The sequence below is a fragment of the Methylobacterium sp. J-001 genome (genome assembly GCF_022829565.1).
Classification (GTDB): domain Bacteria; phylum Pseudomonadota; class Alphaproteobacteria; order Rhizobiales; family Beijerinckiaceae; genus Methylobacterium.
In genome coordinates, this window is record NZ_JAKSYN010000067.1 from 1 (window position 1) to 113422 (window position 113422).

Sequence of the window (113422 nt, forward strand, 5' to 3'; positions counted from 1 at the left end):
CCGCTGTGCTCGCCATGTGGCTGGTCGAGGGCCGCCGCGGACGTGCGGCTTGATTTTTTGGTTTTTCGCGTCGCGGCTGTCCGACTGGATCGGACAGCCGCGACGCCCTCCCTCCCCCCTCTGCGGGGGAGGGTGGCCCCTGCGTCAGCAGGGGTCGGGAAAGGGGCAGCGCGACGGTTCAGGATTTCACACCTGTCACGCCTTTTCCGGAAGCCGGGTCCCCTCTCCCGACCCGCTTCGCGGGCCACCCTCCCCCGCAGAGGGGGGAAGGAGACGCGCGCGGATCCGGGCCCCGTCAAAAAAGTCCCGTGCTGCGCGTCACGCCATGGTCGTGCACCGACCGGCAACACGCAGCCTCGACGCCCAGGCCGCACCCGGCCTAAGACCCTTCGGAAACCAAAATTCCCGCACCGCACGGTGCGTCGATAGGGAGACAGCCTGCCCGTGACCGGACGCCTCCTCGCCGCGACGCTCGTCGTCGCCTGCCTCCAGTTCGCCCCGGCCCAGGCGCAGGAACCGGCCGCGATGCCGGCCGCCACCGGACAATGGACCCACGCGATCACGTTGATGGGCGAGCCGAAATACGGCTCCGATTTCAAGCATTTCGACTATGCCGACCCCAATGCGCCGAAAGGCGGCCTGGTGCGGATGGGCGCGCAGGGCGGCTTCGACAACTTCAACATCGTGGTCGCTGGCCTGAAGGGCGACCTCGAGAACGGGGTCCAGCAGATCTACGATACGCTGATGACCGAGTCCTCGGACGAGCCATTCACGTCCTACGGGCTGCTGGCCGAGGCGGTGCGGATCGCCCCCGATCTCGGCTCGGTCTCGTACCGCCTGCGTGAGAACGCCCGCTGGCATGACGGGAAGCCGATCACCCCCGAGGACGTGGTCTGGTCCTACGGCGTGCTGAAGGCCAACTCTCCGTTCTACGCCGCCTACTATCAAACCGTGGCCAAGGCCGAGGCGACTGGCCCGCACGAGGTGACCTTTACGTTCACCGAGAAGGGCAACCGCGAGCTTCCGCAGGTGATCGGCCAGCTGCGCGTCCTCCCCAAGCACTGGTGGGAGGCCAAGGATGCCAACGGCAAGCCGCGCAGCCCCACCGAGACCACCCTGGAGCCGCCGCTCGGCTCTGGCCCCTACCGGCTCGCCAAGTTCGAGCCCGGCCGCAGCGTCATCTACACCCGCGTGCCGGACTATTGGGGCAAGGATCTGCCGGTGAATGTCGGGCGCTACAACTTCGACACGGAGCGGTTCGAGTATTTCCGTGACGGCACCGTGCTGGTCGAGGCCCTGAAGGGCGACCTCTACGACTTCCGGGCCGAGAACATCGCCCGCAACTGGGCGACCGCCTACGATGATTTCCCGGCCGTGAAGGAGGGGCGCCTGATCAAGGAGGCGTTCCCGGAGCGCGGCACGGGCATCATGCAGGCCTTCGCGTTCAACACCCGAAGGGACAAGTTCAAGGATCCGCGGGTGCGCCGGGCCTTCAACCTGGCCCTGAACTTCGAGGAGATGAACAAGGCCCTGTTCTACGGCCTGTACAAGCGGATCGACTCCTACTTCTTCGGCTCCGAGCTCGCCTCCGCGGGCCTGCCGGAGGGCGAGGAGAAGGCGATTCTGGAGAGCGTCAAGGACAAGATCCCGGCTTCGGTCTTCACCACGCCCTACGCCAACCCGGTGAACGAGACGCCGGACGCCGTGCGGAAAAACCTGCGCGAGGCCGTCGGATTGCTGCGCGAGGCGGGCTACGAGTTACGCGGCGGCAAGATGGTCAACAAGGCCACCGGTGAACCGCTGACGGTCGAGTTCCTCGAGTTCCAGAACGCCTTCGAGCGGGTGATCCTGCCGTTCTCCGCGCAGCTCAAGCTCATCGGCATCGACGCCTCGCTGCGGGTGATCGATGCGGCGCAGTACCAGAACCGGATGCGCGAGTTCGACTTCGACGTCACGACCAACGCCTGGGGCGAGTCGCTGTCGCCGGGCAACGAGCAGCGCGAGTTCTGGGGCTCGGCGGCGGCCGACAAGCCCGGCTCGCGCAACCTGATCGGGATCAAGGATCCCGGCATCGATGCGCTGATCGAGAAGGTGATTTACGCGCCCGACCGGGCCGGTCTGGTTGCCGCCACCCGGGCGCTGGACCGGGTGCTTCTGGCGCACGATTACGTCGTGCCGCAATGGTCGGCCAGCGAGCAGCGGACCCTGCGCTGGAACCGGTTCGGCCACCCGGCGATCCTGCCGCGCTATGCCGGGTCCGGATTCCCGACGACCTGGTGGTACGACGAGAAACTGGCCGCCAAGACCGGAGCCCCGCGTTGACCGCCCGCCCCTGGCGGCCGAGCCGGCGCGGCCTCGTGCTCGGCGCCGGCGCCCTCGCGGCGATCCGTCCCGCCTGGGCCGCCGCGGAGGAACGCCACGGCCTGTCGAGCTTCGGCGAGCTGAAATACGGCCCCGGCTTCGAGCGGTTCGACTACGTGAACCCGATCGCCCCGAAGGGCGGCCGCTTCTCGACCCAGCTCACCGGCACGATCGGCAACCAGGCGCTCAACACCTTCAACACGCTCAACATCTACGTGCTGCGCGGCGATGGGGCGGCCGGGCTGGACCAGACCTTCGACAGCCTGATGGTCCGGGCGCTCGACGAGCCGGACGCGGTCTACGGGCTGGTGGCGCGCGCCGTCACGGTGAGCCCCGACGGCCTGACCTACACCTTCGCGCTGCGCCCGCAGGCCCATTTCCACGACGGCTCGCGGCTCACCGCCCGCGACGCCGCCTTCAGCCTCAAGCTCCTGCGCGACAAGGGACACCCCTCGATTTCCGAGGTGATCCGGCCGATGACCGACGCCCGGGCCGAGGGCGACGACACCCTGGTCGTCACCTTCGCGGAGGGCCGCGCCCGGGACCTGCCGTTGTTCGTGGCCCAGCTGCCGATCTTTTCCGCGGCCTATTACGGCGCCCGCGACTTCGAGGCGTCGAACCTCGAGGCGCCGCTGGGCTCCGGCCCCTACCGGGTCGGCGCGGTCGATCCCGGCCGCTCCATCGGGCTGGACCGGGTCCCGGATTACTGGGCGGTGGATCTCCCCGTGACGGCTGGGCAGAACAACTTCGACGCGATCCGCTACGAGTATTTTCGCGATCGCACCGTGGCCTTCGAGGCGTTCAAGAGTGGTGCCTTCACGGTCCGCGAGGAGTTCACCGCCCGGGTCTGGGCCACCGGCTACGACTTCCCCGCCGCCACCGAGGGCCGCGTGATCCGCCAGACCGTGCCGGATGCGCGACCGAGCGGTACGCAGGGCTGGTGGATCAACACCCGCCGCGCACCGTTCCGCGACCCGCGGGTCCGCGAGGCGATCGGCCTGTGCTTCGACTTCGAATGGTCGAACCGCAACCTGATGTACGGCGCCTACACGCGCACCGCCTCGTTCTTCGAGAATTCCGACCTCAAGGCCACCGGCAAGCCCTCGGCCGAGGAGCTGGCCCTGCTGGAGCCGTTCAAGGACCTGCCCCCGGAGGTGTTCGCCGAGGCCTGGACGCCCCCCGTCTCGGACGGGTCCGGCCAGGACCGGGCGCTGCTCAAGCGCGCCGACGCGCTGCTGCGCGAGGCCGGCTGCACCCGCCAGGGCGGCGGCCTCCTCCTGCCCGGCGGCCAGCCCCTGGCCATCGAGTTCCTGGACGACGACCCGGTCTTTCAGGCGGTGACCCAGCCGTTCATCCGCAATCTCGGGCTGCTCGGGATCAAGGCGACCCACCGCACCGTCGACCCGTCGCAGTACCAAGCCCGGGTCAACGATTTCGACTTCGACGTCACGTCCCGCCGCTTCGCCGGCGGCGTCACCCCGGGCGCGGAGCTGCGCGAGCTCTACGGCTCCAAGGCTGCCAGCACCCCGGGCTCCAACAACCTCTCGGGCGTCGCCGATCCGGTCATCGACGCGCTGCTCACCGTCATCGCCGATGCCCAGTCCCGGGCCGCGCTGACCACGGCGTGCCGGACCCTCGACCGGGTGCTGCGGGCCCAGCGCCTCTGGGTGCCGATGTGGTATTCCGGCGCGCACCGCCTCGCCCTGTGGGACCTCTACGGCCGCCCGGCGAACCCGCCCAAATATGATCTCGGCGCCCCCGGCACCTGGTGGTACGAGGTCGACAAGGCCAAGCGGATCGGGCGGGACTAGGACGATCATGCTCGGCTACATCTTGCGCCGCATCGGCCTGATGATCCCGACCCTGTTCGGGATCATGCTGATCACCTTCACCATCGTGCAATTCGCCCCCGGCGGCCCGGTGGAGCGCGTGCTCTCGCAGATGAAGGGCCAGGGCGACGGCGCCCTGTCGCGGGTCACCGGAGGGACCGGCGATCTCGGCGGCGGCGGCCGGTCGGCAGGGGGCGGCGAGGGCAATTCCCGCTATCGCGGCGCGCAAGGGTTGAGCCCCGACTTCATCGCCAAGCTGGAGAAGCAGTTCGGCTTCGACAAGCCGGCCCCCGAGCGCTTCGCAAAGATGCTCTGGGACTACGCCCGGTTCGATTTCGGCCGCAGCTACTTCCGCGATGTCACCGTGATCCAGCTGATCCAGGAGCGCCTGCCGGTCTCGATCTCGCTCGGCCTGTGGATGACGCTGCTGTCCTACGCGATCTCGATCCCGCTGGGCATCCGCAAGGCCGTCAAGGACGGCGAGCGCTTCGACCGCTGGACCTCCTTCGTGGTGATCATCGGCTACGCGATCCCAGGCTTCATGTTCGGGCTGATGCTAATCATCCTGTTCGCAGGCGGCTCGTTCTACCAGTGGTTCCCGCTGCGCGGCCTCACCAGCGAGGGCTGGGAGACCTTCACCACCTGGCACAAGCTCACCGACTATGCCTGGCATATGGTGCTGCCTCTCACCGCCCTGGTGATCGGCGCCTTCGCCACCTCGACCCTGCTCACCAAGAACTCGTTCCTCGACGAGATCCGCAAGCAATACGTCCTGACCGCCCGGATGAAGGGCCTGTCCGAGCGGCGCGTGCTCTACGGCCACGTCTTCCGCAACGCCATGCTGATCGTGATCGCCGGCTTCCCCGGGGCCTTCATCTCGGCCTTCTTCACCGGCTCGCTGCTGATCGAGACGATCTTTTCTCTCGACGGGCTCGGCGAATTGTCGTTCCGGGCGATCGTCGGCCGCGATTACCCGGTGGTCTTCGCGACCCTCTACATCTTCTCCCTGCTCGGGCTGGCGGTGAACCTGCTCTCGGACCTGATCTACGTCTGGATCGATCCGCGGATCGACTTTTCCGCCCGGGCGACCTGACGGTGGGAAGCGACGACCGCGGGGTCCGGATGCCATAGGGTTCCGACCCATGCCGGGCATCGCAACCGTCGCCCGGCTTCTCGAAAGGTCGCCGGATGGCGGCCGCCCTTCGATGTCGGCTCGGATGGTCGGCGGAGACACCGCTTGACGACGAATAGGGGTCGCGACACTATCGCGGGACATGGACAGGAATCAGCCATTATGTGACCGACGCCGACGTCGCTGTACCCAAGCGGCGGCTCCTCGGGCTGCGCGTCGATCAGCGCCCGTCCGCGTGGTGACGGCCTCACCGTAGGTCCCACCCGCCGGAGCGGCTCCGGCCCGCGTTCCTGAACCTCCGCAGCCCTCGGCTCCGGGGGTTTTCTTTTGCCCGAACCCCAGAAGGACACCCCTATGAGCCTCCGCGTCGGCATTGTCGGGATCAGCGGTTTTGGCGGCGGCGAGGCGATGCGCCTGATCGCGAGCCACCCGTCTTTCGAGCTCATCTACGCCGCGGGAGAGGGCAGCGCCGGCAGCCGTTTGGTGGAGCGCTTCCCCGGTGTGCCGGCCAAGGTGGCCGAACTGGTGATCGAGAAGTGGGATCCAGAGACCCTGCCGAACCTCGATGTGCTGTTCGCATCGCTGCCCACGGGCACTTCGGCCGAGGCGCTGGCACGCGTCTCCAAGGACGTGAAGATCGTCGATATCGGCGGCGACCACCGCTACGTCGCGGGTTGGGCGTACGGCTTGGCCGACGTCTGGCCGAGCCAGATCAAGGGTCAGAGCCGCATCGCCAACCCGGGCTGCTTCCCCGCGGCGACGCTGACCGCATTGGCGCCGCTGCTGGCCGACAAGCTGATCGAACCCGGTCAGATCGTCGTCGATGCCAAGACCGGCATTTCCGGCGCCGGCCGGGGCGGTGCCGACAGCCGGTTCGGCTATGCCGAGAGCAACGAGAACCTCGTGCCCTACGGCCTGCTCAAGCACGTCCACATGCCCGAGATCGCCACGACGATCGAGCGGCTGAGCGGCGGCAGCGCGGCCGGGCTGGTCTTCACGCCGCATCAGGTGCCGATGACCCGCGGCGTCCTCGTCACGATCTACTGCCGGGGCCAAGCCACCACGCGCCAATGCCTGGACGCCGCCCGGCGCTTCTATGCCGAACGGGCGTTCGTCCGCGTGACCGATGCGCCGCCGCAGACCAAATGGGCGGCCGGCTCGAACCTGGCATTCGTCAGCTATGCGTCCGATCCGGAGCGCAGCTTGGTGATCGCGATGGGCGTGGTCGACAATCTCGGCAAGGGCGCGGCCGGTCAGGCGGTGCAGAATGCCAACCTCATCTGCGGTCTGCCGGAAACCGCCGGGTTGGACGGTGCACCTGTTTGGCCGTGATGAGGACGGAACGTCGGCGCGAATCTCGGCCACGCCGCCCCGCGTCCCGGTGAGAAGAACGGGAACGACGCGTTGCTGTCCGTGGTCAGGGCCATGCAGTGATCGGCGCCCGTGCGGAACGGCGCGGCGTTCATCAGGACGCACCACCGCTCCGCCGCCATCGCCTCGGGGGCCTCGAAGCCGCGCAGGATCACGCCTCGTCCATGCGTGCCGATCTCGGTCCGCCAGCAGTTGGGCAGCGTCCCGCCCTTTGCCTGGGCGGCCCAGGCTCGCTCTGAGATCGGGTGGACCGCCTGAAACGGGCACGATCGCCTCGTGCGCACACAGAGCAGGCAAGGAGGCTCATTGGTGTCGTTCGCGTCTCCCGCCCCGACCGACAGGGCTTCGATCCCGGGACGCGGGTGAAGCCGCCTGCGCAAGGCTCCGGCGATGCTCGACCTCCGCGCCACCAAACCGCGACGCACCGGGGCCATGCGCGCCTGCGTCAAGCCAGCCTGTCACGATCAAAGCCTCAGCGTCATTGATCCCGATCACGATTCCGGTAGCACTGCCCAGGCCGTGCAACGCAGGATCGTACGGCGATCGCGATCGGAGCACTCATGCGCCTCTCGACCCTTCTCGTCGGCCTCTGTCTCGGAACCGCGCTGCCCGGCGCGGTGATGGCGCAGCCGGCACCGAAACCCGCGCCGGCCGCGGCGCCGGATCCGGCTCTGCTGAAGGTCGCCCGGGAGACGGTCGCGCAGATGCAGGGGGATCGCGCCGCCACGCTCGGCTCGATGGCAGCCCCGATGGTCGGCATGATGCAGCAGATCGGCATCAAGGAGCCCGACAAGGCGCAGGTGCTGGTCCAGGAGGTCGTGATGCCGACCCTGTCCGAGCATTACGATGAACTCCTCGACATCCAGGCCCGGGGCTTTGCCACGATCCTGAGCAAGGACGACCTGCAGGCGATCGCGGCCTTCTACGCCACGCCCACCGGCAAGCGCCTCGCAGCCGCCCAGCCGCAGCTCGCCCAGATCCAGCTGGCGGGCATGCAGCAATGGATGCAGGCGGTGGCGCCCGAGATGCAGGGCAAGATCGTCAAGGCGGTCCAGGCCCATGGCTGGGGTCCGGGCGGTCAAGCCAAGCCGAAGTGACCAACTGATCGGGTTCGACTGAGAACCGCGCGGGCGGCCTAAGGCGGCCCACCGCCGCCCAGCACCCGCGCCACCGTGCTCCGCAAAGCCTGAGCGCTGCGGTAGCCCACCGCCGCCGCCACGGCGCCGGGCGGGCGGCCCTCGGCCGTCAGCGCAAGCGCCCGGATCACCCGGGCCCGCGCCCGCCAATCGCCGAAGCTGAGCCCGGTCTCGGTGCGGAACCGCCGGGTCAGGGTGCGCCGGCTCGCCCCGGCGCGGTCAGCCCAGGCGTCGAGGTCTTCCACGGCGGCAGGATCCGCGATCAGGCCGACGCAGACTCGGCGCAACCGAGCATCCCGGGGCAGCGGCAGGGTGAGCGGCGTCTCGGGGGCGCGGCCGATCTCGTCGAGCATCAGGGCGGCGAGGTGGCCGCCGCGGCCGGCCTCATCGTACAGCACCGGTTCTTCCGCGAGGGCGGTCAGGGCTGCGGCGAGGAGCGGCGAGACCGCGATCACCCGGCAGAACATCGGAAACGCCGCCACGGCGGCCGGGTCGAGATAGGCCGTGCACAAGGCCACCGGCCCGTGGGTCACCGTAGCATGCGGCAGCCGCGGCGGGATCCAGAGGGCATGCCCCTCTGGCACGACCCAGGTGCCGTCCTCGGCCGAGGCGCTCATCAGCCCCGCCGTCGCATAAAGGAGTTGCGCCCGGACATGGAAATGCAGGCCGGTGCCGCTCCCGGCCGGCAGCGGCTTGCGCACGACCGCAACCGGCCGCGGCACATGCTGATAGTCCGACGCGGCGGTCGACCGCGGCGCAACCGTCGATTTTGGCCCGTTCGCATCCATATCCGGCCCGACGCCTCCATCGGGCCAAGATATTAAGGGTCGATCCTGGAGGATACGCCGCGATGGATGCCGAAACCCTGTCCCGCCGCACGCTGCGCTTCGTCAACGTCGCGCATGCCCTCGACCATTTCGTGCTGCTGATCTACCCGACCGCGGTCATCGCCATCGCGGCCCAGACCGGGCTCGGTTACGGCGAGCTGATCGGGCTCGCCACCGGTGCCTTCGTCGCCTTCGGCCTGTGCTCGCTGCCGATGGGCTGGCTGGCGGATCGGTTCGGCCGACGCACCATGCTGGCGGTGTTCTTTTTCGGCTACGGCCTGTCCTGCCTGGGGGTGGCAAGCGCCACGACCCCGCTGAGCTTCGCGCTGTGGCTGTGCGTCCTCGGCCTCGCCTCGGCGATCTACCACCCGGTCGGCTCGACCATGCTGGTGACCCATGCCCGCCGGCTCGGGCGGGACCTCGGTGTCAACGGCGTCTGGGGCAATCTCGGCGCCGCTTCGGCCTCGGGGGTGACCGCACTGCTCGCGACCACCGCCGGCTGGCGGGCGGCCTTCGTGGTGCCGGGCCTCATCTGCCTCGGCTGCGGGGCCGCCTTCCTGGCCTTGGTCCCGGGTGATGGCGAAGCCGGCGGCAAGAAGGCCGGGGGCGCGGCCGCGATCGCGGTGAGCCGGCCCTGGGCGCTGATGGCCCTGTACGCCCTGGCGATCTTCGCGGGCGGCGTCACCTTCAACCTGACCACGATCAGCCTGCCCAAGGTGATCGACGAGGGCGTCGGCCACGCCCTGCCGCTGGCGCTCATCGGCTCGCTCGCCACCGTGGTCTTCCTGTTCGGCGCGCTGATGCAGCTCGCCATGGGCCGGCTGATCGACCGGTTCAGCCTGCCGTCCCTGTTCGTGACCCTCTCGGTGCTGCAGCCCGTGGGCCTCGGAATCGCGGCGCTCACCACCGGTCTGCCGCTGCTCGCCGGGCTGATGCTGGCCATGACGGCGATCTACGGACAGGTGGTGATCAACGACGCGATGATCGCCCGCTACGTGCCCCCGGCCTACCGGGCCCGGGCCTACAGCGTGCGCTACTTCGTCGGCTTCACCGCCAGCGGCTTCGTGGTCCCGGCGATCGCGGTCCTGCACGACCGCGGCGGCTTCGCCCTGGTGCTCGGCATCGCGGCCGCCTGCGGCGCGGTGATCTGGCTCTCGGCGCTCGGCTTCCTGAAGGTAACGCAGGCGGGACCGAGAACCGAGCTGGCGGCGGCGGAGTAGGCCGGCAGTTTGCCGCCCCGGTCCGGCGCTGCTACGCGGCGGCGGTTCCGAGCCGCGAGCCCGCCCTTGACCACACTCTCCCTCGTGATCCGGCCCGAGCGGCCCGAGGACGACCCCGCGATCGAGCGCCTCCAGGCCCGGGCCTTCGGTCCCGGACGGTTCGCCCGCACCGCCTACCGGCTGCGGGAAGGTGCGGCGGAGCGGATCGACCTGGGCGTCACCGCCTCGGTCGGCAGTTTCCTGGTGGGTTCGGTGCGGATGGGTCCGGTGCGCACCGGGAGCGTGCCCTTCGTCATGCTCGGCCCCCTGGCGGTGGACCCGAGCTTCGCGGGCCGCGGCATCGGCAGCACCCTGACCTGCGCGGGTGTCGAGGCGGCCCGGCAAGCCGGCGAGGGCCTGGTGATCCTGGTGGGGGACGCGTCTTATTACTCCCGCTTCGGCTTCACCCGGATCCCGCCGGGCCGCCTCATCCTGCCGGGCCCGGTGGACCCGACCCGGCTCCTGTGGCTGGAATTGGCCGACGGGTTCTGCGAGGGGGTGTCGGGGCTGGTCGAGGCGGTGCACCCGTCGGGCACGACGGGCGTTTGACGAGTCCGGGATCCGAAAGATCAGCGCGCTTTTCCAGAGCAGGGTCGAGCCCGTCGAATACCCCGCTTCGGCCCCGTTCTAGGCCTGTGGCTCGAGACGCCCCTCGATCAGACGCACGTATTCGGCTTCCGCAACGCCGTAGCCGTCGCCGGCGCAGTCGAGCAGCCCCTCGCGATCGAGCACTTCGACGCTCCCGCGGCGCTTCCGCACGAACCCGTCGGTCTCCAGGGTTCTGAGGGCCGCGGTCACGCCCGGACGCTCGACGCCCAGCATGAACGACATGAAATCCTGCGTGACGGTGATCTGGTTGCCGTCGATCCGGTCGTGGCACATCAGCAACCATCGGGCGAGGCGGGTCGCGGTGTTGCCCCGCGCATTGGCGAAGGCCGTCTGGGCCGTCTGGACGAACTGCGCCTGGATGAAGCGATGCAGCACCCGGCGCAGGGTCGGGCGCCGTTCCACCTCGCTCCGCAGCACCGCCACGTCGATGCTCAGCATGTGACCGGCCATCTGCACGAAGTGGGTGTGCGGGCTGCGGTCATCGTCGAGCAGGATGGGGGCGGCGCCGACGAGACCCTCCCGGCCGATCAGTCCGATCTCGACCCGGCCGCTCGGCTCATCGTTGGTGATCGAGACGAATCCCGCCTCCGGGAAGAAGACGGTTTCGATCGTCGTGTGCGAGGGGATCAGGACGTGCCGCAGGGCCATGTCCTGACTGCGCAACGCCGGCTGCAGGGCCGCGAAATCCTCCGGTGGAAGCGCACGGAGAAGGCGATTTCGGACCCCGGATTGCGGGAGGATGGACATGGTGCTCGCCTGCGACGGGCAAGAGCACAGAGCGTCCCTCAATCACCAGCGCCCGAATTGTGGCCGGCGATCAGCATCAAGTGGTGTTTTTCGCAAGACCTGCAAGTGTTACGGAAAGAGCGTACAAGTTTTACAAAATACGCTTTCCAACATCGCTCACCGCCGACCAAATAAATAACAAACGTTGGATTTGGTGCGGTCTATCTGCGGGCAGAATCGTGGGCTTGTGCCTTCAAAATCTCTTGGACGCACGCGAACACCGCTCTTCGATCCTCGGGGGCTCGGATCGCGAGCCACATCTGCAGAAGCTGAGCGGTGTGCCCGACCGAAGGTCCATCGGGGGCTTCGAAGAAGAGATCCGTCGAACAGCCGAGCACCGCCGCCAGATCATTGAGCCGACCCGACGTCCGAGCGGGTGCCAGCGCATTCAAGGCGTTCGGGGTCTTCATATCCATTTCGGAGTCTCGATCAATAAATCCCGTCGCAGCGGCGACGAATGCATCTTATCACTGTAGATCGGGTTGCAAAACCGTAATTAAAATACAATAATTCAAGAGATAGAGATCTGAATGTAAATTTTTTACATTCGAGAACCCGCCCTCGAACATCTTACAAATTGGATTTGCAATGAATCGGGCCTCTGATCTGGATGCTGTAGCAGATGCATGTATTGCCGCCCATGCCGTCATCACCGAACACGGCACACCTCAGATGAAGATGCTGAGCCGGGTTCTGCTGCACATCGTCGGCAAAGAGATCGCACGGAACCTGTCATCCGCGCAGCACGATGGCGATCTGGCGCGGCACGAGCGGATCACGCCCGTCGCAGCGCCAGGGCCGCGATCAAGCCGGCCGTGAGCAGCGCCAGGGCCACGGGGGTCGCCGACGTCGCAGGCCAAGCCGAGGCCGCAACCGTGAACAAAGCCCCGAAGGTCATTTGCGTGAAGCCGTAGAGGCTGGAGGCCGAGCCCGCCGCGTGCGGATCGACGTTCATCAGACCGGCCACCGCGTTGGGACTGAGCAGGCCGACCCCGACCGCGTAAGCAAACAGCGGCACGATCAAGCTGACGACGCCGAGCATTCCGGTCCGGTCGACCAGCAACAGCGCCAGGGCTGACGCGATGCAGAGAAGATTGCCGCTACGCGCCGCCTGCCGGATAGGCACCCGGCTCGCGAGACGGCTCGCCATTACCGCGCCCCCGACCATGCCGAACACCACGATCAGGCAATCGAACCCCACCTCCTGCGATGAGCGCCCGAGCCGGTCGACGAGCAGGAACGGCGCCACCGCCAGAAAGGCGTAGAGGCTGGTTCCGCCACAGGCTCCCGCGACGAGGTAGGCGCGGAACACCGGCACCTTCACGAGCCGCACATAGCCCGCCAGGATCGCCCCGAAGCCGGGCAGTGCCACCTTGTGCCGGTTGGTCTCCGGCAGGGTGAACACCACCAGGGCGCCGAGCAAAGCGACGATCCCGGCGAGCACCACGAACACGGCGCGCCAGCCGAACGCCTCGTTCACCACCCCGCCGATCGCCGGTGCCAGGGCCGGCGTGAGCGTCATCGCGGTGGTGAGGATCGCGAGCTTCCTGGCCGCGTCCTCTCGAGTGGAGACGTCCCGAACCATGGCCCGGCCGATCACCAGGGAGCCGCAGGCCCCGAGCGATTGCAGCACCCGCGCCACCAGCAGCACGCCGATATTCTGGGCCGGGATCGCCAGCAGCAGCCCGGCCAGGTAGAGACCCAGCCCGCCGATCAGGATCGGCCGTCTGCCGAACCGGTCCGAGAGCGGGCCGTAGAGAAGCTGACCGCCCGCGAGCCCGACCAGATAGACCGTGATGGTGAGCTGCGCGGCGGCCGTCGTGGTGCCGAGATCCGCGGCGGCGGTGGCGAGCGCGGGCACGAAGATGTGCAGCGCCACCGTGCCGGTCATGGTCACGGCGACCAGCAACGGCAGGGGCGCTCGGCGCCCCGCCGGGTCGGGACTTCGATCGGGCAAGAGGATTCCTTCGCGGTGTCTGACCCGGGCTGACATCGGGTCGCGGCCGCCTCAAGGCAAAGGTCGGGCCTGAACCCGACCAGTTCCCCCGCCCCTACTCCTTCGGGGTCGGCAGCGGTGCGTTCAGATCCTTGGTCGGGCCATCGACCTCGAGGTTCCTGGCCCGGTCCACCGCCTCCGGATTGGCCTGGGCCGCCGGCTCCTTGGCGGCCGGGGCGGACGGGGCCGTCGGTTCGGCCGGGATCAGGCTGGACGGCGTGCCCTGCTGGTCGCCGTCATGGGCACCGGCCGGCGGGGCCGGGGCGTTGCGGTCGCTCGACTCGCTCGGCGCCCGCGGACTACCAGCCGACTTCTCCTCGACCGGCTTGGCCGTGCTGGTATCGGCAGGTTTGGCCGTGCTGTCCTTGCCCTCAGACCCCTTGCCGGCGGCCGGCTTGGAGGCGGAGGGTTTTTCCTCGGACGCAGCCGCGGGCTTGTCCTCGGGCTTGGCGGCGGGCGCGGCCTCCGGCTTCGCCTCGGTCTTCTCGACGGCGGGCAGCGGCTTGGGGGTGTCGGCGTTCGTGCGCAGGTAGGCGATGACGTTGGCCCGCTCCTGCGGCGAGGTGATGCCGGCATACGCCATCTTGGTACCGGGGGCGTAGCCCTTCGGGCTGGTCAGGAAGGCGTCCAGGTCGTCGTAAGTCCAGGTGCCGCCCTTGCCCTTCAGGGCCGCGGAGTACTCGAAGCCGGCATGGCCGCCCTTCGGCCGCTCGACGACGCCGTATAGATCCGGGCCGACCTTGTTCGGACCGCCCTTCTCGAAATTGTGGCAGGCCCGGCAGGCCTTGGTGCCGCCCTCGCCCTTCTCGACGTTGGCGCTGGTGAGCCGCACGGCGATCGGCTCGACCTTGGCCTCCGGTGCCGCAGCGGCGGCTTGCGGCTCCGGCTCGGGCAGATCGTACCCGGCTTTGCCGGCGGGTTTGGGATGGTAGATCAGCTCGGCGACGAAACCCGATCCGGCCGCGAACAACAGGGCGCCGAGGACGGCGCCGAGGACCTTGTTCACCTCGAACGAGTTCATGCTCTTCTCTCGATCTGCCCCCGCCCGACACCGGCTGGCCGGGACGCGGGACCTTGGAAGATTTCAAGGGTGCTTAGCCGTTTCGGCACGATCTTGACAATGCCGCACCCGGGATCCGCACTGTCGCGGGCCGAAAGGGTCGAGGCAAATCGCCCAGCTTGTCACCCGATGGCATCATTTTTCCGGTTTGCGCGATGCGGCGCCCGTGGCTCACGAGGGACGACAACGGCGGGAAGGCCTGTTAAGCAGCCGCGCTTCGCTGGCGGACGCCTCTGCCTCTGGTCCGAGCCCCTCATGTCCGATCCCCTCGTGCTGATCCCGGCCCGACTTGCCGCGACGCGCCTGCCGAACAAGCCGCTGGCCGAGATCGCCGGCGAAGCGATGATCGTCCATGTCTGGCGCCGGGCCATGGAGGCCGGGATCGGCCCCGTGGTGGTGGCGACCGACACGGCCGAGATCGCCCAAGTCGTCGAGGCCGCCGGCGGCATCGCGGTGATGACCCGGGCCGACCACCCGTCCGGCTCGGACCGCCTCGCCGAGGCGCTGGACACCGTCGATCCGGAGGGGCGCCACGATGTCGTGGTCAACGTGCAGGGCGACTTGCCGACCATCGACCCGGCGATCATCGGCGCCTCGATCGGCCCGCTTTCCGACAGGACGGTCGACATCGTCACGCTATGCGCGCCGATCAGCGACGCGCACGAGGCCGACAATCCCAACGTGGTGAAGCTCGTGGGCCATCAGGTCGGCCCGGGCCGCCTGCGTGCGCTCTACTTCACCCGCGCCCGCGCCCCCTGGGGCGAGGGTCCGCTCTGGCACCATATCGGCCTCTATGCCTATCGCCGCACGGCGCTCACCCGCTTCGTCGCCCTGCCCCCGGGGGAATTGGAGACTCGGGAAAAGCTCGAGCAGCTGCGCGCGCTGGAGGCCGGCATGCGCATCGATGCCGTCATCGTCGACGACCTGCCGCTCGGCGTCGACACCCCCGCTGACCTGGAGCGCGCCCGCGCCCTGCTCCAGGCCCGCCGCCTGAACTGAACCGCATTCCCGATGACAGACCGCACCATCTCGTACCAGGGTGAGCCCGGGGCCAACTCGCACATCATCTGCGCCGAGGCGTTTCCGGATTGGACGCCCCTGCCCTGCGCCACCTTCGAGGACGCCTTCGCGGCGGTCACGGAAGGTCGGGCTCAGCGGGCGATGATTCCGATCGAGAACTCGATCGCGGGCCGGGTGGCCGATATCCACCACCTGATCCCGACCTCGCCCCTGCACATCGTGGCCGAGCACTTCCTGCCGATTCATTTCCAGCTGATGGTCCTGCCGGGCACCGCCCTGGAGACCGTGCGCACCGTGCACAGCCACGTCCATGCGCTCGGCCAGTGCCGGCGGATCGTCCGTCGGCTGGGCGTGAAGGCCGTGGTCGCCGGCGACACCGCCGGGGCGGCGCGCGAGGTCGCGGAGATCGGCGACCCGAGCCGGGCGGCCCTGGCGCCCGCTTTGGCCGCCGAGGTCTACGGCCTCGACATCCTGGAGCGCGACGTCGAGGATGAGGCGCACAACACCACCCGCTTCGTGGTGTTCTCCCCCGAGCCCGAGCCGGTGGAGCCCGGCAGCGGCCCGTGCGTGACCAGCTTCGTGTTCCGGGTCCGCAACATCCCGGCGGCCCTCTACAAGGCGCTCGGCGGCTTCGCGACCAACGGCGTCAACATGTCCAAGCTCGAGAGCTACATGATGGACGGCGAGTTCACCGCCACGCAGTTCTACGCGGAGGTGGACGGCCATCCCGAGGATGCTGGCCTCGCCCGTGCGCTCGACGAACTCCGCTATTTCTCGCGGGAATTGCGGGTGGTCGGCACCTACCCGGCCAATCCGTTCCGCGAGGCGGCGCGGCCGGCAGCGGAGTAGCGGGCTTCGCAGTTCAGGCCTGTCATCGCACCTTGCGGTAACGACAATCCGTAACTACGCTTCGCCACGGGCTTTCAATGGGATACCGAGAAGGATGCAGCCAATCAGGCCAAGCATCTGATCGGATTCCGACAGGCTGCCGAGATCTTCCGCGGCTTTCGGCTGACGCGCGAAGACCTGCGACGCGACTATGGCGAACGCCGGTTCATCAGCTTGGGCCTGTACGACGGGGCGGTGTTGCGGGTGGTGTATGTTCAACGTGACGGCGACATCCGCATCATCTCGGCATGGAAGGCGAGCCGCCATGACAGGAAAGTCTACGCCGAAGCGCGTTCGAGAGCGGGCAGCGACCGTCCGGTATGAAGGCTTTGTTGACATGCCGGCGGCGGACCCGTTGAGCCCGGCCTTCAAGGCCCTGGACGATGCCGAGATCGAGCGACGCGCCGCTGCAGATCCCGATGCCGGCCTGATTCCGCCGGGTTTCTGGGACGAGGCCTCGCCGGCGTCCGTCGCGACGAAGGAACAGATCACGCTGCGCCTCGACGCGGACGTGCTGCGGCATTTCCGGAGCGCCGGAAAGGGTTATCAGTCTCGGATCAACGCGGTGCTCAAGAGCTACGTGACGGCGCAGGAGAAGCGGCGGTAGCAAAAATCACTCCCGCCGCAACACCCTGTCGGCCGCGAAATCCGACCAGAACCCTGGCCGAAAATCCTGCTTGAGCGCCTCCGGGTCGTAGATCGTCTCGACCCAGGTCAGGAAATCGATGCCCTTGGCCTCGCCCTCCGCGCGGTAGCGCGCGAAGAAGGCGTCGAGGATGCCGGTCTTGGCGAAGCGAAGATGGCCGTAGCGGGCCGAGAGCTGGCGGGCGGCCTCGGCCACCGGGCGGTTCTCGTGCAGGATCAAGTAGAGCGCCGAAGCGAGGCCGGCGCGGTCGGCGCCGGACTTGCAGTGCATCACCGCCGGGTACTGGATGCCGGCGAAGAAGTCCTTGGCGCGCAACAGGGTCTCCCGGTCCGGGGCCTCCCGGGAGCGCAACACGAACTCGACCAGGGTGAGCCCGTGGCGCTCGCACGCCTCGCGCTGCAACGGCCAGGAGCCGTGCTCGCGCCCGCCGCGCAGGGAGATGATGGTGCGCACACCCTCGGCCCGGAAGCGCGCAAGCTGGTGCGGCCCGGGCTGGGCCGAGCGCCAGAGCCGACCCGAGCCGACCCGGTGGCGGTTGAGGTAAGCCAACCGGAACACGCCGTGATCGATCAGCAGCATGTTCGCCCAGGCCTTCAGCCGGTCGCCGGGGCCGGCGATCGGCCGCTCGAAGCGGGCGATCCGGGCCATGCGGCGCGCGTAGCGCGTCTCGGGCTTGAGGAAGCGGTTGAACACGATCGGGGCTGCCGCGGAATCGGGAGCCGGCTCTAACAGCCCCCCGGAAGCCCGGCAATTCGCCTATCGAACCGGCAGCCAGTCCGCTTTACCGCCCACCAACGGAAAGGTCCAAAAAAACCGGCGCCGATCTTGCCTTCACTCTGCCTGGATCGGGATCGAACCTGGGCGGGCCGCACGGGTTATCCGACGGTCGACGGGGGAGGCCGGAAGCCGATGAGCACGCGCACCACGAGCATCCGTCGGGCTCGCGAAGCCGATCTCGGTAGCCTGTCGACGGTGTTCGATGCGTCGTGGCGCGAGGCCTATCGCGGCATCATCCCCGGGGTGGCTCTGGAGCGGCTGATCGCGGGCCGCGACCGGGCCTGGTGGCGCAGCGCCCTGCGCCGCGGCCGCCCGATCGCCCTGGTCGAGACCGGCGAGCGGGTGGTCGGGTACGCCGCCTACGGACGCACCCGCAGCCGGGCGCTCGGCACCGAGGCGGAGATCGACGAGCTCTACCTGCTGCCAGAATATCAGGGCGTCGGCCTCGGACGCCGCCTGTTCAAGGCGGTCCGCAACGACCTCGCCGACCACGGCCTCACCCAGCTCGGCGTCTGGAGCCTGGAGGACAACGCCCGTGCCGGCGCGTTCTACGAGGGCCTCGGCGGCAAAGCCGGACCGCGGGTGCTGGACCGGGTCGCGGGGGTGGCGCTTCCCAAGGTCGGATACCTGTTCAGCTAACGTTTCTTGGGACTCGTCGCCGGCCTCGCGCCGATACTGATTTGCATCGCCGAGCCAGGCATCTAAGAGGTCCGGGAAGCGGTGCAGACCGCATCCCGGAAGCGATACGCCATGAACATCGACGCCATCCCGCTCGGCAAGAAGCCCCCGCACGACGTCAACGTCATCATCGAGGTGCCGCTCGGCGGCGAACCGATCAAGTACGAGATGGACAAGGAATCCGGCGCGCTGGTCGTCGACCGGTTCCTCTATACGCCGATGTTCTACCCCGGGAACTACGGCTTCATCCCGCATACCCTGTCGGGCGACGGCGATCCCTGCGACGTCCTAGTAGCCAACACCCGCGCGGTGCTGCCCGGCGCGATCATCAGCGCGCGCCCCGTCGGCGTGATGGTGATGCAGGACGAGGGCGGCGAGGACGAGAAGGTCATCGCGGTGCCCTCGCGCCACCTGACCAAGCGGTATGACCGGGTCGAGAACTACACCGACCTGCCCGACATCACGATCCAGCAGATCCAGCACTTCTTCGAGCACTACAAGGATCTGGAGCCCGGGAAGTGGGTGAAGTTCGTCCGCTGGGGCGACAAGGAAGAGGCCCACCGGCTGATCGAGGAAGCGATCGAGCGGGCGAAGGCCAAGAAGTAATCGTTCCTCGCAGGCCGCTCCCACTCGGAGCGGCCTGCCGCAATCATCCGTCGATGCGGCGCAGGCCGGCCTTGTAGCGACGGGCGTTCTCGACATAGCGCAGGGCCGCCTGGCGCAGGCCCTCCACGGCCGCGGCATCAAGGGTGCGCACGGCCTTGGCCGGAGCGCCGACGATCAGGCTGTGATCCGGAAATTCCTTGCCCTCGGTGACCAGCGCGTTGGCGCCGATCAGGCAGCCCCGGCCGATCCTGGCGCCGTTCAGCACCGTCGCACCCATGCCGACGAGACTGCCATCACCGATCGTGCAGCCATGGACGATGGCGCCGTGGCCCACCGTAACGTCGGTACCGATCACCAGCGGAAAGCCGGGATCGACATGCATGATCACGCCTTCCTGCACGTTGGTGCGGTCGCCGATCCGGATCGGCTCGTTGTCGCCGCGCAAAGCTGCGCCGAACCAGATGCCGACATCGAGGCCAAGATAGATCTGGCCGATCACCTGGGCGTCCGGGGCGATCCAGACCCGGGTGGGATCGGCAAGCTGCGGCGCGTGGTCGTCGAGGGCGTAGAGCGGCATGGCTGGCTTCCGTCCCGGAGGCTGATCCGTCGGCATCGAAGTCGACGATGGGCATCGCCTGTCGCCGGAATGGCACAGGTCCGTCTCGCCTGCCAATGCTAGGCTACCCGCCCGATCGGATGCGAGGCGCAGGCGTGAAACGGATCACGGCAACGATCGGCCTCGCGGGCCTGCTGCTGGCGCAAGCGGCCGCGGCGGCGGATTGGCACGAGGGCGTCCGGCCCGCGGGCTTTCGGGCCACCTGTGAGGATCTGGCAACCTTCTGCTTTGCGGCTACCTGCGGGGGCGATCAGATCGAAGCGGCCGAAACCTGCCGGGCGCACTGCCCGAGCGCCGTGATCCTGAGCGTGGTGCCTTCCGCCTGCCGAATCCCGGGCGCAGTGTCCGGGCCGATCCTCCGGCGGCGGGGCTGAGGCCGCGGCATGATCCGACGCAGCCTCGGCGACGGATCGATAGATCTATGTGAGAAAAAAGCCTCCGTCCTGCGGCAACAAAACGCGGGGCGCAGCATTGAACATGCTCCAACGGCTCAAAAGCAAGCACCTCATTGCGGACCGTTGCTCGCACTGGCGCGAGACCGGAAGCTATGAAGATGATCAAAGACGATCTGAACCCGCCCCCTATGGGCTTGAACGCCGATCCTATTCTGTACGGGGTCGCTGTCGGACTGGCGGCGCTGTTTCCGCCGGTGCTGTCCCACGGTCACGATTCCACCGACCGGACCGTGTCGTCCGACGAAGACGAGAATCGGGACGCGCCCGATTCGGAGTGAGCGTGTCGCCATCCGCCGCCTGATCGTCAGGTGGCCAGCCGCGCGATCAGCAGCAGCGTTGCTGCGGCCGGCACGGCGGCGGCGAGCCAGAGTGCGAGGGCATGAAACGCAGGCGGCGCCGTGAAGCGTGAGGGCCACGATACACCGGGGCGCAAAGGTTCTCCGCGCCCGAAATCGATTCCGATGGCCATCAGCGCCTCCTCGATGCCCGAGGAGAAAAGGCCGGCGGCCCTCAAGAGCGTCTGAATCCGCAGACGGGTTCGCGTGGCGTGGTGAACCCGTCGTTAAGGCAAGGGCCGGAGCGCCGGAGTAGGTCTCAGAGCGCCCGGTCGAACTTCAGCTCGCCATTCGGGCTTTTCAACACGAGTTGGGAACCGACGAGATCCCACACGGCCGCCGTGCGCAGGGCGACGAAGAAGGCCTGCTCGGAGGCCGCGAGGCCCTTGTCGCAGCTCTTCTTCGTGAGGGCGAGCGGACCGACCGCGAGGTGCTGATCCTTCAGCGGGAAGGCGGTCGCCGCGAAAGTGTTGCAGCCTCCGTAGCCGCGAGCGCGGTACTGCTTGTCGATGATGAAGCTCGGCCGGTCGCCCCCCGTGAACGGCTTGCCGTTGAGGCTTACGGCCGTCCAAGTCGAGTCGAGCGGGAAGATCTTCTCGCTCGCCTTCGTGCCCGGCACGTATTGCGGCTTCTTCTCTTCTTCGCCGCCGGGGCGGCGGTTGCCGCGGCCGAAGCCCGTGGGCGCGCCGCCCATCTGGGCCTGGGCCTGCGTCGCTGCGGTCAGGTCCACGGCCAACACGGCACAGGCCAAGGTGGCGATCAGCACCGCTCTCATCGTTCTGCCCCTCAAACGCGCGCGCACGGCGCTCAGCTCATCGTCCATCCGGGGGATGCACCGCCTACGGCAGATACCGGCCCGACGCCCACGATTCGTGCGTCGCGGCCGCCCCGAACCCATACGCCCCCGCGGATGCGATTGAAATTCAGCACAATTATGGTCGCGGCGCATTGTCGGGCGCCCGGAAACGATCCGCGGCGGATATCGTTGTTGGTGATTGCACGGGATGGAGGACAACGTGGCAGGATCGGACGAGGGCGGCCAGGCCGGTGCGGGTGCGCCGGCGATGAGCCCAGCACAGTCGCGGGCGGCACGGGGACTGCTCGGATGGTCCGAGGCGGACCTCGCCGCAAAGGTCGGCCTCGACGAGCAATTCGTGCGCGACTTCGAGAGCGGCTACGGCGACCCGCCGAGCGGGCAGATCGAGGCCCTGCGCAGCGCCCTCTGCTCCGCTGGCGCGGCGTTCGACGATGCACCCAATCCCGGCGTCCACCTGGCTGCTCAGTCCAAGGCCGACGAGGGCGTCCGGCTCGGTGCCCTGACGACCGAGAACGATCGGTAGGGCCTCTGTCGGACGGCTTCGGTCATGACGCGTTCAGCCGCCGGAGCCGATATCCGGGGGGCTCGATCTGCCCGTCGTTCCAGGAGCGATCCGTGACCCTTCTCCACAACCGCTCGATCTACGCCGGCGCGCATGCCTGGACGGAGGCACGCTGATGCGGGCCGATACCTTCCTGGCGGCTGCCGACGCGCTGCCCGAGGCGGATCTCGGCACCCTGGTGGAACGGGGCGGCGTCGTGGTGGTGGCGCCGCATCCTGACGACGAGAGCCTGGGCTGCGGCGGCCTGATCGCGGCGGCCCGCGCCGCCGAGCGGGACGTACGCCTGGTGGTGGTCAGCGACGGTTGCGGCTCGCACACCCATTCCCAGCTGTACCCGTCGGATAAGCTGCGCGCGCTGCGGGAGGCTGAGACGCTCCGGGCCGTATCGATCCTCGGCCTGGCTGCGGAATCCGTGATCTTCCTGCGCCTGCCCGATGCGCATGTGCCGAGCGCCGGCCCCGAGGCGGAAGCGGCCGCCCATGCTGTCGTTCAGGCCGCCAGCGCATGCGAGGCCGGCGCCGTCTTCGTGACCTGGCGGCACGATCCGCATTGCGACCACAGGGCATCGGCCGCCATCGTCGGCCTGGCCCGGCCGCAGATGCCGGGCGTGATGATCTACGAATACCCGGTCTGGGGCTGGACCTTGCCGCCCGAGACCGAAGTCGGGCCCGCCCCGGACGGCCTGCGGCTCGACGTCTCCGCCTACCGCGCGGCCAAGGCCCGGGCGGTCGCGGCGCACGAATCGCAGACCACCGACCTGATCTCGGACGATCCCACGGGATTTCGGCTGGAGCCCGCGATGATCGACCGGCTCTGCGGCCCCTACGAACGCTTCGTCAGGATCCACACATGAACCGAGCGACGGAGACTCTCCCGAGCGATTACTTCGCTGGTATCTACGCCAGAGATACGGATCCCTGGCAATTCACAACCTCGACGTACGAGCGCGACAAGTACGCGGCGACACTGGCCTGCCTGCCGCGGCCGCGCTACCGCGCCGCCTTCGAGCCGGCCTGCGCGATTGGGGTGTTCACCCGCGCCCTGTCCGAACGCTGCGACCGCCTGCTGGCGAGCGACCTGATCCCGGCCGCCGTGGAGGCCGCCCGAGCCCGCAACGCCGACCAACCAACGGTCGAGATCCGCCAGGGCGCCGTTCCGGCGAACTGGCCGGAGGGTCTGTTCGACCTGATCGTGCTGTCCGAATTCCTGTACTTCCTGGACCCGCCCGATCTTGCCAAGTTGGTCCGGCGCGTCGGCGGCGCGATCGAACCCGGCGGCGATCTGGTACTGGTCCACTGGATCGGCGAGACCGACTATCCGCAATCGGGCGACCAAGCTGCCGAGAGCTTCATTGCGCAGGCCGCCTCGTTCGCGGGCCTGATGCACCAGGACCGGACCGACAAGTATCGGCTCGACGTGCTGCGCGCTGGAGCGTCCCGGTGAGCACCACGGTCATCACTCTCAACAAGGGTCGTGGCGCCCATCTCGCGCGGCTGCTCGAAGGGCTGGAGCGCGGCACGCCCCCCGCGGCCTGCATCGTCGTCGAGATCGGCGGGGACGACACCCCGCTGCCGGACCTGTCCTTCCCGATCGCACGCGTCCCGTTCCCGCGGGACGGCCTGCCTCTTGCGGCGGCGCGCAATGCCGGGCGCCAGGCGGCCCGGACCGACACGCTCGTCTTCCTCGATGTCGATTGCATCCCGTCCTACGGACTGGTCGCGGGCCTGTCGCAGGCGGTGGCCGAGCATGACGCCCTGATCTGTTGCGAGATCGGCTACCTGCCGGCGGGCGCCGTCCAGGATGGCTGGGAGGAGGCCATGCTCGACCAGCTCGGCCATCCGCACCCGGTGCGTGCCTTCCCGCCCCCCGGCTTGGTGGCCCCGGCGCCGCAGCCCGGCCTGTTCTGGTCCCTCGCCTTCGCGGTGCGGGCCGCGACCTACGACCGGATTGGCGGCTTCGACGAGTCCTTCTCCGGCTACGGGGCCGAGGATACCGACCTGGCGTTCCGAGCGGACACAGCCGGCGTGCCGATCCTGTTCCTCGGCGGCCTACGGGCCTACCACCAGCACCATGCGAGCTACGACCCGCCGCTCCAGCATTTCCGCGATATCGTAGCCAACGCCGCCCGGTTCCACGCCCGCCACGGCTTTTGGCCGATGGATGGATGGCTCGACGGGTTCGCTCGCCTCGGCCTGATCGCGTCGGATCGGTCGAACGGTATCGTAATCCACCGCGACCCGACTCCGGCCGAGATGACTGCGGCGCGCCTGCCGGACGCACGTCCGTTCTAAAGCGATTGCGTCGCGGCCGGTGATCCCGGCCGCGACGCACATTTGGGCCGCCCGCCCCGCAGGGAGAGCGAGCCCCCTCACGCCTTCATGGCGTTGGCCTTCTCGATCAGCGCCTCGGCCATGCGGATCGACGCGATGTCGATCAGCCGGCCGTCGAGGGAAACGGCGCCGCGACCGGCCTTGGCGGCCTCCTGCATGGCCTCCAGGATGCGACGGGCCTTGGTGACCTCGGCCTCGGACGGTGTGAACACCTCGTTGGCGAGATCGATCTGCGAGGGATGGATCGCCCACTTGCCCTCGAAGCCGAGCGCCGCGCAGCGCTTGGCCGCCGAGCGGTAGCCGTCCGGATCCGAGAAGTCGCCGAACGGGCCGTCGATCGGGCGCAGGCCGTAGGCGCGGCAGGCCACCAGCATGCGGTTCTGGGCGAACAGCCACGGATCCTGCCAATGGGTCTGGCGATTGCCGGCCTCGTCCTTGTCGGTGAGCACCGAGAAGTCCGGGTTCACGCCGCCGATCACCGTCGAGCGGGCGCGGGTCGAGGCGGCGTAGTCGGCCACGCCGAAGGACATCGCCTCCAGGCGCTTCGACGACTGGGCGATCGCCTCGACATTGGCCATGCCGAGGGCGGTCTCGATCAGCACCTCGAAGCCGATCTGCTTCTCACGCTTCTTGGCCTGCTCGATCTGGGTGACCAGCACGTCGATCGCGTAGACGTCGGCCGGGACGCCGACCTTGGGGATCAGAACCATGTCGAGCCGCGGACAGGCTTCGACGATGTCGACCACGTCGCGGTACATGTAGTGGGTGTCGAGACCGTTGATGCGGATCATCATGGTCTTGTTGCCCCAATCCAGGTCGTTCAACGCCTGGATGATGTTGGTGCGGGCCTTCTCCTTGTCGTCGGGAGCGACCGCGTCCTCGAGGTCGAGGAAGATCACGTCGGCAGCAGAAGACGCCGACTTCTCCATGAAGGTCGGGTTGGAACCCGGAACGGCGAGTTCGGAGCGATGCAGGCGCGGCTTGGCCTGCTGGATCAGGGTGAAGCTCATGGGTGTTTCTCTCTCCTAGTAACGGTTCTGATGCCGCCGGGGTGCGTGGGGATCGCCCTCCGGGAACAAGATGGGTCAGATGCGGGGCACCGACAGGGCGCCGCGCCTCACCCGGTCGAGCCGAAGCCGACCGCGATGCAGTTGATCGACAGCAGCAGGGCCGATTTCACCGCCTCGCGCCGGTCCTCGTCGGTCTCCGCGCGGTAGCGGGCCAGCAGCTCGACCTGCTCGCGGCCAACCTGATTGATGGTCGACAGCCGGCCCTTCAGACGGTCGCGGAACAGCGGGAAGCGCTCGGCGAGGTCGGTTCCGCCGCTCACCCGCAGCACCATTTCGCGGGTCAGCGCGTACTCGGCCTCGATCATCGAGAAGATCCGGTCCCGGATGCCCGCGTCCGGGACAAGGCCGGCATAGGCGCGAGCAATGTCGAGATCGACCATCATCAGGGTCTTCTCGACCTCGTCGAGAACGAGGCGGAACACGCGGGATTCCTGGAACAGGCGCTTCAGGGTCGCCTCACCATCTCGGCCGCGCACGTCGAGGAAGCTCGCCAGCCCCGAGCCGACGCCGTACCAGCCGGTGATCACGTGCCGGTTCTGCGACCAGGCGAACACCCAGGGGATCGCCCGGAGATCCGAGAGCGAGCGGGTGCCGAACCGGCGGGCCGGGCGCGAGCCGATGTTCAGGAGCGCGATCTCGTCCAGCGGGCTCGCCGACTGGAAATAATCGACCAGGCCGTCGGTCTGGAGCAGCCGGACATAGGCGGCCCGCGAGGCGCCGGCGAGCGCCTCCAGGGCGTCGTCGTGGCCAACGCTAGCCCGCTCGCCGTCGCCCGCCAGGGCGTGCTCGAACACCGAGGCGGCGAGCAGCTCCATCTGGTAGGCGGCGGTGCCGCGGTTGGCGTATTTGAAGGAGACGACCTCGCCCTGCTCGGTGGTGCGGAACCGCCCGCGGATCGAGCCCGGCGGCTGGGCCATGATGCCCCGGTGGGTCGGCACGCCGCCCCGGCTCACCGAACCGCCGCGACCGTGGAAGAACGCGATGCCGACGCCGAGCTCCTGGCCGAGCCGGGTCAACTTGCTCTGCGCCTTGTACAGCTCCCAGTTGGCGGCGACGAAGCCGCCATCCTTGTTGGAGTCGGAATAGCCGATCATCACCTCCTGCACTCCGCCCTGCCAGCGGGTCGAGCGGCGCACCACCGGCACGCTCAGGAGCTCGCGCATGATGGCCGGGGCGGCCCGCAGGTCGTCGATCGTCTCGAACAGCGGCACGATCGCCAGGGGGCAGATCTCCGGGCGGATGTCGGGGCCGGCCGCGTCGAGGAACACGCCGGCCTCCTTGGCGAGCAGGTAGGCGCCAAGGACATCCTCCACCGAGCGGGTCATCGACAGGACGAAGGCGCCGAACGCCTCCCGGTCGAGGGTCTCGCGCATCTCGGCCACCAGCGCGAAGGTCGCCAGCGTCTCGCGGGCGGCGTCAGGCAGGTTCTCGAAGGAGCGTTCCGGATCCCGCGGGCGGACCAGCTCGGCGTCGAGCCAGTGCCGCCACGCCGCCGAGCCGAGCGCCGGGGGCTCGCCCTCGCCATTGCGCTGGCGCCAGAGCGCCTGGAGCGTCTCGGTGGTCCGGGTGGTGTTCTCGCGCAGGTCCAGCCGAACCGTCGAGAAGCGGAAGATCTCTACCATGCGCCGGACCGGTCGGACCAGATCGCGGCCGAGCGCGCCGCACTTCGCATCCTCCAGGCCACGCTCAAGGGTGCGCAGGTCCTCGATCAGGCCATCGGCGCTGGCGTAATCGGGGCCGGACGGGTGCTGGCCCTCGTTGCGGGCGATGGTCGCGTCGAGCTTGCGCAGGACGCAGGTGAGATACTGGCGGTACGGCTCCCCGGGATTGCGCCGGGCGATGGCCCGGGCCTGCCCGCTCTCCGCGAGCTGCCGGTCGAGTTCCTGGCGGAACGTCTCCGGCAGCGGCAGCGCGCGCTCGGTGAGCGAGAGCGTCCGGCCGAGCTCGCGCACGCCGTCCCGGTAGCGGTTGAGCGAGGCGAGCGCGTTGCGGTGCAGGGCCTGCCGGGTGACCGCGGCCGTGACGTAGGGATTTCCGTCCCGGTCACCGCCGATCCACGAGCCGAATTGGAAGAACGGCGGCACCTTGAACGGCGTGCCGGGATAGGCCTCGGCCAGGGACTCCTCGAGCGTGTCCATGGTCTCGGGCAGCATCTCGAACAGGGTCTCGTCGAAGAAGTGCAACCCCCAGGCGACCTCCCGCTCGACGGTGGCCTTCTCCAAGTGCAGCTCGCCGGTCATCCAGACCAGCTCGATCTGGTCGCGCAGCTCGTTCATGAGCCCGTTGCGCTCGCGGTCGGTCCAGCGCGGCATCTCCAACTCGCGCAGCACCAGGTAGATCCGCCGGAACTTCTCCAGCACGGTCACCCGCTTGCCCTCGGTCGGGTGTGCGGTCAGCGTCGGCCGAATGCGCAGGTCGGAGAGCAGCGCCTGGATCTGCGCCGGCTGGATCCCCTTGGCGCGGGCGTCGGCGAACACCTTCGCGAACGATCCGCTCAACGCCGCCCGCCCCTCGGTGCGCTCGACGTGGCGGCGCCGGCGCATGGCGGCGTTCTGCTCGGCGATCGAGATGAGGTGGAACCAGATGCCCTGCACCTGGAGGGCGCGCGCCAGCATCTCCGGCGAGAAGCGGGAGATGTCGGCCGTGCCATGCAGCACCGCCTCGAGATCCGGGTCGTGACGCCGCGCGACGTCGAGCAACGCCTGGAACAGGATGTCCAGGGCCTGCTCGGCCGACGTGCCGGTGATCACCGGCGGCGCGAAAGCGCTGGCCTCGGCGAGGCCGGGGGATGCGTGAAGGGTACGGGTCATGGAGCCACCTTGAGCGCGGTGCGCTCCCCTCCCCCTTGCGGGGAGGGGTAGGGGTGGGGGTGGCGCAGGATCCAGCGATCCGGTCCCTTCTGCACCACCCCACCCTCGGTCCCTCCCCACAAGGGGGAGGGAAGATTTCAAGCCGCCCGGGCGAGCACGTCGGCCACGGTCTGGCCGAACGAGCCGGGATCGGGCGCCACGGTGAGGCCGTAGGAGCGCATGATCTCGGCCTTCTCCGCGGCGCTGTCGCCGGCCGCGGAGATGATCGCCCCGGCATGGCCCATCCGGCGCCCCTTCGGAGCCGTGAGCCCGGCCACGAAGCCGATCACCGGCTTCGACATGTTGTCCCGGATCCAGGCCGAGGCCTCGGCCTCCTGCGGGCCGCCGATCTCACCGATTATCAGCACCGCGTCGGTGTCCGGATCGGTCTCGAACAGCGCGAGATGGTCGAGGAACGACGAGCCGTTGATCGGGTCGCCGCCGATGCCGACCGAGGTCGAGATCCCGAGACCGAGCTCCTTGAGCTGCGAGGCGGCCTCGTAGCCCAGGGTCCCGGAGCGCGAGATGACCCCGACATTGCCCTTGAGGTAGATGTGGCCGGGCATGATGCCGAGCATCGCCTTGCCGGGGGAGATGATGCCGGCGCAGTTCGGGCCGACCACCATCGTGCGGCGATCCCGCGGGTAGCGCATCAGGTAGCGCTTCACCCGCATCATGTCCTGGGCTGGGATGCCGTCGGTGATCGAGCAGACCAGCCGCAGGCCGGCATCGGCCGCCTCCATGATGGCGTCGGCCGCGAAAGGCGGCGCCACGAAGGTGATCGACGTGGTGGCACCGGTGGCGGCCACCGCCTCCTTGACGGTGTTGAACACCGGCAGGCCAAGGTGGGTGCGACCGCCCTTGCCCGGCGTGACGCCGCCCACGACGTTCGTGCCGTAGTCCAGCATCTCCTTGGCGTGGAAGGTGCCCTTGTCGCCCGTGATGCCCTGGACGATGATCGGGGTGGTCTCGTCGATGAGGATGCTCATGGCGTGGTCTCCCCTCAGCGGTTCTTCTTGGCGGCGTCGCAGGCTTCGACTGCCTTGCGCGCCGCGTCCGACAGGGTGTCGGCGGTGATCAGGTCGAGGCCGCTCTCGGCCAAAATCTTCTGGCCGGCCTCGACGTTCGTGCCGGCCAAGCGCACCACCAGGGGCACGTCGATCTTCACCTCCCGGGCGGCCTGGATCACGCCCTCCGCGACCCAGTCGCAGCGGTTAATGCCCGCGAAGATGTTGACCAGGATCGCCTTGACGTTGCGGTCCGAGAGCACCAGCCGGAACGCCGTGGCGACCCGTTCGGGCGAGGCCCCTCCGCCCACGTCCAGGAAGTTCGCCGGCTCACCGCCCGCGTGCTTGATCATGTCCATGGTCGCCATGGCCAGCCCGGCGCCGTTGACGATGCAGCCGATCTCGCCTTCGAGCCCGATATAGCTGAGGTTATGCTCGGCGGCCTGCGCCTCGCGGGGATCGCCCTGCGACGGGTCGTGCATGTCGGCGATGCCCGGCCGGCGGAACATCGCGTTGTCGTCGAAGCTCATCTTGGCATCGAGGGCCAGCACCCGGTCGTCCTTGGTGACGACCAGCGGGTTGATCTCCAGCATCGTGCCGTCGCAGTCGCGGAACGCCCGGTAGGCGTTCATGATGGTCTTCACCGCGGCCGAGACCTGCTTGATGTTCAGGCCGAGCTGGAAGGCGATCTCCCGGGCCTGGAACTGCTGCAGGCCCACCGCCGGCTCGACGACGACCTGGATCAGCGCCTCCGGCTCGTTGGCGGCGATCTCCTCGATATCCATGCCGCCGCGCTGGCTGGCGATGACGCGCACGCGCTCGGCCTTCCGGTCGAGGACGTAGCCGAGATAGAGTTCGCGCTCGAACGGGTCGGCGGTCTCGACATAGACCCGCTGGACCGGCTTGCCCTCGGGGCCGGTCTGCAGGGTGACGAGGCGCTTGCCCAGCAGCTCCTTGGCGGCGTCGCGGACCTCGTTGTAGGTCCGGCACAGCTTGATCCCGCCGGCCTTGCCGCGGGCGCCGGCATGGATCTGCGCCTTCACGGCCCAGAATGAGCCGCCGAGTTCGGTGGCGGCATAGACCGCTTGGTCCGGACTGAACGCGATGGCGCCCTTCGGAACCGCCACACCGAAGCTCGCCAGCAGCTCCTTGGCTTGGTACTCGTGGACGTCCATTCGGCGCCTCCTCCGCGGTCGTTGCCGCCGTTCGACTCTGTCTACTTTAGTTGAGTATGAAGATTACGCCCGTCAAATTTTTTGATCCATCGGTTCAGGTCGGCTTTTTCGCGGGTGCAGCAGAATTCGAACCCACTATTGCGATGCAGCATTGCAGAAAAACAACGAGGCCGGGAGCATGATGCTCCCGGCCTCGACTATCGATCCATTTGTGCCCGCCGCGGCGGATGCGGCACGCCTCAGTTCACCTTGGCCTTCACGACGCCGTAGACCTTCTCGGTGAGCGCGCCGGCCTCGGCCAGCAGGCCCTCGAGCTCCTGAAGCCGCTCGTCGGCGAACTCCCGGTCCTCGATCCCCTTGGCGTTGACGTAGACGTTGAGCGCCGCGCTGCGCAGGCCGGCATAGGCCGAGAGCACCGCCACCCCGGCATCCGAGACGACGTTGAGATTGCCCTTGTCGGCGGTGATCGCCGCGAGGTCGATCACCGTGCGGCAGGCCCGGCAGCAGGACAGCGGCACGTCGGTCGCCGTCTTCAGCGCCGCCTGGATCGCCGCGGCGCGGGCCGCCTTCTCGTCATCGGTGCCCTTGGGCAGGCCGTAGGCGGCCATCACAGCGTCGAAGGCCTGGACGTCCTCGCCGATCATGCCGGTGAGCACGACCCGCAGGCCCTCGGACCGGGCGAGCACGTCCTTCAGCTCGGCTTCGACCTCCACGTACTTCTTTTTGCCGATGGTCAGATTGCAGACCATCGACACCAGGGCCGCGCCCATGGCGCCGGAGATCGCCGCCGCGCCGCCGCCGCCGGGGGTCGGGGCGGCACTGGCTAGCTCCGTCAGGAACTTATCGATGCTGTCAGTCTCGGGGGGACGCGTGTCGGTCACCGGCGCCTCCCCTCAGGCCATCGACTTGGCGAGCGCGTAGATCTCTTCGGCATCGAGCACCTGCTCGGTGCTCTCGAAGAGCTGACCGACGCAGGCCCGGTGCAGCTTGAGCTTCAGCCCGCCGATGCCCAGGGCCCCGAACGCCTTCTTGCCGTTGCGGTCCTTGCCCTTGTCCATGACGTCGATACCGCCGATCCCGGTCGGGGGCTGGGCGTTGTAATCGGCTACGATCTCGACGGCCGGATCTTGTGCCCAGGCGGCCTCCGGCAGCAATTCGACCCCGATGGCACCGGCCGTGAAGATGAGGTTCTTGCCCTTCACCAGGGCGACGCGTGAGGCCTCGTCCGGCGTCGCAGCGGCCTTCACCGAGACCTTGAAGCGCTTGTTGATCGCGTCGGCGGCAGCCTGGGTCTTGTCCAGAGCGCGGCCCGCGATGGTCACGTCCGCGCCCTCGCCGGCCAGCAGCGCCGCGGAGCGCATGCCCACCGGGCCGGTGCCGGCGAGAACGACGGCGCTCTTGCCCTGGAGCGAACCCGCAGCCTTTGCCACCAGCGCGACGCCCGCGGCCGCCGTGGTGTTCGAGCCGTTGGAATCGAGCATGCACGAGACCCGGAACGGGCCGAAGAACCGCTTCTTGACTGCGGTGAAGAGTTCCTCACCCGCCGCCATACTGCCGCCGCCGACGAAGATCGCCGTCGACTTCTTCTCGGAACCGCCGCGGGTGTAGATCGTGCCATCGACCAACGCGCCGACATTGTCGGGCGTCACACCGCCGTAGCCGGTGATGTGGTCGGCACCGCCGTCATAGCCGACCACCGTGTCGAACACGTTCGGCATCGCATCGGTGTCGAACAGGAACAGCAGCTTCTTTGTCATGCTTTTTGGACCTTATCCGTCGCGCCTGTGAGGCGCCGCCGTGATGTCTTCTCGATCCGTTCCCAATCTCGAGGGGAGCGGACGACCTAAATGTCAGAACCCGGCTCCGCGCGTCTCCCTCCCCCCCTCTGCGGGGGAGGGTGGCCCCTGCGTCAGCAGGGGTCGGGAGACGGGAGCCCGGGTTTAGCAAAGGGCGCGACCGGCATGAGGGGCGCAGCCCGCTTCTGCACCGTCGCTCCCCTCTCCCGCCCCCCTTTCGGGGGCCACCCTCCCCCGCAAAGGGGGGAGGGAGAGGCCAAGCCCTACTCCACCACGTTCTGCGGCTTGCCGGCGACGAACGCCTCGACATTGTCGACAAGCTGGTCGGCGAGGATCTGCATCGCCTCCTTGCTGGCCCAGGCGACGTGCGGCGTCACGATCAGGTTCGGCAGGTCGGCCTCGCACAGGATATTGCCGTCTTTCGGCGGCTCCTGCGCCACGACGTCGAAGCCCGCGCCCGCGATGGTGCCGTCCTTCAGCGCGGCCAGGAGGGCCGCCTCGTCCACCAGCCCGCCCCGGGCCGTGTTGATCAGGATGGCGTTCTTCTTCATCCGCTTGAGCTCGGCGGCGCCGATCAGACCCTTGGTCTCGGGGGTCAGCGGCACGTGCAGCGTGATCACGTCGGACTGCGTCAGGATCGTCTCGAAATCGACCAGCCCGTCCTGCGGGAAGACGTCATAGGCCAGGACCTTCATGCCCAGCGCCTCGGCGCGCTTGCCGATCGACTTGCCGAGCGCCCCGTAGCCGACGATGCCTAGCGTCGAGCCGGCGATGTCGTAGATCGGGTAGTCGAAGTAGCAGAACTGCTTGGACTTCGCCCAGTCGCCCCGCTTCACGGAGTTTGCGTAAGGCACGATCGCCCGGCGCAGGGCGAACATCAGGCCGACCACGTGCTCGGGCACGGTGTTGAACGCGTAATTGCGGATGTTGACGACCGTGATGCCCTGCGCCTTGGCCTGGGCCTTGTCGACCACGTCGGTGCCGGTGGCGGCCACGGCGATGAGCTTCAGGTCGGGAAGCTGCTTGAGGGTCTCGGCCCGCATCGGGACCTTGTTGATCAGCGCGATCTCGGCTCCCTTGAGCCGCGCGACCGTATCCTCCGGCGTCCAGGTCGAATCGTGTTCGACGTATTCATGCGGGAAGTTGAACGGCCGGACCGTCGCATCGAGCGACTCGCGATCCAGGAATACGATCTTCTTGGTCATAGATCCCCTCTCGGACGACGGGCGGTTTCCTCGGGATTCTTGTTCTTACTTGCGCGCCGGGGCGGGGCCGGCAACCCGGCCCCGCCCCGGCAACGTGCATGGATCACGCCTTATGAAGCGGATTCTCGCGCAGGTAGCTGGAGGCGGCGGCGACGCCGGAGCCCGGTGTGACCTTCACGCCGCAATCCAGCAGCGCCATCTCGGCGCCCGCGATGGCACCGAGGAGGGACAGCTCGTTCAGATCACCGATATGGCCGATGCGGAACACCTTGCCGGCGACCTTAGACAGACCGCTGCCGAGAGACAGGTTGTAGCGCTCATAGGCGTGGGTGATCACCTTGGCCGCATCGACGCCCTCCGGCACCAGGATCGCCGTGACCGTGTCCGAGTTCCACTTCGGCTCCTTGGCGCAGGGCTTGAGGCCCCAGGCCGCGACAGCCTGACGGGTCGCCTCGGCGAGCACGTGATGGCGGTGGTAGATGTTCTCCAGCCCCTCCTCCTTCACGATGGCCAGGGCCTCGCGCAGGCCGTAGAGCAGCGGGAGCGCCGGCGTGTAGGGGAAGTAGCCCGTGGCGTTGGTGGTGAGCTGGTCCTTCCAGGCGAAGTAGACATGGCCGAGCCGATCGTTCCGGCCGGCGCCGCCTTCGGCGATTTTCAGCGCCTTGGGGCTGATGCAGATCAGGCCGAGGCCGGCCGGCAGCATGAAGCCCTTCTGCGAACCCGCGATGGCGCAATCGACGCCCCACTCGTCCATCTTGAACGGCAGCGAGCCGATCGACGAGATGCCGTCCACGAACAGCAGCGCCGGGTGACCGGCAGCGTCGAGCGCCTTACGGACCGCACCGATATCGCTGGTGACACCCGTGGCGGTCTCGTTGTGGACCACCATCACGGCCTTGATCGTGTGATCCTTATCGGCCCGGAGAGCCTCCTCGATCTTCTGCGGATCGGCGCCGGTGCCCCACTCCTCGTCCTGCACCATCACCTCGAGGCCGAGGCGCTGGGCCATGTCGACCCAGAGGTGGCTGAACTGGCCGTAACGGGCGGTGAGCACCGTATCGCCGCGGCACAGGGTGTTGGACAGGGCAGATTCCCAGATACCGGTGCCAGAGGACGGGAACAGGATGATCGTGCCGTTGGTCGAGCCGAACACCATCTTGGCGTCCTGGAACAGCGGCTTCGTCAGCTCGGGGAAGCTCGGCGAGCGGTGATCCTCGGACGGCACATGCATCGCGCGCAGGACGCGATCCGGGATGTTCGTGGGACCCGGGATGAAGAGGTGATTGCGACCGGGGCGCCGGGTTGCGGCCATGTTGTTTCCTCCAAAAAATCTGTTGCGCGCGGGCGGACCCGCGCCGGTTCGTTCGAGCGACCTCGGCGGCCTTGTCGGGCATCCTGCGATCAGCGCCGGTGGCCGCGGCACAATCGCGGCGTCCCGAACTCTCTTCGCATCTTCCGTGGATCGGGGGGCTCAGCGGAGCGGCAGGCGGCCTCGTGCCGCTCGCGTCGCGGCGCGCCCCCGCGCGCCGGTCGCCTCCGTAATGCCGTCCCGTTCTACGGCGCCTCGTCGCGAGGCACCCTGGCCGCCTTCCAGTACGCATCCGGCCCGGCTCACGCCGAGCCGCCGGTTCTTGGTATTATGAGGCGGCGAAGCTGGGAAGCAAAACCGGAAAAACTTCGGGAAGGCGGTAAAAAAATTTTTGGTGCGCCGCAACGTTAGCTATTCACGTTTGAGGACTTCTTCCGCAGCGCACAAAGACACCCCACAGCGAACGCGCCCCGCGTCATCAAACTGAGACGTGATCGCGCTCTGGATCCCTCGACCGTTCGACCGCCGGGAGGGTGACGTGGCCGAGGATGAGGAGATGCCGGTCCGGGTCCGGACGCTGTTCCTGTCCGACCTGCACCTCGGCACGCGCGGGTGTCAGGCCGACATGCTGCTGTCGTTCCTGAGGGATTACGACGCCGACACGGTCTACCTGGTCGGGGATATCGTGGACGGCTGGCAATTGCGCTCCGGCTGGTACTGGCCGCAGGAGCATAACGACGTCGTCCAGAAGTTCCTGCGCAAGGTGCGCAAGGGTGCCCGGATCGTCTATCTGCCGGGCAACCACGACGAGTTCCTGCGCGACTATGTCGGCACCAATTTCGGCGGCATCGAGATCGCCGAAACCGCTATCCACGAGGCGGCCGACGGGCGGCGCTACCTGGTGATCCACGGTGACCAGTTCGACATGGTGGTGCGTCACTCACCCTGGCTCGCCCATCTCGGCGACGGCGCCTACACGCTGGCCTTGACCCTCAACACCGTGATCAACCGGGTCCGGCGGCGGGTCGGCCTGTCCTACTGGTCGCTCTCGGCCTGGGCGAAGCTGCGGGTGAAGAACGCCGTCAGCTTCATCGGCCGGTTCGAGACGATCCTGGCCGACGAGGCCCGCCGCCAGGGCGCCAACGGGGTGATCTGCGGACATATCCACCACGCCGCCGACCGAACGATCGGCGACCTGCGCTATCTCAACACCGGCGACTGGGTGGAATCCTGCACCGGCCTGGTCGAGCATTACGACGGCCGGATCGAGGTGCTGCACTATCCCAGCATCCTGCGGGCGCGCGAGGCCGATGCCGCGCCGCGGGCGATGCCGGGCCGGCGCGCGGTGGCGTGAGAGATCGCGCCGTGAAGCTCCTCATCGCCAGCGATGCTTGGCACCCGCAGGTCAACGGTGTCGTCCGCTCCCTGGAGCAGATGGTGCGCCGGGCCCCTGAGCATGGCTTCGAGACGGCTCTGCTCTCGGTGGCGGATTTCCGCTCCCTACCCCTGCCGGGCTACACGGAGATCCGATTGGCCCTGGCCGGCCGGGACCGGGTGGCGGCGCGCTGGGCCCGAGAGCGGCCGAGCCATGTCCACATCGCCACGGAGGGGCCGATCGGCTTCGCGGCCCGGCGTCACTGCCTGGCCCATGGCCTGCCCTTCACCACGAGCTACCACACCCGGTTTCCCGAATACCTTGCCGCCCGCCTCCCGGTGCCGGAAGCGTGGTCCTACGCCTATCTGCGCCGCTTCCACGGAGCGGCTCGAGGCACAATGGTCAGCACGGCCTCCCTCCAAGCGGAACTCGAAGCAAAGGGGTTCACGCATTTGATGCGCTGGACCCGCGGGGTCGATACCGAGCGGTTCCGCCCGGCCGCCCCCGGCGAGCTGCCGCCAGCGGAGCTGGCCGGGCTGCCGCGGCCGCTGTTCCTGTATGTCGGCCGGCTCGCCGTCGAGAAGAACCTCGCGGCCTTCCTCAGCCTCGACCTCCCCGGCACGAAGATCGTGGTCGGCGACGGACCGGACCGGGCGCGGCTGCAGGCGCTGGCCCCGGAAGCGCGGTTTCTCGGTACCAGGACGGGGGCGGCGCTCGCGTCCGTCTACGCCGCCTGCGACGCCTTCGTGTTCCCGAGCCTCACCGACACGTTCGGCATCGTTCTCTTGGAAGCCATGGCCTGCGGCTTGCCGATCGCCGCCTTCCCGGTGCCGGGCCCCAACGACGTGCTGAGCGGGACCCGCGTCGGCATCCTCGACCAGGATCTGCGCGCGGGGGCCCTTGCGGCGCTGCGCCTGTCCCGGTCCGAGTGCCGGCAGGAAGCCCTGCGCCGCGGCTGGGATGTCAGTGCCGATCAGTTCTTTGGGAACATCATCGAAGCGCATGGCGGCGAGCGCGGGGCCCGGAACGCCGCCTGACCGGTGACGGCGGCCGCGCGGGATGGCAGGACGGCACCATGCCGCCCGTGAAGCGAAAAACGCCCGCCCTCACCCCGCCCTTCGATCCGGCCCGGGCTGCGGATTACCCGGCCGTGATCGGCTGCGACGAAGTCGGGCGCGGCGCCCTGTGCGGCCCCGTGGTGGTCGCGGCGGTCTGGTTCGACCCGGTGGCGATTCCCCCTACCCTCCTGGCTGCCCTCGACGACAGCAAGCGCGTGCCCGAGCCGATCCGGGCGCAGCTGGCGCCGCTGATCCGCGCTCATGCCCAGTTCGCCGTCGCGGCGGGCTCCCGGGCGCTGATCGACCGGATCAACATCCGCGCCGCGACGCTCGACGCCATGGCGCGGGCGGTGGCGCGGCTCAGGATCGCGGCGCCGGTCCTAGTCGATGGCCGGGACGCCCTGCCCGGCCTGCCGGGCCGGGCGGTGGTCGGCGGCGATGCCCTGGTCCCACAGATCGCCGCCGCCTCGATCGTCGCCAAGGTCTTTCGCGACGACCTGATGCGCCGCCTTGCCACCCGCCATCCGGGCTATGGCTGGGAGCGCAACGTCGGCTACGGCACGGCCCTACACCGCGCCAGCCTGAGCACACTCGGCCGGAGCCCACACCACCGCCTCAGCTTCACCCGCGGGTTCGGCTAGGTTTCAAAAGGTCGAGACCCAGCGCTTTCGAGGTGTTCAGCCACGCGCTCGTTGTGAGATCGGCTCTCCTGAGCAGGTCACGCGCCCCTTTCCCGGACAGGTGAAGCGAAGCGGAACCTGATCCGGGACCCAGCACACGAAGCGCCGCGTCAGCGGCACGGGTCGATCAGGCGGACGCTGCGCGCCGTCCTGTGCTGGGTCCCGGGTCGCATTCCGCTTGCGCTGCATGCGCCCGGGAAAAGGGCTGTGCCGACAGGCTCGACGCCATGTCCTGGCTCTCAGACCAGCACCTTGAAAGGGCTGGGTCGAAGACATTTTGCGGGTGCAGGGCTTCGCCCGATCTATCAGGGGCTCCGCCCCTGAACCCCGCCAAAGGGCTTGCCCTTTGGGAACCCCGATTTTGCCGTCTGTGAGCCGGATCACTTCGATCCGGGATCGCCCGGCAGCGCGTAGGCGACCACGTAGTCGCCGCGGTCGGGGGATTGGCGCGCGCCACCGGCCGTGATCACGATGTATTGCCGGCCGGTCTTGGGCGACTTGTAGGTCATCGGCGCGCCCTGGCTACCGACCGGCAGGCGGCCCTTCCAGACCTCGCGGCCGGTCGCGGACTCGAACGCCCGCAGGTAGTAATCCTGCGTTCCGGCGAAGAAGATCAGGCCCGAGCCGGTCACCAGCGATCCACCGAGCGAGGGCAGCCCGATCGGGATCGGCAGGTGCATCTTGATCCCCAGCGGCCCGGTATCCTCCACCGTGCCGAGCGGGACCTGCCAGGCGATGCGGCGCGCCTTCAGGTCGATGGCCGTCAGCGTGCCGAAGGGCGGCTTCTGGCACGGGATGTTCAGCGCCGACACGAAGCGGTTCCGGACGGAGACGTAGGGCGTTCCGCGCATCGAAGACATGCCCATCTCGGTGCCGGTGGCCTTGCCGGTCTCGACCTGATCCCGGGCGATCAGCCGGTTCCACAGGCCCAGCCGCATGTCGTTCACGATCAGGTAGTCCCGGGTCATGTCGATCGCGGTGCTGCCCCAGTTCATGCCGCCGAGCGAGCCCGGCATCTGGAGGGCGGTGTCGAAGCCCGGCGGGGTGAAGGTCCCCTCGTGGCGCATGCCCTTGAACTGGATCCGGCACAGGAGCTGGTCGAGCGGCGTCGCCCCCCACATGTCGGCTTCCGTCAGGGTCTCGGTGCCGATGGAGGGCATGTCCGAGAAGGGCTGCGTCGGCGCATACTGCTCACCCGGCACGCTGCCCTGCGGCACCGGCCGCTCGGTGACCGGCGCGATCGGCGCCCCGGTTTCGCGGTTCAGCAGGAAGATCTGGCCGTGCTTGGTCGCGGCGATCAGCCCCGGGACGGTGCCGCCCTTCCCGTCCGGCAAGTCGTAGAGGGCCGGCTGGGCCGGAACGTCGAAGTCCCATAGGTCCTTGTGTACGAGCTGGACGTGCCAGCGCGGCCGCCCCGTCGCGGCGTCGAGTGCGAAGATCGACGAGTTGGTGGCGTCGTCCTCAGCGGTCCGGTGGCCGCCGAAGAAGTCGGGCGTCGCGTTGCCGGTGGGCGCGTAGATCAGGCCCAGGGCCGGATCGTAGGCCATGCTGGTCCAGACGTTCGGCGTCCCCCGCGTGTCGGTCTCGCCGGGAGGCGGCAGGCGGGTGGTCGCCGGGTTGCCCGGATCCCAGGCCCAGCGCAGCTCGCCGCTGCCGACATCGTAGGCCCGGACCACGCCGCCGGGTTCCCCGGTCTCGATATTGTCAGCGACCCGGCCGCCGACCACCACGAGATCGCCAGCAACGAGCGGCGCGGCAGTCTGCGTGTAGTAACCGGGCTTGACCTCGCCCATGTCGGTCTTGAGGTCGACCGTGCCGCCATCGCCGAAATCGGTGCAGGGCTGGCCGGTGGCGGCGTCGAGGGCGATCAGACGCGCGTCTATGGTCGCCAGCAACAGCCGGCGGGGGCAGACCTTTCCGCCCTCCGCAGCGCCCGCATCGTGATAGCCGAGCCCGCGGCACCGCTGCCATTGCGGAGCGCTCGCCTTCGGGTCGTAGCGCCAGCGCTGGGTGCCGGTATCGGCATCGAGCGCGATGACGATGTCGTTGGGCGTGCAGACATAGACGGTGTCGCCGATCTGCAGCGGCGTGGTCTGGTCCTCGGCGCCGAAGCCGTTGCTCACCGCGATGTCACCGGTGCGGAAGGTCCAGGCCGGCTGAAGCTTGGCGACGTTGGTGGCGTCGATCTGTGTCAGCCCGGCGAAGCGGGTGCCGCCATTGGTGTTGCCCCAGGCCGCCCAATCGACCTGCGGCGGCGCCTGAGTCGCCGGATGCACCGCCGCAACCTCGGTCGCGGCGATGATCGGCACCGGCTGGAACGCCCGCAGCGTGGCGGCCACCAGGGCGAGGGCCAGCGCGGCGGCAATGCCCAGCGATGCCCGGCGCCACACACCGCGACCGGATCGATCGAGCAGCGGCGCCAGCATGGCGACCACGCAGCCGAGCACTGCCAGGGCGAACAGCCGCGAGACGAGCGGCCAGAACGCGAACCCGACCTCCCAAACCGCCCAGATTCCGGTCAGGACGAAGGCCACCCCGTAGAGCAGCGCCCCCGCGCGCCGGTGCTGGGCGACCAGTATACCGGAGACGAGCATCGCGGCGCCCATGACCATGAAATACCAGCTGCCGCCAAGCCAGGCTAAGTATACCCCGCCCGATCCAAATATTAAACCGATTGTAATTAGCACAATACCAAGCAGGATCATCACGCCATTGGCCAGCGTTTCGGTTCGGCGCATCGAATAGCCTCAGCCACACAAGATGATCGCCTATTTATCTCGGGTTTTTCTGCGGTCAACGGTGTTTTATAAGATCATAATGCGAATAATTTTTTCTCAAACGCAATATTTTACATCAAAAATTACATATATGATCGAGAATTTTGAAATATTACGATAGTTAATTACTTTTATGCGTCGCAAAAGCTGCAAAATATCCTACGGTTGGATCTAGCCATATTGTTCGGCGCCCATCGAGAAGCACCAGCCCTGGCTCAGCGCAGCACCAGCGGCTAACCGAAGTGCTTGAGCGCAACGAAGTTATCTTCCTGGTTGTCGAGAATCACAGCGCCGTTTTCCTCACGCACCGCATGAACCGGGCGCGCTCGTGACGACTGTCGCCGTTCCGGTTTAGGCCAAGGACGGGCCGATCAATGAGCCGCCGCTGGCGTGAGATCGTGATCTGTCAGTTGCCGACCGGAGGTTTGTGACCGCTGCGCCGAGGAGTGGCTGCACGATCAAACATGCCGGTCTGCGAGAGGCAGCAGTCCAGGCCGTTCAGAAATCTACGCTGGCCGAGATCAGGATGGTTCGCGGCGCCCCCGGTGCGAGGAGCCCGCGACCGGTGGTGGCCCAGTAGTTGTTGCCGGTTACGTTCAGGACGTTCGCCTGCCAGGTCACCGGACGGTCCTGAAGAATCGTCTTGTAGCGCAGGCCGAGATCGAGGGTTGCCCAGTCCGGTATCGTCTGGCGGTTGGCTTGATCGTAATATTGCGCGGCCGTGTAGATCACCCGGCCGGTCACGGTGAGGCCCGGGGCGAGCCAGGGGAGGTCGTACTCGCCGTAGAGGTTCAGCTGGACAGCCGGGACGCCAATGGCAACGTTGCCGTTGAACTGGCCGCCTTGCGTTTTCAGGAGACGGCCGTCGATCAGACTTACGCCGCCGACCACCCGGATACCCGTCACGGGCTCGCCGAAGGCCGTGACTTCGAGGCCGCGGTTACGCTGCGTGCCGTCGATTCTGAACCGGTTTGTCGAATCCAGGAAACCGAACGGCTGCTGCAGGTCGTAGGCCGCGAAGCCGAGGCCGAGGCTGCCGAAATCGTACTTGGCGCCGGCCTCGATCTGGTCCGAGCGGACGGCTCCGAACGCCTGGTTGGCATTGACCGCCGTCGCCGGAACGGACGGATCAGTCAGGCCCTCGCTGTAATTGGCGTAGAGCGACAGCTTCTCCCAGGGCTTCACCACGAGGCCGGCGCCGGGCGAGAATGCGCCGCTATCGGCGATCCCGGTGGTGGCGCCGGTGCGCGAATCGAGGCTCCTGACCGTGATGCCCTGCCAGCGGCCGCCGACGGTGAGCTGCACGTTGCCGTCCAGGATAGACAGCGTGTCGGCCACGGCAACGCTCTGGTTGATGCGGGCCGTCGTCGGCGGCATCGCCCGGGTCTGGCCGATGGCGCTGCGCGGCGGGGCCGTCACCGGGGCGTAGATGTTGGAGACGATCGTCGGGCCGACCGGGTAGGTGATCTGGCTCTGGTCATACCAGAGGCCGGTCGCCGCGATGCCGAATTCGTGGCGCACCGGTCCCGTATCGAACTGCCCGCGCAGGCCCGCTTCCGCGGTGTCGGCATTGGAGATGTAGGGCAGGTAGTTGATCGGCTCGCGGTAATCGCCCAGCGCGTTGAAGATGGTCAGGGTGGCGCCAAAATATACCTGATAGAACTGGCTGTGCCCGTACGCCGCGTAGAGGGTGAGCGCGTCGGTGAGATCGTACTCGGCGCGCAATGCCACCGACTTGTTGTCGCTGTCGTGGTATTCCCAGCTCTGCTGCGGGTTGATCCGCAGGTCCGGCGCCCGCGGGATCGGGAAACCCGGGCTGACCGTCCGGGTGCGGAAAGCGGCGTTGAGGTCGGTCTTCTGGTAGCCGAGATCGGCGGAGAGGCGCAGGTTCTCACCGCGATAATCGAGGGCGAGGGCCGCGACGCCGAACTCCATCTGCTGGAGATCGATCGGCGTTCTGCCGAACTGATAGGCGCCGTTGAACCGGAGCCCCCATTCGTTCGACGGACCGTAGCGCCGGCTGAGATCGACGGCGGTGTAGCTCTGGGCATTGGAGATGTAGCCCTGGGTCACCCGGGTCAGCGGCACGTCCAGGGCGCGCTTCGGGATCAGGTTGATCATGCCGCCGATATTGCCGAACAGCGGGATGCCGGTGAGCAGCGTTCCCGGCCCATGGAGCACCTCGACGCGCTCGATCGGCTCGATCGCCGGGTTGAAGGCGTCGGACACGCCGTAGAGGCCGTTGAACGCGATATCCTGAGCAAAATACGGGAAGCCGCGGATCAGGAACCCCTGGATGCCGCTGGACGGCGGCACGTTGGTGCGGACCGCCGGATCGTTGTTGATCACGTCCTGGAGCGTGTGGGCCTGCTGGTCGCGGATCAGCTGATCGGTGAAGCTGGTCTGGCTGTAGGGCTGGTCGAAGCTGTTTCGATTGCCCAGCAATCCCAGCCTGGAGCGGGACCCGACTTGGCCGCCGGCATAGGCCGGCGGCGCGTGGCCGATGACGCCGACTACTGCTCCGTAGCTCTTCGGGGTGCCTTGTCCTTGTGTCTCGACGCTGAGCTCGTCGAGCTGGACCACCTCTTCGGCCCTAGCCGCAATGACGGTACAGAGGACCGCGCCCGTCGCCGTGGCCGACAACAGGATCGATACTTTCCGCATCCAGAACCACATGACCCACCGCCGAAAGCCAGCCGCTCGGGCCGGAACGCCATGTCATGAGGAGTGGGCCAGCAACAAAACGGGTCAATCGGAAGTGCGCTTATATCGCTCCTCTTATGCCGCGAATGACGGCGGGTTGTGCTTGTGCAACGGATTAAATTTATTTCATTTATAACGTGCTTATCTAGGGGCGCCGAACCTATAAGAATTGAATTCCTGGTTGTGATTTTTCCGAAAGATCAGATGCACGGCTGCGTCGGTGCGTCTTCCCGATGCGCATGAAACCGAATCATCGGAACCCGAGGCTGATCGGGCCTCTACGCTTCGACTTGGCATGAAAAACCGTATTGGCGGACCGATCGCGCAAGTCGAAATCTTTCTCGCGAAAGATCGCACTGGCCTCGAAATTCCACCAAGTCGGGAGCTTTGGAAATCGACGCCGCCTCGTCAGCGCCGTCCGCCGGCCGCGCGCAGGGCTCGGCCCGCGGGCGCCGGGGTGCCGTTCTCTTCGAACAGCTCGGCCAGCTTCTCCGTCATGGCGCCGCCCAGCTCTTCGGCGTCGATGATCGTCACGGCCCGGCGGTAGTAGCGGGTCACGTCGTGGCCGATGCCGATGGCCAAGAGCTCCACCGGCGAGCGCGTCTCGATCTCCTCGATCATCCATCGCAGATGCCGTTCGAGATAGTTGCCGGCATTGACCGAGAGGGTCGAGTCGTCGACCGGCGCGCCGTCCGAGATCACCATCAGGATCTTGCGCTGCTCGGGGCGACCGAGCAGGCGCTTGTGCGCCCAGTCGAGAGCCTCGCCGTCGATGTTCTCCTTCAGGAGACCCTCACGCATCATCAGGCCCAGGTTCTTCCGGGCCCGGCGCCACGGCGCGTCCGCGGATTTGTAGACGATGTGGCGCAGGTCGTTGAGACGGCCCGGATTCGGGGGCTTGCCGGCAGCGAGCCAGGCTTCGCGGCTCTGACCGCCCTTCCAGGCGCGGGTGGTGAAGCCGAGAATCTCGACCTTGACGCCGCAGCGCTCCAACGTCCGTGCCAGGATGTCGGCGCAGGTCGCCGCTACGGTGATCGGCCGGCCGCGCATCGACCCGGAATTGTCGAGAAGCAGCGTGACCACGGTGTCGCGGAAATTGGTGTCCTTCTCCTGCTTGAAGGAGAGCGGCTGGTAGGGATCGATGACCACGCGAACGAGCCGGGCCGGATCAAGCTGGCCCTCTTCCAAGTCGAAATCCCAGGCGCGGTTCTGCTGGGCCAGGAGCCGGCGTTGCAGCCGGTTGGCGAGGCGCCCGACGACGCCTTGCAGATGCGAGAGCTGCTTGTCGAGGTAGCTGCGCAGGCGCGACAGTTCGTCGGCGTCGCACAGCTCCTCGGCATGGATGATTTCGTCGAACCGGGGGTTGAACACCCGGTATTCGGGCCCCCGCGCCTCGTTGCCCTGACGCGTGGGCGGCCGCGACGCCTCGGACGCCTCCTCCGAGTCCGCATCCTCGGACTCGTCAGGCAACTCGCCGGACGGCGCGTCGGCCGATTCCTGTGCGCCCTCCTCGATCTCGTCGGAGGCTTCTTCCGAGGTCTCGATCTCGGCGCGCTCGCCCTGGCTCTTCTCCTCGGAATCGCCCTCGCTCGGGTTCTGCTCGTCGTCCTGGGCGTCGTTCTCGTCGTCGTTCTCGTCATCCTCGGCGTCGAACGGCGTCTCGTCCGACATGTCGAGGGAGGTGAGGAGATCGCGCACCGAACGGGCGAACTTGCGCTGATCCTCGATCGAACCGATCAGGCCATCGAGGTTGGGGCCGGCCTTGGCTTCGATATGCTCGCGCCACAACGCGACGATCTTGGAGGCCGCCTCGGGGGGCTGTTGCCCGGTCAGGCGCTCGCGCACCATCAGGGCGACGGCGTCCTCCATGGGCGCATCGGCCCGGTCGGTGATGGTCTCGTACTTGCCGCCGCGATGATAGCGGTCCTCCAGCATCGCCGTGAGGTTGCTGGCGACGCCGGTCATCCGCCGCGAGCCGATCGCCTCGACCCGGGCCTGTTCCACCGCGTCGTAGACGGCGCGGGCGGCGGCGTTCTCGGGGGCGAGCCGGCGGTGCACCGCGATGTCGTGGCAGCCGAGCCGCAGCGCCATGGCGTCGGCATTGCCGCGTAGAACCGCGACATCCTGTGCCGAGAGCTTGCGCGGGGGCTCGGGCAGCCGGGCCTTGTCGCCGGTCAGTGCCGGCCGGTCGGTGGCGTAGGTCACCTCGACCTCGGACCGGCGGGCGATGGCGCGCAGGCACCCCGCCACCGAGCGCTTCAGGGGCTCGGCCACGGATTCGCGACGCTCGCCGGGCTTGCGGTTGGAGATGGACATGCGGGGTTACGTCTTCACCGAATCGAGGTCGAAGGGGCGCTCAAGCAGATCGTCCCAGCTGTAAGGACAGTCCGGCGGGAACTCCTCGGGTGGGAGGTGGGTCTCGTTGGCAGCCCAGTCCCGTGCATCCGGGTAGGCTTCCGCCAGGGCCTCATCGAGCCGGGATTTGAGGCCCGGGCTACCCTGGAGAAGCCGGTCGAAGCGTCGGCGCTGCTCGCGGATCGAGAAGATCCAACTCGGGGTGCGATGCTCGGGCTGCTGATCCCACTTGAGCATGTGCATGATCAGCACTCGCAGGCAGCTAGAGAGCCTGGAATATTCGCGCTTCGACACATCCTCGAGCTCCTCGGCAACCAGTTCGACATCGACTTCGTCGAACCGGCGCGCGCGCAGCAGCGCGACCTGTTCCTGCACCCAGGTGTACAGGTCATCCTCGTAGCGCGTGCGGCCCCGCGCGGACGGGGCAACCGCCTCCATCGCTTCGCCTCGGGCCGGACGCGCCACGTCTTCCTCCATGCGGTCAGCTTAGGGCGACGTTCAACGCGCTCTCGGGCAGCTCCTTGCCGAAGGCACGCTGGTAGAACTCGGCCACCAGCGTCCGCTCGAGCTCGTCGCACTTGTTCAGGAACGTCACCCGGAAGGCGAACCCGACATCCTTGAAGATGTCGGCGTTCTCGGCCCAGGTGATGACCGTGCGCGGGCTCATGACAGTTGAGAGGTCGCCATTCATGAACGCGTTGCGGGTCAGGTCCGCCACGCGGACCATCCGGTTGACGATGTCGCGGCCCGGGTCGTTGCGGTAATGGAGCGCCTTCGAGAGCACGATGTCGACTTCGCGGTCGTGCGGCAGGTAGTTCAGAGTCGTCACGATCGACCAGCGGTCCATCTGACCTTGGTTGATCTGCTGGGTCCCGTGATAGAGCCCGGAGGTGTCACCCAGACCCACGGTGTTCGCGGTGGCGAACAAGCGGAACGCCGGGTGCGGGCGGATCACGCGCTTCTGGTCGAGCAGCGTCAGGCGACCCGACAGCTCCAGCACACGCTGGATCACGAACATCACGTCCGGCCGGCCGGCATCGTACTCGTCGAACACCAGGGCGACGTTGTTCTGCAGCGCCCAGGGCAGAATGCCGTCCTGGAAGGCGGTGATCTGCTTGCCGTCCTTCAGGACGATCGCGTCCTTGCCGACCAGATCGATGCGCGAGACGTGGCTATCAAGGTTGATACGGATGCAGGGCCAGTTCAGCCGAGCGGCGACCTGTTCGATATGGGTCGACTTGCCGGTACCGTGATAGCCGGTGACCATCACGCGCCGATTGCGCGCGAAGCCCGCCAGGATCGCCAGCGTCGTCTCGCGATCGAAGATGTAGTCCGGATCGAGATCGGGAACGTGCTCCTCGGGCTCGGCATAGGCCGGAACCTTGAGGTCAAGATCGATGCCGAAGACCTCGCGGACGGAAACGGTGCGGTCGGGCAGCGCGGCGGGCGTATCGTCAGAGAGCATTCGGAACCTCGTGAGGCGCGGAGCCTCCAGCCCGAAGGATGGAGAATCCGCACGGAAGAACGTCGAGCCGGGCATCCGCCGCGGGGCGGACTCGATCTTTAAACGGCGGCGCCGTGCGGCGCCACCGATCGGCACCAGCCCCATATAGGGTCACGACGCGCGGTTTGCCCTATCGTACGACCGGATTGGCCTGCATCGTTCATGCCGCTCAGCAGAGTCCGGCGGCGCGCAAGACGTCGTGGGCGCGAATGATGTCGCGCAGCCGCTCCTCGAACGAGCGGTCGCCGCCATTGGCGTCGGGATGGAAGCGCTTCACCAGCGCCTTGTACTGCGCCTTGATAGCGGGTCCCTCCGCCCCTTCTTCGAGACCCATCACGTCCAGGGCGCGGCGGACCGTGGCGGTGCGGCGCGGCTTCTCCGGCTCCGGCTGGCGGGCACGGCGCCGTCCCTCGACGCCGGCGCCGCGCAGGATGCCGAGCGGATCGACATAGGCCCAGTCCCGGGTCGGCTCCTCGGCCGGCTTGCCCTGGCCGGCCGGGTTCACACCCATGGCCCAGGTCGGGCGGTGGCCGATGATCGCGTCCTTCTGATAGGCCTGGACCGCGGCATCGTTCATGCCGTCGAAATAGTTGTAGCTCGCGTTGTAAGCGCGGACGTGGTCGATGCAGAACCGCCAGTACTGGCCTTCGGCCTTCCGCCCCTTCGGAGCCCGGTGCAGCCCCGGCTGCGTGCAGCCTTGCGCCTCGCACGTGCCGTCGGCTGCGGGCTTCGGCTCGTCGCAGGACGGTTTTCTGATCCGGATGCTGTCGAACAGGCGCGAGTTGAGATCCATGACGGGCCGATTATGAGGGGGCAAACCGGAGACACAAGAGCACCGGGCCTGATGACGCATGCGCGGGATCGGGCTTGACGGATGCCGGCGACATGACGTGAGGGCACGATGGCTGACGGGACTGGTGAAGACGGCACCCTTCGGGGTTGGATGGAGGCTAAGCTGCGCACGGAACTCGCGCCGGCACACCTCGATGTGATCGACGAATCGCACTTGCATGCGGGCCATTCCGGCGCACGTCCCGGGGGCGAGACCCATTACAGGCTCGACATCGTCGCCTCGGCGTTCGAGGGCAAGAGCCGTGTGGAGCGGCATCGCCTCGTCAATGGCCTGTTGGACGACGCCTTCAAGCGTGGGCTGCATGCCTTGGCGCTGCGCGCCCGGACCCCGGCCGAGGCCGCCTGACCGAGCCTGCTGGTCCGGCGCGACCGATGTGCCGGTTTCGGATTGTTCTGTGAGGATATGGCGATCGTGGCTCCGGTCTGCACTCCCGAGATCGGCGCCTCCATTCCGGGCGCGGTGGTCCGGTATGCCGGCGGCGGGTACAAACCGGACGCTGGCCGGAGGTCGTCATGTCCCTGCGGGTGAACGCGCGGATTGCCATCGAGGACGACGAGATCGAGCTGTCGTTCATGCGCGCCTCCGGTGCGGGCGGACAGAACGTCAACAAGGTCGAGACCGCGGTCCAGCTGCGCTGGTCGATCCTCGCCTCACCCGCGGTTGACGAGCGGGTCAAGGCGAACCTGTACAAGCTCGCGGGCCGGCGCCTGACCAAGGATGGCGTCCTAATCCTGTCCGGGCAGCGACACCGGACCCAGGAGCGCAACCGGGCGGATGTGCTGCAGCGGCTGGTCGACCTCGTGACAGAGGCGGCCAAGCCGCCGCCGCCGATCCGACGCGCGACCAAGCCCACGAAGGGCTCGAAGGAGCGGCGCATCGGCGCCAAGAAGAACCGTGCCGTGATCAAGCAGGGCCGGAGCAGCTACCGGGATTCGGATGGCTGATCCGCTGGCCTCTGCGACAGGCCAGCGGATCGGCTTCAATGGATCGCGTCGATTACCCTCGCCTTCGGACTCGCGTCGGGAGCCGGCGCCGAGCCGGCGACCAGGGTGCTGCCGGGCTTGGCGATGGTCAGGGCGATCGCGATCAGCGCCAGGATGGCGGCGAGGGCGGCGGGGAACAGAAAGGCAGACTCACCGTACCGGATATCGAGCAGGCCGCCCAGCACCGCGCCGGTGCTGAGGCCGGCCCAGAGCGGCGCCTGAAGCCAGAACGAGGGCGCCACCGTACCGAGCAGCAGGTTGGCGCAGCCGGTGCCAAAACGCACCACCGCACCAGTGACGTAGGTCAGCGCCAGCGACCGCCCACCCTCGTCCTGCAGGGTCGCGTTCTGGAGGCCCAGGGCCAGCACGATCGGATAGGCGTGCAGCGGGTAGGCAAACGTGCCCCACGGCATCAGCAGGCCGCCGGCGAGCAGGAGCGCTTGGAGCGTCAGCAACACGGCCAGCCGCCAGCGCCCGACCCAGGCTGCGATCAGGGTGCCCAGGAAGGCGCCGAAGCAGAACAGGCTGATCGTGCTGGCGACGCGGGTGACGTTTTCCCAGTCGCCGTTCGACACGGCCACGCCGAAGCGTGTCGTGTTGCCCGACATGAACGACATGAAGAGCTGCGAGAATTCCAGGAAGCCGATGGAATCAGCGCAGCCGGCCAGCGTGGCCAGCGCAATGGCGAAGAAGATGCGCGTTCGGGGATCGGCCGGGAAGGAGCGATCCACGGGCGGGTCGGGCTTGCGCTCGGGTGCGCGCCCATCGTTCCCGCCGCCGAAATCCGCCATGCCCATCCCCGATTTTACCGCCGCGCTTGTTGCAGCCGACTGACAATGGACGAATAGCCGGGCGGTTTCATGCCGCAGTGCGGCGCAACACAACGACGCGGCCCGGCACCGGACGTCCTCCCTCCCGCCGGACATCGGCGAGACGTAGGGTCAGAATCTCCAGGCCAGCTTGGACGGCCGAGGCGGCGATGTGGGAATCCGTGTGGGCATAGCGCCCATCGGTACCAAGGACGGCGCCGTCGCCGTCATGGGACTGTACCGTGAAGGCCCCGAGGCCGCCGGGCCGCAGGACGCGGACGATCCCTGCCAACACCGGGGCCAGATCCGCCACGTAGATCAGCACGTCGGCGGCTAGGCACAGCTCGACAGAAGCCGGGGGCTCGCCTGCCAGGAACGCCGCGAGATCACCCTCGGCCAGGCGGTCGTAGAGCGGCCGGCGGTGATGCGTCTTGGCTCGAGCCAAAGCCAGCATCCCGGGGGAGAGATCGACCCCGGTAAGATGCCCGACACGCTCGCGGATCGCCGCGCCCATCAGGCCGGTGCCGCAGCCAAGATCGAGCGCCGCGTCGAACCGCTCCGGCTCGGGCGGCAGGGCGTTCATGACGAGTTGGGGGCCGACATAGCCCAACCCGTCCACCAGATGGCGCTCGAAGCGCGGGGCGTAGCCGTCGAACAAGGCCCGGACATAAGCCGGCGACAGGGCCGGCAAATTGCCGCCTTCGCCCAGTCGGACGAGATGCGCCCGGACGCCAAGGGTATCGTCGGGATCGATATCCAGGGCGCAAGCATAAGCCCGCGTCGCCGCCGCCCGCAGCGCCGGATCGTCGCCCTGGACGGCCAGTCCCTCCCGGGCGCGGCCCAGCAGGAGCCAGGCCGGCGCGTAGCGGGGCGCGATCTCCAGCGCCTGCTCGGCGAGATCGGCGGCCCCGGCATGATCGCCGTCTGCCAGGCAGGCCTCGGCGTAGCGATAGCGGCGGTCGGCGAGGAGGTCGCCGGAACTGTGTTGCTTGGCCATGCGTCTGCCGGGTCGGGGCCGCCTATATACCGGGGCCACCGGCGGACTCCACCGGCAGCGACGGAACCGATGCCGACACGCGCGAGCGATCTCCTGACCCTGACCCGCGAGGGCCTCTACTGCCCGCTCGGGGGCTTCCACGTCGATCCGACCTGGCCGGTGGAGCGCGCGCTCATCACCCACGGCCATGCCGACCACGCCCGGGCCGGTCACGGCCACGTGCTGGCGACGCCCGAGACCCTGCGGATCATGGCGGTGCGCTATGGTGAAGACTTCTGCCGCCAGCGCCAGGAGGCCCGGCTCGGCGAGGCGCTGCGCGTCGGCGACGTCACGGTGCGCTATGCCCCCGCCGGCCACGTGCTCGGCTCGGCCCAGATCGCCATCGAGCGGGACGGCGTCCGCGTCGTGGTGTCGGGCGACTACAAGCGGGCGCCGGACCCGACCTGCCTACCGTTCGAGGTGGTGCCCTGCGACGTGTTCATCACCGAGGCGACCTTCGGCCTGCCGGTCTTCACCCATCCGGACACCCGCGACGAGGTCCGCAAGCTGATGGCCTCCGTGGCCCTGTTCCCGGAGCGGGCCCACATCGTTGGCGCCTACGCGCTGGGCAAGGCGCAGCGGGTGATGGCGCTGCTGCGCGAGGAGGGCTGGGACCGGCCGATCCACCTGCACGGGGCGATGGAGAAGCTGACCGAGTTGTACAAGCGCGAGGGCATTCCCCTGGGCGATACCCCGAAGGTTGTGGCCGCCGACCGAAAGGACCTGCACGGGGCCATCGTGATCTGCCCGCCCAGCGCGATGCAAGACCTGTGGTCGCGCAAGTTTCCTGACCCGGTGACGTGCTTCGCCTCGGGCTGGATGCGGGTCCGCGCCCGCGCGCGCCAGAAGGGCGTCGAGCTGCCACTCGTGATCTCCGACCATTCCGACTGGCCGGACCTGTGCCGTACGATCCGGGACACCGGCGCCGGGGAGGTCTGGGTGACGCACGGCCAAGAGGATGCCCTTGTCCATTGGTGCGGGACGCAAGGCATCAAGGCGAAGCCGCTGCACCTGTTGGGCTATGGTGACGACGGCGAGGCGGAACCAGCCCCGGCCGACGCCGCGGAGCCGGAGGTGGCCGCGTGAACGACTTCGCCCATCTCCTCGACCGCCTCGCCTACGAGCCGCGCCGCAACGCCAAGCTGCGCATGCTCCAGGATTTCTTTTCGCGCACACCGGATCCGGAGCGGGGCTACGCGCTCGGCGCCATGACCGGCACGCTGAATTTTCGCGAAGCCAAGCCGGCCCTGATCCGCGGGCTGGTGGAGGAGCGCATCGACCCGGTGCTGTTCCGCCTGTCGCACAACTACGTCGGCGATCTGGCCGAGACCACGGCGCTGATCTGGCCCTCGACGCCTCTCCCTCCCCCCTCTGCGGGGGACGGTGGCCCCCGAAGGAGGGCGGGAGAGGGGCAGCGCGACGATGCGGGACATGAGGCCCGTCGCGACTCGTCCGGCACCGTCGTTCCCCTCTCCCGACCCGGCCTATCCTCCCCCGCAGAGGGGGGAGGTAATGCGCACGCTGGTCTCGGCCACAATAACCCTCCGCCGCCGAGCCTGGCTGAGGTCGTCGAAACCCTCAGCACCATCCCGAAGCGCGAACTGCCCCGCCATCTCGCCGAATGGCTCGACGCCCTCGACGAGACCGGGCGCTGGGCGCTCCTCAAGCTCGTCACCGGCAACCTGCGGGTCGGGGTCTCGGCGCGGCTGGCTAAGACCGCGGTCGGCGCGCTCGGCGGCCACGAGGCGGATGCCGTGGAGGAGGTCTGGCACGGCCTCACCCCGCCGTTCGAGACCCTGTTTGCCTGGGTCGAGGGCCGGGCCGAGCGGCCCGAGACCCTGAACCCGGCCCCGTTCCGTCCACCCATGCTGTCGCATCCGATCGAGGAGGAGGCCGATCTTGAGAAGCTCGAGCCGGACGCGTTCTCGGCCGAGTGGAAATGGGACGGGATTCGCGTCCAGCTCGTCGGTGGCCGCGACCGGGAGGGCGTCCAGGTCGCGAAGGTCTATTCCCGCACCGGCGAGGACATCACCGGAGCGTTCCCCGACCTCGCCGAGGCGATCGGCTTCACGGGGACGCTCGACGGCGAGCTGCTGATCCTGCGCGAGGGCCGGGTCCAGAGCTTTAACGTCCTGCAGCAGCGCCTGAACCGGAAGGCCGTGACCGGCAAGCTCTTGGAGGAGTTCCCTGCGCATGTCCGGGCCTACGACCTCCTGACGCTGGAGGGTGACGATCTGCGGACGGAGCCGTTCTCAGCCCGGCGGGAGAAACTGGAGGCCTTGGTGACCCGCCTCGACCACGCGCGGATCGACATCTCGCCCGTGGTCCCGTTCGCGGATTGGGAGGCGCTCGCCGCCGCCCGGGCCGATCCGGCCTCGGTGGGGGCCGGAGAGGACGCGGACGCGATCGAGGGCGTGATGCTCAAGCGCCTCAACAGCCCCTACCTGCCGGGCCGTCCCAAGGGCCCCTGGTGGAAGTGGAAGCGTGAGCCCCACATCGTCGACGCCGTGATGATGTACGCCCAACGCGGCCACGGGAAACGCTCGTCGTTCTACTCGGACTACACGTTCGGGGTCTGGCGGGAGGCCCCCGAGGGCGGGGACGAGCTGGTGCCGGTGGGCAAGGCCTATCACGGCTTCACCGATGCCGAGCTCGCCAAGCTCGACCGCTACGTTCGCAACAACACCACCAAGCGGTTCGGCCCGGTGCGCGAGGTCACCCACGGGCATGAGGCCGGCTTGGTGCTGGAGATCGCCTTCGAGGGCGTGCAGCGCTCGACCCGGCACAAGTCCGGCGTGGCGATGCGCTTCCCCAGGGTCAGCCGCATCCGCTGGGACAAGCCCTCCGCGGAGGCCGACCGGATCGACGTGCTGGAACGGATCCTGGCCCGCGGTGAGCGCGAGGTCGCGCCGGGGGCTACGCTGACGGAGACGGATGCATGAGGCAGGGCAGGATCGGTTCGGTCGAACTCCTGGCTTCCGGCGCGGTGGAGCGGCACGCGAGCGGCCGCCTGACCATCGCGACCCCGGGGCCAGGCTTCACGGACTTTACCGGGGCGGTGGCGGAGTTCGTGCGCGGCAGCGGCATCCGGGACGGCCTCGTCACGGTGTTTTGTCGGCACACCTCGGCATCCCTGACCATCCAGGAGAATGCCGACCCGGATGTGCAGGCCGACCTGATGACCGCGCTCGACGGCTTCGCCCCACGCGGCGCCCCTTACGTCCACGGTGCCGAGGGGGCGGACGACATGCCGGCGCATATCCGCACCCTGGTCACGGATTCGGCCTTGAGCATCCCCCTGGTCGAAGGCAGGCTGGCTCTGGGCACTTGGCAGGGGATCTACCTGATCGAGCACCGCGACCGCCCGCACCGGCGGGAGATCGTGATGAGTGTGATCGGAGCGTAAGGCGTGCTGCCCCGGGTCGCGGCGTATCGCAGGGCCCCGACAGCAACATTTGCTGACACACCGCGAGTTAACCACGCTCCGCGCCTATGGACCGCATCAGGATCAGTCCCGGGCTGATCTCGGGCATGGAGACCCCGATGGGCCTTTACGACGCGCTTTCAAACTCGATCTCGGGCGCGTCGGCGCAGTCCTACGCCCTCAACAACATCTCCGGGAATATCGCCAACACCCAAACGGCGGGGTTCAAGACCACGGAGACGAGCTTCGCCGACATGCTGGCCCAGACTACAGCAAAGGCGCAATCGAGCGGCGGCGTCGCGACCAGCACGCGCGACACCCTTGGGCTTCAGGGGACGATCCAGTCCACCGGAGTGTCGACCAACCTCGCCATCTCGGGGAACGGCTACTTCGTGGTGCGGTCGAACACCGGGACGCCGCAGAGCCCGAGCTTCACCGGTGAGACCGCCTACACGCGACGCGGCGACTTCACGGCGGATTCGAGTGGCTACCTGGTCAACGGCGCGGGTTATTACCTGTTCGCCGGCCCCTCGGCGACTGCGCCGGTTCAGGTCCCCACCGGGACGGACACCCTGGCGAGCCTCACGGTCTCGCCCGCGGGCACGCTGACCGGCACAGGCGCCGATGGCAGCACGCAGGCGCTCGGTTCGCTGACGCTGGCGCAGTTCGGCGGGCAGGACAACCTGACCTCCCTCGATGGCGGAACCTACGTGGCCAACGGCCGGTCCGGCGCGCCGAGCTTCGGGCTCGCGGGCGCGACCATTGCCGCCGGATCGGTCGAGCAGTCGAATGCCGGCATCTCGGACCAGTTCTCCAAGATGATCGAGACCCAGCAGGCCTACACGGCCAACACCAAGGTGATGAGCGCCGCAGACCAGATGCTGCAGGACGCCATCGCGATGGATGTATGAGGCCCGAGGGCGCGCCTCACAGGAACTTCAGCGGATCCGTCTCGGGCGGGGGCGGGGCCACGTCGTTGCGGTTCCACCAGCCGCCGCCGAGCGCCACGAACAGGGCCGCGCTGTCGCCGTACTGGGTGGCGCGGGCGGCCGCCGAGGTGATCAACGCCGAGAGATAGCCCTGCTGGGCGATCAGCACCTGGGCCGAGGTCACGGCGCCGGCCGTGTATTGCTTCCGGATCAACCCAAGGCTCTGGTTGGTGGCACTCACTGCAGCCTCTGCGGCGGCGACCGCCTTGGCGTCGGCCTGGAGTGCCCGCAGCGCGTCCGCGACGTTCTGGAACGCGGTGATCACCGTTGCCTTGTACTGCGCCTGTGCCTGGGTCAGCGTCTCTTCCGCCGCCCGCTGGCGCCGGAACAGCGTGCCGGCGTCGAAGATCGGCGCCGTCGCCTGACCGATGATCGAGAAGAATGCGGCCCCGGGATTGGCGACCTGCGCGATCTTCACGGCACTGGAGCCGCCGGTGGCGGTCAAGTTGAATTGCGGCAGGCGGTTGGCCACCGCGACGCCGACGCTCGCGCTCGCCTGCTGCACGAGGGCCTCGGCCGCCTTCACGTCGGGTCGCTGCTGCACGAGGCGCGAGGGCAGGCTCACCGGGAGCTTGGTTGGGAGCCGCAGGGCCGAAAGCTGGAACGTCTCCGCGATCTCGTCGGAGGGCAGGCGGCCGGCGAGGGCGGTGAGGAGGTTGCGCTGCTGCGCCAGCTGCTTTTCCAGCGGCGGCAGCAATTGCTGCGACAGGGCCAGCGCTGCCTGCTGCTGGACCACGTCGGCCCCGGCGATCTGTCCCAGCGAGAGCTGCTTGTTGAACAGCTGCAGCACTTCGGTCTGCGCCTGGATCACCTTGCGGGTGGCGTCGATCTGCGCCCGCAGGGCCGCCTCCTGGATGGCGGCGGCGACCACGTTGGCAGTGAGGCTGAGATAGGCCGCTTCCAGCTGGAAGCGCTGGTTCTCAGTGGTGGCCTCCAGCGACTCGATCTGGCGCCGGTTCCCCCCGAACACGTCGGGATTGTACGCGACCACGGCCTGCGGCGTGTAGAGACTGTAGAGGTAGTTGGTTTGGTTGTTGAGCGGCGATTGCAGGTCGAGGCCTGGGGCCAGGACGCCCTGCGCCTGCGGGGTCGCGGTCAGGCTCGGATAGAGCGTGCCCTTCTGGGCGAGCACGTTCTGCTGCGCGATCCGCAGGGAAGCCTGCGCCGCCTCCAGGGTCGGATTGTTGGCCAGCGCCTGCTCGACCAGCTGGTTGAGCGCCTTCGAGTGGAACAGGGTCCACCATTGCCCGGGGATGTCCGCGCCGGAGACGAAGCTCTGGTCCGCCGAGCCGCCCTGACGGGTGCGGATGTTGTCGGCAGCCGAGGGGTTCTTCAGAGGCTCCTTGGTGTAGCGCCCGACCGGCGGCGCCTCGGGCGGCACGTAATTCGGGCCGACCGCGCAGGCCGACAGGGACAGGGCCGCCGCCAGCATGGCGGCCGCACGACCGCACCGGTTCGGCGCCAACTCCACCATCATGCCCCCGAAACCCCTCTCTTGGTAGAGCGTCCGGGCCGACGGCCGAGTCAATCCGACGGTGCCCCGATCCTGCGTACCGGAGCCGTGCTGTGGCCGTCCGGCCACGTGACGACCCCGCGTCCGCGCCACTCTCATTCGGCTCATGCCGCGACCCGATGCTCAGTCAAGGCCCGGCCATTCGGGTTCGGACGCCGCCGCGAGAACAGCGAGATCAGCACCGGCACCACCACCAGGATCAGGTTGGGTGCCAGGATGATGCCGCCGACCACCACCAAGGCCAGCGGCTTCTGCACCTGCGAGCCGATGCCCGTGGAAATCGCCGCCGGCAGCAGGCCGACGCAGGCAGCCACGCAGGTCATCATCACCGGCCGCATCCGCACGATCGCGGCATTCCATACCGCGTCCTTGCGCTGCCAGCCCTCATCCAGGAGCTGATTGTAGTAGGCCAGGAGGATCACGCCCTCCATGGTCGAGATGCCGAACAGCGCGATGAACCCGATCGCCGCCGAGATCGAGAACGGTGTGCCGGTGAACGCCAGGGCGAAGATGCCGCCGATCATCGCCATCGGGATCACGGAGAGCGTCAGCAGCATGTCCGCCACCGACGAGAAATTGATGAACAGCAGCAGTGCGATCAGCACCAGGGTCACCGGCACGACCAGGCTGAGCCGGGTCGCGGCGTCCTTCAGGTTGGTGAACTGGCCGACCCACTCCATCCGGTAGCCCGGCGGCAGGTCCACCGCGTCGGCGACCTTGCGCTGCGCCTCGATCACCGCGCTGCCGAGGTCGCGCCCGCGCACGGAGAACTTCACCGGGATGTAGCGCTCCTGATCCTCGCGGTAGATGAACGAGGCGCCCGAGACGAGATCCACGTCGGCGATCTCGGAGAGGGGCACCTGGATCACGCCCCCATTGGGGTTCTGCGCGCCGACCGCGATGTTGCGGATGCCGGCCAGCGACGAGCGGTACTCCTTGGCCAGCCGCACCCGCATGGAGAAGTGGCGGTCCGACCCGTACTCGTAGAGGTCGCCAGCGGTCTGGCCGCCGATCGCCGCCTGGATCGTGGTGTTCACGTCGCCGATCGACAGGCCGTAGCGGGCCGCCTTGTGGCGATCGACGTCGATCCGCACGGTCGGCTGGCCGAGGGATTCGAACACCGCCAAATCCGTGATGCCGGGTACGGTGCCAAGCGCCGCCTTGACCGCGTTGGCAGTCTTGGTGAGCTGGGCGAGATCGCTGCCGTAGATCTTGACCGAGTTCTCGCCCTTCACGCCCGAGGCCGCCTCTTGGACGTTGTCCTCGATATATTGCGAGAAGTTGAACTCGATACCCGGAAACTCAGCCTCCAGCTTCTTGCTCAGGTCGTGGATGAGCGTATCCTTGTCGAGGCCCTTGCGCCACTGGTCGATGGGCTTCAGGGGCGCCAGGATCTCGACGTTGAAGAACCCGGTGGCATCGGTGCCGTCGTTGGGCCGGCCCTGGTGCGAGATCACCGTGACGACCTCCGGGACCTCCTGGAAGATCTTGCGCAGGCGCTGGACATAGGCGTTGCCGGCCTCCAGCGAGATCGAGGACGGCATGGTCCCGCGCACGTAGAGGTTGCCTTCTTCGAGGCGGGGCAGGAATTCCAGGCCGAGGTTTCGGGCCGCCAGCCCGGAGGCCAGCAGCACCACCAGCATCACCGAGAGCGCCAGCACCCGGTTCTTGAGACCGAAGGCCAGGATGCGCTCATGCCCGGCGCGGAGGAACCGCACGATCAGCGTATCGCGCTCTTCGAGCTTCCTGGGCAGGATCAGCGCCGAGAGGGCGGGCGAGACCGTGAAGGTCGCCAGCAGGCCGCCGACCAGCGCGTAGGCGTAGGTCTTGGCCATCGGCCCGAAGATGTGACCCTCGACACCGCTCATCGTGAACAGCGGGAGGAAGCCGACGATGATGATGATCGCCGAGAAGAAGATCGCCCGGTTCACCTCGACGCCCGCGATGGCGATGATGCCGAGCCGCCCATCAAGTCCCCCCGGCGCCTTCTGACCCTCGGAATGCTCGGGCTCGGCGAGGTGCCGGAACACGTTCTCGACCATGATCACGGTGGCGTCGACGATCAGGCCGAAATCGATGGCGCCGAGCGACAGGAGGTTGGCGGAATCGCCCCGTACCACGAGGATCAGGATCGCAAAGCCCAGCGCGAACGGGATCGTGGCCGCGACGATGATCGCGCTGGTGAGGGACCCGAGGAACAGCCACTGCACGATGAACACCAGCACCACCCCGAAGACGAGGTTGTGCATCACCGTGTGGGTCGTGGTGTGGATCAGGCCCGAGCGGTCGTAGATCCGCTCGATCTTCACATCGGGCGGCAGGATCGTCGAGTTGTTGATCTTGTCGATCTCGGCCTCGACGCGCTGCAGCGTCGGGAGGCTCTGGCCGCCGCGGCTCATCAGCACGATGCCCTCGACCACGTCGGACTGATCGTCGTGGCCGACGATGCCCAGGCGCGGCGCGTTCGACACGCGCACCTCCGCCACGTCCCGCACCAGCACCGGCGTGCCGTTGACGAGGCTGATCATCGTGTCCCGGATGTCGTCCATGTCGCGGATCAGGCCGATGCCGCGCACCACCGCGGATTGCTGGCCGACATTCAGGGTCTGGCCGCCGACGTTGATCGAGGCGTTGTTCAGCGCGGTGGTCAGTTGGACCAGGGTCAGGCCCTGGGCCTGGAGGCGGTTCAGGTCGACCGCGACCTCGTATTCCTTGGCCTTGCCGCCGAAGGCGGTCACGTCGGTGACGCCGGGGATCGCCTTGAACCGGCGCTGCAGCACCCAGTCCTGCAGGGTCTTCATGTCCATGGGCGAGTAGCCCGCCGGCCCGACCAGCTTGTAGCGCATGATCTCGCCCACCGGGCTCGTCGGCGAGATCTGCGGCGTGGCGCCGTTGGGCAGGGCCGGCGCCTGCGACAGGCGGTTGAGCACCCGCTGCAGCGCCTGCTCGTACGTGTATTCGTAGTTGAACTGGACCTTGACGTCGGACAGGCCGAACAGCGAGATCGTGCGCACCACCTGGGCGTTCGGGATGCCGGCGAGCGCCACCTCCAGCGGAATGGTGATGTAGCGCTCGATCTCGTCGGCGGATTGCCCCGGATTCTGGGTGATCACGTCGACCAGCGGCGGCACCGGATCGGGGTACGCCTCGATGTTGAGCTGGGTATAGGCGCCGTAGCCGATGCCGAGCATCACCACGAACAGCAGCACCACCAGCACGCGCTGGCGCAGCGAGAAGACGATCAGACTGTTCATCGCCCCGGTTCCCGCTCAGGACGCCTTGTCGCCGGTGGCTGCCCGGTCGATGAACAGGGCCCCCCGGGTCACGATCTGGTCACCCGCGTGCAGGCCGTCGACGACCTGCGCGTTGTCGCCGTTGATGACGCCGAGCTTGATGTCCCGCGCCTCCACGGCGCCGTCCTGGCGGGCCACCCAGACATGGGTACGATCGCCCTCGTACACGATCGCGGCGACCGGCACGCTCGGGCTCGGCTCGCCCTTGCCGGTGATGATCGTAAAGGTGGCAAACATCTCCGGACGCAGCACCCGGTCGGGGTTGTCGACTTCGCTGCGCACGGCGAGGCGCCGCGTGGCCGGGTCGAGGCTCGCGGCCATGTAGTTGACCCGGGCCTTGAACACCCGCGCCCCGAAGCCCGCCACCTTCGCCTCGACCTCCTGGCCGATGCGGATCTTCGGGATCTCACTCTCGCGCACGTTGGCGACGAGCCAGACCGTGGACAGGTCGCCGATCACGAAGACCGGATCGCTGGAGGCGGAGAGGTACTGTCCGGTCCCTACCTTCCGCTGGACGATCGTGCCGGCGATCGGCGCTCGGATCTGGGTCTCGGGGCTCAGGCGGCCGTTCTTCTCGTAGGCGGCAATCTCGGCATCGGACTTGCCCAGGAGCCGCAGCCGGTTCTTCACGGCGTCGAGGGCCGCCTCCGCGGTTTTGAGATCGCTCTGCGCGGCGATGACGTCGTTCTGCGCCGACTGGTAGTCCTTCAGCGCCACCGCGTGGGCCTGGAACAGCTCCTGCTGGCGCGCCGCGATGGTCTGGTCGAGCTTCAGCAGGGCCTGCTGCTTCTGCAAGTTGTTCAGTGCCGCCTGGTAGTCGTTCTGCGCCTGGACCATGTCGGTGGCCTCCAGGGTCAGCAGCACGTCGCCGGCCTTCACGTCGTCGCCTGCCCGGGCCAGAACCTTGGTCACCCGGCCCGAATAGGGCGAGACCACCGGCACGTTGTCGTCGTCGTTGAGCGCGATGCGCCCCTCGGCGGAACCCTCTGGGCGGAACACCTGGGTGGCCACCGGCAGGATCTCGAACGCGGCGCGCTGCTCCTTGGTCGGGCGGAACACCCGCTCGACCGTGCCGGCCTTCTCAGCCTCGATCCCCGCATCCGGGTTGCCCGATCCGAACAGTCCGGCGACAACGCCCGAGGCCGCTTCGCGGGCGCGGTCCGAGACGGCCAGCGCCAGGCCGCCTGCGATCGCAACCAGCAGGAGGATGATGAGGGGCCACGGCGCGCGGCGCCTGCGCGCGGACGCGGCGCGGGCCTCATCCTGTTCGAGCGGATTGCGGGCGTCCATGCGGTTGGTCTTCTAGGGCCGGGCGAGGAACCGGGATGGCTGACGAGGACGGGCTTCGCCCCAGACCCCGGCCGTTTCATGGTGATCGGGGTCGCTTGTCGAGGCGTGCCGTCCGGGCGAAGCCGGATTGCACCACGTGCCTAGAGCAAAGCTTGGCTGATCCGCAATCGATCGGGGGGCCGGGTCGCGAAACCGTGTGGCTCCGTCTTCCTTCGCCGGGATTTGTTACAATATGACAACGCTCGCGGGCCAGCAGCCCGACCCATCCCGCAGATCCGATCGAAGAATCCGCCATGACCGACATGAGTTCTGCTTCCGCCCCATCAGGTTCGACCACCGGCAAGATTCCGGTGACCGTGCTGACCGGCTATCTCGGCGCCGGCAAGACCACGCTGCTCAACCGGATCCTCACTGAAAATCATGGCAAGCGCTACGCCGTGATCGTCAATGAGTTCGGCGAGATCGGAATCGACAACGACCTTGTCGTCGGCGCCGACGAGGAAGTGTTCGAGATGAACAACGGCTGCGTCTGCTGCACGGTGCGCGGCGACCTGATCCGGATCATGGACGGATTGGTGAAGCGCCGGGGCAAGTTCGACGCGATCATCGTGGAGACCACGGGGCTGGCGGACCCGGCTCCCGTCGCCCAGACCTTCTTCGTCGACCAGGATGTCGGCGACGCCGCCCGCCTCGACGCCGTGGTGACGGTGGCCGACGCCAAATGGCTGTCCGACCGTCTGAAAGACGCGCCAGAAGCGAAGAATCAGATCGCCTTCGCGGACGTGATCCTGCTCAACAAGAGCGACCTCGTTTCGCCGGCCGACCTCGACCGGGTCGAGGCCCAGATCCGCGGCATCAACCCGCTCGCCACGCTCCACCGCACCCAGAACTGCGCCGTGCCTCTGGAGGCCGTGCTCGAGCGCAACGCCTTCGACCTGGATCGCATCCTCGAGATCGAGCCGGAATTTCTGGAGGAGGGTCACCATCACCATCACGATTCTGAGATCCAGTCGATTTCGGCCCGGATCGATGGCGAGGTCGATCCGGAGAAGTTCATGCCGTGGATCTCGAACCTCACCCAGGTGCAAGGACCCGACATCCTGCGCTGCAAGGGCATCGTCGCCTTCCCGAACGAGCCGAAGCGCTTCGTCTTCCAGGGCGTGCACATGATCCTCGACGGCGACGTCCAGGGCGATTGGCGCCCGGACGAAAAGCGGATCTCCCGGGTGGTGTTCATCGGCCGCAACCTCGACCCGGTGGCGATCCGCGAGGGGTTCGAAGGCTGCCGCATCTAGGACTTTAGGAGCCGGCGCGACGCGAAGCCGATTCTCAACCATTGGATGTCATGGACTCCGTCTTGCGGGCCTGCGTAACCGGCCCGCGGAGTCCGCGTATCCATGGCTCACGCAGCAGCGCCCGGCATTCCGGCCCCGGCGGGATTCGCCGCCGGGATCCCGCTCATCGGGGTCATCCACACGCTCGCCAAGGGGCTGTTTGCCGCCTTCATCTTCTTCGCCTGCTTCGCGTTCTCGGAAACCTCGCCCTACGACGCGGTGGCGATCCCGACGATCCTGCTGTGGCTCTGTCTCGGCGTGCGCCTGCACCGGGGGGCGGTGCCGCTCTTGGCGCTCCTCCTGCTCTACCTGGGTGCGATCGTCATCGCCCTGTTCCCGTATTTAAACGAAGAGTTTCCGGTCACTTGGACGATCCAGCTGATCTACCTCGTGGTCACCTGCCTGTTCTTCGCGATGTTCTTCTCGGAAAACACGCACGCCCGGATGGAGCTGGCGCTCAAGGCCTATACAGTGAGCTGCGTGTTCTCGGCGGCCCTCGGCATCGTCGGTTACCTGCAATGGCTCGGGATCGAGGACCTGTTCTACAAGTACGATCGGGCCTCGGGCACCTTCCAGGATCCGAACGTGTTCGGCTCGTTCCTGACCCTCGGTGCCCTCTACCTGATGCACGGGCTGCTGACCGGCTCGACCCGCCGCCCGCTGGTGTCGCTCGCCGGCCTGCTGATCATCATGGCCGGCATCTTCCTGTCGTTCTCGCGCGGGTCCTGGGGCGGCAGCGTCGTAGCCGTTCTGCTGATGGTCGGCTCCGTCTACGCCGGCAGCGGCTCGATCCGCCTGCGCCGCCGCATCGTGCTCCTGACGCTGGCCACATTGGTGCTCGGCACGATCGCGGTGATCGGCCTCCTGTCGGTCGAGCACGTGCATAAGATGTTCGAGACCCGGGCGGCCCTGACCCAGGACTATGACCAGGGCGAGACCGGCCGCTTCGGCAATCAGGTCCGGGGCCTGGCGATGCTGCTGGAGCGCCCGTTCGGCATGGGGCCGATGCACTGGCGCCTCGTCTTCGGGCTGGAGCCGCACAATTCCTATATCGGCTCCTTCGCCAATGGCGGCTGGCTCGGCGGCGTGGTGTTCATCGGCCTCGTGGTGGTCACGAGCTTCGTCGGCTTCCGCCTGCTGGCGCGGCCCTCGCCGTTCCGGGCGCATGCCCAGATCGTCTGGCCGGCACTCCTGATGTTCTTCCTGCAGGCGTTCCAGATCGACATCGAGAAATGGCGCCACGTCTACATGATGCTCGGCATGGTCTGGGCGCTGGAGGCGGCCCGGCTGCGCATGCCCCGGATCGGCGACATCGGGAGCCCGCGTGATGCCAACGTTATCGCGCGCGGCGCCAAGCCCGCTTGAAACGCGGCCGCGGCCGGGTCATCGCTCCTGCGAGGACGCTGGCGATCGCCAAACGGCAGATCCGCTCCCGGAGGCGGTCGGTGAGAGCACACGCGAACGATGAAGCGGCGCGGCTCGCGGCCCTGGACGCCCTGGGCATCGTCGGCACGCCGACCGAGCCGCATTTCGACGCCGTGTGCCGTACCGCCCGCCGGCTGTTCGGCGTGCGCAGCGCCTTCGTGGGATTCGTCGACGACACCCAGCTCTGGTTGAAGACCCCGTGCATCGATGTGCTGACCACAAGCCCGCGGGAGCTCGGCTTGTGCGATCACACGATCCGCAGCGATGCCATGCTGGTGGTGCCCGACACACGGGCCGATCCGCGCTTTCGTAAACTGCCCGGGGTCGCCGCGCCGAACGGGTTCCGATTCTACGCCGGCATCCCCCTCAGCCTGACGCCGGGGATCCGGATCGGCACCTTCTGCCTCATCGACCCGGAGCCCCGGGAGGGGCTTTCGGAGGCAGATGCGGCGGCGTTCCGCGACCTCTCCGAGATCGTAATCGCCCATCTGCGGCTGACCGAGGCCAATGCCAAGCGGAGCCACGAGATCGCGCAGGCCGCGATCCGCGAAGCCCTGATTCGGGAGCAGCATCGCGAGATCAACGCGCGGTCCGAGGCCCAGGCGGCGGCGAACCATCAGCTTACCATGGCTGAGCAGCTCGCCAGCGTCGGCAACTGGCGCGTGGATCTCGCCGACGGGCAGCCGGTCTGGTCGGAGAGCCTCTACGAGATCGCCGGCCGCGATCCCCGAGGACCGGCGCCGGCGCTCTCCGAATTTTCGCAGATCTATCACCCCGACGACCGGGCGCGGCTGGAGGGGATCGTCGCGGACGCCATCGCCAGCGGTGCGAGTTTCGATTTCGAGACGCGGCTGTTGCGACCGGACGGCGAGATCCGCGACGTAGTCGTGCGCGGCGTATGCCGCGGCGAGAGCGCGGTGACCGGGCTCATCGGGGTACTCATCGACGTGACCGAACGGCGGCGCGCCGAGGATGGGGTCCGCCGCAGTGAGTTGCGCTACCGTGGTTTGGCCGAGACCTTGCCGCTCTTGATCTGGACCATGCGGGTCGGTGACGGACAGGCGACCTACGCCAACGCCCAGTTCCAAGCCTATTATGGACCGATCGGGCTCGATCGGGCCGACCGCCTCGCCCGCAACCACCCGGACGATGCGGCTGCCATGGAGGCGGCGTGGCGCGAGGCGATCGAGACCGGGATCGGCTATACCGGCCAATGGCGGATCCGGCGCCATGACGGCGTCTACCGGTGGCACAAGATCTCGCTGATCCCGATCTACCTCGATCCCGAGGACGGCACCGTTGTGGAATGGCTCGGTACCGCGCTCGATGTCGACGACATCGTCACGGCGCGGCTCGCCGTTGAGGAGGCGCGTGGGCTCTTAGGCATCGCCCTCGATGCAGCCGATGCCGGCACCTGGGACTGGGACATGCGCACGGGGTTCGCCACCCTGAGCCTCGAGAGCGCGCGCATGCACGGTCTGCCGGATACCGGCCGAGCCCATACGATGACCGCAGCGGCCTGGACCGCACTTCTGCATCCCGAGGATGCCGGCGACGTCTGGAACGAGATCCGGCGGGCGGTGGAAAGCTCGTCCGCCTTCGTGGCTGAGTTCCGGGTGGGCGAGCGCTGGATCTATGCGCGCGGGCGCACGCAGTTCGGGCCCGAGGGCCAGCCCCAGCGCATGGTCGGCCTGCATCTCGACATCACCGACCGCAAAGCGGCAGAGGCGGCCCTGCGGGAGGCGACCCGGGATGCGGAGGCAGCGCGGGCGGAAGCCGAGCGGGCCAGTGCGGCCAAGAGCGAGTTCCTGGCCGCGATGAGCCACGAGATTCGCACTCCGCTGAATGGCATCCTCGGCTACGCCGACCTGCTCCTCCACGAGAGCGCCATCCAGGACGAGGATCGGCGCCGCCTCGAGTTGATCCACAGCTCGGGGGCGGCCCTTCTCACCGTGGTCAACGACATCCTCGATTTCTCGAAGATCGAGGCCGGCGAGCTGACCCTCGACCCGGTCGGCTTCCCACTGGTGGCGATCGTGGACAGCACGGTCTCGATCGTGCGGGGCAGCGCGCTCCGAAGCGGGCTTCGGATCGACGCGCAGATCGACCCGGCGCTCCCGAGCGTGGTGGTAGGCGATCCGGGCCGCCTGCGGCAGGTGTTGCTCAACCTGCTCAACAACGCCGTGAAGTTCACGCCCGAAGGCTCCGTCACCGTCACGGTCCAGCGGGAGGGCGAGGGCGTGGCACCGGATGGGGGCCCCGGCGATGTGGTCCGCTTCGCCGTCACCGATACCGGGATCGGCATCGCGCCAGCCCAGCAGGAGCGCCTGTTCAAGCGTTTCAGCCAGGTCGACGGCTCGATCAGCCGGCGATTCGGCGGCACCGGCCTCGGCCTCGCGATCTCCCGGCACCTCGTCACGCTTATGGGCGGCGAGATCGGTCTGGAAAGCCGCGAGGGGGAGGGCTCGACCTTCTGGTTCCGCCTGGTACTGCCGCGCAGCACCGAGGCCATCGATGCGCTCCGCCTCGGGACAGCGCCCTCCCCTCCGCCACCGGCCAAGGCGGCGCGTGTGGTCCCGGCTGGGCCGCCTCTGCGGTTGCTCCTGGTCGAGGATGTGCCGCTCAATCAGGAACTTGCCTGCGCGGTCCTCGAATCACAGGGCTATACCGTGGAGGTGGCCGGGGACGGTGGGGAGGCGATCGCCGCCGTGGGCCTCTCGGTGGCCGAGGGGCGTCCTTACGACCTCGTGCTGATGGACGTGCAGATGCCGGGCGTCGACGGGCTCACTGCAACGCGGCGGATCCGGGCCCTCGCACCACCTGCCTGCGACGTCCCGATCGTGGCGATGACCGCGAACGTGCTGCCCGATCAGGTCGCAGAACTGCGCGAGGCCGGGATGGACGACCATGTCGGCAAGCCGTTCCGCCGGGCCGACCTGTTCGCCACGATCAGCCGCTGGACCGCCCCCGGCGCGCGCCGGCCGGCGCGCCAGGACGCGCCGCTGCGCACCACGCCGGTCGACCCCGCAGTGCTCGATGCCGCCGTGCTCACCGATATGGAAACGAATTTCGGCACGGACCAAGTCGGCGCACTGCTGGATTTGCTCGCCAATGAGCTGTCCGAGCGATTTCGTCCGAGCGAGACCGACCGCCTTCAGATCGCCCACGATGCCCACGCCATGGTGGCGGCGGCCGGGCTCCTGGGCTTCGTCGGGCTGTCGAGTTTGTGCCGCGAGGTCGAGGCCGCCGCCCATGCGGGCGCCGACCTCCTTCCGCTGATCCGCCGCCTGGAGGTGCAGCGCGCGACGGCCCTCCGGGCGATCCGCCAGCTGCGGGCAGCCTGACGCGGCTTTACGGCTCCTCCGCCTCCGGCAGAGGATCGCCGGTCCAGGTCGTGGCGAAGGCGGCGAGCTGGCGCGCATCCGTGAAGGCCGCCACGGTCACGTCGCGTTCGGCGGGAATCGCCCCCGGATAGGGGGCGAGCAGCACGCGGACCCGGGCGAGGCGACCGCCGGGGGCGTTCGCCTCGATCCAGGCCTGCGCGTCGGGGGTGAAGCGGTCGGGCCCGTCGAGGGCCCGGGCATCGGCGCGCAGCACGACCACGTAGGTGCCGAGGCTCGGATCGGCCTGCTGCACCGCCTTGACGATATCGATCACGGGCTCTCCGCGAAGTCGTTGATCTGCACCTGGGCCTGCGCCGTGGTGAAGTTCGGGATGTCGGCGAAGATCTCCTCGCCGTGGGCGGAAGCAGCCTTCTTGAAGGCATCGACGGATTCGAAGGTCAGCAGCGCCATGACCTGGAACGGGGCCGGACCGCCATCCGGCGTGCCGGCGCCCTTGACCACCTTCGCGTCGTGGAGGCCCAGAGCCGACCAGCGCTCGCGCACCAGCGGCATGTGCTGCCCCAGATAGTAGGCCATGTCGAAATTCGGGCCGGCCGGATACATCACGCTGACCAGGATCATGCCGTCATCCTCCCTGTTGCGGCCCCCGTGTCGTCGGGGTGCCGGTTGAGTATCAGTGCAGCTTCACCCGCGACTCGGTCTGGCGGGTGAGCGCCCGGGCCAGGGCGTCGAGCGCGGTCTTGACGCTGCCGTGGAGCGCCCGCTCGTGCATCTTGTAGAGCGAGCGGTACATCATCCGGGCGAACAGCCCGGCGATGAGCATGTTCTTGCCCCGGACGAAGCCCATCAGGCTGCCCACGGTCGAGTACTCGCCGAGCGAGACCAGCGAACCGAAATCCTTGTATTTGAACGGCTTCAGGGGCTTGCCGTCGATCTTGGCCTGAATCTGGACGATCAGGTGGCTGGCCTGCTGATGGGCCGCCTGGGCTCGGGGCGGCACCGGCCTGTCCGAGCCGGCCTCGACCAGGTAGGCGCAGTCGCCCATCGCGAAGATATCGGGATCGCGGGTGGTCTGCAGGGTCGGAGTGACCACGAGCTGGTTGGTCCGCGTGGTCTCCAGGCCGCCGATGCCCTGCAGGAAGGGCGGCGCCTTCACGCCGGCCGCCCAGACCACCAGTTCCGACGGGATGAAGGTGCCGTCAGCAAGTTGCACGCCGTCGGCCCGCACCTCGGTCACCCGCGCCTGAACGCGGACGTCGACGCCGATCTTGTGCAGCAGCTGCATCACCTCGGCGGAGAGGCGCTGCGGCACCGCCGGCAGGATCCGGTCGGCCGCCTCGACCAGGGTGATGCGGATGTCCTTGCTCGGGTCGATCCGATCGAGCCCGGTGGAGACCACGTGACGGAAAGTCCGGTGCAACTCGGCGGCGAGCTCGGTGCCGGTGGCGCCGGCGCCGATCACGGTGACATGGAGCTGTCCGGGCCGGACCGGACCGGCTTGGGTGTGCGCCCGCAGGGATGCGTTGACGAGACGCTGGTGGAAGCGCACCGCCTGATCCTGGGTGTCGAGCGCGATGGCATGCTCGGCGACCCCGGGCGTCCCGAAATCGTTGGTCGTCGAACCCACCGCCATCACCAGGGTGTCGTAGGGCACCGAGCGCTCCGGCGTGACCTCGCGCCCCTCTGGGTCGTGGCTCGCGGCGAGCCGGATCGTGCGGGCCTCCCGGTCGAGCCCGGTCATGCTGCCGATCCGGTAGCGGAACCCGTGCTTGTGGGCGTGGTGCAGGTAATCGACGGCGTGATGGCCGATATCCAGGCTGCCGGCCGCAACCTCGTGCAGCAGCGGCTTCCAGATATGCGTGCGGGCCCGGTCGACCAGCGTGATATGCGCACGCTTACCGCGCCCGAGCTTGTCGCCGAGCTTCGTCACCAACTGGAGCCCGGCGGCCCCGCCGCCGACCACAACGACGCGATGCAGGCCGGACTCGTTCTCGACGGGTACCATCGACACCCTTTCTTCCCACGGGCCTGGATTGACGCCCCGGCCGGATTAAACGCCTTGGACGTCCGCTTGCCACATCTGCCTGCCAAGAGCACGTCCCATCCGCGCCCGCGCGACGAGAGCACGCGCGACCGTTGCATGTGGGAAAGCCGCCTCGGCCTCAGGCCGCGGGGGCGCCGGGCTGGCGCAGGGGATGGGCCTCGGCGACTTCCGGCAGGGCGAGGCAGGCCTCGGCGATTCGGGCGACCGTCGGGTAGGCCGCCGTGTCAATTCCGAAGATGCCGGTCCCGACCCAGAGGCTGACGAGGCAGAGGTCGGCGTGGCTCACCGCGTCGCCCTGGCAGAAACGGCCGGTTCCCGGCTCGGTAGCGAGCCGGGTCTCCAGGGTCCGCAGCCCAGTGTCGAACGCGTTGCGCAGGAAGGCCAGCATCCGGTCCCGGGGCAGCCCGTATTCCTCCATCAGGAATGTCCGCACCCGTGGCACGTAAAGCGGGTGCGTATCGCAGGCGACGACTTGAGCGAGCGAGCGCGCGCGAGCCCGCGCTCGTGGCTCCTCGGGTAGAAGGCGTACGCCGCCTCGGGTCTCCTCCAGATAGTCGAGGATCGCCAGGGATTGGGTCAATGGCGGCCCGTCGCCGTCGAACAGGGCCGGCACCGCACCCTGCGGGTTGATCGTGCGGAACTCCGGCTTGTGCTGGTCGCCGGCATCGAGATCGATGAAGGTCTCCTCATAGGCGATGCCCTTCAGCTTCAGGGCGATCCGGACCCGGAAGGCGGCGGCCGAGCGCCAGTTGCCGTACATGTGCATGGTGTCGAAATCTCTGATTGGCTTGATCGATCAGGCCTGAGTTCGTGGCGCGCTGCAAGGGGCGGCCCAGCCATCAGGGGGCGACAAAGGAGGACCGGCAACCCATATCGGCGGTCTGTTCCGGAGAGGCCCCACGATGCCCGATCAGCCCGATGCCCGCGCCTTCATTCCCCTGGGAATCGCAGTGCTCACTGTCTCGGACACACGGCAGATTGCGGATGACCGGTCGGGCGACACTCTGAGCCAGCGCCTCACCGAAGCCGGCCATCGGCTGGCCGCCCGGGCCATCGTGCCGGACGAGATCCCGGCGATCCGCCAGCAGGTCCAAGGGTGGCTACGCGACCCGGCGGTGGACGTGGTGATCACCACCGGAGGCACCGGCTTCACCGGCCGCGATGTCACGCCGGAGGCGCTGGAGCCGCTGTTCGAGAAACGGATGGACGGTTTTTCCGCGGTGTTCCACCGAATCTCGTACGACAAGATCGGCACCTCGACCCTGCAATCCCGGGCCACCGCCGGGGTCGCGCAGGCGACCTACGTGTTCGTGCTGCCGGGCTCGCCGGGGGCGTGCCGCGACGCCTGGGACGGTATCCTGGCCCAGCAGCTCGACTACCGGCACCGCCCCTGCAACTTCGTCGAGATCATGCCGCGGCTCGACGAACATCTGCGCCGCGGGGCGAGCGTCACGGCGTGATCGCGTTGCCCTGCTTGCGCCGCAGGACCGAGTGCCTGCGGCCGTAGAAAAAATACACGACCAGACCGATCGCCATCCAGATCACCAGGCGCAGCCAAGTGTCGAGGGGCAGGCCGGCCATCAGCAGCAGACAGAACAGGATCCCCAGGATCGGCACCACCGGCACGGCCGGCACCCGGAATGGGCGCTTCATGTGGCGGTCGGTGCGGCGCAGATGGATCACCGCGCCGCAGACCAGGATGAAGGCGGCCAGCGTCCCGATGCTCACCATCTCGCCGAGGATATTGATCGGTACCAGCGCCGCCACCAGGGCGACCACCCCTCCGATCAGGGCTTGGCTGCGATAGGGCGTCTGGTAGGTCGGGTGGACATGGGCGAACAGCTTCGGCAGCAGCCCATCATTGGCCATGGTGAAGAATATCCGGCTCTGGCCGTAGAGCAACACCAGGATCACCGTCGTCAGCCCGGTGAGGGCCCCCAGCTTGATCAGCAGGGAGAACCAGCCAATGCCGATCACATCAACGCCTTTGGCGATCGGATCCGGGACGTTCAGCTCCTTGTACGGCACTAGGCCGGTCAGAACCGCGGCCACGAGCACGTACAGGATTGTGCAGACGGCGAGCGAGCCGAGGATGCCGATCGGCATGTCCTTCTGCGGCTTGCGGGCTTCCTGAGCGGCGGTGGAGACTGCGTCGAAACCGATGAAGGCGAAGAACACCACGCCGGCGCCGCGCAGGATGCCGCTGTAGCCGTATTGCCCGAAGGTGCCCTCGTTCGGCGGGATCAGCGGGCTCCAATGCGCCGTATCGACATGGCCCCAGCCGAGCGCGATGAAGGCGACCACCACGGTGAGCTTGACCGCCACCATGATGTTGTTGAACCGCGCCGATTCCTTGGTGCCGCGCATCAACAGGAGCGTGATCAGGGCGACGATCACCACCGCCGGCAGATTGAACAGGGCGGTGCCGCCGCCGTCGATCGCCGTGCCCGGCGCGTGCGCGAACCGGGCCGGAATTGCGATGCCCACATCCTTCAGCAGGCTCGTGACGTAACCCGACCATCCCACCGCCACGGTGGCCGCGCCCATGGCGTATTCGAGGATCAGGTCCCAGCCGATCAGCCAGGCGAAGAACTCGCCCAACGTCGCGTAGGTGTAGGTGTAGCTCGATCCGGCCACCGGGATCAGCGCGGCCATCTCGGAGTAGCACAGGCCGACGAATGCGCAGGCGATGCCGCCGAGCACGAAGGACAGCATGATGCCCGGGCCCGCATATTGCGCCGCCGCCGTGCCCGTGAGCACGAAGATGCCGGCGCCGATGATCGCCCCGACGCCCATGGCTGTGATCGACAGAGCGCCAAGGGATTTCGAGAGCTGCTCCTCCCCCTCGCCGCTTTCCAGAATATCGTCGACGGACTTCCGCCCCATCAGGCCTGAGGAGTCCATCGGCGCATCCTTCCTCGCCGCGCCGCGGTGCGGCGCTCAGCTATAACCTCCAATTCAGCAATTTTTCTGCCATAGCGCCAGTAATTTCGGCTGATGTTTAGCCGATACCACTAAGTCGAGCTGCGACAATCTGTCGATTAGGGCCTGTCGATGCGGGCGATCAGCGGCCGGACCTTGAGGCGCGGCGCAAACACGGCGCCCGCCCGCAGCGCCTCCCGTCGCACCACGTCGCCGGCCCTGGCCCGCCTTGCGCCGGTTACGGACTCGACCCGGCCAACGAGACGGCCCCTCCAGCCCGTGGCCGGGCGGTGCAGCCTTCCAAGCCCGGTCTCCGGCCGGGCGGTGTTGACGAAGCGATCGAGGGTGCGGATCCAACCCTCGGCCGGAACGTCCCCGGCCTCTAGGCACAGCACCCAGTCACGCCGCGCTTCCGCAGCACCTGCCGCATAGGGGCTTCCGCTCCGGTGGAGGACGAGGGTCGCCCCGGTGGCGTCCGCGATGGCCGACGCCGCCTCGCTCTCCTCGTCGGTTACGATGACAGCATCCCCGACCAGGCCACCGGCTACACCGGATACGAGAACGCTGAGCGTGTCGGCCAGGCGATCGATCGCGTCCGGATCGGCCGGGTCGGCCAGATAGGTCACCGCAGAGAGCATGACCGCGCCCATAGACGATTTTGCGCGGCGGTAAACCGGTGGGTAGGCATCCCGGAGAGGCTGGAGGTTATCGAAGCCGGGAAGCAGTTGCGTTTGCCTGAAATTGAGGCGCTGGCCTTCGGTCCGTTCGCGCTATGTTCCAAGCAAACCACAGGGTGGAGCACGATGGCGGCGAGTCGGGATGGATCCACCCCCAGGTTTCCCATGCGCCTCGGTTCGAGCACGCGGTCCCCGGAAGCCCGGCGCGGACGCGGCGCCACAGCCAACCCAACAAGCCGCTACGAAACGGCCAAGCGCGAGAATTTTCAGGACGGCGATTGGGAGACCGATGCGATCGCTCCCCTGCGCACGCAGGTCACCCTCGAGCGTGCAGGGCGGATGATTGCCCGCAACAGCTCGCCGGACATCCCGTTCGACCGGTCGGTCAACCCGTATCGCGGCTGCGAGCACGGCTGCATCTACTGCTATGCGCGCCCAACCCATGCCTGGCTGGGACTGTCGCCGGGGCTCGACTTCGAATCGCGGATCTTCGCAAAGCCCGATGCTGCCCAGCTCCTGAAGCGCGAGATCGCAGCCCCAGGCTACCAGCCGGAAACGATCGCCCTCGGTACCGCCACCGATCCCTACCAGCCGGTGGAGCGGGAGCACGGCATCACCCGTGCGGTGTTGGAGGTGCTGCGGGCGGCGCGCCATCCCGTCGCCGTCACCACCAAGTCCGACCTCGTGCTGCGCGACCTCGACATCTTGGCCGAGATGGCCGCAGAGAACCTCGTTCTCGTGGCCATCTCGCTGCCGACGCTGGACCCACGTCTCGCTCGCCTGCTCGACCCGAGAGCACCGCGGCCGGAGAAGCGGCTCGCCGCAATGCGGCGCCTCAGCGAGGCGGGCGTGCCCGTGATGGTCAACGTCTCGCCGATCATCCCGGGGCTGACCGATCACGAGATTGAGGCAATCCTGGCGAAAGCCCGAGAAAACGGCGCGAGCCGCATCGGCCATGCCCTGCTGCGGCTGCCGGGCGAGGTTGCCGACCTTGTGGCCGACTGGTTCGCCGAACACTATCCCGAATGCCAGGCCCGGGCCTTCGCGCTGCTGGCGCAGGCAAGGGGCGGGCGTGAGAATGATCCGCGCTTCGGCCATCGCTTCCGCGGAGAGGGGCCCTACGCCGAACTGATCGGCCAGCGGGTCCGCATCGCCGGCGGCCGGCTTGGCTTCGCCTTCGGGCGGATGGCACTGAACACGGCCGCCTTCCGCAAGCCGGGGGCGCAGCTCGCGCTGTTCTAAAGCAGGGTCGGGCTTCGCAGCAGCGATCGCCACACGACGCAGGCTGCACGAAACCGAGCCTTCGTTCATGACACTCGCCGTGATGAGGGAATCAGATTTCAAGGTAATGGATGCGGATGGCAGCACCGCCGTCATCGGACTTGACCGCAATGTATTTCACGACCGTCGAGAAACACAATCTTCCCTCGAACAAGTAGACACATATAGATTGTCATAAATTCGAGCTGCAAACGTCATGGATCAGATCCAGAAAGGCTATGCTGCCGGTGGAGATTTGGATTTATTCCAAATTAATGGCAAATATTATCCGGCAAAGCATCAACATCCAGACGGAACCATTGTCGATGTCGCGTGGGCAACCCTTAACGTTCGCCGGATTTGAACTCACGACCCTGACGATCGGCAAAATCCTGTGCGCGACCCTGTTCTCGATGAGCGTCATGTTGATCGCCTCGGGGGTGGCGACCCTGCGTGATGCGCAGGTGCAGACGGAGCGCAGCCACCGCGTGGTGGCCCTGACCGAGGCGAGCCGGACGCTTCTCAAGGATCTGCTGGCCATCCGTATGGAGCGCGGCCGCACGCTCCAGGCGCTGAAAGCTGCTCAGCCGATTCCCGGCAGGGATGCGACGCTGATCGCCACCCAACGCACCACGATCGCGGCTGGCCTCGACCAGCTCGCGACGCTCGCCCGAGAGGTAGATGCGCCCGCGGTGCTGGCGAAGGTCGAGCCGCTGCAGCGGGCCTACGCGGCCACGCTCAGGCTGCGCTCGCAGGTCGACGCCGCATTGGCGGTGCCCGCAGAGCAGCGACCCGCCAGCACGCTGCCGGCCATCGCCGAGGCGTCCCAGGCGCTGCTCGAGGCCTTCCTGGCGGCGAACGATGCGGTCGATGCTGCGATCCCGCGCGGCGATGCGCTTCTAGCGCATTACCTCGACTTGAAGCGCTCGGCGTGGGCCTCGCGGGCCCTGATTGGGGGCGTGGTGGTGCGGATCGAAGCCGCGGTCGCCGCCGGCACCCCGTGGTCGCAGGCCGATATCGTCGCCGCGGCCGAGGAGCGTGGGCGACTGGCCGCCGCCTGGGCCGGCGTCATCGCGACCGCCGCCGACGAGACCTCGGATACGGTCCGAGCCGCCTTCGGCACGGCCAAAGCGAACAACTTCGAGGGCGAGGCCGAGGCGCGCCGCAATGCCTTTACGGAGGCGCTCACGCAGGGCCGCCGGATCGACCTGTCCATCGACGAGATGCGCATTCGCCACACCGCCGAGGTGAATACAATCGCCGACCTGGCCACAGCAGCGCTCGATGCGCTGGTCGACCGGGCTCGGGCGCTGACCGAAGAGGCACGCGCCTCCCTGGTGCGGACCGTCCTGTTCCTGATCACCGCTCTGCTGCTGACCGGTGTTGGCACGCTGGTCGTAGTCCGCCGCGTGCTGCGGCCGATTCGCACGATGACCACGGTCATGCGAGCACTGGCTGCCGGCGACGCATCCGTCACAGTCCCGGCCCAGAAGCACCATGACGAGATCGGCGCCATGGCCGTCGCCGTCCAGGTGTTCAAGGACAATCTGATTCGGACCCGGCAGCTCGAAGCCGAGGCGGACGAGGCACGCCGTACCGCCGAGGAGCAGCGTCGGGCGGTCACACGGCAGCTGGCTGAGCGTTTCGAGGCGGCGGTCTCCGGCATCATCACCCAGGTCGCATCCGCCGCAACGGAGTTGCAAGCCACCGCCTCGCAGATGACAGCGAGCGCTCAGGAGACCGCCAGCCAATCCGGCACGGTGGCCGCGGCGGCCGAGCAATCCGCCTCCAACGTCAACACCGTGGCGAGCGCCGCCGAGCAACTCGGCAGCAGCGTCGATGAGATCGGCCGACAGGTGCAGGATTCGACCACCCTCGCCCAGCGCGCGGTGGGCGAATCTGACCAGACCGCCGCCCTCGTCTCCGAGCTGAGCGCAGCGGCCGCCCGAGTCGGGGACGTCGTTCAGCTGATCGCCTCGATCGCCGCCCAGACCAACCTCTTGGCCTTGAACGCCACGATCGAAGCAGCGCGGGCCGGCGAGGCGGGACGGGGGTTCGCCGTCGTGGCAACCGAAGTGAAGGAACTCGCCGGGCAGACCGCCAAGGCGACGGAAGAGATCGCCAGCCAGATCGGCCGGATCCAGGGGGTCACAGGCGAGGCCGTTGGGGCGATCGGCACGATCACCGGCCGCATCCGGGAGATCAACACGGTCGCGACCACGATCGCGGCGGCGGTGGAGCAGCAGGGGGCGGCGACCCGCGAGATCGTCCGCAACGTCACCCAGGCGACGACTGGTACGCAGGAGGTCAAAGATAACATCGCCGGGGTGGCGCAGGCTGCCGAGCAGACCGGCGCAGCAGCCGAGCAGGTCCTCGCCTCCGCCACTGGGCTGTCGCGCCAATCCGAGCAGCTTTCGGCCGAGGTCGACCGCTTCCTCACCACCGTCCGGGCCGCCTGAACGCAGGCTGTTCGCCGCCGCCGTTACAAGCCCGATCGCGCTGGCTTAAGACCGATCGACATCGGTTTTCCCGTTGCCGGTCTTATTCCAAGGCGCTGACATGCGCCGTAAGCCTTGCAGGAAACAGCCGGCCGAAAGCGGGCGACTCGCACGCCTCTGGGGTCCGAAGCGAGGCGCCCCCTGCTCGGGAATTCAGATGAAACCGGGCCGCTTGCCGATCCGAGCGTCCATCAACCCGCGACTTCGATATTGGGTCCGAGCGCGCCGGCAACCAAGCCATCGCGATAAGAGAAGCGGTGGCTAAGCACGTTGGCCATCGGCGTATCGGGCAGGAATTGATCGCATTCCGATTCGCGAGCGAGACCGGTCGGATGCGCCATCATCGATCCGGCAAGACCTCCGCCGCGCTCGCCTCCGTCTGTTAATAGATCGTCGACTTACAGGTGCCGCCCGTGGACCGGATTCTCTGGAACCGGAAGCTTGCCAGCAGCACGAGACGGACACCATGCCGAAGCACGACGAAGCGATAGCCGTCTACGGTCTGGCGCCGCTAGCGTGCGACGAGATTCTCCGAACCGGATCAATGCGGCCGCAACCGGCTTAGGAGCGGGTAGCAGGCTCACACCGCCGTTTCGTCCACGACGTCGATTGGGCGTTCGGGAACGGGTCGCATCGGCGCGGCCTTCAGGTCGCGTGCCGGGCGAGCGGTGGGAAATGCAGGCCGCCCGCCATGCGGTTCCAGGCGTTGATGGTGGCAACGGCGGCGGTCAGCACCATAACTCCGTCCCGGCCGAACAGCGCGCTCGGAGGTTCCACGGCTGAGGGCCCTGGACCATCGGCCATACGGGTGAGGTGCTCGGCCCAGGACAGGGCAGCTCTTTCGCGCAGCGAGAAGACTGCGCTGTCGCGCCAGACGGCGATCGCGTCGAGTGTGCCATCCGCGATACCAAGGTGGCGGGCCGTATCAAGATGGAAGTCCTGGCAGAACACGCAGGCGTTGATCTGGGAGACGCGGATTTTGACGATCTCGCTCAGGCGCTTATCCAGGCCAGCCTTGTCCACGGCCTCACCGAGGGCGAGCAGTGCGGCATGGGCCGCCGGGATCGAAGCCCTAAAAATGTCGTACGAAAAAGCCGCTTTCTCAAGTGTCACATCGTCCATGGCATGCCTTCCGCGCTTCGATAATGTCAGCGCCCACACATCATATCAAAGCCCTGATAAGCGCAATGGCTGACGTCATGGACGAGTTGCCAGAGGCCGGCGAAGGCAAGCGCGGCGTCGACGGTCATCTGGGCTATCTACTTCGGCAGGCGGCCCATGCTCATCGTCAGCGCGTCGAGCAGCGGCTGAGCGGCCTCAGCCTCACCCTGCCGCAATTCTCGGCCCTGACGATGCTGGACGCGTATCCCGGCCACAGTGGCGCGGATCTCGCGCGGCTTGCGCTCGTGACGCCACAAACCATGAGCGTCATCGTTGCGAACCTATTGAAGGCTGGTCTCGTCGAACGGACGCCGCATCCGATTCACGGCCGTATCCAGACGATCACGCTGACGGAAACGGGCGCTGTGATGCTCCGAGCGGCGAAACAATGCGTCTATGCGCTGGAAGCGGAGATGCTTACCGACCTCGCGCCAGAGGTGCGCGCAGCGATTCGCCAATGGCTGACGCGAATCGCGCGGCCGGAAGCCGGATAGGAACCGGGGGCCAGCCCTTCAGAAGCAAGCGAAAACCGCCGCGGCATGGTCAGCCGCGGCGGTTTGCAGTGTCAGACCGATAAGGCGTGGAAACGCCGAAGATCAGGCCGCGACGGCCGGGGTCTCGGCCAGCTTCTTGTGAATTTCGCGCTTCAGAAGGCGAGCGGTCTGCGACAGGTCGCCTTCACCGGCCTTGATCAGGAAGGCGTCGAGGCCGCCGCGGTGCTCAACCGAGCGCAGGGCGTGCGCGGTGACGCGCAAGCGAACCCGCTTGCCCAGCGCATCCGACTGAAGGGTGACGTTGCACAGGTTCGGCAGGAACCGGCACTTGGTCTTGTGGTTCGAGTGGCTCACGAGGTGGCCGACCTGAACGGCCTTGCCGGTGAGTTCGCAGCGGCGCGCCATGATGACTAAAATTCCCGTCTCGTTCCGCCCGAGAAGACCCGATCGCAAGCAGCGCGATCATCGTCGCAGCGGGCGGCGCCCGATACGTATTCCAGGTCCAGCGGAGTCCTGTTGAAGGCGCGAGCCTATAGGCGACCTAGCCCCGATGCGTCAAGCTCCGGACGGGTCCGGCGTGTATCCGATGGCAGTCCAGCGCCCAACGGTCTGTTAACCACGATACCGGGATATAACCATCCTCCGCTCGACAAAGGCCGGCACCGCGCCCGCACCGAGCGCAGAGAGCCCGTCTGCGAGTTCGTCTCGCGAGACCGTCTTGCAAACGATATTTGTCGTCCGATTTTCCTGGGATGCGATCCGGATCATGAGCGCCACGCCTGTCCGTCGGACGATCAAACCGCTGACGACGCGCCTTCTCGGGACCGTGCTCGCCCTAGCGACGCTCAGCGCACCGGCCGATGCGGCACGCCGTGCAAAGCGGACTGCCGCCGCTGCGCCCACCACGGTGACGGTCGATTACGGCATCAACCTCGCTGGCCTGCCGATCGGCACCGCCCGACTCGCCGGCACATTCGAGCACGACCGCTACCTGATGGACGTCTCGGCCGTGCTGACCGGCTTGGTCGGGGCCATCACCGGCGGCAAGGGCTCTGCGCGGGCCTCCGGGACCTTCTCGACCGCGCCTCAGCCGGGCGCGTTCTCGATCGCGACCCATACGGCGAGTTCGGGAATCGCAGTGCGGATGGCGCTGGCGCACGGCAACGTCGTGCAAGCTGAAATCACGCCACCGCTGGTCGACATGCAGGATCGGGTTCCCGTCACGGCCGCCCACAAACGCGGCATCATGGATCCGGTGAGCGCGCTGCTGATGCCGGCTCAGGGCCGAGGCGAACCGCTCGATCCGGCCAATTGCAACCGGACCCTGCCGGTTTTCGACGGCGCCACCCGGTTCAACGTCGTGCTGAGTTACGCCGAGACTCGCGAGGTACAGAAGCCCGGCTATGCGGGACCGGTCCTGGTCTGCACCGCCCGCTACCAGGCGGTGGCCGGCCACCGGCCGGACCGGCCCGGCGTGAAGTTCATGGAGGACAACCGCGAGATGTCGGTCTGGCTCGCCCCCGTTGAGGGGACGCGTGCGCTGATCCCGCTGCGCATCTCGGTGCTGACCACCATCGGCACCAACATCATCGAGGCGACGCGCTGGACCCAGGGTGCCGCCATGGGAACAGCCGGCGCCAGCGTCGCCCAGGCAAGCCTGCCCGGGCAGTAGCGCCGGGGCGCGATTCGGCTTTGACCGTCGGCGTCTTTCAGGGCACCCGTGCGGCGCAAGCGTGGCAGCCAGGAAGGGAGAGGACCATGCCGAAGGGCTACATCATCGTCCGGATGACGGTCACCGATCCGGACACCTATGCGGCCTACGCCGAGATGGCCTCCGCGGCGATGCGGCACCACGGCGCCAAACCCCTGGTGCGGGGTGGGCGCTGCGAGGCGCTGGAAGGCGCGGCCCGGCCGCGCAACGTCGTGCTCGAATTCGATTCCTACGAGGCGGCGCGGGCCTATTATTTTTCGCCGGAGTACCAGGCGGCCAAGGCAAAGCGCCTGCCCGCCGGCATCGGCGAGGTCGTTTTGGTCGAAGGCGCCGATTGAGGCGGCGGCTTCAAGCAGCCAGGGGCGAGCGGCCGTAATTGGTCGCGTACGCATTCTCCACGGCCGGTATGATCTCCACGATCGTGAACCACCGGTCCCAGAAGGCCGTCTCGCGCAGGGCCTCGACGACGCATTCGTAGGCGTGGTTGTCGCTCGCCTCCCAGACCCACAGGTCGGTCACGCGGGCGGTGTAGAACTCGGCGTCGTAGAAGCGCAGCCTCACGGCATCCGCGTGGCGGCGCAGGATCGGCTCGAACACCTCGCGCAGTCGGGCGAAACGATCGTCGATCGACAGGGCGAGCCATTCGGGCGACGTCTTCACCAGCATGAAGACGGTGAGCTTGGGATTGAAGGTCTGTTCGGACATGGAATTCACCGCTCCTTGGGTCTGTTGGAACGTCCCAATGATGCCCCTGCGCCGCCCGGCGGCGAACTCGCGTTCATGACAGGTCGAGCAGCGCGGAGGCCGGCGCTCAAGCCTCGGAAAAACCCGGAACAATCCCGATCCGCCGAAACGGTCCGGACGATTCTCGAAGGCGCGGCTCGCGTTCTGGAGGAACAGGGCCTAGCCGGTTACACGACCAATGCCGTGGCCGAGCGGGCCGGCGTCTCGGTCGGCTCGGTCTACCAGTATTTTCCGGGCAAGGAGGCTCTGACTGCAGCCCTGGTCGCGCGGGAGACTGGCTTGCTGATCGCCGCGGTGCAGGAAGCGGCTGAGGCGGCAACGCCGGAGCTCGGCTTGCGTCGGATCGTGCAGGCGGCCGTCGCCCACCAGATGTCCCGGCCGCGCCTCGCCCTGCTGCTCGACCGAGAGGAGAATCGACTTCAGCTTGACGACAACCTGGACGCGGTCACCCGGGCGATCTCGAGCGCCTTCCTGGCCCTTCTCGGGCACCTCGAACCCCGGCCGCCGGTCGAGGCCGAAACCGCGGCGGGCGACCTGTTCGCGCTCGTTCGGGGCATAGTGGATGCCGCCGGAGAGCGCGGTGAGCGAGCCAGCGACGCGCTGGAGCCGCGCGTCCTGCGCGCGGTGTTCGGTTATCTCGGGTTGCCCGCGGCGGTGCCGTAACGTGTGCGGCCTACGAGCGCGTCGCACAGTATTTGAGATCGCGCGCGATCGAGCGCCACCGAATCGCATCCTGGTGGACGGATCGATAGACCCCGCCACGGATATTCCGGATCACCGCCCACACGCCCCTGGGCCGGCTGCGCGAGACGTAGACCTGCTTCCTCTGCCGCAACTGGTGCAGGGCCCGCTGGAAAAAGTGGATTGCCTTCCCGCGATCGAAGAGGGGAAACGTGACCTCAGTCTCGTCCGGAAGATCGCGGATCACCTCGATCATGTCGGCGGTTGCGGAGATGTAGTCGTCGAGCTCCCTAATCGGATCATGCCCTCTCGCTTTATGGCTGCGGCGGCCGTCCCCGAACAGGTTTGTCGCATGCTGCCGATAGGTGACGAGGGGCAGGTTCAGTTCCGCCGTCTCGCCGACCACCTGGCCGAGGAACACGATCCATCGGTCATGCGCGATCTTTTCGTTGGGCACGATGAAGTCTCGGAACCGCCCCTGGATGTCCGCCAGATGTAGAAGCTCCCGGCGGAAGACGATCGAAAACCCGAAGAACGTCAGCCAAGGATCGTAACTTAGCGGTGGCTTGACACCGGTGCTCCGGATGCCTTGGGTAAATTTTACTAGCTTACCGGTCGACTGATCCAAACTTGAAGCGGCGTGTACAATCATTGAGATATTTGGCTTTTGGCAAAAAGCTGCGACGCGCTCGAGTTTTTTGAGATCCCAGATATCATCCTGATCGCAGAATGCTATAAAGTCTCCCTTTGCCAATAAGTCCGCATTCAGGAATTTGTCGCGAAATCCAAGATTTGCATCGTTAACTTTTATTTCTAACGGCACCGAGGACACTGCTGCAATCGATTTGACGATCTCTACGGTCTGATCCGTCGAGCGGTCATCCGCGACGATGATCTCGATTGGTCTGAAACTTTGGTTGATGACGCTATTAAGCAGCTCATGAATGAATGAAGAGCCATTATACGCAGCTATAACCACTGAAACAGTTTTACTTTCAACATTCATTTCCACTGGCTCTGATATCCTAGCACTTCAAACTTGAAATCTTTGATCGATGCCGAATCCCGCACTCGGCAATGCGGACTGAATCAACTCTTATAATTACAATATCAGACCTGGAAAACTTTTGGAACGGCAGTCGCCGTCGGACCGAGCAGACATAATCGGCTACATGCCCGTATTTACGTATTAATCGCGCACGGTATTGTGGTTCCACTTGAATCAGGGACCGGCCGTTCCATTCGAGATCGCCACCTCGCAGAGCGCTCGGTTTGACCGTTGCGCGTTTTCGATCCGCTTCGGGCACATTATTGAGTGAGGGGCCGTGTTCGGGAGGCCCATCGAGCAGGCCGCTACAACGATCGAATCTTTCATCTTCCCGGCGATGATCCGCGCATGTACTCGCACCGCCTCCGAATCGCCCTCGTTCTGGCAGCCCTCGCAGGCGCCGGATCAGCCGCGGCCCAGCCTCTGACCGCCGGATCGGCCGATCCCGGCTGCGGCGGTGATGCCTTCTCGTCGGCCCAGGTGATCGAGCACCGGCCGCCTCGACACGGCCCGCTGGTGGCCATACCCGATACCCTCTGCGCCGACCTGACGCCCCAGCCAGGATCCCCGCCCACGCAGATCGATGTCTATCCGCTGATTATGCCGCAGGTTGGCAGCGGCCCGGGTGATATCCCATATGGGGGAGGACCGACGCGGCCCTATCGTCCCTGACGCGCCCGGCCGCCCGAAACTCCCTGCCCGCGCCAGACGGCGCCGCGCCGGCCTTCCCGTCCGAAGGAACCGCCGACCATCGACGCGCCGCTCCGCCCCCTCCCCCGCCGGTCCCTGCCGCGCGACGTCCGCGCCCGCGGTGTGACGGCGGTTCTCGGACCGACCAACACCGGCAAGACGCATCTCGCGATCGAGCGGATGCTCGCGCACCCGACCGGCATGATCGGGCTGCCCTTGCGGCTGCTCGCCCGGGAGGTCTACCTGCGCGTGGTCGCCAAGGTCGGCCCGGAAAAGGTCGCCCTCGTGACCGGGGAAGAAAAGATAAAGCCGGACCGGCCGCGCTACTGGATCTGCACGATCGAGGCGATGCCGCGCGACCTCGACGTGGCCTATGTCGCCATCGACGAGATCCAACTCGCTGCCGACATGGATCGCGGCCACGTCTTCACCGACCGCCTGCTCTATGTGCGCGGCCGGGAGGAGACGCTGCTGATCGGCTCCTCGACTATGCTGCCGCTGGTCCAGGGACTGATCCCGAACGTCCACACCACGACGCGGCCGCGGCTGTCGAAGCTGAGCTTCGCGGGCGAGAAGCGGCTGTCGCGCCTGCCCCGGCGCACCGCGATCGTGGCCTTCTCGGCCGAGGAGGTCTATGCGATCGCCGAGCTGATCCGGCGCCAGCGCGGGGGGGCTGCGGTCGTGCTGGGCGCGCTCTCGCCGCGCACCCGCAACGCCCAAGTCGAGATGTACCAGGCCGGCGACGTGGATTACCTCGTCGCCACCGACGCGGTCGGGATGGGGCTCAATCTCGACGTCGACCACGTCGCCTTCGCGGCGAACTGGAAATACGACGGCACTCGCTTCCGCAAGCTGACCCCCGCCGAGATGGGCCAGATCGCGGGCCGTGCCGGCCGCCATCTCGCGGACGGGACCTTCGGCTCCACGGGTCGCTGCCCGCCCTTCGAGCCCGAGATGGTCGAGCGGCTGGAGAATCACGACTTTGATCCGCTGCGCATCCTGCAATGGCGCAACCCGGATCTCAGCTTTGGGACTCTGGAGGCGCTCCAGGCGAGCCTCGACGAGCACCCGCGCGAATCCGGTCTCACCCGCGCGCCGATGGGGCAGGACCAGCAGGCGCTCGAGATTTTGATGCGCGAGGATGACATCCGCGACATGGCGCGGAGCCAATCCACGGTCAGGCGTCTCTGGGATGTCTGCGGTGTACCGGATTACCGCAAGGTGCACCCGCAGGTGCATGCCGATCTGGTGGCGCAGCTCTATCGCTTCCTCATGAAGGGCATGGCCGGACGCATCCCCGACACCTGGTTCGCCGAGCAGATGGCGATGATCGACCGCACCGACGGCGACATCGATACGCTGTCCCGACGGATCGCCCAAGGGCGCACCTGGACCTTCGTGGCCAACCGCCCCGATTGGCTGCGCGACCCTGAACATTGGCAGGGCGAGACACGTCGGGTAGAGGACAGGCTGTCAGACGCCCTGCACGAACGCCTCGCGAGCCGCTTCGTCGACCGGCGCACAAGCGTCCTGATGCGGCGCCTGAGAGAGAACACGATGCTCGAAGCCCAAATTTCCGCCGACGGTGACGTCACCGTCGAGGGTCAGCATGTCGGTCACCTGCATGGATTCCTATTTGTCCCCGATGCCAGCGCCGAGGGGCACGAGGCCAAGACTCTGAGGAGTGCCGCCGAGAAGGCGCTCTCCGGAGAGATCGAGGCCCGAGCCGACCGCTTCGCGGCGACCGCCGATTCGACCCTCGTGCTCGCGCATGACGGAATGATTCGCTGGACCGGCGCTCCCGTGGCGAAGCTGACCCCTGGGGAAAAACTGTTCGCCCCGCAGATTCGTCTGCTGGCCGATGACAGCCTGACGGGCGCGCATCGTGAGAAGGTCGAGGCGCGGCTCGATGCTTGGCTGAAAGCCATGATCGTGCGCCTTCTCGGCCCGCTGATGGAGCTCGAGACCGCGGCCGACCTCACAGGGCTGGCCAAGGGCATCGGCTATCAGGTGGTCGAGGCACTGGGCGTGCTGGAGCGCTCGAAGGTGGCCCACGAGATGCGCAGCCTCGACCAGGAGGGGCGCGGCGCGCTCCGCCGGCACGGCGTGCGCTTCGGCGCCTACCACATCTTCCTGCCGGCCCTGCTGAAGCCGGCCCCGCGGACCCTGGCAGCCCAGCTCTGGGCCCTGCGCAATGGCGGGCTCGACCAGCGCGGCCTCGATGAGATCGCCCATCTGGCCGGCTCCGGCCGCACGTCGATCAAGGTCGACCGAGAAATCGCCAAAGGCCTCTACCGGGCAGCTGGCTTCCGTGTCAGCGGCGAACGCGCGGTGCGGGTCGACATCTTGGAGCGGCTGGCCGACCTGATTCGCTCGGCGATCGCCTATCGTCCGGGCACCACGCCGGGTGCTCCGCCGGACGGCACGGCCGACGGCGATGCCTTCGTGGCGACCGTCGGAATGACCTCACTGGTGGGCTGCTCGGGCGAGGATTTTGCATCAATCTTGAAATCGCTGGGCTATTCCCTGGAGGCCCGCCCCGGTCCGGCTATCACGGTGCCGCTTCTTCCGGCGGCTGCGACCGCACCGGTCGTGGTGACTCCGGTGTCGGAACTTGCCCCGGCGAGCGAGTCCGGCGCCCTCAATGAGGACTCGGCCGGCGAATCCACCGGCAATGAGACGGATGCCCCCGCGCAGGCTGCTGATGTGGCGGACTCTGGCGACGAGACAACAGCCCCGGAGAACACGGAGCCCGCCCTCGTCGCCGCGGAAAGCCCCGAATCCGCTCCCGATGCTTCACCGGAAGCCGAGCCTGTCGAAGCGGCTGCCGAAGCCGAGCGGGAGGCGCCGCCCACACCACAGACCGAGTTGGAAAAGGCTCCCGCTGAAACCGCTCAGTCCGCCGAGACACATGACTCGCAGATGATCCAGCCGACTGAGACGGTTGCCGAGTCGGAAGCAGCCGAGCCCGCGTCCGATTCGATATCGGCCGAGAGCGAATCCGACGGTGCGCAGACTGAGGCCCCGGCCGAACAGATCCTGATCGAGGTCTGGCGCCTGCAGCGCCATCAGCGTCCGGCCAATCCCCGACCGCAGAACCGCCCGCGTGGGGCCGGTCGCGGACGCGACGGCGGCCAGCAGGGTCAACAGCAAGGTCCCGGTCGCCCGGAGAGCGGGCGCCCCGATCAGCGGCGGGCAGAGGGGGGCGAGCGCCCTGGCAACGAGGGCGGGCCCCGCACCGGGCGCGACCGCGGTCCCCGTCGCGAGCGGTTCGAGGGCGTCCGTCCGGAACGCCGGGATGAGCAGCGCAATGCCGAACAGCGTCACGCAGCGCCGCGGCCCGATCAGCGTCCGCCGCGGCGGGAGCGGGCTCCAGATCCCGACTCGCCCTTCGCCAAGCTGGCCGCGCTGAAGGCGCAGCTCGAAGCCGGCGACGGCGGAAAACGCTGATCCTCGCGGATGCGGGAGGGTCGGCAGCGGCTCGACAAATGGCTGTGGTTCGCGCGGTTTGCGCGGACCCGTTCCCTGGCCGCGCGTCTCTCCGAAGACGGCTTCGTACGGGTAAATGGAACTCGGGCTGAAAATCCGGCCAAGGGCATCGTGATCGGTGATGTGGTGACAGTGGCGGCCCCGCACGCGACATTGGCCGTGCGGGTGCTCAGCCTTGGTGAGCGCAGGGGCCCGGCCCCGGAGGCGCGTCTCCTGTACGAAGATTTGGCCGGCATCCAGCCGGAGATCGGACCGCCCGAGTGAGGAGCGAGCGCCACAGGGGCCGATCGAGCACCGGGTCGCCTGCCCCTGGGACACCCACGCGCTTGTCAGCCCGGAAGGCAGGGTCTAGAGCCCTTGGCTTCCGAAAGACTTGGTTCGACGCCAGGTTTTGCGGCGCACCATCGCAGCGCCACCTGGGCGTGCGGGCCTCCGAGGCACCGCCCCGGCAGACCAGAATTTTGGGACGAAGACAGCCGATGACCTACGTCGTCACCGACAATTGCATCAAGTGCAAGTACATGGACTGCGTCGAGGTATGTCCGGTGGACTGCTTCTACGAAGGCGAGAACATGCTCGTCATCCATCCGGACGAGTGCATCGATTGCGGCGTCTGCGAGCCGGAATGTCCCGCGGAGGCGATCAAGCCGGACACGGAGTCGAACCTCGAGACCTGGCTGAAACTCAACGCCGATTACGCCAAGAGCTGGCCGAACATCACGCAGAAGAAGGACGCTCCAGGCGACGCCAAGGAGTGGGACGGCGTCGCCGGCAAGCTCGAGGCGCATTTCTCGGCCAACCCTGGTTCTGGCGATTGAAGCCTGATGCCCACGCGGAGGTCGCTTCCAAACAGGATCGATTGAAACGCAACCCGCGCGGCGCAGAAACTGGATAACGGATTGCCTCACGATGTTGCGATCCGCCGTCCATCCGACGGACGCTTGTGGATCGAGACGGAATCTGAGTCCGACCTGCGTCAAGAGATGCGCTGAGCGGCCCAGAGGTCATTCCGCTCTGGCTTGGCCAATTTAAAACTCTTCCGAGGCCGCGCCGGGACCGCGCGTGCTTCTTCAGGGATGCTTTGATCTGCGCGCCGGATTGTGATACACAATCCGCCTGCCGTCGCTCGCGCCAGACGTGCTCCCTCCGGCCGAAATGCCTTTCGCTTTCGTGGATTACGTAGGATGGCACGCGAATGACTGCCGAAGGTGACTTCGGTAGATGTTCCGGTGTTTGCACGGCCGCGCCGGGGAACGCCCGGATCTTCGCCCAACAGGCGAAAATCCCGGGAACGGCGAGGCAAACCGGGTATCCCGCCCGGAAGAACACGGTTTGGCGCGGAGCGTCGCGCGCCAGTGGAGGCCCTTCTCGCATGACCACAGCCAAGAAGACGACGACCGCCGGCCGGCAAGGCTTCAAGACCGGTGAGGCCGTCGTATATCCGGCTCACGGCGTCGGTCGCATCACCGCGATCGAGGAGCAGGAGATCGCGGGCTACAAGCTTGAGCTGTTCGTCGTCTCGTTCGAGAAGGACAAGATGGTCCTACGCGTTCCGACAGCGAAGGCCAACAGCGTTGGCATGCGCAAACTCGCCGAGCCGGAACTGGTGAAGAAGGCGCTGGACGTGCTGACCGGCCGTGCCCGGATCAAGCGTACGATGTGGTCGCGTCGGGCCCAGGAATACGAGGCGAAGATCAACTCGGGCGATCTGCTCGCCGTCACCGAGGTGGTGCGCGATCTGTTCCGCTCCGAGGCCCAGCCCGAGCAGTCCTATTCCGAGCGTCAGCTCTACGAAGCGGCCCTCGACCGGATCGTACGTGAGATCTCTTCGGTCAACCGCATCACCGAAACCGAGGCGTTGAAGCTGATCGAGCAGAGCCTGGCCAAGTCGCCGCGCCGTGCCAAGGAAGCTGAGCCCGAGGCGGATGCCGACGGCGAGGGAGACGATATCCAGGAAGTGGCCGCCTGAAGCGCCGTTCTTCGGCGAGACGGAGCCCGGCCTCGAATGGCCGGGCTTTTTTTATGCCGAAACGCCGAGCGCTCTTCGCGGGATCAATCGGACCCCGATCGGCTCCGAGCCCAACGTTTCCTTGTCGGATTGAAGGGTCAGGACTGGACGGCACGGTGCTGGAACCCATTTTCTTCCAACAGAACACGAAAACGTGGCCATCCGGTTGGCGCACTGCGAAGCGGAGCGGCGGAACTTTCGTGTTTTACCTCCCGTTGTCGGTTGCCTGGCGCCGCCCATCGGTGACGCCCTGCGGGTTGAACGCTCCGTTCGGCGCCGCAACAGCACTCGGCAACAAGAGGCAGGCGGGATGGCTGATATCGCTGGAATTCGTCGGCAGTTCATACGGACTGCCATGGAGGCGCCTTTCCTGGCACGGGAAGAAGAGCGTGGCCTCGCTGTCCGCTGGAAGGACAACCGCGACGAACGCGCCCTGCACCGCCTGATTTCAGCCCATATGCGCCTCGTCATCGCCCTGGCGGGGCGCTTTCGTCACTACGGCCTGCCCATGGCCGACCTCGTCCAGGAGGGGCATGTCGGTCTCATGGAGGCTGCAGCGCGGTTCGAGCCGGAGCGGGATGTCCGCTTCTCGACTTACGCGACGTGGTGGATCCGGGCCTCAATCCAGGATTACATCCTGCGCAACTGGTCGATCGTACGCGGTGGCACGTCCTCGGCCCAGAAGGCCCTGTTCTTCAATCTGCGCCGCCTGCGTGCGCGGCTGATGCAATCCACCGAGGAGCATGTCGGCGACGAGATCCATCGCCGCATCGCGACGGCGATCGGCGTCTCGCGCGACGACGTCGCACTGATGGATGCCCGCCTCTCGGGCCCCGATATGTCGCTCAACGCGCCTATTGGCGAGGACAACGAGGCCTCATCCGAGCGCATGGACTTTCTGGTCGATGGCGCCGCGCTACCGGACGAGACCGTCAGCGCCACAGTCGATGGGGAACGGCGTCTCAGCTGGCTGCAGCAGGCACTTACGGTCCTGTCCGAGCGGGAGCTGCGGATCCTGCGCGAGCGGCGCCTCGCCGAGGATCAGGCGACCCTGGAGGCTTTGGGCCAGCGCCTCGGCATCTCGAAGGAGCGGGTCCGCCAGATCGAGAACCGCGCCCTGGAAAAGCTCCGCCGCGCCCTGGCCGACCGCTTCCCAGCCGCCACCGGCAGCCCGCATATCGGCTGACCGTCCCCGCGAGATGGTTATTCTTCGAAGTAGCCCGGCCTCACAGGCCGGGCTTTTCGTGTTTTCAAAGCTGCTTTCTCATCAGGATCGCCCGAGAAGTAACGCGTTCGCCCCGGAACGGCTTGATCTCACCGGTCGGGCTGAATCCCATCCGCGTCCAGAAGCTCATGACCGGATTGGTCTCCACCACGGCCAAGCGCAGCGTGCGCACGTGTAGGTTCTTCCGAGCGAATTGCTCCGCTGCTTGGTAAAGCGCCCGGCCGAGGCCGGATTCTTGAGCACTCTCGCGGATCGCCAGGAGCCCAATGAAGGCTGTTTCTGCTGTGGGATAGCCATTGACGAGATGCAGAAGACCGATGGCCGTGTCGTCGCACTTTGCCAGGAACGCGTGCCTATTGTGCAGATCGCATCCCGGCGGGAGCATTGTCACGAACGCCGCGGCCGCATCCGCGCGTCGCGGCACGCCATCGACCCGCATCGAATAGGCGGTGAGATCGTCGAAGACGGCGTCTACGGCGCGCAGGTCGTCCGGGGTCACCACCCCGAGTGATACGGGGGACCGATCCCTCATCGCTCCCTCTCCCCGCAGCGTGAAACTTTACGAAAAGTCGGCGGCCCGGAGAAAACCTACGCTGCCTGGATCGCCGCGCTGCGCCGCTCCCGTCGACGCCGGCGCCGCCCAGGCTCGGGGGTTGTATCGAGCCAGATCACCAGCGCGAGGGCCATAAGCGCCGGCACCCCGAGGGCGAGGAACGCGCCGGTCCAGCCGAACAAGGTGTAGGACAGGCCGCCATACCAGCCCGACAAGGCGCCGCCGACGCCCTGCACGGCGTTGACGCTGCCGAGTGCCGTCTGGGTGCGGCCGGAGCCCCAGGTCAGGTCCGCCACGATCACCGGCACCGCCACCCCGACAATGCCCGAAGCCACGCCGTCCAGGACTTCCGCAGTGATGAGCCAGACCGGATCGTCGATCAGGCCCGAGAGCACCGCCCGTACCGGCAGCACCGCGAAGGCCACCATCAGGAGCTGACGCCGTCCGCGCCGATCCGCCAGGGAGCCGGCGAACAGCGCCACCGGCACCATCACCAACTGTGCCACCATCACGTAGCGGGCGGTCCAGGTCGTGGCGTCAGCAGCGGTGGCAACCAGCTTCTGGCCGAGCAGGGACAGCATGCCGCCGCTGCCGAGGTTGAACAGCGTCAGCGCCACGGTGAGAACCAAGAGGCGCCGGTTGCCGAGAACCTGCCGAATGCCGCTGCGCTGCGGCTCGTCGTCCTCGTCTTCCTTCCAGCCCACGGCGCGACGCTGGTTCCAGGCGCCGGCCGGTGTCGTCAGCGTGGCGACGATCGCGGCGACCGCCATGCCGCCCAGTACCCAGAAGGCGATGGCTGGGCCGAAGGTACTAGTACCGAGGCTGATGCCACCGGCAGCGATCAGAATGCCGATATGGTTGAAGGCCTGATTGCGACCCTGCTGCTTGGGGAATCCGTCCTTCCCGACGATTCCCAGGGTCAGCGCCGCGACCGCTGGCAGAAGCAGCGTGCCACCTGCAGCGGCCAGTAGCTGCGCCACCAGAACCGCCGGGAAGCTGCGCGCTGGCAGGAGCAGCAGCGTGCCTACCAGGATCGCTGCGCAGGCGAGCGCCACCAACAGGCGCGGGCGCGGAAAGCGGTCGACAAGGGCCCCGAACGGACCACTCAGAAAGAGCGTCCCGAATCCAACCAGGGTGATGACGAACCCGATCCGCGCCGGACTCCAGGATGCGGCCTGCGCCAGCCAGGTCCCCAGGAATGGCCCAAGACCACCCTGGATGTCGCCGATGAACAGGTTGATCAAAGCGAGGTGCGCGGTGGGGCTCATGCGATCCAGATCTGGCGGCGGGCCCCGCACCTGGACTCCGGTCTCGCTACGGTCAAGCCCGCCTCCCGCACCGTCAGGGGTCCGGCGGACCGTACTGCATCAGCCCGTCGCCGAACGACCAGTTCTCGGGGGCGACCTCGACCAAATTCACGAGCACGTCGGCCGGCTTCACCCCCGGCTCGCGCCCGAGGTTGCGCGTGATGGCGGCGTAGAGCGTACGCTTCTGGGCCGTGGTTCGGGTGGCGTTGGCGGTGATCTGGATGATCACGAGTTCGTCGCCGCGGCGGATGCCAAGATAGTCCGGCCCGTAGTGGAAATTCGCCGTCTCGTGCTCGTGGACGAGGGCGAACAGGTCGCCTTCGGGCACTGCGAAGGTCTCGCGCAGGGCCGCGTAGACGCCCTCCACCAGGGCGGTGCGGTAGGCCGGAGGGGTGCCGGCGCGCAGAGAAATGCGGATCAGGGGCATCGCATCATGCCTCCCTCATGGACCACGCAGGGCCGCGAGGCCGGGGGCGGCGAGATGCACGACCTCGGTGCCGGATTGGGCGTCGGCTCGGTCGGCTTGCAGGGTGAAGCGCGTCAGCCGCCACGTGGCGGGTTCGAGCCCGACCAAGGTGGCCAGGACGCCCGGGTGCCCGGCGATGTCCCGTCCCCGGACTTGCTCGGTCTTCCGCAACTGGCCAAGATCCTCGTCGGGACCGATCTGCCGCGTCTCCTCGGACAGTGCAACTATGGTCGCGGCAGCGCCGAGGCTCACATCGAACGGAAGCCACGTCTCCACCTGCGGGCGCCCGAAACTCTCGATCACGGCCCGGAAGCCCGGCCCGATAAGGAATTCGGCCGCCGCACCGGCGTCGCGCCACAGATAGAGCGAGCTATAGGCATTCGCCGCCGCGCCGCGTGCGCGCTGCTCAATGGTGACCGCCTTGAAGACGAGGCCAGGTATCGCGTTCCAAGCAGGCGCCCGTTCGGCGACCCGCGCACGGATCCGGTCCATCGGATAATCGGCCGGCAAGCGGTGCCGGTAGCGTGCAACAAGCATCGTCCTCTCCTCTGTCGCGCCGCCAGAGTTGCAGGAGACGATCATAAGAGCGAGATATCGCCGGGAATATCTTTGATAACGGACGCTTGTGATGCTGCCTCGTCCCCTCGATCTCGACGGCGTCCTGGCTTTCGTGCGGGTGGTCGATCTCGGCAGCTTCACCCGCGCCGCCGAGGCGCTGGACACCTCGCAGGCGGCGATCAGCCTGCGCCTCAAGCGTCTTGAGGATCGGCTCGGGGAGCGGCTGCTCGACCGGACGCCCCGGCACGTGGCCACGACCCGGAAGGGCGAGCTGTTCCTGTCGGCTGCGCGGCGGCTGCTGGAGGCGCATGAGAGCGCCCTGTCGGAGATCACGGCCGACGTGCCGGCTCGGCTGTGCCTCGGCATGAGCGATCACGTCGCCGGTCCGGACCTGCCCGCTTTGCTCCGGCGCCTCGGCCTCGACAAGGCAGGTCTGACCCTGGAGGTGCGGATCGTCCCCTCGCGGGACCTCGCTTCCGCTTTCGAGTCCGCCGGCGAGTGCGGCTACGACGCGGTGCTGCTGCGAGCCGAGGAGAGACCCGAGCGCGACGGGACCGTCCTGGCGCAGGAGCGCTTGGGCTGGTTCGCGGCGCCGGATTTCCCGGCCCCTCCGGCGGGAGAGCCTCTACGGCTCGCGGGCCTGTCGGGGCCCTGCAACGTCCGGGCGGCGGCGGCTCGCACCCTGGATGCGGCCGGCCTGCCCTGGACAGAAGTGTTCGTCGGCGGCGGCGTGCTGGCCGTCGGTGCAGCGGTCACGGCGGGCCTCGCAATCGCCGCCCTGGCGCCGAGCACCGCCCCGCCAGGCGCCGTGGAGGTTGGCGCACGGCTGGGCCTGCCCGAATTGCCGCTCACCTGGATCGTGATGCGATCCAGGCGGCTGACCGGGCGCCCGGCAGAGGCGCTGCGGACGGTGGCGGCGGCCTATCGCGGTCCCGGCGGCCGCTGACGGGCTCGCCGGGCCGATTTAAGAGCCTCAGGAGGCCAGCGGGCCGCCGGCACCCTGCGCTTCCATGGCCTTCTGGCGGTAGAGCGCGACGAAATCGATCGGGTCGATATACAGGGGCGGGAAGCCGCCGTTGCGCACCGCCTCGGCCACGATCTGGCGGGCGAATGGGAACAGCAGGCGTGGGCACTCGATCATAACGGCGGGATGAAGCTGGTCGGCCGGGATGTTGACCATTCGGAAGACGCCCGCATACTTCACGTCGAACGCGAACAGCACTTCATTCTGAATCTTGGCATCGCCTTCTAGCGTCAGCTCGACCTCGAAATCCGTGTCCGAGAGCTGCTGCGCGGTGACGTTGACCTGAATGTTGATCTGCGGGCCGAGCCCTTCCTTGGGCTGCAGCGAGCGCGGCGCGTTCGGGTTCTCGAAGGACAGGTCCTTCGTGTACTGCGCCAGCGCGTTGATGGTCGGCGCGTCGCCCTGCGGCATGCCGCCGCCGTTGCCGTTGGCTGCCGGAGAGTCGGCCATGCGGATCATCCTTCTCGATCGGCCGGCAGGGCCGGCCCGGGTTGTCGCGGCGGAAGCCGCTGAACGGCACCGCGAAGCGGCCCGGAAGGCAGCGCCGCTAACACGCGCGCCGGGCACGGACAAGCAGCAGGCTGGCGTGGCGCTGGCGGCGGCAGTGTCCACGCCCCATATCGGTTGAGGCACGGGGATCGCGGCGTTCCGCACCGGTACAACCGGCTCGCTCCGGGCGCGCTGGTCGGTTATGAGTCGCCTGGACCCGCGAGCGCTTTGCCGGCGCCGCACCGCGCACGACCTCGGCAAGGGGCACGAGGTCCCGCCGCGGCCACCATCGGATCGGTGATGCAGGACAGCTTCGACGTTACGACGATCATCTTTCTCGCGCTCGCCGTCTTTGTGATCTGGCGCCTGCGCTCGGTGCTCGGCCAGAAGACCGGCGCGGAGCGCTCGCCATTCAAGCCGGTGGACCGCAGCCGGACCGAACCCCAGGCGCGCTCCGAGGGCGACAACGTCGTGCGTCTGCCCGGCGCCGACCGGGTGCAGCCCGCCCCGGCCCAGGCCGCTGTGGCCGCCCGCGACTGGCGCGGCATCGCGGAGCCCGGCTCCGAGATCGCCCGCGGTCTCGAGGCTGCCGTGCAGGCGGAGCCCGGCTTCGACCCGCGCGCCTTCATCGAAGGAGCCAAGGCGGCCTACGAGACGATCATGATCGCCTTCGCCAAGGGCGACCGGAAGACCCTGCGGGGCCTCCTCTCGAAGGAGGTTGGCGAGGCGTTCGAGCGGGCGATCGCCGAACGCGAGCGCAATCGGCAGACCCTGGAGACCACCTTCGTGTCGATCGACAAGGCCGAGATCGTTGCGATCGAGGTGCGCAACCGCGTGGCGCAGATCACCGTGCGCTTCCTGTCGAATCTCATCACCGCCACCCGCAACGCCGAGGGCAAGGTCGTCGACGGCAGCGCCGAGACCGTGGTCGAGGTGCCGGACGTTTGGACTTTCGCGCGCACCCTCGGCTCGCGGGACCCGAACTGGCAACTCGTGGCTACCGAAGCCGGCGCGTGATTTCGTGATCCTGTTGCCGTGCCAAACCTGCCTATCTGGTCCGGACGGCTCCCGACAGCCCTCATTGCGATCTTCCTAGCTGGTTCGGCGCCCGCCGCCCCCGCCCAGGTCGGCGACGCTGTCCTGACACCGATTCCGTTCGAGAGCCTGAGAGACTTTCCGGGCTCGGATCCCACCGCAGCGCTTGACGCGTTCCGCCGGGTCTGCGTCGCGCCGCCGACGCCGCAGCCCACGGGGGTTGTCGGTAATCCGGCCGCCCTATCGCAGACTTGCGCCGCGGCGGCCGGTGTCGGGCCGGAGACGGTGGCGGCGTTCTTCCGGGATCGATTCGAAGCCTTTCAGGTGGTCCGGCCGGGGGCCGAGCGACCTGGCTTCCTTACGGGCTATTTCGAGCCGGAACTGGAGGGCTCGCTGACGCAAGGGCCGGACTTCGAGACGCCGGTGCTCGTAAGGCCCGACGACCTCGTCTCTCTCGCACCGGGCGAGACCCGGCCCGGCCTCGACCCGGCGCTGCGCGCGGGGCGCGCCACCGCGGAAGGGTTCGAGCCCTATCCCGACCGGGCCGCCATTGACGACGGTGCGTTGGGTGCCCGGGCGCGTCCGATCCTGTGGCTGCGCGACGCCGTCGACCTACTGGTCTTGCAGGTCCAGGGCTCGGGCCGCGTCCGGCTGCCCGACGGGCGGGCCGTCCGTGTGCTGTATGACGGGCGCAACGGCCGGCCCTACACGGCGGTGGCCAAGCTGATCGTGCAGGAGGGCCACCTGCCGTTGGAGGGGCTGACGCTCGCCCGCTGGACGACGTGGTTGCGGGCGCATCCCGAGACCGCCCGGCGCCTGATTCGCGCCAACGCCTCCTATATCTTCTTCCGCCTCGCCGCGGTGGAAGATCCGGCCCTCGGTCCGCCCGGCGCCGCCAACGCACCGCTGACGCCCGGACGCAGCCTCGCGGTGGATGGCGGGCTGTGGCGCTACGGCCTGCCGTTCTGGCTCGTCGGACAGCTCCCGGGCGGTGCGCCGGGCGAGACGGGGCGCCTCGTCATCGCCGCCGATACGGGATCGGCGATCGTCGGGCCGGCCCGGGGCGACCTGTTCGTCGGGACGGGGGCGCAGGCTGGGATCGCGGCCGGAAACCTGCGCGACGCCATCGGCTTCGTGGTGCTGCTGCCAAAACCCGCCCGCGGGGTCGCGCCGTGAGGCCGCCGCGCCGCACGCGCCGCTTGACCGCCGGGGAGGCCAGGCTCTGGGGCGAGATCGCCAAGCTGGTGACACCGTTGGGGAGCCGTGCGACGCTGCCGCCTGAGGCGCCGCCGGCACCGACCGCGATCATGCCGCCACTGACGGCACCGATCCTCAAGCCAAGCGCGAACCCGACACCGAAAAAACTCCGTCCGAAGCTGCCGCCCAAGCCGGCGGCCGCCCTGCCCCACAAGGTCACCGCCGCGCCCTATCAGGCGCCGCCGCAGAGCCACGCAGCGCCGTCCGGGCTGGAGCGGCAGGCCAAGGTCGGGCTGCGCCGGGGGCGTCTGGCGGTCGAGGCACGGATCGATCTGCACGGGATGGTTCAGGCCCAAGCCCATGCCGCGCTTACGGGATTCCTGCTCCAGTGCCGGGCGGCCGGGCATGCCTATGTGCTGGTCGTCACCGGCAAGGGCGGGCAGGAGAAGGGCGGTTCCGCCTATCCCGACGCCTTCGCCGAGCGGGGGGTACTCCGGCGCAGCGTGCCGCACTGGCTGCGCGGGGCCGAGCTGCGGGGCATCGTGCTGGGCTTCGAAGAGGCGGCTCGGCACCATGGCGGCGGCGGCGCGCTCTACGTCAGACTTCGCCGGCGTTGAGCGTCAACCGTCGCAGGCTCTTCGCCGGGAAGGGCGGCAAACCGCGCCGTTGCCGGTCCCGTCGAAGAATTCGATATCCAAGCCGCGTGCGCATGCGGTCCAACGAAAAAGTCTCGGAAAAAAATGCCGGAGCTTCCCGAGGTCGAGACGGTACGGCGCGGCCTGGTGCCCGCGATGGTCGGCGCCCGGTTCAGCCGGGTCACCCTGCGCCGGCCGAACCTGCGCTTCCCGTTCCCCGAGCGATTCGCGGCGCGGCTGGAGGGGCGGACCGTGACCGATCTCGCCCGCCGGGCGAAGTACCTCACCGCCGCCCTCGATTCGGGCGAGACCCTGATCATGCATCTCGGCATGAGCGGCCGGTTCGACGTGGCCCTGCCCGACGGCCGCAACGTCTCGCCGGGGGATTTCTATCTGGAGGGGGCACAGGGCACGCCCAAGCACGACCACGTGGTCATGGCGATGAGCACCGGCGCCACGATCACCTACAACGATGCCCGCCGCTTCGGCTTCATGGACCTGGTTCCGAGCGAGACCCTGGAGTCCTGCCGCCACTTCGCCAACATGGGGATCGAGCCCCTGGACGGGCTGACCGGGGCGGTGATCGCCGGCCTGTTCCGGCACAAGATCGCGCCGCTCAAGGCTGCGCTCCTCGACCAGCGCCTGATCGCGGGCTTGGGCAACATCTATGTCTGCGAGGCCCTGCACCGGGCGCGCCTCCACCCGGAGACCCCGGCCGGCTGCCTCGCCAAGCCGGACGGGCGGCCGACGCCCAAGGCCAACGCCCTGGCCAAGGCGATCGTGCAGGTGCTGCAGGAGGCCGTGAAGGCCGGCGGCTCGACCCTGCGCGACTACGCCCATACCGACGGCAGCGCCGGCGCCTTCCAGCACGCCTTCCGAGTCTACGACCGGGTCGGCGAGCCCTGCCGCCACCCGGGCTGCGGCGGCGCGATCACCCGGATCGTCCAGGCCAACCGCTCGACCTTCTTCTGCGCGACCTGCCAGCCGGCGGCCTGATCGACCCGTTCCCGCGGCGCGAAACGGCAATTTCGCCACAAACCCGGCTAGGGTCGCGGATCTCGACGCGCGCACCCGGTTGCGGGCCGCCGGTCCCGGCCCGCGGCGCGAAACGGTGCGCGCGGGCCCGGTGTTGTATCATCATCGTCCCGAACGCCGACCGCCGGCTTTCGGGACGATGATCTCGACAGGATCTCGATGTTCTTCCGCCGCTCAAAGATGCCTGCGCCCGAGATGATCGCGCGGGATCCGGCCGACGAGCCCGCCCTGCCGCAGCGCTTGTCGCCGCGCTCGCCGGGCGAGGCGATCAAGCCGACCGCCGCGCCGCCGCCGCCGGAGAAGCCGGTGCGCGAGCGCAGCGGCCTCGTCGGCATCATCAGCGGCGCCCTGACCTTCGCGGTGGTGATCGCCATCGCGGCGATGATCGGCATCACCCTGTTCCAGCGGCAGGTGCGCGAGCCGGGCCCCCTCGCCACCGACAAGGTCGTGGTGATCCCGCCCCATAGCGGCACGGGCGAGATCGCCGAGGCGCTCAAGCGCGAGGGCGTGATCGACCATACCGGCCTGTTCGAGTTCGCCGCCCGCTTCGGTGGCCGTCCGGCGCTCCGGGCCGGCGAATACATGTTCAAGGCCCATGCGAGCATCGCCGACGCCCTCGACACGGTGACCACCGGCCGGCAGGTCCAGCACGCGATCACGTTCCCCGAAGGTCTCACCTCCGAGCAGATCGTCACGCGGCTCAACGACAACGACATCCTCTCCGGCGAGATCAACGAGATCCCCCCCGAAGGCTCGCTCCTGCCCGACACCTACAAGTTCGAGCGCGGCGCCACCCGCCAGCAGATCGTCAACCTGATGCGCGCCAAGCAGCGCGAGGTGCTGAACCAGATCTGGCTCCGGCGCAGCGCCGACGTGCCGGTGCGGACCCCGGCCGAGATGGTCACCCTGGCCTCGATCGTCGAGAAGGAGACCGGCCGGGCCGACGAGCGCCCCCGGGTCGCCGGCGTGTTCATCAACCGCCTGAACAAGCGGATGAAGCTGCAATCCGACCCGACCATCGTGTACGGGCTGGTGGGCGGACGCGGCACCCTCGGGCGCGGCATCCTGCGCTCCGAGATCGACCGGCCGACGCCGTACAACACCTACGCGATCGAGGGCCTGCCCCCGGGCCCGATCGCCAATCCCGGCCGGGCCGCCCTTGAGGCGGTCGCGAACCCGTCCCGCACCAAGGACCTGTACTTCGTGGCCGACGGCAGCGGCGGCCACGCCTTCGCCGACTCGCTGGAAGGCCACCAGCGCAACGTCGCCCGCTGGCGCGCCGTGGAGAAGAGCCGCCAGGCGCCGCCGGCGGATGCGGTCGACAAGGTCGAGCCGGGCCCCGACCCGAGCGTCCCGGGCCGGGCCTCGGCCTTCGCGCCGGGCGGCAACGCCCCGAACACCAACGCCGCCTTCGCCCTCGATTCCGGGACGCCGGGCACCCGTGCCTTCGATGCCTCCGAGGGCACGCGCCTCGATCCGCTGAAGAACCGCAGCTACGATCTCGGCTCGCCCAAGACCGTCCCGGCGCTCGCCGACCCGACCCCGGCCCCGCGCGGGCGGCGCTAGAGCGGTGTGAGGCGCGCGCGATTGGTCGAGGCGATCTCGCGTCTACGGCCTCGTACCGGGAGGGTGTGAGACTTTCGGCTCCGCACCTGCGGACGACGACGTGGCGCTGTGCAAAGGCGAAAGCCGCGAAGGAGCCCTCCAGGCGGCGTCGCGATCTCCGGAGCGCGCCTGTAAGGCCGCTGACGCAGCCCCGCAGCATGAGGTACCCCTTGCGATGGGTGCCAGCCGTCGGATTTCGACCGCCCGCCTTCGCTCGGAAGCGGACATTCGCCGCACCGTCCCATGGGCCTGGATCGGCTGGCCCCAGCCATCGGCAGATTGTTTCCTGACCACAGGAGCGTCGCGGCGATCCAACGCCGCGTGGCCTGACTGCGTCCCCACGCGGACGGTGGCCCGATCAGATGTCCTGGGGTCTGAACGCAATCACCAGGGCCATGGTGATGCCCGAGAGGGGTGGATTTATGTTGGTCCGCTTCCGGGTGACAATGGATGACAGCGGACGTAATCGCTGCGCCCGCTTACGACACTTTGAAGTCCATCGGAACGTCTGCTTCCCTGCAGCTTAACGACGATGACCTGCGACGTTAATAAGTGAAAACGTGAATGTTCTCTTCAGAATTACTAGCCGTTGAATTGGCATTGAAGTTCAAAATATGAAGCCTCTGCTCACAATCATACAAGTAGGGGGTGGCTCTCTTTTGCTTGGGAACCTTGCTCTTTGCAATCTACATTCATTGCTTATTATAAATTTTAGGTTGGCCCAACCTATGAGCAGAAAAAATTAGCCGTGGGCTAATGCACTGTCCCTCTGTCAAACAGTTATCCAGCAACTTTTGGTTGCATTCACGCAGTAAGTCCGAGATTTATCCACGAAAATGGCGATGGCGCTTGATCTATAGCTAAGAAGCGCAACGAAAATTAATATTTTAAGGTTTAAGGGGCCCAAAAGTGGCAATTGGCTGGGTTGGGCCATGCGGTTAATAGGCTTATTGAGGGTGGGGGGGCGCAGTCCAGCGAAGATTGCTGCGCGGCTGTATGGGGCTAGAGATGGTGCTACGGCCGTGGAGTTCGGTCTCGTCGCACTGCCCTTTCTCGCTCTACTCGGCGGCTGCCTGGAGAACGGCCTTGTTTCCTGGGAGCAGGAAATTCTTCAGCAAGCCGTCGTCGAGGCTGGGCGGCAGATATACACGGGCAGCTTTCAGACTACGAATGCCGGCGTAACCGATGCAGCAACCTTGATGAGTCGGTTCCGCAACGCGATCTGCACCCAGCCTAATGGCGCAGCACGCATCACGATCTTCAATTGCGCTAATGTCCGGGTTAGTGTCACGCAAGCGTCGAACTATGCGTCCGCCGCGCCAGTTTCGCCCGTGGCCACAGATGCGAACGGAGTCAGCGACTGGAACGCCAATTTTCCGAGCTATACCTGTGCGGGAGCATCCGCGATCATGATCGTGCAGGCAGCCGTGGACGTTCCGGTGTTCTTCCCGCTTTTGGGCTCCACCTCGTCCAACCTGCCTAACAAGCGGCGTGTGCTCCAAGCCGCTACGGTGTTCAAGGTCGAGCCGTACACGACCAAATCCGTGTGCTCGTGATGGACGGTTTCTACGGACGTCTTGCGCGTTACAAGAAAGATGAGCGCGGGATCGCAGCGGTCGAATTTGCCCTCATCTTACCGATACTCATCGTGCTTTATTTTGGCACAATCGAGCTGGCCCGCATCCTTGACGCGAACCGAAAGGTTACGTTGTTCGCGCGGACACTCGGTGATCTGTCAGGAAGGGCAGATAATCCAAGTCCTTCCTCAAATGACATGGCGACCATTGCGGGGGCTGCAAATGCAATTCTTAGGCCTCTAGACGCATCAAGCCTGCAGATCATCGTCAACTCCATGGGAGTGGAATCGATCTCCGGAGCGTTATATGGCGGCGTCTGTTCCAGTTGGTCACAAAACGCAACTAAACGTCCAGCATTGCAGATTAACGGCACCAGCGGCCTACCTGCGACGCCGGCTGCCTATCAGTTCGATGGCGCTCGCTATATTCTCGCCGAAGTGACAATGAGCTACACGCCAATCATCGGTAGTTCACTCTACAGATGGATTTTTGGCAGCCGTGGCCTGTCTTTCACCAGGCAAATACCTTGGTCGCAGAGAACCGTCAAAGAGATCATCATGCCGGGCGGCTCGGCTTGCCCAAACTATAACTAGACTTCGAGGGTGCCGTGTCCCGACTGCTGCATCAGATGGAAAGTCGGATTGGGAGGGCCGCCCGAAGCTACAAGTGCGCCCGATCCGGTCAGGTCGCACTTACATTCGCTCTCGTCGCCATGCCGGTGCTGTTCGCTTCGGCGGCAGCTATCGATTACGGTCGACGTAACGCAGCCAAAGCGCAGCTTGACGCGGCCCTAGATGGAGCCGTGCTCGCGGTGATGTCGCAAAAGACGAACACCATATCGACGACCAATCTTCAGAACATGGAGGCGCAGTTTCGCACGGAAGCTGCGAAGGTTCCTGGCGTTACGGTCACGTCTTTCACGCCAGGCTCACCGGTGAATGGCGCTTCGTCGTTAAGCTTGACGGCCAATTATACCGCGACTGTAAAGACCACGCTATCATCGATGATGAAAATCATGACGACGAACATCGGTGACTCGTCGTCAAGCACGAGAAATCTATTTCAATATATAAACTTTTATCTTCTGCTTGATAATTCACCTTCAATGGGGCTCGCTGCGACCGATGCCGACGTCAATAATATGAAGATTGCTACTGGTGGGTGTGCTTTCGCTTGTCATCAACATACCTTCGACAGTAAAGGCAATGTGACGGGCGATAATCAGAATGACAATTATCACATTGCCCAGAAAAACAATATCAAACTTCGCATTCAGGTTTTGAGGGATGCCGTTTCCGCCCTGGTGGATCAGGCCAACTCAAGCATGTCATTGTCTCAGCAGTTTCAAATGGAAATGTGGACCTTCAACGACTCCACGACGCAAACCAGATTACAGGCGATGACGCCGACACTAGGTCCGATAAAGTCGGCTGCAAGCAATATCGATATTGCATACGCGTATTATAATCAAACTGACAATCAAACAGATTTTGAGCGAGCTATCGCTAAAATGAATTCTACTATACCGGCGAGTGGAACTGGAGCTACTTCAACCTCGCCGATCCGATTTCTATTTTTTGTTACTGATGGCGTTGAGGACACCGGCGGCAGCGTCACAAATCAGAGTGCAGGATTCCAGTTTCAAAGCAATCGATTCATTGGCCCATTCAGCCCTTCAACCTGCAACCTATTAAAGAACAACAATGTCAGGATTGGCATTATTTACACACAATATTTGCCGATTTATGACAACGATTTCTATAATAGTTATGTTCGGCCATACGAGGCGAACATCGGTCCTGCTCTCAAGGCCTGTGCATCGGACGGACTATATTTTCCTGTTGCATCAGGTGGTGATATCACTGCCGCACTGCTGCAGTTATTTTCAACAGCCGTAGCCTCAGTTAGACTAAGCAACTGACATTGTGGTTGCATTTATATGATGTCTCGACCGTCTTTGAGGACGGATAGGGCTCTGGTTTGCTATTTTATTTATATCTTATGCCACAGAGCCGGCGAATGCCTGCTTACGGGAGGCCGCCGATACGACACGAGCGTCCGGATTGGGGCGCTTCCGGAATGACCGTTCCGGGTGGTTTTGCGACGGTCCGTTTGTGAGCGGCCACGCGCGGAAGCAGACATTGCTGATTAGCTGGATGCGACCGCCGACCCGCCAGCGAAACTAGCTTGATCTTTAAGCGTTGAGGCCAGCCCTGCTGGAGAGCATCATGTTGGCCAAAATTTTCGTTGCTGCCGTTATCGTTGCCGCCGGGTCGGGCCTTGCGCTCGCAGAGACAGCCGCACCGAACGCAGCTGGGACGGCAACCATGACGACCCGACAAACTCCTGACACCGGCGCCGGAGCCGCGACCGGAAACCCACCGGCTTCCTCCGTGGGCGGGGGTATCATCGGCAGCGATGCCGTGCACGGCACGGGCGCCCACGAGGCGAAAGGCTTATCGCCTGAGACGTCACGCGTGCCGCCCGGGAAGAAGTAACGGACGCCTGTGTTCGGGCGGGTGTCGGCACGCGCGTCCCGCGTGCGTTGAGCGTGCCGACACGCTCAGCAAGCGTTTCGGTCGCCGCCCGGATTTCCTCGGCGGCATCCGGCTCAGAACAGGTGGCGCAGGATGAAGAACAACGTCCCGGCGATCAGGATCGCGGCCGGCAGGGTCATCACCCAAGCCAGCGCCATGTTGCGCACCGTTGATATCTGCAGGCCCGAGCCGTTGGCGGCCATGGTGCCGGCGACGCCCGAGGACAGGATGTGCGTGGTCGAGACCGGCAGGCCGTAGAGCTCGGCGAGCCCAATGGTGCCGGCGGCCACGATCTCGGCCGAGGCGCCCTGCGCGTAGGTGAGATGGGTCTTGCCGATCTTCTCGCCGACGGTGACGACGATGCGCTTCCAGCCCACCATGGTGCCGAGCCCGAGCGCCAGGGCGACGCAGACCTTCACCCAGCCCGGGATGTAGCGGGTGCCCTCGTTGAGGAGCTCGGTGTAGCCCTTGAGGGTCTTGGCGTCGCTCTCGGACAGGGTCGCGCCCGACTTCGGCAGCAGGCGGATCGCGTCGGAGGCGAGGTACATGTCGTTGCGTACGTTCGAGGTCGCCCCCGCGGGGACCTGCTGGAGCGAGCCGTAGCCCTTCACCGAGGCGGCGATGTCGGTCGAGAGCGCGGAGAGGGCGCCGAACACCTCCGGCTTGTTGAGCGCCTTCGCCTTCAGCGCGTCGGCCACGGTCTTGCGGGCCTGGGCGGCGTCGGGCCGTGCCCCGCCACCGGAATAGGTCGAGAACACCTTGCTGGCGGCATCCGAGGTCTGAACGAAGGCTGGCGTTGCGTCGGCGTTCATGGTCCGGTTGAGCGCGTACGCCGTGGGGGCGGCGCCGATCAGGATGAGCATGATCAGGCCCATGCCCTTCTGGCCGTCGTTGCCGCCGTGGAAGAACGACACCAGGGTGCAGGTCAGGATCAGGACGCCGCGGATCCAGAGCGGGGGCGGCGCATCGCCCTTGGGCGCCTCGTACAGGTCCTTGCGGCGCACGGTGAACTTGAGGGCGAGCAGCAGCAGTGCGGCCGCGACGAAGCCGCAGATCGGGCTGAAGGCGAGCGCCTTGAACACGCCGAGCGCCTGGTTCCAATCGACGCCCGAGGTGCCGTCCTGGCCGCCCATGAGCTGATTGGCGAGGCCGACGCCGAGCACCGATCCGATCAGCGCGTGCGATGACGAGTTCGGCAGGCCGAGCGCCCAGGTGCCGAGGTTCCAGATGATGGCCGCGATGAGGAGCGAGAAGATCATCGCATAGCCGGCGCCCGAGCCGACCTGCAGGATGAGCTCGACCGGCAGCAGGGTGACGATGGCGTAGGCTACTGCGCCCGACGACAGCAGCACGCCGAGGAAGTTGAAAGTCCCCGACCAGATCACCGCCACCAGGGGTGGCATCGAGTGGGTGTAGATCACGGTCGCCACCGCGTTTGCGGTGTCGTGGAAGCCGTTCACGAACTCGAAGGCGAGCGCGATCAGCAGGGCGAGGCCGAGGAGCACGAAGGCGCCGACGGCCAGGGGCTCCTGGTGGACTGCGTTCATGTCGGCGATCAGGCTGAAGACCGCGTAGCCGAGCCCGGCGACGAGCACGAGCAGGAAGGCAATGACCCCGCCGGGGTGGATGCCGTGGTCGAGGCTGGGCTTCCCGGAAGTTATCGAGCCGCCCGGTATGGCCGAGGTCAATGTTGCGTCGGCCATTACGGTCTCCGAAAAATATTCGCTCTCGAACCGGGATTAAAACTCCGTGATGACGGTGGGGTGACGCTCCATGAGTAAAACTTCTCCGCCTCCCGATGACCGTCGCGGAGCAGCGGAATTTTCATCCCGTTGAGGAAATCCGACACCTGGCACCCCGCGGCCGGAGCTGCTTACCACCCCAAGCCGACGTTACCGGATGGCTCACGAATGGCTGCTTTCGGGAAGCGTCGAGGGTAGCTCGTACAGCTGGCATGGGTCGCTTCCGGAATGACCGTTCCGGGTGGTTTTCGGCCGGTCCGCTTTTGGATGGCGGATGCATCGAAACCGACATCAACGCGAGGATTGCTCCTACCCATTGCAGGGGATCGGACCGTCCGCTCATAAGCGCTTGTCTGCTCTCCCGCGACATACTCCCTTTCCTCACGAGCCTATGGCTCTGACAGCATTGAACGCAGACGGCATGCAAGATCTCGCGCAGAACAAGGCGAACGTGATCGCGTTCTACGAGCTGATGTTCAACGATTGCCGTCCGCGCGAGGCCATCGAGCGATATGCCGGCGACACTTATATCCAGCACAACCCACACGTAGCTACGGGCAAGGACGGATTCGTTGCCTATTTCGAGCGTATGTCGCGTGAGTGGCCGGGCAAGCGCGTTGAGGTCAAGCGGGCCATTGCCGAGGGCGATCTGGTTGTGTTGCACTGCCTTCAGCACTGGCCGGGTAACCATGACTATGCGGCCATCGATATATTTCGCCTCGATGAGGACGGCCGGATCGTTGAGCACTGGGACGTGCTGCAGATCCTGCCTGATGCTTCGGCCAATCCGAACGGGATGTTCTAGATCTCGGATGCCTCAGGCGCGGCGGAAGTCCGCAATCCGTTTCTCATCATGAGCGGAAATTGCTGCAGGCCGGCGAATGGCTGCTTTAGAGAAGCGCCGACGGCGATCCGAGCGTCCGGGCTGGTCCGCAGGCGGACGACCGACGCAAAAGCCGATTGGGATCAAACACCTAGGTCGACCTGGTGGCTTGTCGGTTGTCGAGTTTGCGCAACTCGGTGGCGATATCCTGGAGACTGGAATCGCCCTTGCGCAAGACGCGGTCGGCCTCCGACAACCGGTCGCGCTCGTCGGCTGTGACGTCCCGGGCGCTCAGGACCACCACCGGCACGTCGGCGCAACCCGGCAATCCCCTCAGGCGGTCGAGGAACGAGAACCCGTCCATCACCGGCATCGTGAGATCGAGGAGGACGAGGCGCGGGACGCCGAGCCTGACCTGTTCCAGCGCCTCCTGGCCGTCGCCGGCCTCGCGGACGCTCCAGCCGTTGCGTTCCAGGGCTGTTCGCAGGCGGTGGCGCATGTCCGCGTCGTCGTCGACGACGAGGACGTCGCCGTCGGCCGCCCGGAACTGGTCCAGGATCGTCCGGAGGCGCACCCAGTCCACCGGCTTCGGCACGGCTTCGATGGCTCCGAGCGAGGCACTGAGCGTCGCGTCGGCGACGAAGCTCACCATGACCACCGGGATCCCGGCGGTCTCGGGATCCGACTTGAGGGCGGCGAGGACCGACCAGCCGTCCATCTCGGGCATCATCACGTCGAGGAGGATGGCGCGGGGCTTGAGCGACCGGGCCAGGGCGAGGCCGGTGCGCCCGTCCCCCGCCGTGCGCACGGAGAAGCGCTGGCGTTCGAGGAACCGAGTCATGAGCTCGCGCTGGGACGCCTCGTCGTCGATGACGAGGACCAGGTCGTCCAGGCGTTCGCCGTTCTCCGGTACCGCGTCCGGCGCGACGTCGACCGTCCGGTCCGGGGCCGCCGCCGGCACGCGCAGGGTGAAGCTCGTTCCCTCGCCCGCGACGCTGGTGACGGAGATGTCGCCGCCGAGCAACTGGGCGAAGGCGCGGCTGAGCGCCAGCCCGAGCCCGGTCCCGCCGTAGTTGCGCGTGGTGCTCTCGTCGGCCTGCGTGAAGCGCTCGAACAGGCGTCCGACCTGCTCGGGGTTCATGCCGATGCCGGTATCCCGCACCGTGAACCAGAGCCAGTCGCCGCGGGGGCCCGACTCGCGTCCGGCCTCCAGGGTGATGGTGCCGCCCTCGGTGAACTTGGCGGCGTTCGAGAGCAGGTTGAACAGGCACTGGCGCAGCTTCACCGCGTCCGTTCGGGCCTGGCCGACGTCATCGGCCACGTCGAGAACGAGGACGTTGCCCTTCTTCCCGACCAGGGCCTCGACCGTGGCGGCCGCGTCCGTGACGAAGGCAGAGACGTCGATGTCCTCGGGATAGAGCTCCATCTTCTCGGCCTCGACCTTCGACAGGTCGAGCACGTCGTTGATCAGGCCGAGGAGGTGCTGGGCGTTCGACTTGATCTTGCCAAGGTCCTTGAGGAGGCTCTCCTGACCGAGTTCCTCCGCCTCCTCCTCCAGCATCTCGGAATAGCCGATCACGGCCGAGAGCGGCGTCCGGAGTTCATGGCTCATGTTGGCCAGGAACCGGCTCTTGGCCCGGCTGTGCTCCTCGGCGGCGTCCCTCGCCTCCTTGAGGGCCACCTCGAAGGCGTGACGCTCGGTGATGTCCTCGTGGACGCCCACCCACTCCCGGATCGCCCCGTCGGCATCGCGCACCGGCACCGCCCGCGCCACGTAGCGGCGCCAGCCCGCCTCGGCGGTCCGCACGCGATGCTCGACCGTGTACGGGGCCTCAGCACGCAACGCTTCGGTCCAGGTCGCGACGGTCGCCGGGAGATCCTCGGGATGGATCGCCTTCGCCCAGCCCGTGCCCATGTACTGCTCCGGGGTGTGCCCGGTGATCTCCGCCCACCCGGCCTGCTCCTCGACGAAATGCCCGGCGGCGTCGGTGGTCCACATCACGCCGTTGACGGCCCTGACGGCGGATCGGAAGCGCGCCTCGCTGACATGCAGGCGTCGCTGCACCCGGCGCTGGTCGAGCGAGGAGGCGATCATCGCCAGGAACAGGATGAGGAAGGTGACGCCCGCGACCGCCAGGGCGAGGTCGCGTTGGCTCGCCGCCAGGGTGGCGACGTGGGCCGCATGGGCGCCGGCCTCCTCCGCGGTGAAGGTCGCCGCAGCCATCCCGGTGTAGTGCATCCCGGCGACCGCAAGCCCCATCACGCAGGCCGCGGCGAGCTTCTGCCAGGGCTGATTGCGGCGGAAGGTCAGCCACAGGGCGGCGGTCGCAGCCGTGACCGCGATGGCGACCGAGACCGCCACCACAGCCGGGTTGTAGGCGAGGTTGCCGGGCACGCGCATCGCCGCCATGCCGGTGTAGTGCATCGCCGCCACGCCGAGGCCCATGAGCGGGCCCGCCACCAGCAACGAGCCCGCCCCCGTTCCCCGGCGTGCGACCCAGGCAAAGGCGCCGGCCGTGACCCCCACCGCGATCAGCAGCGACAGGAGCGTCAGACCCAGGTCGTAGGCCGCAGTCATGCCCATCTCGAAGGCGAGCATGCCGACGAAGTGCATCGCCCAGATGCCGCCGCCCATCGCCACGGCCGCGCCGGCACCCCAGGCCCACCGCGCACCGGCGTCCGGGCGCCGAACGCGGGCACCGAGGTCGAGGGCAGCGTAGGACGCGAACACCGCGATGACGATGGAGAGCGTGACGAGGAGCGGGTTGTATCCGGTATGGGCCATGGGATGTCCGGTGGGGGCACGGGGTCCGTAGCACCAAAAGGCAGTGGCCTCCGGGCAATCTTACAATGCGGGAGCGCAAGACTCCGCGAGCGACCGGCGCGATGGCCCGGTGGCTTCGCTGCGCGCGCGTCGAGCGTCCGCCCGCGCGCTCCGATCCCGCGTCCGCCCTCCCCGATCTCCCGCCGCCCCTTCCCCCCGGAGCGATCCGTGCTACAGGCCCCGATCTTCACGGGGACGGGGGGTCGCCATGGCCCAGATCGCGAGCATGACCGGGTTCGCCCGGGCGGCGGGCACCAGCGGGGCGGTGCAGTGGGCCTGGGAGGTCCGCAGCGTCAACGGGCGCGGCCTCGACGTGCGCATCCGCGTCCCGGCCGGCTATGACGGGCTCGGCGAGACCGCGCGCACCGCCCTGCAGAAGACCCTGTCCCGGGGCCAGTGCCAGCTCACCCTCACGGTGACCAAGCCGGAGCAGGCCGCCCGGGTGCGGATCAACGAGACCCTGCTGGCGAGCCTCGCGCAGGCGGTTGCCCGGGTGCCGGTGCCCGAGGGCGTCGCCCCGGCCACGATGGACGGGCTGCTCGGCGTGCGCGGGGTGATCGAGGTCGAGGACGAGGCGGCGGCCGAGACCGATTCCCTCGCCCGGGATCTCGCCGAGGGCGTGGTCCGGGTGGTGGCCGACCTGGTCGAGGCCCGCCGGGCCGAGGGGCGCCAGCTCGCCGAGGTGGTCACCGCGCAGGTCGAACGGATCGCCGCGCTGACCCGGGCCGCCGAGGACAATCCGGCGCGCAAGCCCGAGGCGGTGCGCGCCCGGCTGGTGGCCGCCATCGAGGCCCTGGGCGGGACCCATCTCGATCCGGACCGGCTGCACCAGGAGGCGATGCTGCTCGCCGGCAAGGCGGATGTGCGCGAGGAGCTGGACCGGCTGCACGCCCATGTCGCCAGCGCCCGCGAGTTGCTCGCCGCCGGCGGCGCCATCGGCCGCCGCCTCGATTTCCTGGCCCAGGAATTCGGCCGCGAGGCCAACACCCTGTGCGCCAAGGCCAACGACATCAGCCTGTCGCGGATCGGGCTCGACCTCAAGGCCGTGGTCGAGCAGCTCCGCGAGCAGGTTCAGAACATCGAATGACCTTCCGGGACCGAGGGATGCGGATGGATATCGCGGCGGAGACACGCGGATGAGCGGACCGGCGAACAACGTCTCCGACACGATCGCGCGGCGGGGCTTGATCCTGATCCTGTCCTCGCCCTCGGGGGCGGGCAAGACCACGCTGACCCGGGCGGTCGCGCAGGATCCGGCCTGGGCGCTTGACCTGTCGATCTCGGTCACCACCCGGTCGCGCCGGCCCTCCGAGATCGATGGACGGCATTACCATTTCATCGACCGGGAGGCGTTCGAGGACCTGCGCAGCCGCGACGACCTGCTCGAATGGGCCGAGGTGCACGGCAACTATTACGGCACGCCCCGCCGGCCGGTGGAGAAGGTCCTGGGCTCGGGCCGGGACATGATCTTCGACATCGACTACCAGGGCACCCGGCAGGTGCGGGCCAAGCTCGCCCAGGACGTCGTGACGGTGTTCATCCTGCCGCCCAGCATGGCCGAGCTGCGCCAGCGCCTGGAGCGCCGCGCCGAGGATTCGGCCGAGACGATCGAGAAGCGGCTGGCCAACGCCCGGACCGAGATCCAGCGCTGGAGCGAGTACGATTACGTGATCGTCAACGAGGATCTGCAGGAGGCTTTCAAGGCGCTGCAGGGGATCCTGTCGGCCGAGCGGCTGAAGCGGGCGCGGCGGACCGGTCTGGCCCAGTTCGTCGACGGGCTGCTGGCGGAGGCGGACGGAGGCTGAGGACGCCGCGGGGATCTCAGGCACCGTCCCTCCCCCGAGAGGGCTACGATGGTGACGTGTCTTCATTGTCGAAGGCCGGGTCCGCGCGTCTCCCTCCCCCCGCTGTGGGGGAGGGTGGGCCGGCCGTCAGGCCGGGTCGGGCCGGGACGAAGTCCCGCAAGAGGGGAACCCGGCTTCAAGAAAGGGCGCGCCCGTCATGACGGGCGAAGCTCTGTTCTGCACCGTCGCTTCCCTCTCCCGACCCCCTTTCGGGGGCCACCCTCCCCCGCAGAGGGGGGAGGGCGCGTATCATTTCTGGAGCGGGCACTTGGGAAGAACCAGAGCCTGGAGTTCGAATTCGACAGTCTGCACTGGAAAGGCCGCCCGCGCATCCGGCCGCTGAACTCGTCCGGTGATGAGAGGCGAACGGCGGACGGGAGCCGTCGCCCCGCTCACGCGGTGATGGTGAAACACGCGCCGGGGTTGTTCGCCACGTCGAGCCGGGCGTTGATCTGGTCGAGCATCGCCCGGATCAGCTTCATCCCGAGGCCCGAGCCCTTGCCGCGGGCCTTGGCGTCGGCCCAGTCGTCGGGTAGGCCGGCGCCGTCGTCGCAGACCCGGAGCTGGACCTCGCCGGGGCCGGAGGCCGAGACGCTGACCTCGACGCGGCCGCCGCCGCCGGCCGGGTTGGCCGCGTATTTGAACGCGTTGGTGACGAGCTCCGTGGCGATCAGCGAGAGGGCCACCGCCTTCCGGTAAGGCACCATCAGGCCGGGCTCGGCCGACAGATCGACGGCGTGGCCCTCGCCGGCGAGGCCCGCGAGGTCGTTGCACAGGTTCTCGATGGTCTGGCCGAGATCGACCTCGTCGACCCGCTCGGCCTGATACAGGCTGTCGTGCACGCGCGCGACGCTCATCACCCGGGCGGAGGTGTCGGCGAAAGCCTGCCGGGCCTCGGCGTCGGCGATCTGCCGCCGCTGCATCTGCAGGAACGCCGAGACGATCTGCAGGGAATTCTTCACCCGGTGGTCGATCTCCCGGGTCAGCAGATCCTTCTGCTCGAGCAGGCGCTCCTTCTCGGCGAGCAGGCTCGTCAGCTCGTCGATCTTGCGGCGCTGACGCAGGACCACGCCCTCCACCGCCTCGGCCAGCGAACCGGCGAGCTGGACCTGCCATTCGGCCCAGGCGCTCGCGTAGCCGGTGCGCTCCTCGACCCAGCGCTCGAACGACCGGCGCGGCAGCAGGGCCACCGGGCCGCTGCCGGCGAGGACGGGTTTCCGGGGATCCCCGCCCCAGGTCACCGTGCTCGGGACTTCCGGCCGGAACCAGAGGAGGAGATTCTCACGGGATTCGTCCACGAAGGCCGCGAGCAGGCCGCTGGCGATCTCCCGGTACGGGGCCGCCTCCAGATATTCGGCGGTGAAGTTGCTGCTGCTGTAATGGGTCTCGCCAGCCGGTAGCCGATCCCGAAGCCATGCGGCGATCCGATCGACCATATCGGCGGGCGGCGACCGGCCGATCAGCGTGACCCGCTCGCCCGCGACGATGCCGGCGCCGGTGGCGCTGAACAGGTCGAGCAGGGTGGCATTACCGGCGGTCAGCGCGGCCACGAAATCATCGGACCGGGTCAGCCCGCGCACGAGGCGGCCCTCGACGTCGAGATGGGCCTGCCGCTCGGCCCAGAGCCGGCGTGATTCGATCTCCTGCACCCGCATGGCGAAGGCATCGGTGAGGACGGTGGCGGCCGAACGGGTCTCGGGCGTCACGTAATGCGGACGGCGGTGATGACCGATCATCAGGCCCCAGAGCCGATCCTCGACCATGATCGAGATCGACATCGAGCCGTTCACGCCGAGGTTGCGCTGGTACTCGAGGTGGATCGGCGAGAGCGTGCGGTGCTGAGCGAAGGTCAGGTCGATCGGGCCGTTGCCGGCGCCTGGCGCCGCCACCAGGCCGACCGGCACGCTGTCGCGGTCGATCACGAAGCGGTTCTTGGCCCGGGTGTACAGGGCGCGGGCCTGGGCGGGGATGTCGGAGGCGGGGAAGCGCAGGCCGAGAAGGCTGCGCGACCAGCCCGGTACCTTGTCCTCGGCCACCGCCTCGCCGTTCCAGTCCGCGTCGAACCGGTAGACCAGCACCGCCTCGAAGCCGGTGAGCGCGCGGATCTCCAGGGCGGCGATGCGGGCGGCCTCGACCAGGGTCCCGGCCTCGCGCAGGCGGCCCATGGCGAGCTCGGTATCGACCTGGCTGGCGGTGGGGAAGTCGTCGGCGGAATCGGGCTCGAGCTCCAGCTCGACGATTACCCGGCCGGCATGGGCATGGGCGAC

Annotated in this window: 104 protein-coding genes (1 of these 104 cut by a window edge); 57 read left to right on the forward strand and 47 right to left on the reverse strand. The window is 67.5% G+C overall.

All coding sequences use genetic code 11. The features are described 5' to 3' along the window. Window positions 1-444: 444 nt before the first annotated feature. From MKK65_RS06995 to MKK65_RS07015, 5 genes are all read left to right on the forward strand, one after another. Window positions 445-2322, forward strand: a complete 1878-nt coding sequence (locus MKK65_RS06995; protein WP_243956536.1) for an extracellular solute-binding protein — start codon at window positions 445-447, stop codon at window positions 2320-2322. Then, window positions 2319-4172: an extracellular solute-binding protein gene (locus MKK65_RS07000; RefSeq protein ID WP_243956538.1), complete on the forward strand. Its 1854-nt coding sequence runs from the start codon at window positions 2319-2321 to the stop codon at window positions 4170-4172. Before MKK65_RS06995 ends, MKK65_RS07000 begins: the two co-directional genes overlap by 4 nt. A gap of 7 nt (window positions 4173-4179) precedes the next feature. Then, window positions 4180-5283, forward strand: coding sequence for a microcin C ABC transporter permease YejB (locus MKK65_RS07005; RefSeq protein ID WP_243956540.1), 1104 nt, complete (start codon window positions 4180-4182; stop codon window positions 5281-5283). 393 nt (window positions 5284-5676) lie between these two features. Continuing rightward, window positions 5677-6654, forward strand: a complete 978-nt coding sequence (gene argC / locus MKK65_RS07010) for an N-acetyl-gamma-glutamyl-phosphate reductase (protein WP_243956542.1) — start codon at window positions 5677-5679, stop codon at window positions 6652-6654. A gap of 599 nt (window positions 6655-7253) precedes the next feature. Then, complete coding sequence (locus MKK65_RS07015) at window positions 7254-7790, forward strand: DUF2059 domain-containing protein (RefSeq protein WP_243956544.1); 537 nt, start codon at window positions 7254-7256, stop codon at window positions 7788-7790. 38 nt (window positions 7791-7828) lie between these two features. Here MKK65_RS07015 and MKK65_RS07020 read toward each other — a convergent pair whose 3' ends face one another. Continuing rightward, window positions 7829-8617, reverse strand: a complete 789-nt coding sequence (locus MKK65_RS07020) for a helix-turn-helix domain-containing protein (RefSeq protein WP_243956550.1) — start codon at window positions 8615-8617, stop codon at window positions 7829-7831. Between the two features lie 62 nt (window positions 8618-8679). Between MKK65_RS07020 and MKK65_RS07025 the strand changes: the two genes are divergently transcribed. After that, window positions 8680-9876: an MFS transporter gene (locus MKK65_RS07025; RefSeq protein ID WP_243956552.1), complete on the forward strand. Its 1197-nt coding sequence runs from the start codon at window positions 8680-8682 to the stop codon at window positions 9874-9876. A 66-nt stretch (window positions 9877-9942) separates the two neighbouring features. Then, window positions 9943-10464 carry a GNAT family N-acetyltransferase gene (locus tag MKK65_RS07030; RefSeq protein ID WP_243956554.1) on the forward strand — a complete coding sequence of 174 codons (522 nt, stop codon included), beginning with the start codon at window positions 9943-9945 and terminating at the stop codon, window positions 10462-10464. A 78-nt stretch (window positions 10465-10542) separates the two neighbouring features. On the opposite strand, the gene MKK65_RS07035 is transcribed toward MKK65_RS07030, so the two are convergent. The 4 genes from MKK65_RS07035 to MKK65_RS07050 form a co-directional block, all read right to left on the reverse strand. Then, complete coding sequence (locus MKK65_RS07035; protein ID WP_243956556.1) at window positions 10543-11271, reverse strand: Crp/Fnr family transcriptional regulator; 729 nt, start codon at window positions 11269-11271, stop codon at window positions 10543-10545. A gap of 200 nt (window positions 11272-11471) precedes the next feature. Further along, window positions 11472-11726: a hypothetical protein gene (locus MKK65_RS07040; RefSeq protein ID WP_243956557.1), complete on the reverse strand. Its 255-nt coding sequence runs from the start codon at window positions 11724-11726 to the stop codon at window positions 11472-11474. Window positions 11727-12085: 359 nt separating this feature from the next. Next, window positions 12086-13303, reverse strand: coding sequence for a multidrug effflux MFS transporter (locus MKK65_RS07045; RefSeq protein ID WP_409565375.1), 1218 nt, complete (start codon window positions 13301-13303; stop codon window positions 12086-12088). 58 nt (window positions 13304-13361) lie between these two features. After that, complete coding sequence (locus tag MKK65_RS07050; protein WP_243956561.1) at window positions 13362-14327, reverse strand: c-type cytochrome; 966 nt, start codon at window positions 14325-14327, stop codon at window positions 13362-13364. 294 nt (window positions 14328-14621) lie between these two features. On the opposite strand from MKK65_RS07050, the gene MKK65_RS07055 reads away from it, so the two are divergent. From MKK65_RS07055 to MKK65_RS07070, 4 genes are all read left to right on the forward strand, one after another. Next, the gene (locus MKK65_RS07055) at window positions 14622-15365 is read left to right on the forward strand and encodes a 3-deoxy-manno-octulosonate cytidylyltransferase (protein WP_058190864.1); all 744 of its coding nucleotides are present in this window, start codon (window positions 14622-14624) and stop codon (window positions 15363-15365) included. Window positions 15366-15377: 12 nt separating this feature from the next. Beyond that, window positions 15378-16235 carry a prephenate dehydratase gene (locus MKK65_RS07060; protein WP_243956563.1) on the forward strand — a complete coding sequence of 286 codons (858 nt, stop codon included), beginning with the start codon at window positions 15378-15380 and terminating at the stop codon, window positions 16233-16235. 120 nt (window positions 16236-16355) lie between these two features. Beyond that, window positions 16356-16598 (forward strand): BrnT family toxin, encoded by a 243-nt coding sequence (locus tag MKK65_RS07065; RefSeq protein ID WP_243956768.1) that lies wholly within the window; start codon window positions 16356-16358, stop codon window positions 16596-16598. 13 nt (window positions 16599-16611) lie between these two features. After that, window positions 16612-16881 carry a BrnA antitoxin family protein gene (locus MKK65_RS07070; protein WP_243956565.1) on the forward strand — a complete coding sequence of 90 codons (270 nt, stop codon included), beginning with the start codon at window positions 16612-16614 and terminating at the stop codon, window positions 16879-16881. Between the two features lie 6 nt (window positions 16882-16887). Here the strand turns inward: MKK65_RS07070 and MKK65_RS07075 are convergent, their stop codons facing one another. Further along, window positions 16888-17613, reverse strand: coding sequence for a tyrosine-protein phosphatase (locus tag MKK65_RS07075; protein ID WP_243956567.1), 726 nt, complete (start codon window positions 17611-17613; stop codon window positions 16888-16890). Window positions 17614-17829: 216 nt separating this feature from the next. Between MKK65_RS07075 and MKK65_RS07080 the strand changes: the two genes are divergently transcribed. Together MKK65_RS07080 and ppa are read left to right on the forward strand one after the other, a co-directional pair. Further along, window positions 17830-18336 carry a GNAT family N-acetyltransferase gene (locus tag MKK65_RS07080; RefSeq protein WP_058190869.1) on the forward strand — a complete coding sequence of 169 codons (507 nt, stop codon included), beginning with the start codon at window positions 17830-17832 and terminating at the stop codon, window positions 18334-18336. A gap of 111 nt (window positions 18337-18447) precedes the next feature. After that, window positions 18448-18981 (forward strand): inorganic diphosphatase, encoded by a 534-nt coding sequence (gene ppa, locus MKK65_RS07085; RefSeq protein ID WP_007559546.1) that lies wholly within the window; start codon window positions 18448-18450, stop codon window positions 18979-18981. A 43-nt stretch (window positions 18982-19024) separates the two neighbouring features. Here ppa and MKK65_RS07090 read toward each other — a convergent pair whose 3' ends face one another. Further along, the gene (locus MKK65_RS07090) at window positions 19025-19558 is read right to left on the reverse strand and encodes a gamma carbonic anhydrase family protein (protein ID WP_243956569.1); all 534 of its coding nucleotides are present in this window, start codon (window positions 19556-19558) and stop codon (window positions 19025-19027) included. Between the two features lie 134 nt (window positions 19559-19692). Here MKK65_RS07090 and MKK65_RS07095 point away from each other — a divergent pair, with 134 nt between their 5' ends. Both MKK65_RS07095 and MKK65_RS07100 read left to right on the forward strand, forming a co-directional pair. Then, window positions 19693-19971 carry a hypothetical protein gene (locus MKK65_RS07095; protein ID WP_243956571.1) on the forward strand — a complete coding sequence of 93 codons (279 nt, stop codon included), beginning with the start codon at window positions 19693-19695 and terminating at the stop codon, window positions 19969-19971. Window positions 19972-20144: 173 nt separating this feature from the next. Then, a complete protein-coding gene (locus tag MKK65_RS07100; RefSeq protein WP_243956573.1) occupies window positions 20145-20330 on the forward strand; it encodes a hypothetical protein in 186 nt (61 codons plus the stop codon). A gap of 26 nt (window positions 20331-20356) precedes the next feature. Here the strand turns inward: MKK65_RS07100 and MKK65_RS07105 are convergent, their stop codons facing one another. Continuing rightward, window positions 20357-20521: a hypothetical protein gene (locus tag MKK65_RS07105; RefSeq protein WP_243956575.1), complete on the reverse strand. Its 165-nt coding sequence runs from the start codon at window positions 20519-20521 to the stop codon at window positions 20357-20359. Window positions 20522-20646: 125 nt separating this feature from the next. After that, window positions 20647-21162 carry an META domain-containing protein gene (locus MKK65_RS07110; protein ID WP_058190874.1) on the reverse strand — a complete coding sequence of 172 codons (516 nt, stop codon included), beginning with the start codon at window positions 21160-21162 and terminating at the stop codon, window positions 20647-20649. A gap of 241 nt (window positions 21163-21403) precedes the next feature. Here MKK65_RS07110 and MKK65_RS07115 point away from each other — a divergent pair, with 241 nt between their 5' ends. The 4 genes from MKK65_RS07115 (at window position 21404) to MKK65_RS07130 (ending at window position 24057) form a co-directional block, all read left to right on the forward strand. Continuing rightward, window positions 21404-21727, forward strand: a complete 324-nt coding sequence (locus tag MKK65_RS07115) for a multiprotein-bridging factor 1 family protein (RefSeq protein WP_243956577.1) — start codon at window positions 21404-21406, stop codon at window positions 21725-21727. Window positions 21728-21881: 154 nt separating this feature from the next. Beyond that, the gene (locus MKK65_RS07120; RefSeq protein ID WP_243956579.1) at window positions 21882-22619 is read left to right on the forward strand and encodes a PIG-L deacetylase family protein; all 738 of its coding nucleotides are present in this window, start codon (window positions 21882-21884) and stop codon (window positions 22617-22619) included. Continuing rightward, window positions 22616-23209, forward strand: a complete 594-nt coding sequence (locus MKK65_RS07125; RefSeq protein WP_243956581.1) for a class I SAM-dependent DNA methyltransferase — start codon at window positions 22616-22618, stop codon at window positions 23207-23209. The genes MKK65_RS07120 and MKK65_RS07125 overlap by 4 nt, the downstream gene beginning before the upstream one ends. Beyond that, window positions 23206-24057, forward strand: a complete 852-nt coding sequence (locus MKK65_RS07130) for a glycosyltransferase family 2 protein (RefSeq protein ID WP_243956583.1) — start codon at window positions 23206-23208, stop codon at window positions 24055-24057. The genes MKK65_RS07125 and MKK65_RS07130 overlap by 4 nt, the downstream gene beginning before the upstream one ends. Before the next feature lie 77 nt (window positions 24058-24134). Here MKK65_RS07130 and MKK65_RS07135 read toward each other — a convergent pair whose 3' ends face one another. From MKK65_RS07135 to MKK65_RS07170, 8 genes are all read right to left on the reverse strand, one after another. After that, a complete protein-coding gene (locus MKK65_RS07135) occupies window positions 24135-25106 on the reverse strand; it encodes an HpcH/HpaI aldolase/citrate lyase family protein (protein ID WP_058190878.1) in 972 nt (323 codons plus the stop codon). A gap of 107 nt (window positions 25107-25213) precedes the next feature. Next, window positions 25214-27976 carry a phosphoenolpyruvate carboxylase gene (locus tag MKK65_RS07140; protein ID WP_243956585.1) on the reverse strand — a complete coding sequence of 921 codons (2763 nt, stop codon included), beginning with the start codon at window positions 27974-27976 and terminating at the stop codon, window positions 25214-25216. A 137-nt stretch (window positions 27977-28113) separates the two neighbouring features. Beyond that, window positions 28114-29004: a succinate--CoA ligase subunit alpha gene (gene sucD, locus MKK65_RS07145; protein WP_243956587.1), complete on the reverse strand. Its 891-nt coding sequence runs from the start codon at window positions 29002-29004 to the stop codon at window positions 28114-28116. A 14-nt stretch (window positions 29005-29018) separates the two neighbouring features. Next, on the reverse strand, window positions 29019-30197 hold the full coding sequence (locus MKK65_RS07150) for a malate--CoA ligase subunit beta (RefSeq protein WP_243956589.1): 1179 nt from the start codon (window positions 30195-30197) through the stop codon (window positions 29019-29021). Window positions 30198-30436: 239 nt separating this feature from the next. Then, window positions 30437-31078 carry a methenyltetrahydrofolate cyclohydrolase gene (gene fchA / locus MKK65_RS07155; RefSeq protein ID WP_243956591.1) on the reverse strand — a complete coding sequence of 214 codons (642 nt, stop codon included), beginning with the start codon at window positions 31076-31078 and terminating at the stop codon, window positions 30437-30439. A gap of 12 nt (window positions 31079-31090) precedes the next feature. Beyond that, on the reverse strand, window positions 31091-31954 hold the full coding sequence (locus MKK65_RS07160) for an NADP-dependent methylenetetrahydromethanopterin/methylenetetrahydrofolate dehydrogenase (protein ID WP_243956593.1): 864 nt from the start codon (window positions 31952-31954) through the stop codon (window positions 31091-31093). A gap of 302 nt (window positions 31955-32256) precedes the next feature. After that, window positions 32257-33198 (reverse strand): D-2-hydroxyacid dehydrogenase, encoded by a 942-nt coding sequence (locus MKK65_RS07165; protein ID WP_243956594.1) that lies wholly within the window; start codon window positions 33196-33198, stop codon window positions 32257-32259. Window positions 33199-33301: 103 nt separating this feature from the next. Next, complete coding sequence (locus MKK65_RS07170) at window positions 33302-34510, reverse strand: aminotransferase class V-fold PLP-dependent enzyme (protein ID WP_243956596.1); 1209 nt, start codon at window positions 34508-34510, stop codon at window positions 33302-33304. 535 nt (window positions 34511-35045) lie between these two features. Here MKK65_RS07170 and MKK65_RS07175 point away from each other — a divergent pair. The 3 genes from MKK65_RS07175 to MKK65_RS07185 are packed head-to-tail and all read left to right on the forward strand — an operon-like array spanning window position 35046 to window position 37581. Continuing rightward, a complete protein-coding gene (locus tag MKK65_RS07175; protein WP_243956598.1) occupies window positions 35046-35861 on the forward strand; it encodes a UDP-2,3-diacylglucosamine diphosphatase in 816 nt (271 codons plus the stop codon). Window positions 35862-35872: 11 nt separating this feature from the next. Next, window positions 35873-36919 (forward strand): glycosyltransferase family 4 protein, encoded by a 1047-nt coding sequence (locus MKK65_RS07180; protein ID WP_243956599.1) that lies wholly within the window; start codon window positions 35873-35875, stop codon window positions 36917-36919. A 38-nt stretch (window positions 36920-36957) separates the two neighbouring features. Next, complete coding sequence (locus MKK65_RS07185; RefSeq protein ID WP_243956601.1) at window positions 36958-37581, forward strand: ribonuclease HII; 624 nt, start codon at window positions 36958-36960, stop codon at window positions 37579-37581. A 419-nt stretch (window positions 37582-38000) separates the two neighbouring features. Here the strand turns inward: MKK65_RS07185 and MKK65_RS07190 are convergent, their stop codons facing one another. From MKK65_RS07190 to MKK65_RS07215, 6 genes are all read right to left on the reverse strand, one after another. Next, window positions 38001-40358, reverse strand: coding sequence for a membrane-bound PQQ-dependent dehydrogenase, glucose/quinate/shikimate family (locus MKK65_RS07190; protein WP_243956603.1), 2358 nt, complete (start codon window positions 40356-40358; stop codon window positions 38001-38003). Between the two features lie 537 nt (window positions 40359-40895). Continuing rightward, complete coding sequence (locus MKK65_RS07195; RefSeq protein ID WP_243956605.1) at window positions 40896-43073, reverse strand: TonB-dependent receptor; 2178 nt, start codon at window positions 43071-43073, stop codon at window positions 40896-40898. A 435-nt stretch (window positions 43074-43508) separates the two neighbouring features. After that, on the reverse strand, window positions 43509-45416 hold the full coding sequence (gene cobT / locus MKK65_RS07200; RefSeq protein ID WP_243956606.1) for a cobaltochelatase subunit CobT: 1908 nt from the start codon (window positions 45414-45416) through the stop codon (window positions 43509-43511). Between the two features lie 6 nt (window positions 45417-45422). After that, window positions 45423-45932: a DUF29 domain-containing protein gene (locus MKK65_RS07205; protein ID WP_243956608.1), complete on the reverse strand. Its 510-nt coding sequence runs from the start codon at window positions 45930-45932 to the stop codon at window positions 45423-45425. Between the two features lie 4 nt (window positions 45933-45936). Further along, the gene (cobS, locus tag MKK65_RS07210) at window positions 45937-46920 is read right to left on the reverse strand and encodes a cobaltochelatase subunit CobS (RefSeq protein ID WP_058190943.1); all 984 of its coding nucleotides are present in this window, start codon (window positions 46918-46920) and stop codon (window positions 45937-45939) included. A 208-nt stretch (window positions 46921-47128) separates the two neighbouring features. Next, window positions 47129-47752: a J domain-containing protein gene (locus MKK65_RS07215; RefSeq protein WP_243956609.1), complete on the reverse strand. Its 624-nt coding sequence runs from the start codon at window positions 47750-47752 to the stop codon at window positions 47129-47131. 108 nt (window positions 47753-47860) lie between these two features. Here MKK65_RS07215 and MKK65_RS07220 point away from each other — a divergent pair, with 108 nt between their 5' ends. Together MKK65_RS07220 and arfB are read left to right on the forward strand one after the other, a co-directional pair. Continuing rightward, window positions 47861-48157: a BolA family protein gene (locus MKK65_RS07220; RefSeq protein WP_243956611.1), complete on the forward strand. Its 297-nt coding sequence runs from the start codon at window positions 47861-47863 to the stop codon at window positions 48155-48157. Between the two features lie 167 nt (window positions 48158-48324). Continuing rightward, entirely contained in the window at window positions 48325-48756 is a 432-nt protein-coding gene (arfB, locus tag MKK65_RS07225; protein ID WP_243956612.1) for an alternative ribosome rescue aminoacyl-tRNA hydrolase ArfB, read from the forward strand. 35 nt (window positions 48757-48791) lie between these two features. Here arfB and MKK65_RS07230 read toward each other — a convergent pair whose 3' ends face one another. Both MKK65_RS07230 and MKK65_RS07235 read right to left on the reverse strand, forming a co-directional pair. Then, window positions 48792-49586 (reverse strand): YoaK family protein, encoded by a 795-nt coding sequence (locus MKK65_RS07230; protein ID WP_058190890.1) that lies wholly within the window; start codon window positions 49584-49586, stop codon window positions 48792-48794. Window positions 49587-49653: 67 nt separating this feature from the next. Continuing rightward, window positions 49654-50601, reverse strand: a complete 948-nt coding sequence (locus MKK65_RS07235; protein WP_243956613.1) for a methyltransferase domain-containing protein — start codon at window positions 50599-50601, stop codon at window positions 49654-49656. Window positions 50602-50670: 69 nt separating this feature from the next. Here MKK65_RS07235 and MKK65_RS07240 point away from each other — a divergent pair, with 69 nt between their 5' ends. The 4 genes from MKK65_RS07240 to MKK65_RS07255 all read left to right on the forward strand — a co-directional run bounded on the left by MKK65_RS07240 (window position 50671) and on the right by MKK65_RS07255 (window position 54975). Further along, window positions 50671-51726, forward strand: coding sequence for a ligase-associated DNA damage response exonuclease (locus tag MKK65_RS07240; RefSeq protein WP_243956614.1), 1056 nt, complete (start codon window positions 50671-50673; stop codon window positions 51724-51726). Next, window positions 51723-53582, forward strand: a complete 1860-nt coding sequence (locus MKK65_RS07245; RefSeq protein WP_243956621.1) for a cisplatin damage response ATP-dependent DNA ligase — start codon at window positions 51723-51725, stop codon at window positions 53580-53582. The genes MKK65_RS07240 and MKK65_RS07245 overlap by 4 nt, the downstream gene beginning before the upstream one ends. Then, window positions 53579-54046 carry a secondary thiamine-phosphate synthase enzyme YjbQ gene (locus tag MKK65_RS07250; protein ID WP_243956625.1) on the forward strand — a complete coding sequence of 156 codons (468 nt, stop codon included), beginning with the start codon at window positions 53579-53581 and terminating at the stop codon, window positions 54044-54046. The genes MKK65_RS07245 and MKK65_RS07250 overlap by 4 nt, the downstream gene beginning before the upstream one ends. Window positions 54047-54183: 137 nt before the next feature. Next, complete coding sequence (locus MKK65_RS07255; protein ID WP_243956627.1) at window positions 54184-54975, forward strand: flagellar hook basal-body protein; 792 nt, start codon at window positions 54184-54186, stop codon at window positions 54973-54975. Between the two features lie 16 nt (window positions 54976-54991). Here MKK65_RS07255 and MKK65_RS07260 read toward each other — a convergent pair whose 3' ends face one another. The 3 genes from MKK65_RS07260 to MKK65_RS07270 form a co-directional block, all read right to left on the reverse strand. Next, window positions 54992-56527 (reverse strand): efflux transporter outer membrane subunit, encoded by a 1536-nt coding sequence (locus tag MKK65_RS07260; protein WP_409565379.1) that lies wholly within the window; start codon window positions 56525-56527, stop codon window positions 54992-54994. A 143-nt stretch (window positions 56528-56670) separates the two neighbouring features. After that, complete coding sequence (locus MKK65_RS07265) at window positions 56671-59820, reverse strand: efflux RND transporter permease subunit (protein WP_243956631.1); 3150 nt, start codon at window positions 59818-59820, stop codon at window positions 56671-56673. A gap of 15 nt (window positions 59821-59835) precedes the next feature. Further along, window positions 59836-61149, reverse strand: coding sequence for an efflux RND transporter periplasmic adaptor subunit (locus MKK65_RS07270; protein ID WP_243956633.1), 1314 nt, complete (start codon window positions 61147-61149; stop codon window positions 59836-59838). A gap of 293 nt (window positions 61150-61442) precedes the next feature. Between MKK65_RS07270 and MKK65_RS07275 the strand changes: the two genes are divergently transcribed. The 3 genes from MKK65_RS07275 (at window position 61443) to MKK65_RS07285 (ending at window position 67252) form a co-directional block, all read left to right on the forward strand. Beyond that, window positions 61443-62444: a CobW family GTP-binding protein gene (locus MKK65_RS07275; RefSeq protein ID WP_152997412.1), complete on the forward strand. Its 1002-nt coding sequence runs from the start codon at window positions 61443-61445 to the stop codon at window positions 62442-62444. A 102-nt stretch (window positions 62445-62546) separates the two neighbouring features. After that, window positions 62547-63848 (forward strand): O-antigen ligase family protein, encoded by a 1302-nt coding sequence (locus tag MKK65_RS07280; RefSeq protein ID WP_243956634.1) that lies wholly within the window; start codon window positions 62547-62549, stop codon window positions 63846-63848. An 80-nt stretch (window positions 63849-63928) separates the two neighbouring features. Then, window positions 63929-67252, forward strand: a complete 3324-nt coding sequence (locus tag MKK65_RS07285) for a GAF domain-containing hybrid sensor histidine kinase/response regulator (protein ID WP_243956636.1) — start codon at window positions 63929-63931, stop codon at window positions 67250-67252. Window positions 67253-67259: 7 nt separating this feature from the next. On the opposite strand, the gene MKK65_RS07290 is transcribed toward MKK65_RS07285, so the two are convergent. The 4 genes from MKK65_RS07290 to maiA form a co-directional block, all read right to left on the reverse strand. After that, window positions 67260-67565 (reverse strand): hypothetical protein, encoded by a 306-nt coding sequence (locus tag MKK65_RS07290; RefSeq protein WP_243956638.1) that lies wholly within the window; start codon window positions 67563-67565, stop codon window positions 67260-67262. Beyond that, the gene (locus tag MKK65_RS07295) at window positions 67562-67873 is read right to left on the reverse strand and encodes an EthD family reductase (protein WP_243956640.1); all 312 of its coding nucleotides are present in this window, start codon (window positions 67871-67873) and stop codon (window positions 67562-67564) included. The genes MKK65_RS07290 and MKK65_RS07295 overlap by 4 nt, the downstream gene beginning before the upstream one ends. A 52-nt stretch (window positions 67874-67925) precedes the next feature. Further along, on the reverse strand, window positions 67926-69257 hold the full coding sequence (locus tag MKK65_RS07300; protein WP_243956770.1) for an NAD(P)/FAD-dependent oxidoreductase: 1332 nt from the start codon (window positions 69255-69257) through the stop codon (window positions 67926-67928). 157 nt (window positions 69258-69414) lie between these two features. After that, window positions 69415-70062 (reverse strand): maleylacetoacetate isomerase, encoded by a 648-nt coding sequence (maiA, locus tag MKK65_RS07305; protein ID WP_243956642.1) that lies wholly within the window; start codon window positions 70060-70062, stop codon window positions 69415-69417. 136 nt (window positions 70063-70198) lie between these two features. Between maiA and moaB the strand changes: the two genes are divergently transcribed. Further along, window positions 70199-70756 carry a molybdenum cofactor biosynthesis protein B gene (gene moaB, locus MKK65_RS07310; protein WP_243956645.1) on the forward strand — a complete coding sequence of 186 codons (558 nt, stop codon included), beginning with the start codon at window positions 70199-70201 and terminating at the stop codon, window positions 70754-70756. Here moaB and MKK65_RS07315 read toward each other — a convergent pair. Next, complete coding sequence (locus MKK65_RS07315) at window positions 70746-72200, reverse strand: amino acid permease (RefSeq protein ID WP_243956647.1); 1455 nt, start codon at window positions 72198-72200, stop codon at window positions 70746-70748. The two genes, moaB and MKK65_RS07315, sit on opposite strands and share 11 nt — an antisense overlap. Before the next feature lie 137 nt (window positions 72201-72337). Further along, window positions 72338-72856 carry a hypothetical protein gene (locus MKK65_RS07320; RefSeq protein ID WP_243956649.1) on the reverse strand — a complete coding sequence of 173 codons (519 nt, stop codon included), beginning with the start codon at window positions 72854-72856 and terminating at the stop codon, window positions 72338-72340. Between the two features lie 165 nt (window positions 72857-73021). Between MKK65_RS07320 and MKK65_RS07325 the strand changes: the two genes are divergently transcribed. The 3 genes from MKK65_RS07325 to MKK65_RS07335 all read left to right on the forward strand — a co-directional run bounded on the left by MKK65_RS07325 (window position 73022) and on the right by MKK65_RS07335 (window position 76614). Then, window positions 73022-74137 carry a PA0069 family radical SAM protein gene (locus tag MKK65_RS07325; RefSeq protein WP_409565376.1) on the forward strand — a complete coding sequence of 372 codons (1116 nt, stop codon included), beginning with the start codon at window positions 73022-73024 and terminating at the stop codon, window positions 74135-74137. 235 nt (window positions 74138-74372) lie between these two features. Continuing rightward, a complete protein-coding gene (locus MKK65_RS07330; RefSeq protein ID WP_243956659.1) occupies window positions 74373-74519 on the forward strand; it encodes a hypothetical protein in 147 nt (48 codons plus the stop codon). Continuing rightward, window positions 74482-76614, forward strand: a complete 2133-nt coding sequence (locus MKK65_RS07335) for a methyl-accepting chemotaxis protein (protein WP_409565377.1) — start codon at window positions 74482-74484, stop codon at window positions 76612-76614. The genes MKK65_RS07330 and MKK65_RS07335 overlap by 38 nt, the downstream gene beginning before the upstream one ends. Before the next feature lie 230 nt (window positions 76615-76844). Here the strand turns inward: MKK65_RS07335 and MKK65_RS07340 are convergent, their stop codons facing one another. Together MKK65_RS07340 and MKK65_RS07345 are read right to left on the reverse strand one after the other, a co-directional pair. Then, on the reverse strand, window positions 76845-76997 hold the full coding sequence (locus MKK65_RS07340; RefSeq protein WP_243956663.1) for a hypothetical protein: 153 nt from the start codon (window positions 76995-76997) through the stop codon (window positions 76845-76847). Window positions 76998-77298: 301 nt separating this feature from the next. Then, a complete protein-coding gene (locus MKK65_RS07345; RefSeq protein ID WP_243956665.1) occupies window positions 77299-77775 on the reverse strand; it encodes a carboxymuconolactone decarboxylase family protein in 477 nt (158 codons plus the stop codon). 65 nt (window positions 77776-77840) lie between these two features. Between MKK65_RS07345 and MKK65_RS07350 the strand changes: the two genes are divergently transcribed. Beyond that, entirely contained in the window at window positions 77841-78308 is a 468-nt protein-coding gene (locus tag MKK65_RS07350; RefSeq protein WP_243956667.1) for a MarR family winged helix-turn-helix transcriptional regulator, read from the forward strand. A gap of 102 nt (window positions 78309-78410) precedes the next feature. Here MKK65_RS07350 and rpmB read toward each other — a convergent pair whose 3' ends face one another. Continuing rightward, window positions 78411-78713 carry a 50S ribosomal protein L28 gene (rpmB, locus tag MKK65_RS07355; RefSeq protein WP_058190906.1) on the reverse strand — a complete coding sequence of 101 codons (303 nt, stop codon included), beginning with the start codon at window positions 78711-78713 and terminating at the stop codon, window positions 78411-78413. Between the two features lie 361 nt (window positions 78714-79074). On the opposite strand from rpmB, the gene MKK65_RS07360 reads away from it, so the two are divergent. Together MKK65_RS07360 and MKK65_RS07365 are read left to right on the forward strand one after the other, a co-directional pair. Further along, complete coding sequence (locus MKK65_RS07360) at window positions 79075-79980, forward strand: DUF3108 domain-containing protein (RefSeq protein ID WP_243956669.1); 906 nt, start codon at window positions 79075-79077, stop codon at window positions 79978-79980. A gap of 86 nt (window positions 79981-80066) precedes the next feature. After that, window positions 80067-80357, forward strand: a complete 291-nt coding sequence (locus MKK65_RS07365; RefSeq protein WP_243956678.1) for a DUF1330 domain-containing protein — start codon at window positions 80067-80069, stop codon at window positions 80355-80357. 10 nt (window positions 80358-80367) lie between these two features. Here MKK65_RS07365 and MKK65_RS07370 read toward each other — a convergent pair whose 3' ends face one another. Then, on the reverse strand, window positions 80368-80724 hold the full coding sequence (locus MKK65_RS07370; RefSeq protein WP_243956680.1) for a darcynin family protein: 357 nt from the start codon (window positions 80722-80724) through the stop codon (window positions 80368-80370). Window positions 80725-80799: 75 nt separating this feature from the next. Here MKK65_RS07370 and MKK65_RS07375 point away from each other — a divergent pair, with 75 nt between their 5' ends. After that, window positions 80800-81426, forward strand: coding sequence for a TetR/AcrR family transcriptional regulator (locus MKK65_RS07375; RefSeq protein WP_243956682.1), 627 nt, complete (start codon window positions 80800-80802; stop codon window positions 81424-81426). 10 nt (window positions 81427-81436) lie between these two features. On the opposite strand, the gene MKK65_RS07380 is transcribed toward MKK65_RS07375, so the two are convergent. Next, window positions 81437-82450 carry a glycosyltransferase gene (locus MKK65_RS07380; protein WP_243956772.1) on the reverse strand — a complete coding sequence of 338 codons (1014 nt, stop codon included), beginning with the start codon at window positions 82448-82450 and terminating at the stop codon, window positions 81437-81439. Between the two features lie 855 nt (window positions 82451-83305). Between MKK65_RS07380 and MKK65_RS07390 the strand changes: the two genes are divergently transcribed. The 5 genes from MKK65_RS07390 to MKK65_RS07410 all read left to right on the forward strand — a co-directional run bounded on the left by MKK65_RS07390 (window position 83306) and on the right by MKK65_RS07410 (window position 89865). Continuing rightward, complete coding sequence (locus MKK65_RS07390; protein ID WP_409565378.1) at window positions 83306-86632, forward strand: helicase-related protein; 3327 nt, start codon at window positions 83306-83308, stop codon at window positions 86630-86632. Window positions 86633-86641: 9 nt separating this feature from the next. Continuing rightward, a complete protein-coding gene (locus MKK65_RS07395) occupies window positions 86642-86935 on the forward strand; it encodes an RNA-binding S4 domain-containing protein (protein WP_243956691.1) in 294 nt (97 codons plus the stop codon). A 215-nt stretch (window positions 86936-87150) separates the two neighbouring features. Continuing rightward, window positions 87151-87489 carry a ferredoxin FdxA gene (gene fdxA / locus MKK65_RS07400; protein WP_058190913.1) on the forward strand — a complete coding sequence of 113 codons (339 nt, stop codon included), beginning with the start codon at window positions 87151-87153 and terminating at the stop codon, window positions 87487-87489. A 554-nt stretch (window positions 87490-88043) separates the two neighbouring features. Beyond that, window positions 88044-88640: a CarD family transcriptional regulator gene (locus MKK65_RS07405; RefSeq protein ID WP_058190914.1), complete on the forward strand. Its 597-nt coding sequence runs from the start codon at window positions 88044-88046 to the stop codon at window positions 88638-88640. 349 nt (window positions 88641-88989) lie between these two features. Further along, the gene (locus MKK65_RS07410) at window positions 88990-89865 is read left to right on the forward strand and encodes an RNA polymerase factor sigma-32 (protein WP_243956702.1); all 876 of its coding nucleotides are present in this window, start codon (window positions 88990-88992) and stop codon (window positions 89863-89865) included. A gap of 64 nt (window positions 89866-89929) precedes the next feature. Here MKK65_RS07410 and MKK65_RS07415 read toward each other — a convergent pair whose 3' ends face one another. The 4 genes from MKK65_RS07415 to MKK65_RS07430 form a co-directional block, all read right to left on the reverse strand. Continuing rightward, window positions 89930-90403, reverse strand: a complete 474-nt coding sequence (locus MKK65_RS07415; RefSeq protein ID WP_243956704.1) for a GNAT family N-acetyltransferase — start codon at window positions 90401-90403, stop codon at window positions 89930-89932. Window positions 90404-90492: 89 nt separating this feature from the next. Next, entirely contained in the window at window positions 90493-91725 is a 1233-nt protein-coding gene (locus MKK65_RS07420) for an MFS transporter (RefSeq protein ID WP_243956706.1), read from the reverse strand. Window positions 91726-91798: 73 nt separating this feature from the next. Beyond that, the gene (locus tag MKK65_RS07425; RefSeq protein WP_058190918.1) at window positions 91799-92191 is read right to left on the reverse strand and encodes a tautomerase family protein; all 393 of its coding nucleotides are present in this window, start codon (window positions 92189-92191) and stop codon (window positions 91799-91801) included. Window positions 92192-92206: 15 nt separating this feature from the next. Further along, window positions 92207-92767, reverse strand: coding sequence for a DUF4865 family protein (locus MKK65_RS07430; RefSeq protein ID WP_243956708.1), 561 nt, complete (start codon window positions 92765-92767; stop codon window positions 92207-92209). A gap of 91 nt (window positions 92768-92858) precedes the next feature. Between MKK65_RS07430 and MKK65_RS07435 the strand changes: the two genes are divergently transcribed. Beyond that, window positions 92859-93734 (forward strand): LysR family transcriptional regulator, encoded by an 876-nt coding sequence (locus tag MKK65_RS07435; protein ID WP_243956710.1) that lies wholly within the window; start codon window positions 92859-92861, stop codon window positions 93732-93734. Window positions 93735-93761: 27 nt separating this feature from the next. On the opposite strand, the gene secB is transcribed toward MKK65_RS07435, so the two are convergent. Continuing rightward, window positions 93762-94262, reverse strand: a complete 501-nt coding sequence (gene secB, locus MKK65_RS07440; RefSeq protein ID WP_058190921.1) for a protein-export chaperone SecB — start codon at window positions 94260-94262, stop codon at window positions 93762-93764. Here secB and MKK65_RS07445 point away from each other — a divergent pair. From MKK65_RS07445 to MKK65_RS07485, 9 genes are all read left to right on the forward strand, one after another. Next, entirely contained in the window at window positions 94261-94440 is a 180-nt protein-coding gene (locus tag MKK65_RS07445) for a hypothetical protein (RefSeq protein WP_058190922.1), read from the forward strand. The two genes, secB and MKK65_RS07445, sit on opposite strands and share 2 nt — an antisense overlap. 161 nt (window positions 94441-94601) lie before the next feature. Beyond that, window positions 94602-95318, forward strand: a complete 717-nt coding sequence (locus MKK65_RS07450; protein WP_058190923.1) for a Tim44/TimA family putative adaptor protein — start codon at window positions 94602-94604, stop codon at window positions 95316-95318. An 18-nt stretch (window positions 95319-95336) separates the two neighbouring features. After that, the gene (locus MKK65_RS07455) at window positions 95337-96512 is read left to right on the forward strand and encodes a murein transglycosylase A (protein WP_243956712.1); all 1176 of its coding nucleotides are present in this window, start codon (window positions 95337-95339) and stop codon (window positions 96510-96512) included. Next, window positions 96509-97150, forward strand: coding sequence for a Smr/MutS family protein (locus MKK65_RS07460; RefSeq protein WP_243956714.1), 642 nt, complete (start codon window positions 96509-96511; stop codon window positions 97148-97150). The genes MKK65_RS07455 and MKK65_RS07460 overlap by 4 nt, the downstream gene beginning before the upstream one ends. Window positions 97151-97273: 123 nt before the next feature. Further along, a complete protein-coding gene (gene mutM, locus MKK65_RS07465) occupies window positions 97274-98164 on the forward strand; it encodes a bifunctional DNA-formamidopyrimidine glycosylase/DNA-(apurinic or apyrimidinic site) lyase (protein WP_243956716.1) in 891 nt (296 codons plus the stop codon). A gap of 198 nt (window positions 98165-98362) precedes the next feature. Next, the gene (mltG, locus tag MKK65_RS07470) at window positions 98363-99769 is read left to right on the forward strand and encodes an endolytic transglycosylase MltG (RefSeq protein WP_243956718.1); all 1407 of its coding nucleotides are present in this window, start codon (window positions 98363-98365) and stop codon (window positions 99767-99769) included. Window positions 99770-100830: 1061 nt separating this feature from the next. Next, window positions 100831-101364, forward strand: a complete 534-nt coding sequence (locus MKK65_RS07475; protein WP_243956720.1) for a TadE/TadG family type IV pilus assembly protein — start codon at window positions 100831-100833, stop codon at window positions 101362-101364. Beyond that, the gene (locus MKK65_RS07480) at window positions 101364-101978 is read left to right on the forward strand and encodes a TadE/TadG family type IV pilus assembly protein (protein WP_082643129.1); all 615 of its coding nucleotides are present in this window, start codon (window positions 101364-101366) and stop codon (window positions 101976-101978) included. The genes MKK65_RS07475 and MKK65_RS07480 overlap by 1 nt, the downstream gene beginning before the upstream one ends. A 14-nt stretch (window positions 101979-101992) precedes the next feature. Beyond that, window positions 101993-103306 carry a TadE/TadG family type IV pilus assembly protein gene (locus MKK65_RS07485; RefSeq protein ID WP_243956721.1) on the forward strand — a complete coding sequence of 438 codons (1314 nt, stop codon included), beginning with the start codon at window positions 101993-101995 and terminating at the stop codon, window positions 103304-103306. Between the two features lie 690 nt (window positions 103307-103996). Here the strand turns inward: MKK65_RS07485 and MKK65_RS07490 are convergent. Then, entirely contained in the window at window positions 103997-105625 is a 1629-nt protein-coding gene (locus MKK65_RS07490) for an inorganic phosphate transporter (protein WP_243956723.1), read from the reverse strand. A gap of 460 nt (window positions 105626-106085) precedes the next feature. On the opposite strand from MKK65_RS07490, the gene MKK65_RS07495 reads away from it, so the two are divergent. Next, window positions 106086-106469: a nuclear transport factor 2 family protein gene (locus tag MKK65_RS07495; protein WP_243956776.1), complete on the forward strand. Its 384-nt coding sequence runs from the start codon at window positions 106086-106088 to the stop codon at window positions 106467-106469. A gap of 169 nt (window positions 106470-106638) precedes the next feature. On the opposite strand, the gene MKK65_RS07500 is transcribed toward MKK65_RS07495, so the two are convergent. Continuing rightward, on the reverse strand, window positions 106639-109272 hold the full coding sequence (locus MKK65_RS07500; RefSeq protein WP_243956725.1) for an MHYT domain-containing protein: 2634 nt from the start codon (window positions 109270-109272) through the stop codon (window positions 106639-106641). A gap of 247 nt (window positions 109273-109519) precedes the next feature. On the opposite strand from MKK65_RS07500, the gene MKK65_RS07505 reads away from it, so the two are divergent. Both MKK65_RS07505 and gmk read left to right on the forward strand, forming a co-directional pair. Continuing rightward, window positions 109520-110398 (forward strand): YicC/YloC family endoribonuclease, encoded by an 879-nt coding sequence (locus MKK65_RS07505; protein ID WP_243956727.1) that lies wholly within the window; start codon window positions 109520-109522, stop codon window positions 110396-110398. A gap of 49 nt (window positions 110399-110447) precedes the next feature. Next, on the forward strand, window positions 110448-111116 hold the full coding sequence (gene gmk, locus MKK65_RS07510) for a guanylate kinase (RefSeq protein WP_243956729.1): 669 nt from the start codon (window positions 110448-110450) through the stop codon (window positions 111114-111116). A 431-nt stretch (window positions 111117-111547) separates the two neighbouring features. Here the strand turns inward: gmk and MKK65_RS07515 are convergent, their stop codons facing one another. Continuing rightward, window positions 111548-113422, reverse strand: partial view of a histidine kinase dimerization/phosphoacceptor domain -containing protein gene (locus tag MKK65_RS07515; protein ID WP_243956730.1) — the 3' portion only. 744 nt of this gene lie beyond the right edge of the window; only the last 1875 of its 2619 coding nucleotides appear in the window; the start codon falls outside the window, past its right edge — the gene reads right to left on this strand; its stop codon occupies window positions 111548-111550.

Excerpts from the sequence above, each read along its gene's own strand:
- MKK65_RS07005 (WP_243956540.1), top strand. The coding sequence starts at position 4,180 with ATGCTCGGCTACATCTTGCGCCGCATCGGCCTGATGATCCCGACCCTG.
- argC (WP_243956542.1), top strand. The coding sequence starts at position 5,677 with ATGAGCCTCCGCGTCGGCATTGTCGGGATCAGCGGTTTTGGCGGCGGC.
- MKK65_RS07015 (WP_243956544.1), top strand. The coding sequence starts at position 7,254 with ATGCGCCTCTCGACCCTTCTCGTCGGCCTCTGTCTCGGAACCGCGCTG.
- MKK65_RS07020 (WP_243956550.1), bottom strand. The coding sequence starts at position 8,617 with ATGGATGCGAACGGGCCAAAATCGACGGTTGCGCCGCGGTCGACCGCC.
- MKK65_RS07025 (WP_243956552.1), top strand. The coding sequence starts at position 8,680 with ATGGATGCCGAAACCCTGTCCCGCCGCACGCTGCGCTTCGTCAACGTC.
- MKK65_RS07035 (WP_243956556.1), bottom strand. The coding sequence starts at position 11,271 with ATGTCCATCCTCCCGCAATCCGGGGTCCGAAATCGCCTTCTCCGTGCG.
- MKK65_RS07040 (WP_243956557.1), bottom strand. The coding sequence starts at position 11,726 with ATGGATATGAAGACCCCGAACGCCTTGAATGCGCTGGCACCCGCTCGG.
- MKK65_RS07045 (WP_409565375.1), bottom strand. The coding sequence starts at position 13,303 with ATGTCAGCCCGGGTCAGACACCGCGAAGGAATCCTCTTGCCCGATCGA.
- MKK65_RS07050 (WP_243956561.1), bottom strand. The coding sequence starts at position 14,327 with ATGAACTCGTTCGAGGTGAACAAGGTCCTCGGCGCCGTCCTCGGCGCC.
- MKK65_RS07055 (WP_058190864.1), top strand. The coding sequence starts at position 14,622 with ATGTCCGATCCCCTCGTGCTGATCCCGGCCCGACTTGCCGCGACGCGC.
- MKK65_RS07060 (WP_243956563.1), top strand. The coding sequence starts at position 15,378 with ATGACAGACCGCACCATCTCGTACCAGGGTGAGCCCGGGGCCAACTCG.
- MKK65_RS07070 (WP_243956565.1), top strand. The coding sequence starts at position 16,612 with ATGCCGGCGGCGGACCCGTTGAGCCCGGCCTTCAAGGCCCTGGACGAT.
- MKK65_RS07080 (WP_058190869.1), top strand. The coding sequence starts at position 17,830 with ATGAGCACGCGCACCACGAGCATCCGTCGGGCTCGCGAAGCCGATCTC.
- ppa (WP_007559546.1), top strand. The coding sequence starts at position 18,448 with ATGAACATCGACGCCATCCCGCTCGGCAAGAAGCCCCCGCACGACGTC.
- MKK65_RS07090 (WP_243956569.1), bottom strand. The coding sequence starts at position 19,558 with ATGCCGCTCTACGCCCTCGACGACCACGCGCCGCAGCTTGCCGATCCC.
- MKK65_RS07100 (WP_243956573.1), top strand. The coding sequence starts at position 20,145 with ATGAAGATGATCAAAGACGATCTGAACCCGCCCCCTATGGGCTTGAAC.
- MKK65_RS07105 (WP_243956575.1), bottom strand. The coding sequence starts at position 20,521 with ATGGCCATCGGAATCGATTTCGGGCGCGGAGAACCTTTGCGCCCCGGT.
- MKK65_RS07110 (WP_058190874.1), bottom strand. The coding sequence starts at position 21,162 with ATGAGAGCGGTGCTGATCGCCACCTTGGCCTGTGCCGTGTTGGCCGTG.
- MKK65_RS07120 (WP_243956579.1), top strand. The coding sequence starts at position 21,882 with ATGCGGGCCGATACCTTCCTGGCGGCTGCCGACGCGCTGCCCGAGGCG.
- MKK65_RS07125 (WP_243956581.1), top strand. The coding sequence starts at position 22,616 with ATGAACCGAGCGACGGAGACTCTCCCGAGCGATTACTTCGCTGGTATC.
- MKK65_RS07135 (WP_058190878.1), bottom strand. The coding sequence starts at position 25,106 with ATGAGCTTCACCCTGATCCAGCAGGCCAAGCCGCGCCTGCATCGCTCC.
- MKK65_RS07140 (WP_243956585.1), bottom strand. The coding sequence starts at position 27,976 with ATGACCCGTACCCTTCACGCATCCCCCGGCCTCGCCGAGGCCAGCGCT.
- sucD (WP_243956587.1), bottom strand. The coding sequence starts at position 29,004 with ATGAGCATCCTCATCGACGAGACCACCCCGATCATCGTCCAGGGCATC.
- MKK65_RS07150 (WP_243956589.1), bottom strand. The coding sequence starts at position 30,197 with ATGGACGTCCACGAGTACCAAGCCAAGGAGCTGCTGGCGAGCTTCGGT.
- MKK65_RS07160 (WP_243956593.1), bottom strand. The coding sequence starts at position 31,954 with ATGACAAAGAAGCTGCTGTTCCTGTTCGACACCGATGCGATGCCGAAC.
- MKK65_RS07165 (WP_243956594.1), bottom strand. The coding sequence starts at position 33,198 with ATGACCAAGAAGATCGTATTCCTGGATCGCGAGTCGCTCGATGCGACG.
- MKK65_RS07170 (WP_243956596.1), bottom strand. The coding sequence starts at position 34,510 with ATGGCCGCAACCCGGCGCCCCGGTCGCAATCACCTCTTCATCCCGGGT.
- MKK65_RS07185 (WP_243956601.1), top strand. The coding sequence starts at position 36,958 with ATGCCGCCCGTGAAGCGAAAAACGCCCGCCCTCACCCCGCCCTTCGAT.
- MKK65_RS07190 (WP_243956603.1), bottom strand. The coding sequence starts at position 40,358 with ATGCGCCGAACCGAAACGCTGGCCAATGGCGTGATGATCCTGCTTGGT.
- MKK65_RS07195 (WP_243956605.1), bottom strand. The coding sequence starts at position 43,073 with ATGTGGTTCTGGATGCGGAAAGTATCGATCCTGTTGTCGGCCACGGCG.
- cobT (WP_243956606.1), bottom strand. The coding sequence starts at position 45,416 with ATGTCCATCTCCAACCGCAAGCCCGGCGAGCGTCGCGAATCCGTGGCC.
- MKK65_RS07205 (WP_243956608.1), bottom strand. The coding sequence starts at position 45,932 with ATGGAGGAAGACGTGGCGCGTCCGGCCCGAGGCGAAGCGATGGAGGCG.
- cobS (WP_058190943.1), bottom strand. The coding sequence starts at position 46,920 with ATGCTCTCTGACGATACGCCCGCCGCGCTGCCCGACCGCACCGTTTCC.
- MKK65_RS07215 (WP_243956609.1), bottom strand. The coding sequence starts at position 47,752 with ATGGATCTCAACTCGCGCCTGTTCGACAGCATCCGGATCAGAAAACCG.
- MKK65_RS07220 (WP_243956611.1), top strand. The coding sequence starts at position 47,861 with ATGGCTGACGGGACTGGTGAAGACGGCACCCTTCGGGGTTGGATGGAG.
- arfB (WP_243956612.1), top strand. The coding sequence starts at position 48,325 with ATGTCCCTGCGGGTGAACGCGCGGATTGCCATCGAGGACGACGAGATC.
- MKK65_RS07230 (WP_058190890.1), bottom strand. The coding sequence starts at position 49,586 with ATGGCGGATTTCGGCGGCGGGAACGATGGGCGCGCACCCGAGCGCAAG.
- MKK65_RS07235 (WP_243956613.1), bottom strand. The coding sequence starts at position 50,601 with ATGGCCAAGCAACACAGTTCCGGCGACCTCCTCGCCGACCGCCGCTAT.
- MKK65_RS07240 (WP_243956614.1), top strand. The coding sequence starts at position 50,671 with ATGCCGACACGCGCGAGCGATCTCCTGACCCTGACCCGCGAGGGCCTC.
- MKK65_RS07250 (WP_243956625.1), top strand. The coding sequence starts at position 53,579 with ATGAGGCAGGGCAGGATCGGTTCGGTCGAACTCCTGGCTTCCGGCGCG.
- MKK65_RS07255 (WP_243956627.1), top strand. The coding sequence starts at position 54,184 with ATGGGCCTTTACGACGCGCTTTCAAACTCGATCTCGGGCGCGTCGGCG.
- MKK65_RS07260 (WP_409565379.1), bottom strand. The coding sequence starts at position 56,527 with ATGGTGGAGTTGGCGCCGAACCGGTGCGGTCGTGCGGCCGCCATGCTG.
- MKK65_RS07265 (WP_243956631.1), bottom strand. The coding sequence starts at position 59,820 with ATGAACAGTCTGATCGTCTTCTCGCTGCGCCAGCGCGTGCTGGTGGTG.
- MKK65_RS07270 (WP_243956633.1), bottom strand. The coding sequence starts at position 61,149 with ATGGACGCCCGCAATCCGCTCGAACAGGATGAGGCCCGCGCCGCGTCC.
- MKK65_RS07275 (WP_152997412.1), top strand. The coding sequence starts at position 61,443 with ATGACCGACATGAGTTCTGCTTCCGCCCCATCAGGTTCGACCACCGGC.
- MKK65_RS07280 (WP_243956634.1), top strand. The coding sequence starts at position 62,547 with ATGGCTCACGCAGCAGCGCCCGGCATTCCGGCCCCGGCGGGATTCGCC.
- MKK65_RS07295 (WP_243956640.1), bottom strand. The coding sequence starts at position 67,873 with ATGATCCTGGTCAGCGTGATGTATCCGGCCGGCCCGAATTTCGACATG.
- MKK65_RS07300 (WP_243956770.1), bottom strand. The coding sequence starts at position 69,257 with ATGGTACCCGTCGAGAACGAGTCCGGCCTGCATCGCGTCGTTGTGGTC.
- maiA (WP_243956642.1), bottom strand. The coding sequence starts at position 70,062 with ATGCACATGTACGGCAACTGGCGCTCGGCCGCCGCCTTCCGGGTCCGG.
- moaB (WP_243956645.1), top strand. The coding sequence starts at position 70,199 with ATGCCCGATCAGCCCGATGCCCGCGCCTTCATTCCCCTGGGAATCGCA.
- MKK65_RS07315 (WP_243956647.1), bottom strand. The coding sequence starts at position 72,200 with ATGGACTCCTCAGGCCTGATGGGGCGGAAGTCCGTCGACGATATTCTG.
- MKK65_RS07320 (WP_243956649.1), bottom strand. The coding sequence starts at position 72,856 with ATGCTCTCTGCGGTGACCTATCTGGCCGACCCGGCCGATCCGGACGCG.
- MKK65_RS07325 (WP_409565376.1), top strand. The coding sequence starts at position 73,022 with ATGGCGGCGAGTCGGGATGGATCCACCCCCAGGTTTCCCATGCGCCTC.
- MKK65_RS07330 (WP_243956659.1), top strand. The coding sequence starts at position 74,373 with ATGGATCAGATCCAGAAAGGCTATGCTGCCGGTGGAGATTTGGATTTA.
- MKK65_RS07335 (WP_409565377.1), top strand. The coding sequence starts at position 74,482 with ATGTCGCGTGGGCAACCCTTAACGTTCGCCGGATTTGAACTCACGACC.
- MKK65_RS07340 (WP_243956663.1), bottom strand. The coding sequence starts at position 76,997 with ATGATGGCGCATCCGACCGGTCTCGCTCGCGAATCGGAATGCGATCAA.
- MKK65_RS07345 (WP_243956665.1), bottom strand. The coding sequence starts at position 77,775 with ATGGACGATGTGACACTTGAGAAAGCGGCTTTTTCGTACGACATTTTT.
- MKK65_RS07350 (WP_243956667.1), top strand. The coding sequence starts at position 77,841 with ATGGCTGACGTCATGGACGAGTTGCCAGAGGCCGGCGAAGGCAAGCGC.
- rpmB (WP_058190906.1), bottom strand. The coding sequence starts at position 78,713 with ATGGCGCGCCGCTGCGAACTCACCGGCAAGGCCGTTCAGGTCGGCCAC.
- MKK65_RS07360 (WP_243956669.1), top strand. The coding sequence starts at position 79,075 with ATGAGCGCCACGCCTGTCCGTCGGACGATCAAACCGCTGACGACGCGC.
- MKK65_RS07365 (WP_243956678.1), top strand. The coding sequence starts at position 80,067 with ATGCCGAAGGGCTACATCATCGTCCGGATGACGGTCACCGATCCGGAC.
- MKK65_RS07370 (WP_243956680.1), bottom strand. The coding sequence starts at position 80,724 with ATGTCCGAACAGACCTTCAATCCCAAGCTCACCGTCTTCATGCTGGTG.
- MKK65_RS07375 (WP_243956682.1), top strand. The coding sequence starts at position 80,800 with ATGACAGGTCGAGCAGCGCGGAGGCCGGCGCTCAAGCCTCGGAAAAAC.
- MKK65_RS07380 (WP_243956772.1), bottom strand. The coding sequence starts at position 82,450 with ATGAATGTTGAAAGTAAAACTGTTTCAGTGGTTATAGCTGCGTATAAT.
- MKK65_RS07395 (WP_243956691.1), top strand. The coding sequence starts at position 86,642 with ATGCGGGAGGGTCGGCAGCGGCTCGACAAATGGCTGTGGTTCGCGCGG.
- fdxA (WP_058190913.1), top strand. The coding sequence starts at position 87,151 with ATGACCTACGTCGTCACCGACAATTGCATCAAGTGCAAGTACATGGAC.
- MKK65_RS07405 (WP_058190914.1), top strand. The coding sequence starts at position 88,044 with ATGACCACAGCCAAGAAGACGACGACCGCCGGCCGGCAAGGCTTCAAG.
- MKK65_RS07410 (WP_243956702.1), top strand. The coding sequence starts at position 88,990 with ATGGCTGATATCGCTGGAATTCGTCGGCAGTTCATACGGACTGCCATG.
- MKK65_RS07420 (WP_243956706.1), bottom strand. The coding sequence starts at position 91,725 with ATGAGCCCCACCGCGCACCTCGCTTTGATCAACCTGTTCATCGGCGAC.
- MKK65_RS07425 (WP_058190918.1), bottom strand. The coding sequence starts at position 92,191 with ATGCCCCTGATCCGCATTTCTCTGCGCGCCGGCACCCCTCCGGCCTAC.
- MKK65_RS07430 (WP_243956708.1), bottom strand. The coding sequence starts at position 92,767 with ATGCTTGTTGCACGCTACCGGCACCGCTTGCCGGCCGATTATCCGATG.
- MKK65_RS07435 (WP_243956710.1), top strand. The coding sequence starts at position 92,859 with ATGCTGCCTCGTCCCCTCGATCTCGACGGCGTCCTGGCTTTCGTGCGG.
- MKK65_RS07445 (WP_058190922.1), top strand. The coding sequence starts at position 94,261 with ATGCGGATCATCCTTCTCGATCGGCCGGCAGGGCCGGCCCGGGTTGTC.
- secB (WP_058190921.1), bottom strand. The coding sequence starts at position 94,262 with ATGGCCGACTCTCCGGCAGCCAACGGCAACGGCGGCGGCATGCCGCAG.
- MKK65_RS07450 (WP_058190923.1), top strand. The coding sequence starts at position 94,602 with ATGCAGGACAGCTTCGACGTTACGACGATCATCTTTCTCGCGCTCGCC.
- mutM (WP_243956716.1), top strand. The coding sequence starts at position 97,274 with ATGCCGGAGCTTCCCGAGGTCGAGACGGTACGGCGCGGCCTGGTGCCC.
- mltG (WP_243956718.1), top strand. The coding sequence starts at position 98,363 with ATGTTCTTCCGCCGCTCAAAGATGCCTGCGCCCGAGATGATCGCGCGG.
- MKK65_RS07480 (WP_082643129.1), top strand. The coding sequence starts at position 101,364 with ATGGACGGTTTCTACGGACGTCTTGCGCGTTACAAGAAAGATGAGCGC.
- MKK65_RS07490 (WP_243956723.1), bottom strand. The coding sequence starts at position 105,625 with ATGGCCGACGCAACATTGACCTCGGCCATACCGGGCGGCTCGATAACT.
- MKK65_RS07495 (WP_243956776.1), top strand. The coding sequence starts at position 106,086 with ATGCAAGATCTCGCGCAGAACAAGGCGAACGTGATCGCGTTCTACGAG.
- MKK65_RS07500 (WP_243956725.1), bottom strand. The coding sequence starts at position 109,272 with ATGGCCCATACCGGATACAACCCGCTCCTCGTCACGCTCTCCATCGTC.
- MKK65_RS07505 (WP_243956727.1), top strand. The coding sequence starts at position 109,520 with ATGGCCCAGATCGCGAGCATGACCGGGTTCGCCCGGGCGGCGGGCACC.
- gmk (WP_243956729.1), top strand. The coding sequence starts at position 110,448 with ATGAGCGGACCGGCGAACAACGTCTCCGACACGATCGCGCGGCGGGGC.